This window comes from Lachnobacterium bovis DSM 14045 (assembly GCF_900107245.1).
Taxonomy (GTDB): Bacteria; Bacillota; Clostridia; order Lachnospirales; family Lachnospiraceae; genus Roseburia; species Roseburia bovis.
In genome coordinates, this window is sequence record NZ_FNPG01000004.1 from 173014 (window position 1) to 270225 (window position 97212).

General features: G+C 30.4%; 79 protein-coding genes and 1 other annotated feature (1 of these 80 only partly in view). Of the genes, 9 read left to right on the plus strand and 70 right to left on the minus strand.

Features of this window, described 5'->3' with window-relative positions:
• The 25 genes from BLV79_RS00810 to rlmH form a co-directional block, all read right to left on the minus strand.
• Positions 1 to 65, minus strand: the 5' end (the start) of a protein-coding gene (locus BLV79_RS00810) for a cell division protein SepF (protein WP_074715126.1). It extends 478 nt beyond the left edge of the window; 65 of the gene's 543 nt are visible here — the first part of the coding sequence; its start codon is at positions 63 to 65; its stop codon lies off the left edge, out of view.
• A 12-nt stretch (positions 66 to 77) separates the two neighbouring features.
• Positions 78 to 770 (minus strand): YggS family pyridoxal phosphate-dependent enzyme, encoded by a 693-nt coding sequence (locus tag BLV79_RS00815; RefSeq protein ID WP_074715129.1) that lies wholly within the window; start codon positions 768 to 770, stop codon positions 78 to 80.
• A gap of 22 nt (positions 771 to 792) precedes the next feature.
• Positions 793 to 2172: a biotin/lipoyl attachment domain-containing protein gene (locus BLV79_RS00820; protein WP_143470194.1), complete on the minus strand. Its 1380-nt coding sequence runs from the start codon at positions 2170 to 2172 to the stop codon at positions 793 to 795.
• A gap of 85 nt (positions 2173 to 2257) precedes the next feature.
• Positions 2258 to 2680, minus strand: a complete 423-nt coding sequence (locus BLV79_RS00825) for a twitching motility protein PilT (RefSeq protein WP_074715134.1) — start codon at positions 2678 to 2680, stop codon at positions 2258 to 2260.
• A 269-nt stretch (positions 2681 to 2949) separates the two neighbouring features.
• Positions 2950 to 3936, minus strand: a complete 987-nt coding sequence (locus BLV79_RS00830; protein ID WP_143470195.1) for a D-alanyl-D-alanine carboxypeptidase family protein — start codon at positions 3934 to 3936, stop codon at positions 2950 to 2952.
• Positions 3920 to 4315, minus strand: a complete 396-nt coding sequence (locus BLV79_RS00835) for a methylglyoxal synthase (protein ID WP_022747824.1) — start codon at positions 4313 to 4315, stop codon at positions 3920 to 3922. Before BLV79_RS00835 ends, BLV79_RS00830 begins: the two co-directional genes overlap by 17 nt.
• Before the next feature lie 15 nt (positions 4316 to 4330).
• A complete protein-coding gene (locus BLV79_RS00840) occupies positions 4331 to 5443 on the minus strand; it encodes an FtsW/RodA/SpoVE family cell cycle protein (RefSeq protein ID WP_074715136.1) in 1113 nt (370 codons plus the stop codon).
• A 12-nt stretch (positions 5444 to 5455) separates the two neighbouring features.
• Positions 5456 to 8257, minus strand: coding sequence for a penicillin-binding transpeptidase domain-containing protein (locus tag BLV79_RS00845; protein WP_074715139.1), 2802 nt, complete (start codon positions 8255 to 8257; stop codon positions 5456 to 5458).
• The gene (gene mreD, locus BLV79_RS00850) at positions 8250 to 8768 is read right to left on the minus strand and encodes a rod shape-determining protein MreD (protein ID WP_074715142.1); all 519 of its coding nucleotides are present in this window, start codon (positions 8766 to 8768) and stop codon (positions 8250 to 8252) included. The genes BLV79_RS00845 and mreD overlap by 8 nt, the downstream gene beginning before the upstream one ends.
• Positions 8769 to 8785: 17 nt before the next feature.
• On the minus strand, positions 8786 to 9706 hold the full coding sequence (gene mreC, locus BLV79_RS00855) for a rod shape-determining protein MreC (RefSeq protein ID WP_074715145.1): 921 nt from the start codon (positions 9704 to 9706) through the stop codon (positions 8786 to 8788).
• A 13-nt stretch (positions 9707 to 9719) separates the two neighbouring features.
• Entirely contained in the window at positions 9720 to 10733 is a 1014-nt protein-coding gene (locus tag BLV79_RS00860; RefSeq protein ID WP_074715148.1) for a rod shape-determining protein, read from the minus strand.
• Between the two features lie 14 nt (positions 10734 to 10747).
• Positions 10748 to 11422: a RadC family protein gene (gene radC, locus BLV79_RS00865; protein WP_242871405.1), complete on the minus strand. Its 675-nt coding sequence runs from the start codon at positions 11420 to 11422 to the stop codon at positions 10748 to 10750.
• Between the two features lie 77 nt (positions 11423 to 11499).
• Positions 11500 to 12798, minus strand: a complete 1299-nt coding sequence (locus tag BLV79_RS00870; RefSeq protein WP_074715155.1) for a methionine gamma-lyase family protein — start codon at positions 12796 to 12798, stop codon at positions 11500 to 11502.
• 24 nt (positions 12799 to 12822) lie between these two features.
• On the minus strand, positions 12823 to 13776 hold the full coding sequence (gene miaA, locus BLV79_RS00875; protein ID WP_074715158.1) for a tRNA (adenosine(37)-N6)-dimethylallyltransferase MiaA: 954 nt from the start codon (positions 13774 to 13776) through the stop codon (positions 12823 to 12825).
• 28 nt (positions 13777 to 13804) lie between these two features.
• Positions 13805 to 15877, minus strand: a complete 2073-nt coding sequence (gene mutL / locus BLV79_RS00880) for a DNA mismatch repair endonuclease MutL (protein ID WP_074715161.1) — start codon at positions 15875 to 15877, stop codon at positions 13805 to 13807.
• Between the two features lie 46 nt (positions 15878 to 15923).
• Positions 15924 to 18575 (minus strand): DNA mismatch repair protein MutS, encoded by a 2652-nt coding sequence (gene mutS, locus BLV79_RS00885; RefSeq protein WP_074715355.1) that lies wholly within the window; start codon positions 18573 to 18575, stop codon positions 15924 to 15926.
• Positions 18576 to 18634: 59 nt separating this feature from the next.
• The gene (locus BLV79_RS00890; RefSeq protein ID WP_074715164.1) at positions 18635 to 20221 is read right to left on the minus strand and encodes an NAD(P)/FAD-dependent oxidoreductase; all 1587 of its coding nucleotides are present in this window, start codon (positions 20219 to 20221) and stop codon (positions 18635 to 18637) included.
• Between the two features lie 56 nt (positions 20222 to 20277).
• A complete protein-coding gene (locus BLV79_RS00895) occupies positions 20278 to 21693 on the minus strand; it encodes an aminoacetone oxidase family FAD-binding enzyme (RefSeq protein WP_074715167.1) in 1416 nt (471 codons plus the stop codon).
• 98 nt (positions 21694 to 21791) lie between these two features.
• The gene (locus BLV79_RS00900; RefSeq protein ID WP_074715170.1) at positions 21792 to 23453 is read right to left on the minus strand and encodes a putative polysaccharide biosynthesis protein; all 1662 of its coding nucleotides are present in this window, start codon (positions 23451 to 23453) and stop codon (positions 21792 to 21794) included.
• A 13-nt stretch (positions 23454 to 23466) separates the two neighbouring features.
• Positions 23467 to 24555, minus strand: a complete 1089-nt coding sequence (locus BLV79_RS00905; protein ID WP_074715173.1) for a DUF3048 domain-containing protein — start codon at positions 24553 to 24555, stop codon at positions 23467 to 23469.
• Between the two features lie 27 nt (positions 24556 to 24582).
• Positions 24583 to 25080: an rRNA maturation RNase YbeY gene (gene ybeY, locus BLV79_RS00910; protein ID WP_074715178.1), complete on the minus strand. Its 498-nt coding sequence runs from the start codon at positions 25078 to 25080 to the stop codon at positions 24583 to 24585.
• Positions 25077 to 26252: a hypothetical protein gene (locus BLV79_RS00915; RefSeq protein ID WP_074715181.1), complete on the minus strand. Its 1176-nt coding sequence runs from the start codon at positions 26250 to 26252 to the stop codon at positions 25077 to 25079. Before BLV79_RS00915 ends, ybeY begins: the two co-directional genes overlap by 4 nt.
• A gap of 39 nt (positions 26253 to 26291) precedes the next feature.
• Complete coding sequence (locus BLV79_RS00920; RefSeq protein ID WP_074715183.1) at positions 26292 to 27305, minus strand: PhoH family protein; 1014 nt, start codon at positions 27303 to 27305, stop codon at positions 26292 to 26294.
• Positions 27305 to 28609, minus strand: coding sequence for a pyrimidine-nucleoside phosphorylase (locus BLV79_RS00925; RefSeq protein WP_173334772.1), 1305 nt, complete (start codon positions 28607 to 28609; stop codon positions 27305 to 27307). Before BLV79_RS00925 ends, BLV79_RS00920 begins: the two co-directional genes overlap by 1 nt.
• A 106-nt stretch (positions 28610 to 28715) precedes the next feature.
• Positions 28716 to 29198 (minus strand): 23S rRNA (pseudouridine(1915)-N(3))-methyltransferase RlmH, encoded by a 483-nt coding sequence (rlmH, locus tag BLV79_RS00930; RefSeq protein WP_074715186.1) that lies wholly within the window; start codon positions 29196 to 29198, stop codon positions 28716 to 28718.
• Between the two features lie 121 nt (positions 29199 to 29319).
• Between rlmH and BLV79_RS00935 the strand changes: the two genes are divergently transcribed.
• Together BLV79_RS00935 and BLV79_RS00940 are read left to right on the plus strand one after the other, a co-directional pair.
• The gene (locus BLV79_RS00935; protein ID WP_074715189.1) at positions 29320 to 29889 is read left to right on the plus strand and encodes a xanthine phosphoribosyltransferase; all 570 of its coding nucleotides are present in this window, start codon (positions 29320 to 29322) and stop codon (positions 29887 to 29889) included.
• Between the two features lie 55 nt (positions 29890 to 29944).
• Positions 29945 to 31606 carry a SulP family inorganic anion transporter gene (locus BLV79_RS00940; protein WP_074715191.1) on the plus strand — a complete coding sequence of 554 codons (1662 nt, stop codon included), beginning with the start codon at positions 29945 to 29947 and terminating at the stop codon, positions 31604 to 31606.
• A gap of 120 nt (positions 31607 to 31726) precedes the next feature.
• On the opposite strand, the gene BLV79_RS00945 is transcribed toward BLV79_RS00940, so the two are convergent.
• From BLV79_RS00945 to BLV79_RS01000, 12 genes are all read right to left on the minus strand, one after another.
• Positions 31727 to 32371, minus strand: a complete 645-nt coding sequence (locus BLV79_RS00945; RefSeq protein WP_074715195.1) for a potassium channel family protein — start codon at positions 32369 to 32371, stop codon at positions 31727 to 31729.
• Positions 32372 to 32436: 65 nt separating this feature from the next.
• Positions 32437 to 33798, minus strand: coding sequence for a TrkH family potassium uptake protein (locus BLV79_RS00950; protein ID WP_074715198.1), 1362 nt, complete (start codon positions 33796 to 33798; stop codon positions 32437 to 32439).
• Between the two features lie 30 nt (positions 33799 to 33828).
• Positions 33829 to 34974 (minus strand): chitobiase/beta-hexosaminidase C-terminal domain-containing protein, encoded by a 1146-nt coding sequence (locus BLV79_RS00955; protein WP_074715201.1) that lies wholly within the window; start codon positions 34972 to 34974, stop codon positions 33829 to 33831.
• 16 nt (positions 34975 to 34990) lie between these two features.
• A complete protein-coding gene (folD, locus tag BLV79_RS00960; protein WP_074715203.1) occupies positions 34991 to 35833 on the minus strand; it encodes a bifunctional methylenetetrahydrofolate dehydrogenase/methenyltetrahydrofolate cyclohydrolase FolD in 843 nt (280 codons plus the stop codon).
• Positions 35834 to 35850: 17 nt separating this feature from the next.
• Positions 35851 to 37521, minus strand: a complete 1671-nt coding sequence (locus BLV79_RS00965) for a formate--tetrahydrofolate ligase (RefSeq protein ID WP_074715206.1) — start codon at positions 37519 to 37521, stop codon at positions 35851 to 35853.
• A 69-nt stretch (positions 37522 to 37590) separates the two neighbouring features.
• Entirely contained in the window at positions 37591 to 40125 is a 2535-nt protein-coding gene (locus BLV79_RS00970; RefSeq protein ID WP_074715208.1) for an FtsK/SpoIIIE family DNA translocase, read from the minus strand.
• Between the two features lie 152 nt (positions 40126 to 40277).
• Positions 40278 to 41987: a glycoside hydrolase family 1 protein gene (locus tag BLV79_RS00975; protein ID WP_074715212.1), complete on the minus strand. Its 1710-nt coding sequence runs from the start codon at positions 41985 to 41987 to the stop codon at positions 40278 to 40280.
• Positions 41988 to 42180: 193 nt separating this feature from the next.
• On the minus strand, positions 42181 to 43626 hold the full coding sequence (locus tag BLV79_RS00980; RefSeq protein ID WP_074715214.1) for an alanine/glycine:cation symporter family protein: 1446 nt from the start codon (positions 43624 to 43626) through the stop codon (positions 42181 to 42183).
• Positions 43627 to 43877: 251 nt separating this feature from the next.
• Positions 43878 to 45335, minus strand: coding sequence for a glycogen synthase GlgA (gene glgA / locus BLV79_RS00985; RefSeq protein WP_074715217.1), 1458 nt, complete (start codon positions 45333 to 45335; stop codon positions 43878 to 43880).
• 180 nt (positions 45336 to 45515) lie between these two features.
• A complete protein-coding gene (locus BLV79_RS00990) occupies positions 45516 to 47324 on the minus strand; it encodes a Tle-like phospholipase domain-containing protein (RefSeq protein WP_074715220.1) in 1809 nt (602 codons plus the stop codon).
• Positions 47325 to 47458: 134 nt separating this feature from the next.
• Positions 47459 to 48907, minus strand: a complete 1449-nt coding sequence (locus tag BLV79_RS00995; protein ID WP_083354388.1) for an InlB B-repeat-containing protein — start codon at positions 48905 to 48907, stop codon at positions 47459 to 47461.
• Positions 48888 to 50981, minus strand: a complete 2094-nt coding sequence (locus BLV79_RS01000; protein WP_074715224.1) for an elongation factor G — start codon at positions 50979 to 50981, stop codon at positions 48888 to 48890. Before BLV79_RS01000 ends, BLV79_RS00995 begins: the two co-directional genes overlap by 20 nt.
• A gap of 383 nt (positions 50982 to 51364) precedes the next feature.
• On the opposite strand from BLV79_RS01000, the gene BLV79_RS12665 reads away from it, so the two are divergent.
• A complete protein-coding gene (locus BLV79_RS12665; RefSeq protein WP_159429307.1) occupies positions 51365 to 51514 on the plus strand; it encodes a hypothetical protein in 150 nt (49 codons plus the stop codon).
• A gap of 91 nt (positions 51515 to 51605) precedes the next feature.
• Here BLV79_RS12665 and amrA read toward each other — a convergent pair whose 3' ends face one another.
• The 6 genes from amrA to BLV79_RS01030 all read right to left on the minus strand — a co-directional run bounded on the left by amrA (position 51606) and on the right by BLV79_RS01030 (position 57927).
• Complete coding sequence (gene amrA / locus BLV79_RS01005; RefSeq protein ID WP_074715227.1) at positions 51606 to 52958, minus strand: AmmeMemoRadiSam system protein A; 1353 nt, start codon at positions 52956 to 52958, stop codon at positions 51606 to 51608.
• A gap of 59 nt (positions 52959 to 53017) precedes the next feature.
• A complete protein-coding gene (locus BLV79_RS01010; protein WP_074715230.1) occupies positions 53018 to 54310 on the minus strand; it encodes a dihydroorotase in 1293 nt (430 codons plus the stop codon).
• Positions 54311 to 54326: 16 nt separating this feature from the next.
• On the minus strand, positions 54327 to 54608 hold the full coding sequence (locus BLV79_RS01015) for a hypothetical protein (protein WP_074715233.1): 282 nt from the start codon (positions 54606 to 54608) through the stop codon (positions 54327 to 54329).
• 108 nt (positions 54609 to 54716) lie between these two features.
• The gene (locus BLV79_RS01020; RefSeq protein ID WP_074715236.1) at positions 54717 to 55934 is read right to left on the minus strand and encodes a GHKL domain-containing protein; all 1218 of its coding nucleotides are present in this window, start codon (positions 55932 to 55934) and stop codon (positions 54717 to 54719) included.
• Positions 55935 to 55978: 44 nt separating this feature from the next.
• The gene (locus BLV79_RS01025) at positions 55979 to 57127 is read right to left on the minus strand and encodes a histidine kinase N-terminal 7TM domain-containing protein (RefSeq protein ID WP_074715238.1); all 1149 of its coding nucleotides are present in this window, start codon (positions 57125 to 57127) and stop codon (positions 55979 to 55981) included.
• 380 nt (positions 57128 to 57507) lie between these two features.
• Positions 57508 to 57927 carry a cytidine deaminase gene (locus tag BLV79_RS01030; RefSeq protein WP_074715240.1) on the minus strand — a complete coding sequence of 140 codons (420 nt, stop codon included), beginning with the start codon at positions 57925 to 57927 and terminating at the stop codon, positions 57508 to 57510.
• Between the two features lie 230 nt (positions 57928 to 58157).
• Here BLV79_RS01030 and BLV79_RS01035 point away from each other — a divergent pair, with 230 nt between their 5' ends.
• From BLV79_RS01035 to BLV79_RS01045, 3 genes are all read left to right on the plus strand, one after another.
• Positions 58158 to 59525: a citrate/2-methylcitrate synthase gene (locus BLV79_RS01035; RefSeq protein ID WP_074715242.1), complete on the plus strand. Its 1368-nt coding sequence runs from the start codon at positions 58158 to 58160 to the stop codon at positions 59523 to 59525.
• Positions 59526 to 59722: 197 nt separating this feature from the next.
• A complete protein-coding gene (locus BLV79_RS01040; protein ID WP_074715245.1) occupies positions 59723 to 60100 on the plus strand; it encodes a response regulator in 378 nt (125 codons plus the stop codon).
• A gap of 3 nt (positions 60101 to 60103) precedes the next feature.
• A complete protein-coding gene (locus BLV79_RS01045; protein WP_074715247.1) occupies positions 60104 to 61006 on the plus strand; it encodes a chemotaxis protein CheX in 903 nt (300 codons plus the stop codon).
• Positions 61007 to 61121: 115 nt separating this feature from the next.
• On the opposite strand, the gene thrC is transcribed toward BLV79_RS01045, so the two are convergent.
• Positions 61122 to 62612: a threonine synthase gene (gene thrC / locus BLV79_RS01050; protein WP_074715250.1), complete on the minus strand. Its 1491-nt coding sequence runs from the start codon at positions 62610 to 62612 to the stop codon at positions 61122 to 61124.
• Positions 62613 to 62964: 352 nt separating this feature from the next.
• On the opposite strand from thrC, the gene BLV79_RS01055 reads away from it, so the two are divergent.
• On the plus strand, positions 62965 to 63663 hold the full coding sequence (locus BLV79_RS01055; protein WP_330389896.1) for a hypothetical protein: 699 nt from the start codon (positions 62965 to 62967) through the stop codon (positions 63661 to 63663).
• Between the two features lie 66 nt (positions 63664 to 63729).
• Here BLV79_RS01055 and leuD read toward each other — a convergent pair whose 3' ends face one another.
• Together leuD and leuC are read right to left on the minus strand one after the other, a co-directional pair.
• Positions 63730 to 64218 (minus strand): 3-isopropylmalate dehydratase small subunit, encoded by a 489-nt coding sequence (gene leuD / locus BLV79_RS01060; protein ID WP_074715255.1) that lies wholly within the window; start codon positions 64216 to 64218, stop codon positions 63730 to 63732.
• A 10-nt stretch (positions 64219 to 64228) separates the two neighbouring features.
• Positions 64229 to 65488, minus strand: coding sequence for a 3-isopropylmalate dehydratase large subunit (gene leuC / locus BLV79_RS01065; protein WP_074715258.1), 1260 nt, complete (start codon positions 65486 to 65488; stop codon positions 64229 to 64231).
• Between the two features lie 272 nt (positions 65489 to 65760).
• On the opposite strand from leuC, the gene BLV79_RS01070 reads away from it, so the two are divergent.
• Positions 65761 to 66672: a LysR family transcriptional regulator gene (locus BLV79_RS01070; RefSeq protein ID WP_074715260.1), complete on the plus strand. Its 912-nt coding sequence runs from the start codon at positions 65761 to 65763 to the stop codon at positions 66670 to 66672.
• A gap of 119 nt (positions 66673 to 66791) precedes the next feature.
• Here the strand turns inward: BLV79_RS01070 and BLV79_RS01075 are convergent, their stop codons facing one another.
• The 12 genes from BLV79_RS01075 to BLV79_RS01130 form a co-directional block, all read right to left on the minus strand.
• Positions 66792 to 67880 carry a hypothetical protein gene (locus tag BLV79_RS01075; RefSeq protein ID WP_074715262.1) on the minus strand — a complete coding sequence of 363 codons (1089 nt, stop codon included), beginning with the start codon at positions 67878 to 67880 and terminating at the stop codon, positions 66792 to 66794.
• A 63-nt stretch (positions 67881 to 67943) separates the two neighbouring features.
• Positions 67944 to 68390, minus strand: a complete 447-nt coding sequence (locus BLV79_RS01080) for a hypothetical protein (protein ID WP_074715265.1) — start codon at positions 68388 to 68390, stop codon at positions 67944 to 67946.
• A gap of 436 nt (positions 68391 to 68826) precedes the next feature.
• A complete protein-coding gene (leuS, locus tag BLV79_RS01085) occupies positions 68827 to 71244 on the minus strand; it encodes a leucine--tRNA ligase (protein WP_074715267.1) in 2418 nt (805 codons plus the stop codon).
• Positions 71245 to 71302: 58 nt separating this feature from the next.
• Positions 71303 to 71520, minus strand: a binding site (T-box leader).
• A gap of 34 nt (positions 71521 to 71554) precedes the next feature.
• The gene (locus BLV79_RS01090; RefSeq protein ID WP_074715270.1) at positions 71555 to 74872 is read right to left on the minus strand and encodes a S8 family serine peptidase; all 3318 of its coding nucleotides are present in this window, start codon (positions 74870 to 74872) and stop codon (positions 71555 to 71557) included.
• Positions 74873 to 74883: 11 nt separating this feature from the next.
• Positions 74884 to 75747 (minus strand): 4Fe-4S binding protein, encoded by an 864-nt coding sequence (locus BLV79_RS01095; RefSeq protein WP_159429308.1) that lies wholly within the window; start codon positions 75745 to 75747, stop codon positions 74884 to 74886.
• A gap of 96 nt (positions 75748 to 75843) precedes the next feature.
• A complete protein-coding gene (locus BLV79_RS01100; RefSeq protein ID WP_074715276.1) occupies positions 75844 to 76335 on the minus strand; it encodes an FMN-binding protein in 492 nt (163 codons plus the stop codon).
• Positions 76336 to 76354: 19 nt separating this feature from the next.
• A complete protein-coding gene (locus BLV79_RS01105; RefSeq protein ID WP_074715279.1) occupies positions 76355 to 77626 on the minus strand; it encodes an FMN-binding protein in 1272 nt (423 codons plus the stop codon).
• Between the two features lie 12 nt (positions 77627 to 77638).
• Positions 77639 to 78730, minus strand: coding sequence for an FAD:protein FMN transferase (locus BLV79_RS01110; protein ID WP_074715282.1), 1092 nt, complete (start codon positions 78728 to 78730; stop codon positions 77639 to 77641).
• A 241-nt stretch (positions 78731 to 78971) separates the two neighbouring features.
• Positions 78972 to 79997, minus strand: coding sequence for a ketol-acid reductoisomerase (gene ilvC / locus BLV79_RS01115; protein WP_074715284.1), 1026 nt, complete (start codon positions 79995 to 79997; stop codon positions 78972 to 78974).
• Between the two features lie 27 nt (positions 79998 to 80024).
• The gene (gene ilvN, locus BLV79_RS01120) at positions 80025 to 80525 is read right to left on the minus strand and encodes an acetolactate synthase small subunit (RefSeq protein WP_074715287.1); all 501 of its coding nucleotides are present in this window, start codon (positions 80523 to 80525) and stop codon (positions 80025 to 80027) included.
• 369 nt (positions 80526 to 80894) lie between these two features.
• Positions 80895 to 81872, minus strand: coding sequence for a D-alanyl-D-alanine carboxypeptidase family protein (locus BLV79_RS01125; RefSeq protein ID WP_074715291.1), 978 nt, complete (start codon positions 81870 to 81872; stop codon positions 80895 to 80897).
• 14 nt (positions 81873 to 81886) lie between these two features.
• On the minus strand, positions 81887 to 82870 hold the full coding sequence (locus tag BLV79_RS01130; protein ID WP_074715293.1) for a diaminopimelate dehydrogenase: 984 nt from the start codon (positions 82868 to 82870) through the stop codon (positions 81887 to 81889).
• A gap of 148 nt (positions 82871 to 83018) precedes the next feature.
• Between BLV79_RS01130 and BLV79_RS01135 the strand changes: the two genes are divergently transcribed.
• Positions 83019 to 84707, plus strand: a complete 1689-nt coding sequence (locus BLV79_RS01135) for an EAL domain-containing protein (protein ID WP_074715296.1) — start codon at positions 83019 to 83021, stop codon at positions 84705 to 84707.
• Between the two features lie 145 nt (positions 84708 to 84852).
• Here the strand turns inward: BLV79_RS01135 and BLV79_RS01140 are convergent, their stop codons facing one another.
• From BLV79_RS01140 to BLV79_RS01195, 12 genes are all read right to left on the minus strand, one after another.
• Positions 84853 to 86247 (minus strand): alpha-amylase family glycosyl hydrolase, encoded by a 1395-nt coding sequence (locus BLV79_RS01140; protein ID WP_074715299.1) that lies wholly within the window; start codon positions 86245 to 86247, stop codon positions 84853 to 84855.
• A 123-nt stretch (positions 86248 to 86370) separates the two neighbouring features.
• A complete protein-coding gene (locus BLV79_RS01145; protein WP_074715302.1) occupies positions 86371 to 87102 on the minus strand; it encodes a YebC/PmpR family DNA-binding transcriptional regulator in 732 nt (243 codons plus the stop codon).
• Positions 87103 to 87242: 140 nt separating this feature from the next.
• Entirely contained in the window at positions 87243 to 88178 is a 936-nt protein-coding gene (locus tag BLV79_RS01150; RefSeq protein WP_074715305.1) for a hemolysin family protein, read from the minus strand.
• Between the two features lie 53 nt (positions 88179 to 88231).
• The gene (gene alr / locus BLV79_RS01155) at positions 88232 to 89410 is read right to left on the minus strand and encodes an alanine racemase (protein ID WP_074715308.1); all 1179 of its coding nucleotides are present in this window, start codon (positions 89408 to 89410) and stop codon (positions 88232 to 88234) included.
• 3 nt (positions 89411 to 89413) lie between these two features.
• A complete protein-coding gene (locus tag BLV79_RS01160) occupies positions 89414 to 91000 on the minus strand; it encodes a bifunctional ADP-dependent NAD(P)H-hydrate dehydratase/NAD(P)H-hydrate epimerase (RefSeq protein WP_074715311.1) in 1587 nt (528 codons plus the stop codon).
• Positions 91001 to 91147: 147 nt separating this feature from the next.
• Positions 91148 to 91771 (minus strand): hypothetical protein, encoded by a 624-nt coding sequence (locus BLV79_RS01165; protein ID WP_074715313.1) that lies wholly within the window; start codon positions 91769 to 91771, stop codon positions 91148 to 91150.
• A 78-nt stretch (positions 91772 to 91849) separates the two neighbouring features.
• Positions 91850 to 92485, minus strand: coding sequence for a redox-sensing transcriptional repressor Rex (locus tag BLV79_RS01170; RefSeq protein ID WP_074715316.1), 636 nt, complete (start codon positions 92483 to 92485; stop codon positions 91850 to 91852).
• Between the two features lie 122 nt (positions 92486 to 92607).
• On the minus strand, positions 92608 to 93816 hold the full coding sequence (locus BLV79_RS01175) for an NADP-dependent isocitrate dehydrogenase (RefSeq protein WP_074715319.1): 1209 nt from the start codon (positions 93814 to 93816) through the stop codon (positions 92608 to 92610).
• Between the two features lie 86 nt (positions 93817 to 93902).
• Entirely contained in the window at positions 93903 to 94559 is a 657-nt protein-coding gene (locus BLV79_RS01180; protein ID WP_074715322.1) for a GntR family transcriptional regulator, read from the minus strand.
• 20 nt (positions 94560 to 94579) lie between these two features.
• Positions 94580 to 95962, minus strand: a complete 1383-nt coding sequence (locus BLV79_RS01185; RefSeq protein WP_074715324.1) for a 2-isopropylmalate synthase — start codon at positions 95960 to 95962, stop codon at positions 94580 to 94582.
• Positions 95963 to 96245: 283 nt separating this feature from the next.
• Entirely contained in the window at positions 96246 to 96692 is a 447-nt protein-coding gene (locus BLV79_RS01190) for a hypothetical protein (protein ID WP_074715327.1), read from the minus strand.
• The gene (locus BLV79_RS01195; protein WP_074715330.1) at positions 96689 to 97057 is read right to left on the minus strand and encodes a hypothetical protein; all 369 of its coding nucleotides are present in this window, start codon (positions 97055 to 97057) and stop codon (positions 96689 to 96691) included. The genes BLV79_RS01190 and BLV79_RS01195 overlap by 4 nt, the downstream gene beginning before the upstream one ends.
• Positions 97058 to 97212: the final 155 nt, after the last annotated feature.

Sequence of the window (97212 nt, forward strand, 5' to 3'; positions counted from 1 at the left end):
TCCTCGTCATAATATTCATCATCATTTAATCTCATAGCATTTAATACCTTATCTACAAAACTCATAATTCAGTTCTCCTATTTTTTATAGTTTCTTTCTCCAAAAATACCGGTGCCAACTCTGACAATCGTAGCCCCTTCTTCAATCGCCACCTCATAATCACCAGTCATCCCCATGGATAATATATTCATACTTACATTATCTATGTTTTGTTCACTTATGTCAACTGCTAATTGTTTGATTCTTCTAAAAAAGTTGCGATTATCTTCTGGATTTATAACATATGGAGCAATTGTCATTAATCCATCTATTTTTAAATTTGGCAATTTTGAAATTTCTTTAATTACTGACAAAACTTCATCTGTTTTTAAGCCAAATTTGCTTTCTTCTTCAGCTACATTCACTTCAATCAAAATATGAGACACTACATCTTTCTTTACTGATTGTTTACTTATTTCTTTAGCCAAATGAATGCTATCAACTGAATGAATCAATTCAACTGATCCCACTATATACTTTACCTTGTTTGTCTGCAAATGACCTATCATATGCCATTTGATATCATTTGGTAATGCTTCAATTTTTCTTGTAAGCTCCTGAACCTTGTTTTCTCCAAAATCCCTTACTCCACAATCATAGATTGTTTGTAACATTTCTTCGGGCTTAGTCTTACTAACAGCAATTAAAGTCACCTCTTTAGGCTCTCTGCCTGCTCGCTTACACGCAGATTCTATTTTAGACTGGACATCCTGTAAATTTTGTTCTAACATTTTCTAATCCCTCACTTTTTGTCTATATTGTAAGTTGATTTTCTTTTATTTTACGACCGTCTAATGCAATGCGATCATATAAATCAATACTAAAAGAATCAAGCTTTTCAACGATTATATAAGATTGATTACGTTCTAAAATGCTAACTGGCCTAAAAGACGCATAACCTTTATTTATACAATAAACTCCATCTAATTTACAAACGGAATTTTTAAAAAATATTGTTTCATTGCTTGATAAATCCATTATGGAATCACTCAATAAAATCTTACCTTTTTTAATATAATAATTATCATTATCAGAAAAAATGATTGATGGCACATAAAAATCCATTTTTTTATTAGAATGAATTATAGTTAATCCTAGTTTTTTCCCATCATTTTTTAACGTGAAAAACTTTTTAGGAATCTTATATGCTTTTTTTGAGACCAAAGAAGTAGTTGGTATCTTTAATCCATCTTTCATTCCATGCATAATCTGAATGTCTATAAAACGATCTGATGCATATCTAATCATAGAATCAGACAAGTGCAAATCAACATAATATATGTTTTTTTCCTTTTTTATAATAGAACATTCTGCATTTGCGACCTTATTATCCTTGCAGAATTTTACCCTAACTTCGGATTTGTCCTTTATTGATGATGCCACTTTTGAATCAACTGGAATTATTACATGCCAATCATCACTAGTGATTAGTTTAAACACAGTATCACCCTTGGACACTTTAGTTTTTGCAGATAAAATTCTCTTCTTATATAAATTATTCTGAAACCATTTTGGTGAAAATTCATTAACTGTCTTATTTTCATATCCATCTGTTGAATACATTACAACACCTGATTCATCAGATTTCATCAAGAAAAAATCATTTTCTGAAGCCGCTTTTTCTACATCTGATACTAATTTACCTAAAGCATTAGTACTCAAAACCTGTGTTAGTTCAGATGACAACTCATTTTTAAAGGAAGCTACTTCTTGAAAATTGTTATTATTATATGATGTCGTCAAACCGGAGATATCATTTGAAATACTGTCTATATCACTACTTGTCAATGCAGATGCATCGTCTGTTGCATTATATATCTTATTTGATAATTCTCCATCTGTATCTATCGAATATACGTTATCTAAAACAGATACTTTTGTGTTATTTTTTGCATAATAGTTAACATATCCTGTTTTATCTGCTTTAACTACATGTTCATCTCTAAGAATTAATCCTCTATAAACGTTATTCGACGCTATTGTTCCTTGCTGAACCTCATATGCAGCTACAGGCCTTGAGAAAAAATAATTTCCAACTCTCATGCAGATATATAGTAAAACAACTGCAAATACAATTATGCCAATATTAATGTTTAACGGTTTTTTGTATCGTACTATTTTTCTTTTTGCCAATGTCATACACCTCAAAAAAGGGCTTCCATATAATAGAAGCCCATTATTTTCTCTTTATTATATTATACTAAATTATGTCAAGCTTTTATAACGCTACAAGCACTTTTATTTTATCAGTCTTTGGTAAGTTCGCTTCGTCCGTAGATACACTGAGGATAAATTTTGTCTTGTATTTAGTTGAGATCTTGTCTAATTTATCAATTGCATATAAAAACTCATCATTATTAGAAATAAACGCTATTGTAAGAAAACTATCTAAATAAACTTCTTCTAAATCATTATCTTGTGAAACGATACCACAAACGAATCCTAAGAACTCTTTGCAATCTTCTACAGGATATTCAGACACATCAATAAGTCTAATCTTCTTGTTTAAATCCAACATATGTTGATTACACTTATCAATGTAAACAACATTTCCTGATAGGCTATCTAAGGAATCATTTACAAGATTTAATAATTCTTTTGTTTTTCCTTTACCTTTCTGTCCACAAATAATTTCAACCATAATTAATCCTCCTAGAATTTGATTTTTAATAACAATATACTCTACGTCATTACCATAAAACTTCTAGTCAAAAATTACTTATTTTGTATTACTTCGAACAAAAATAATATAATCATTATCTAAAATAACTATATATTAATTATATCTTAAAAATTATTAAAAAACAAGAATAAATATATTATATTGCATAATATTCATCCAATAAAAAGATCTAAATTATATATCATTACTGAAATATAATTTAGATCTTTATTTTTCAATATAATATTTTATTTTCCAAATTCATTTAAAATTTGAGTCATAAATTTATATAAATCTGGTTTTGTTTTTCCACCGTATACAATACTAATTATATCCTCATTCCTTGCGTTTTTAGAATATAACACCAAGCAATGACCAGCAGCGTTGGTTGTACCAGTTTTCCCGCCAATAATAGTAAAACCATCTGGAGCTGAATATGTCCCTTTGAAATACCCATTAGTATTCTTCCACACCTGAGTAACTTCTTTAGAATTTGCATTGATATATGATGCCGTATACTCTTTAGTTGATACAATTTCTTTAAAATTAGATAACTTAACAGCCGAATTAAATATTAAATACATATCATATAAAGTTGTATAATGGTTATCTGCAGGTAATCCATTTGGATTAACAAAATGAGAATGAGTTGCACCCAACTTAGATGCATATCTATTCATTACTTTTGCAAAATCTGTTGTAGATCCTGAATAATACTCTGCAAGAGCAATTGCTGCATCGTTTCCACTTTCAAGCATCATACCATATAATAATGTCTTAACACTTACTTTATCTCCTGCTTTTAAATGACATACTGAGGAATCTCCTGCTTGCTTAACAGCATTTTCACTTACAGTTGTAACATCATTTAAATTTGCATTTTTTAAAATAATATATGCGGTTAAAATTTTTGTTGTACTCGCAGGATATAATTTTTTATAAATGTTTTGACTATATGTAACTTCTTTTTTAGTTACATTAAACACTCCTGCCTCTTCGGCAGATTCTGACGAAACTTTTTCCAATCCAAAATTTACTTCATCAGTTACACATAAGCCTTCTCCAAGAAAACTATTTATCTTATTATTACTATCTCCTGCTGAAGAAAGTGCAATATTATAAGAATCATCTTTTTTTCCCATAAAGCTACACCCTGTAAAAATGCCCATACAAGCAATATTTACTGCAACTAATGTAGCTAAAACAGCAAAACGTTTTTTATTTATACATCTCACGCCACTCTAAATCTCCTCTATCTAAAGATTTAATCAATAGCTCAGCAGTAGCTAAATTAGTAGCTAGTGGGATATTGTGTTCATCGCATAAACGAACGATAATATGAACATCTGGTTCATGTGATTTAGGTTGTAACGGATCTCTTAAAAAGATAACCAAATCAATCTCATTATGTTCGATCTGTGCTCCTAACTGCTGAGAACCGCCTAAATGACCAGCTAAGTATTTGTGAACTTGTAAATTTGCAACTTCTTCAATCAATCTTCCTGTAGTACCTGTTGCGTATAAATCATTCTTAGCCAAGATTCCTCTATATGCAATACAAAAATTTTGCATTAATTTTTTCTTAGAATCATGGGCAATAAGTCCAATATTCATAAGTGTGACTACCTCCTAATAATATTTTTTGCATTGTAAACCGACATTCAAAACTAACCCTATACCAATAAACAATGAGAGTAATGACGTTAATCCATAACTTACAAATGGTAATGTTAAACCTGTATTAGGCATCAAGCCTGTAGTAACACAAATGTTTACAAAGCTTTGAAAAGCAATCCATGATGCCATTCCATAACAAATAAGCTGTCCTGATAAATCTCTTGCTTTCATTCCTATTTTAATACACTGGTAAACAATACATGCCAACAATATTATTACAACAACTGATCCTACGAAACCTAATTCCTCTCCAATAACTGAAAAAATAAAATCAGTATGAGATTCTGAAATATAATGTGTATTATTCAACGATGCTGCATCCGTATTATTTAAGCCTTTTCCAAACATTTGACCCGATCCAATAGCCATTATTGAATTAACCTGTTGTCGTGCTTTATCAACATTTTGTGGTGCATCTGGATATAACCAAGCTGAGATACGCTCCATTTGATAACCGTGTAAAAGGTCAATTACATTTGTTATCACTAAAATAACCGCAACTATAAAAGCTGGAACGATAACTGCCAAAACCCTTACTATTATTTTATAACTTAATCCTGCAATAAACAAGAGTGAAACGAAAATAAATGCAGTAACAATTGTTGTTGACAAATCAGGTTGAGATACAATCAAAAACAATGGAACAGCAACAATTGCTAATGTTTTAAGCAACCTATCTCTCTCATTTATTTTTTCAGAGTATTTATTTAAATATGCAGCAAAAAATACTATTATTACAATCTTTGCAAGTTCTGAAGGCTGAATCTTAACAGGTCCTAATGCAAACCATCTTTGTGCACCTTTACTTGAATATCCCAAGAATTTAACCAGCAAAAGTAAAGCGCATCCAACAAAATAATAAATAAATGAAAAATTTAGTAATTCCTGGTAGTCGAGTAAAGAAACGACTACCATAATTACTAATCCTACCACAAATCCAAATATCTGTTTGCTCTGAACAGAAGGATTAGCGCTTCCAATTACCATAATACCCAAGATAGTAAGTAATGACACAAAAAACACTAATTTAAAGTTGTAATTTTTAATTTTATATTGATTTAACATATTGTATTCTCCTTAATCATTACTTCTAGATGTTAAACCAGATGGATTAATACTATCTGCATTATTAGCTAACATTGCATTTAAATCTCCACCTGCTAAATAATATGCCATAATTTTTTGTGATACTGCCGCCGCATTATGCGATGAAAAACCATGGGCTATTCTTGTTGCAATAGTAATTCGTGGTGCCTCAAATGGAGCAAACCCAACAAATAAACCATGGTTAGGATGTCCTGCCTGCTGTGCTGTACCTGTTTTACCAGCAACATTAATTGGAAATCCATTAAAGCAATCAAGAGTTGTAATAACCTGATTCATACCATTACGTATCGCAGTCCACTGAGTATTATTTAGTGTTGAAGATATGTCAGTAGAATTACTCTTATACTGTTTTAACAATTTACCATTTGAAGAAACAATCTTGTTCATCAATTTATAATCATATAACTTTCCGGAAGTAATAGCTGTAACATATCTTGATAAAGAAACAGTCGTAAAGTTATTATTTGACTGACCGATTGCTGCCATTACAGGATATTCTGTTGCTATTGCAGAAGTATTCTCAGGAATTTCAATCCCAGTTTTCTTATCTAAACCATATATTTTTGCAAATTTCTGTATTTTTTCAATACCCTTTGCGTCATTATAAACACCTGTTGTTGATGCTAATCTGTAACCTACTGTATAAAAGAAAACGTTACATGAATCTTTAATAGCTGTTGAAACATTTTCAGGTCCATGTGCACTTGGATAAATCCAACATTTAGGTTTATTACTTACCTCATTGAATATACCACCACAATTGATTATAGAATCAGGCGTAATAACGTTTTCTGCCATACCAGCTGTAGCTGAAATCATTTTAAATGTTGAACCAGGAGCCGTTCTTTCTTGTGTAGCATAATTATATAAAGGCTTAGATAAATCAGCATTTAATTCTGCATAGTATTTTGAATCTACACCATTTGCCAATCTATTATTATCATATCCTGGGTAACTAACCATAGCTAGAATTTCTCCATTGTTTGGATCAGTGATAACAGTTGAACCTGTACATGGTTCTAATGCCAACTGTGCCGGAGTGATTTCTATTTTATTTATCTTATCAAGGATAAAATTAAATGGTGAAATTGATCCATTTCTTAATCCGTTTAATGTTGCATCATCTTGGTCTAAGATACCCTGTTCATACAATAAAACACAAACTTGTGTACCAGTAATTCTACCTTCTTTTACCAAATATTGATTAACAATTTTTGTAAAACCAGTATTATTTGATAATCTTTTTTGAATATATTTGCATAAAGCATCATACACTTCATCTGAATTTGCATACTTTTCATTTACATCTAACTTACTAATATCAATCCACTGTTTCTTTATGCAATATGTCAAATATTCTTTTGGACTTAAATTTCCATCTCTCCATTTTTGATATGTTGCATCATTTGAATTGATTTTGCTAGTATCTATTACTTTATCACTTTTTAATTGTGTAAATAAATATGTAAAATAATCTAATGTTTTTGTAGGTAAATTATTGTTAACTGCTGGCTTAGAGCTTCTTAATTCGCCATCAATAATTGTCAAACCTTCTTGTAAACCTTGTATGCAAGTATTTTTAACAGCTTTTTCAGTATCAGTTGCATTTGGTGAATCAAAATGGCTCGTATCAATTATACTATTCTTCAAAAATGCAGCATAAACATCCTCTTTAGGGATTATACCATTTTTCACTTCTGCATAAACAATACCAGCAATTTCTTGTTCAAGTAATTTATAAGTTGCAATTTGTAAATCTTTGTCAACACTTAAATAGACATTATTACCTGCTTTTGCATCTTTTTTACTTAGTTTTTTAGAAATACGTCCAACATTATCTACTAAAACTGTTTGTTTACCATTTACCCCACGAAGATACTTTTCGTAATATTGTTCTATGCCAGCTTTACCAACTTCATCATTGTTTGTGTAAGACTTATCCTTGGCACTATAATCTTCATATTCTTCATTTGAGATTTTACCAGTATATCCTAACATTGAGGCAAAATATTCTGGATCATTATACTTTCTTATAGTAGCTTCTTCAATTGCAATACCTTTTAATTCTTGTGAATGTTCATTAATATATGCAACTGTTTCGTCCGAAACATCTTTTGCAATCGTAGTCGAACGATATTTTGAATATTTATTGGCAGACAATGCTACTCTTGCTACAATAATATCATATTGCATTTGTTTAGAATATGATTTTGGAATACTATAATTTTTTGCATAATAATTCATTATCTGATCTGCCGAAGCCTTAGCAGTATTAAATTTCAAATTCTTATCATAACCTAATTTAGAATAACTCTTTTCATGAAAAGTATCTGCTAAAAATCTCTTTAACTTTGTTCCTTCAATTGTATAAGAATAGTTACCATCTTCATCTAAAACAATAGGAAAATCATTTGCCAATGTATCATTGTTTTTATGAATTTGTGTTATAACTTGTTTCAACTTTGAATTCAAGGATTGATTTTTTACTTTTTGACTTGATGATTCATCATTATCTGAAATAGTAACAGAATAAGCAAGCTCATTATAAGCAAGCAACTTTCCATTTCTATCATAAATATTTCCTCTAGCAGCCTCAACTGTTAATTCTTTTTTGATTTTCAAAGAAAAATCTTTTTGATATTTTTCACCCAAAATAATTTGTAAAACAAAAAATCTAAAAAATAAAACAACAAATAAAAATGAAAAGAAAGCAGCTAAAACAGCAATACGTGATTCAAATAAATTTTTCAAATAATCTTTTATCTTACTCAATGTTCTTTGCTCTCCTCTTCTCTTCTTTTTCTATCCATTCATTTAATTTAACCAATAAGAAAAATATAAATATAGTAACAATAGTGGTGTAAACCATCTCTGGTATAATTATAGTTTTCAAATAGTATAAATAATCAAATCTGCGTCTTCCTATAAATACCAACAAATACAAAGTGGTATTTAGTAGCCAATCTGAACCCGCTGTTAAAAGAAGTGGTAGATTAATGTCATCTGGATAAAAATACTTTTTAAATAAACCATTAATATAACCTATATACATATACAATAAAGTATTTAACCCTAAGTAAGGACCAAAGAAAATATCCATTAGCAATCCGGTAAAGATTCCAATGAACATTCCCTCTCTCTTACCTCTCATAAATCCAAAAGTTGCAACAACAACTAATAGGACATTAGGAGCAATACCAGCAAATGCTATAGCTTTAAAAATGGTTGTTTGTAACACGAAACAAATTGATATCAGAATAAATAATGTTACTTTTCTTCGCATATGCTTTTATCTCCTATTTATTTTGATTGTTCTGTAGAATTATTAGTTTTATCTTTATTACCAACATCACCTGTTTGTTTTAAGTTTTTTATAACTAAAACATTTTCAATATGTTCAAAATCTACTGCTGGTGTTATTGTACCTGATTTAGTAAGGTTGTTTGAATCCTTCTCTACTTTATCAATGTATCCAATCAAAATACCTTGTTGATATTGATCAGATACATACGAAGTTACAACTGAATCTCCATTTTTCACCTTATTATCAGAATCTCTTAATTCAGAAAAAGTAATAACACCATTTTTGTCCATATCTTTGATACTACCACTGACATTAATATTATCATATGTGTTAGTAATCATACCACTGACATTTGACAAATCATTAATTACCGTTCTAACAGTTGAATAATTATGTCCTACATCACTGATTATACCAACAAGACCTCCATCCGCAATGACATTCATGCCTTTTTTTATTCCATCTTTTGAGCCTCTGTTGATAGTAAAAGTTGAAAACCAGTTACTTGAATCTTTAGCTACAACGCTAGCAGCTATCTTGTCATAAGCTGGATACTTAGCATCTAAATCTAAAAGCTTTCTGTAGTTCTCCAACTCATATTTTTCAAGCTTTATTGTATTTAACTGTGTTCTTAGAGAATAAACCTTCTTTTTAAGCTTTTTATTTTCTTTTTGAACATCTCTTAAAGTCTGCAAATCGTTAGTTTTTGATGTAACCCATGAACCAACACTATTTATTCCCCTTTGCATAGGAGTAAAAACGTATCCCGCAACAGAGTTTAAAGGTCCACCCGAAATATTAGCCACTAAGCTTAGGAATATAGTACAAATGCAAACAAATGTGATACCCATTAAAATATACTTTGATGGAATATACTGCTGTTTTTTATAACGATTACGTTTACGAGAATTTTTCATGACTACCTCTTTTTTATAATTTTTCTTTTGGAATATATGTTAAGCTCTTATATTTTGGATCAGATACAATTTCAACCAATCCTCTAACAACCGAATCTTCTGGATTATCTGCTGAATTGATTTTAATATTTGTAATTTGTTCAAATAATATGTCTAATCCTTGAATCATTGAACTTCCGCCAGTTACATAAATTCCTGAATGAATAATGTCTTTTGCTAATTCTGGTGGAGTTTTTTCCAAAATAACCTTAATTGCATTACAAATTGTTGTTAAATTAGACTGCATAGCTTCATAAACAACATCAGCAGAAATTTCTTTTTCAATTGGTAAACCTGAAACAACATCTCTACCAACAATTACTTTTGAATTTTCTTCTGTTGGTGGAAGCGCTGAACCGATAGATTCTTTAAGAGCTTTACCAGTCTTCTTTCCAATTACAAGATTAAATTCTTTTCTGATATATGAAACAATATCTTCATCAATTTTATTGCCTCCTACATCAACTAATTCTTTAGAAACAATACCACCTAAAGAAATAACAGAGATTTCTGTTGTTTCAGCACCTATATCAACAAGCATGATACCTGTAGGTTCATTAACATCTAATCCCAAACCTACTGCTGCTGCGATTGGTTTTTTACAAAGTAAAACATTTTTGGGTTTGTATTTACTATTTTTGAAAACCTGATAAAATGCTCTTTCTTCAACTTTAGTAACAGCTGTTGGAATAGCTACAACAAATTCTGCATTTCTAAGTTTCATTTTCATTTTTTCTTCAAGATAATCAAAAATCATCTTCTGAAGATAATCAAATTCTGCAATTACACCAGATACAACTGGGAAAATAACTCTAATGTCTTCTGGTGCTTTTTCGTACATTTCGTATGCACTATCACCATACGCATATAAAGTATTTTTATCTTTAACTGCAATTGTATTTTTTTCCTTTAAAACTTCGCCTGTTGACTTGCAGAAAATTTTAAAATTGCAAGTACCAAGATCAATACCGTAGATATTATTGTTCATTACGTTTCTCCCTTTTACTCTATGATTTTTTCTTCTTTGAAACTGAAATACCGATTATCCCCTATGATAATATGATCAATCACTTTTATTCCAAGTAACTCACCACATTCCTGAACTCGTTTAGTTATTCTTCTGTCTTCTATACTAGCAATAGGATTTCCACTTGGATGATTATGAATCATAACAATGGCAACCGCATTTTTAGATAGAGCATTTTTAAAAATTTCTCTAGGCGAAACAAAAGTACTATTAACACAGCCTTTTGACAAACGTTCGTCACCCAAAAAATTACAACTCATATCAAAATACGCAACTACAAAGTGTTCTTCATTCTTATGACGAAGTTGCTCCATATAGTAATTAGCTATTGTAATTGGACTATTCATCTTTATATTATATCCATTGTTTGTCTTAGAAATTCTTCTAGATAACTCAGCAATCGCTTTTATTTGAATTGCTTTTACTTTTCCTATTCCACGGAAACGACAAAGCTCTTCAACAGAAAATTCGTATATATTTAATATATTATTATGTTTACCGATTAATAACTGGCGAACAATTTCAAGTGCCGATAATTCACGGCTTCCTGTTCTAATGATAATCGATAATAATTCACTATCCGTCAAAGCCTGCTCTCCAAGTTCTAAAAATTTTTCATAAGGTCTATCGGATTTCGGTAAGTTTTTCAATTTTACATGATTCATTATATAAAATTCTCTCTCGAACTATTAAATACAATAAAATCATCTCAAAATTACATTTAATTCTAACACACTTTATCTATATTAACAAGTTTTCGCTCGTAAAGTTTTTGAAGTGACATCATTATTCCTAATTTTGCATGGTACCAAGTCAATCCACCTTGGAAATAAACTGCATAAGGAGGTTTAATAGGTCCGTCTGCTGAAAGTTCAATAGATGAACCCTGAACAAAAGCTCCTGCTGCCATAATTACGTCACTATCATAACCTGGCATAGCCCATGGTTCAGGTGTTACAAAACTATCAACTGGAGCTGCTGCCTGAATTCCTTCACAAAAAGCTATCATTTTATCCTTATCTCTAAATTCAACAGCCTGAATAATATCATGACGACTTTCTGTACCATTAGGAACAACTTTAAATCCTAATTTTTCATAAATATTAGCTGCAAAAATAGCGCCTTTTAATGCACCACTAACAACTACAGGAGCAAGGAATAATCCCTGATAAAATGATTGAATTACACCTAAGGATGCACCAACTTCTTTTCCAAGTCCAGGAGATGTAAGTCTAAAAGCAGCATTTTCAACACATTCCTTCTTACCTGCAATATATCCTCCAATTGGAGCAAGTCCTCCTCCTGGATTTTTTATTAAAGAGCCAACTATCATATCTGCACCAACCTCTGTTGGTTCTTTTTCTTCAACAAACTCTCCATAACAATTATCTACCATACAAATTACATCTGGTTTAATTCCTTTGATAAAAGAAATCAATTCTCCAATTTGATCTACTGATAATGTAGGACGTGTCTGATACCCTTTCGAACGTTGAATTGTAACCATTTTTGTTTTTTCATTTATTGATTTTTTTATATTTTCAAAATCAAATGATCCATCTTCTAACAAATCTACTTGTTTATATGTTATACCATATTCTGCAAGTGATCCTTTTGATTTTCTAATTCCTATTACTTCTTCCAATGTATCATAAGGCTTGCCTACTGGCGATAATAACTCATCCCCTGGGCGAAGATTTGACATTAGCGCTAAAGCTAAGGCATGTGTTCCACATGTAATTTGTGGGCGAACTAATGCATCCTCAGCTTTAAAACAGTCCGCATATACTTTTTCTAATGTATCTCTACCAATATCATCATACCCATATCCTGAAGACATATTAAAGCACTCTGCACTTACTTTATTTTTTTGCATAGCTTTAATTACTTTTAATTGATTTAATTCAGCTATAGAATCAATTTTTTCAAATCTTTCTTTTAAATTTTTTTCAATACAATTAGTAAAATTAAAAACATCTTTAGAAATACCAAGTTCTTCATAGTATTTTTCTAATAAATCTCGCATTACATCTTCCTTTCTTGGATAAAATCACTCTATAATATTTTTATTCTTTAATTTTTCAATTATAAAATCAAGGATTCTATCATCATTATAATCATATTTATTTTTATCAAGCCATTCTACTGTTTTTTCACGTCTAAACCATGTTAATTGACGTTTTGCAAAATGTCTTGATTCTTTTTTAATTAATTCCTTAGCATATTCAATACTATACTCTCCGTCTAAATAACGAAGGATTTCTTTATAACCAATTCCTTGCATTGAGACCATATCAGAAGTATATCCCTTTTCCTTTAAAGAAATAACTTCCTCTAAAAGTCCCTTATCAAACATTATATCTACACGCTTGTTTATTCTATCATATAGATTATCTCTATCCTCATTTAAAACAAAATATATAAAATTATAAGGTGAATCTTTCTTTTTTTCTTTTTCATTATGCTCTGATATTGGATACCCATTTAAATGATAAAATTCTATTGCCCTAATAACTCTCTTAACGTTATTGGGATGTATTTTATCATATGATTCAGGATCAATACTCTTTAGCTTTTCATGTAGTTTTTCATTGCCATTTTCTTTAGCATATTTCTCTAAAGATTCTCTATATGAAGTATCAGATTCTTTTTCATCCGAAAATTCAATATCATATAACAATGCTTGAATATAAAAGCCTGTTCCACCTGCCACAATCGGAATTTGGTTATTAGCATATATTTCATCTAAAGCTTTTAATGCCATTTCCTTGAATTTAACAATATTAAATTCCTCATCCGGAAATAAATCGTCAATAAGATAATGTTTTACTCCGTTCATTTCCTCTTTAGTTACCTTAGCTGAACCAATATCCATGTATTTATAAATCTGCATTGAATCAGCCGAAATAATTGCTCCATTTATAGTTTTAGCTAACTTAATAGATAAATCAGTTTTACCTACAGCTGTTGGTCCTGTTAATACAATTAAAGGTTTTTTCTTCATTTTAATCAATCCTTGTAGTGTTATATTTTTAGACTATTCTTTTAAATTTCTTCTCTATTTCAGTTTTAGTCATTGCTATAATTGTTGGTCTGCCATGCGGACAATTATATGGATTCTCTATTTCTAATAAATCGTCCAAAAGTTGTTTTACTTCTGGTAAACTTATCTTGTTATTACCCTTTATTGCAGCTTTACATGACATAGTTGCAACTTTATGCAAAATTAAATCTGATGTTGTTTTACCTTTAAACTCCATACATTCATCAATCATATCAATAAATAAATTCTTCATATCAATATTATATAAATTGTCTGGAATTGCAGTAATTTTATATTCTTTTCCACCAAAAAACTCTATGTCATATCCTAACATAGATAAATTATCTTTTATTTTTTCTAATGTTTCTTGTTCTCTATCATCTAAAGTTAAAATGATAGGAGGATTAAGAATCTGTGATGTAAATGTTTTATCTTTAAATTTTTTTAATGTTTGTTCATATAAAACTTTTTCATGTGCTGCATGCTGATCCATGATGTATAACTCATCCCCATATTCAATCAACCAATATGTTTTAAAAAGCTGACCAATAATTTGATACGATGTTTTTGCTTTTTGTGATAAAAATTTTTCATCTATATCACCTAATGTGATTTCTTTATACTGTATATCATTATCAGTAAATTTGTCATTGTTTTTGTTTTCGACTTCCGTTGTTAAAAAACTATTTTTACTATTACTTGATGATATATATTCAGTCACATCTTGTTTTAAAAACTCATTAGAATCATTTTTTAACACATTGCCTTTATCATCCAATACTTCTTCATTTTTATTTCCAAAAGCCATATTTAAAGCATTAGATATAGTTGAAACAGCATCACTAACTTGTTTACTATGTAATCCAGATAATTGTGTTGTAAATTTATTGTTATTTACTCTATCTTTTTTATCTAAATTATTATTCCTAGCATTCTTTATATTTTCCTCATAGTTTTTGGTATAATTAAATGTCTCAAACGGTTCAGGAAGTATTCTTTTTTCTAAAATATGTTTTTTCTCTAATTCTTTTTTTTGCTCTAAGTCTTCATCCATTGGAACTCTAGGAATCAATTCTCTATTTGATAATTTATCAAAAACTATATCATATAATTGTTGATAGATTTCTTCATTATGACTAAATCTAAGTTCCATTTTAGTTGGATGAACGTTAACATCAATCATAGATCCTTCAAAATCAAAATATAGCAAAGTAAAAGGATATTGATGTTGCATTAAATAATTCTTATACCCATCTTCAATACTTTTTGATAACAATGAGCTTTTGATATAACGTCCATTTATAAAATAGTTTTCATAGTTTCTATTACCTCTTGTAATAATCGGTTTTCCTAAAAAACCATTAATTTTAAACAAAGGTGTTTCTACTTCTACATCAATAAGTGAACTTGCGATTTCGCGACCATATATTTGATATACAAGATCTTTTATATTAGAATTACCCGATGTATGTAACTTAGTTTTATTATTACTTATAAATTTAAAAGATATATCTGGATGTGATAAAGCTAATTTTTCTACCACATCCGCTATGTAGTTACCCTCTGTCGTTGGTGACTTTAGAAACTTTCTTCTGGCAGGAGTGTTAAAAAAAATATCTTTCACAATAAATGTTGTACCCTCAGGTGCACCTATTTCTGTATTAGAAATTTCTTTAGATCCCTCAATAATATATCTTGTTCCTGTCAAATCATCATACGTTTTTGTAATTAATTCTACTCGTGCGATAGCGGAGATACTAGATAACGCCTCACCTCTAAATCCAAGGGAAGATACACTCAATAAATCCTCCGCTGTTTTGATTTTACTAGTAGAATGTCTTAAAAATGCAATTGGAATATCACTCTTTTTAATTCCACTACCGTTATCTGTTATACGTATTAAGGAAATACCACCCTCCTTGATTTCAACTGTAATTGCAGTTGCTCCTGAATCAATCGAGTTTTCTACTAATTCCTTAACAACAGATTTTGGACGTTCTACTACTTCTCCAGCAGCAATTTTATCAATAGTCTCTCTTGCTAATAACTCTATCTTCCCCATTGTTTCCTCCTGTTTCTTAATTATTAACTATAAATCATATGATTCTTTATTTATTATTTGCTTTTGACTGCAATTCATATAATTTATTTAATGCCTCTATTGGTGTCATATTTGATATATCAAGTGCTTTTATTTCATCTATAACTTCATTTGAACCAAGATTCATATTGTTAAATGCATCAAATAATGAAATCTGATTGCTATCAACATCATCTAATTTTTTAGGAGACTTTGTTTTTTTACTTTTTTTAACTGGTACATCAACTGTGATACTTTTTACTGTTTCAGTTATATCATTTTGAGTTAGTTCTTCAACAATTTCTTTTGCACGTTCTATTACAGAATTTGGTACGCCTGCAAGTTTTGCAACTTGTATACCATAACTCTTATCTGCGCCACCTTTAACAATTTTTCTAAGGAAAACAATATCATCCCCCTTTTCCTTTACTGCGATGCAATAATTGTTAACGCTTGCAATTTTACCTTCTAACTCAGTTAATTCATGATAATGCGTTGCAAACAAAGTCTTTGCTCCTAAAATGTTAGGATTACTTATATGTTCAACTACAGCCCATGCTATACTTAATCCATCGAATGTAGATGTTCCTCGTCCTATTTCATCTAAAATCAATAATGATTTGCTAGTAGCACATCTTAAAATATTAGCAACTTCATTCATTTCTACCATAAAAGTACTCTGACCACTTGCAAGATCATCTGAAGCTCCTACTCTGGTGAATATTCTATCAACTATACCAATATCAGCTGATGCAGCAGGAACAAAGCATCCTATCTGAGCCATTAAAACTATAATAGCACTTTGTCTCATATAAGTAGATTTACCAGCCATATTAGGGCCTGTAATAATTGCTACTCTATTGTTATTATTATCTAAATATGTATCATTTGAAATAAACATATCATTTTTTATCATCTTTTCTACTACTGGATGTCTACCTGCCTTTATATTGATAACACCATCATTGTTAATATTAGGACGACAATAATTATTCTTTTCTGCTACAGTAGCAAGGGACACAAACACATCTAGTTTAGCTATTGCCTTAGCAGTTGCCTGAATTCTTGCAATATTATTTGATATTTCATCTCTTATTTCTTTGAACAAGTCATATTCCATTGATACAAGCTTATCCTCTGAACCAAGTATCATATCTTCTAATTCTTTCAACTTTGGTGTTATATATCTTTCAGCATTAGTAAGTGTTTGTTTTCTAACATAATAATCCGGTACTAATTCTTTATATGAATTTGTAACTTCTAGATAATATCCAAAAACTTTATTATATTTGATTTTTAGATTCTTAATTCCAGTTTTTTCCTTTTCTTCTGCTTCAAGTTCAGCTAACCACTGTTTTCCTTCTGTTTTTGCACGTCTTAATTTATCTACTATTTCATTATAGCCATCTTTGATTATGTCACCATCTTTTGTACTAATAGGTGGTTCCTCATTAATTGACTTATCTAATAAATCATGCAAATCTGTAAGACAATCAAAATTTGATTTAATTTCTCGTAATAAATCACAAGACAAATCATTCAACTGTGCATAAATAGGTGGTAACATTTTTAATGAATTTCTAAATGCAATCAAATCTCTTGGATTAGCTGTCTGGTAAGAAATTCTTGTAATTAGTCTTTCTAAATCATAAATTGGATTCAAATATTCTCTCAATTCTTCTCTAGTAATAGCATGATTATTTAAATCTTCAATAAAATCTTGTCTTTTTATGATTTCGTCCTTATCAATCAAAGGTTGTTCTACATAATTTCTTAATAATCTAGCTCCCATAGCAGTCTTAGTCTTATCTAATACCCATAAAAGAGAACCTCTTTTTTGCTTTTCTCTAAGAGTTTCTACTAATTCTAGATTCCTGCGTGAAGAACTGTCGATTATCATGTATTTACCAATCGAATATGGTTGTATTGTTAAAATATTAGCAAGTGAATTTTTCTGTGTTTCGTACAAATATTTTAGAATTGCACCAGCTGAAACACTTCCTGCATCATAATCTGCAAGACCTAAACCTTCAAGTGATTTAACTTTAAAATGATCAAACAATGTCTCCTGAACTGTTTCATTTCCAAAATACCATGCATCTATAGCTGAAATAACAATGTTTAATCTTTCCCTTAAATCATCAATATCTACTCCACTAATAAAAAATGAATCATTGCATATTATTTCTGAAGGAACGAACTTATTAATTTCATCAATTAGTTTACGTTTTGTATCAACCTGTGTAACGAAAAAATCACCTGTAGTAACGTCCACTGTTGCAATTCCGTATACATCTTCTACACAAACTATACACATTAAATAATTATTCTTTGTTTCATCTAATGCTGTCATATTAATGTTAGTACCTGGAGTTACAACCCTTACAACCTCTCTTTTTACCATACCTTTTGCTGTTTTAGGATCTTCAACTTGCTCACAAATTGCAACTTTATGTCCATTAGATACTAATTTATTAATATACACGTCTGCTGAATGATATGGTATTCCACACATTGGAGCTCTTTCTGATAATCCGCAAGCTTTTCCAGTTAAAGTTAATTCAAGTTCTTTAGAAACAACTTTTGCATCATCAAAAAACATTTCATAAAAATCGCCTAAACGATAAAAAACTATACAATCTTTATTTTCTTCTTTTGTTTGAAGATAATGTTTCATCATTGGAGTTAATTCTTCAGCCACTTTTTGTTCCTCTTTCTTATAATTTTATTGATTCATTACTAATACATTGGTTTAAATTGTTGTATGATTTTTTCCGCAACCTTCAAACCATCCATTGCAGCAGATGTAATTCCTCCGGCAAAACCTGCGCCCTCTCCGCACGGATACAAACCTGCAATATTACTTTCAAAATTAATATTTCTATTTATTCTTATAGGTGACGATGTTCTTGTTTCCATTCCCGATAAAATAGCATCGTAACGATCAAAACCTGTAATAATATTTGAAAAATGTTTCATACCTTCTATGAAAGAAATTTCCATATCACTAGACATTAATCCTCTAAGATTTGATAATACAGCAGTGCCTTTTGTCGTACTGCAAAAATCACCATAATCCTTTGACGCTATATTTTTTTCAAAATCACCAAACAATTGCTGTGGAATCTTACCTTCACCTAATTTATAATTTTTTTCTTCTAGCATTCTTTGATAATACATTCCTGCTAAAGGACCATCGAATCCAAAATCATTAGGATTTACTGATACTATAATAGCACTGTTTGCATTACTTCCTGCACGATGAGAATAACTCATACCATTAACAACTAATCTTCCTTCCTCTGAAGATGAATTTACAACATAACCGCCTGGGCACATGCAAAATGAATATACACCTCTTCCATTAGGAAAATTCGAAGTCACTTTATATGGAGAAGCTGGTAATTTTTCACAATATTTGCTACCATACATTTCTTCATTTATCATTCTTTGTGGATGTTCTACTCTAAAACCAACCGCAAAACTCTTAGCCTGCATTTCCACATTATGTTTATGCAATGTCTCAAATGTTTGTCTTGCACTGTGGCCTAATGCCAAAATAATAGTTTCAGACCTAATAAGTGAACCATCCTGTACTATTACACCACAAATTTTTGAATTTTCTATAACAAAATCTATAACTCTTGTATTGAATTTAAATTCACAACCTTTTTCTATTAAATAATTACGCATATTGGCAATTACTTTACATAATACATCAGTTCCAATATGTGGTTTGTTATCGTACAAAATATTCTCATTTGCTCCAAATCTAACAAAAGTCTCTAAAACATATCTATTACGACCTGTTTTATCTTTAACAGCTGTATTTAGCTTTCCATCTGAAAATGTTCCTGCTCCGCCCTCGCCAAATTGAACATTACTATAAGGACTTAAAATACCAGTCTTCCAAAACTTTTCAACATCTTCCTGACGTTCTTCCACTTTTTTTCCTTGTTCTAAAACAATTGGCATAAAACCTGCTTCTGTTAGTAAAAAAGCTGCAAAAAGGCCTGCAGGGCCTGCACCTACTACAATCGGTCTAACTGACAAATCTTTGTCACCTAACTGTGGAATTTTATATGTAATCTCTTTAATTGGCATAACTGATTTCATACGTATATGAGATAATATTTTTTCTTCATTTTTTATTTCAACATTAACTGAATATACCCAATAAATTTCAGGTTTTTTTCTTGCATCTATTGATTTTTTTATAATTTTATATAAAAACTCTTTTTTTGTTTTTAAAATAGATGCTATTTTATTTTTTAAATCCTCTTCATTATGCTCTAAAGGCAATTTGATTTGATTAATTCTTATCATATTTTTTCCTTTTTCTGTTTTTTTATTCAATTTTTAAATTTATTTTATGAGTTATATTATTTAGCCGCATTTAAACCTGCTATGTAACCACTCGTCCAAGCCCATTGCAAATTGTATCCACCACAGATTCCATCTACATCAAGCAATTCACCTGCAAAGAACAAATTATTATACAATGTTGATTCTAGAGTATTTGCATCAATTTCATTTGAATTAATACCACCTGAACACGCCTGAGCAAACTCATAACCACGACTTTTTTCAATAATAACCTGATAGTGCTTAATTGAATCAACTAGTTTATTTATCATATCATTTATTGTTTTTTCTAATGACATGTTTCGTTTAATGATTCCTTTTTTGGTAAAAGAAGAATCCATTTTTGCATAATTGAATAATTCATTCCACATCTTATCTGGCAAAATACCATTTAAAATATATTTAAATTCTTTTTTATCTGGCAGAATTAAAGCATTATTCTTTAAACACTGCTTTAAATTTTCCGCTGAAATATCCGTTAAAAAATCAATTTCTCCCATAACCGTTTTTTTTGACAATAATAATTCTGAAATACTATGACTCACCTGAAAAACAGGAATTCCTGAAATCCCGTAATCAGTGATTTGTATTTCTCCAGTATTTTTATTTAGCACTTTTCCATTATCAAGAATTGATATTTGTCCTTTCACCCTTACACCAGCCATCTTTTTAAATGCATTACCTTTACAATAAAAACCACATAAAACAGGTAAAATAGAAGTGAATGTATGTCCAAGCTTTTGGATTAATTCAAAGGAACTTCCATCACTACCCAACTTAGGAGAAGCTAATAAACCTGTTGCAAAAATAAGACTTTTACACTCATATAAAAACATTCTTTTTTGTGTAACTGCATTATTATTGCTTTTATTACTGTTCCTTTTACTATTGCTATTTTTGTTATGTTTATTATCTTTACTGATTTTTTTATTTTTTTCTAAACCAGCAGACGATACATCCGCCACATTTTCTATGGTATATCCTTTTATTATATATTCCGAAATAGAATCACATGGTCTAACATCTTTAATAGCCTTTATCTCTAAAACACTGCTATTTAAACAAATAGTTACGCCACATCTCATAAGTTCTAATTCAAGTGCTGTTACAATAGATGATGCCTGATTTGAATTTGGATAATAATATCCATTTTTTTCATATGACAAAACACCAATTTTATTAAAAAAATCTATTACATTTTTTTCCGAAAAAACGCCAAAAATATTATTGCTTAATTCTTCGTTTCCAAAAAAACATTCTTTTTTCATATATGCATTAGTAAAATTGCATTTTCCATTTCCTGTAGCATATATTTTTTTCCCGAGTTTGTTCTCTTTATCTATTAAAAGAACTGATTTATTCTGACGGGCTGCTGTTATTGCTGCCATAATGCCAGACGCTCCGGCTCCGATAATTATCACATCATATTTCATAAAATATCTCTTTTCTTTAATTATTGATAAATTACAATAGGGCACATCATTAATCCTTATTATAACATAATAATAGAATTAATTAGTGCCCATTTTTACTACATTAAATGTACCATTTTTGCCATTTTAACCAATTGTCTTCCACCTGGGAAATGTCTAAGTTCATCTTCTGTAAGTCCCTTAAGAAGTAATAATAATACTCCATAAGAAATAAATGCCACAACAAATGCAAAAATAACTGCCACAGAATTTCTTCTGATAATTTTATATACTCCGTGATATGTGAAGAATGTAAGCACTCCCATAATTACTGAGCATAAAGCTGGGATAATATACGTTTTTTTATACTCCCTTTCAAACCCACTATATTTCACTATTGCTTTACTATTTAAAATACACATAATAAATGCAAAAAATGTATTTGCAATTACTACCGCATAAATTCCTAATCTAAAAGCTAACATTAAAAAGATTAACAATAATACATGAGTTACTAAAGCAATACAAGCATTGATTACTGGAATTTTTAGTTTATCAATACCTTGTAATAAACCATTTGATAGTGTTGATATTGAATAAAAAATAATAGCTACAGAGCCAATCAACATCATGTTAGTTGCAACATCAATATTTCCAACTGTTGTTGGGAAAAGCAAAATTAAAATTGGGCGAGCTAAAGCCATTAATCCAACTGTACAAGGGAAAGCAATTACCATTATAAATCTAGTTGATGCTTGAATCTGATGACGCACAGCTTCTAAATCACCTTGTGCATATGAAGATGTTAATTTAGGAACAGCTGATGCTACCATAGCTGAAGCTATCGAAATAGGTACATTAATCAACAAACGATATTTTCCGGTAAACACACCATACCAGGCATCAGTTTTATCTGGTAAATATCCTTGCAAAGCAGCAATGTTTTTAAAAATACCCTGATCAATACTTGCACTAATATTATAAACTGTTGTACTTAAAAGAACTGGAATAATAGTAGCAATAAGTATTTTCATTGTATATGAAAAAGAATCAACTTCCACATTATGTTCTTTTTTCATTTTTTTCTTAAAGACTTTTAAGTAAGTGACAAAAATAATACACACAAAAATCAATGCTGCTACTGATCCCATCAAGGTACCAAGTGTTCCACCTGCTGCACCATATGCTGCTGAATAATGTTCCTTGTCACCTAATACTTCTCCAATACGTTTTCCATAATTGTACAATACATACGCTGCCCAAACACTAACTACTGCATTAACAATCTGTTCAATTACTTGAGATACTGCGCTTGGTACCATTGTGCCTGTACCCTGAAAAAATCCTCTTATAACACCCAAAACAGCTACAACAACTAATCCAGGGCCTAAAACTCTTAACGCATAAGCACTCATAGGAGTATTCATAATACCTGCTAAATAATCCGCACCAAAAAATACAATTAATGAAACAGTTCCACCCGATACTGCTGCAAAAACAAGCGCACCTTTTAATATTTGATATGCACCTGTTTTATTGCCTTGACCCAACTTAGCAGATACAAGTTTAGAAACAGCTAGGGGCAAACTATATGATGAAATAATAAGCATAACATTATATATTTCAAAAGCTGTACCATAGTATCCAATTCCAACGTCTTTTAAAATAGCTGTCATCGGTAACCTATAGACCAAGCCTATTATTCGACTTATTATTGATGCCATTGCAAGAATTGAACCCTGCACTAAAAAATTTGACCTGTTTTTCTTTGACTGACTCATTTTATTTCCTCAATTATTTTTTTCTTTCATATTCTTTTTTTGTGGTGTAAAACTTATTTCCTTTAGTTTTGCTAAATTCAGAAATACACACCCAAGTTTTTCCCGGATTAAGGGTAATCTCCTTGCCCGATGAATCAAAGTAACAAGTTTTATTCTTTTTTGTGTCATATTTCCAGATTATATCTATCATACGACCATTAGTAATATATTTTCCTGTTCCTGTTCCTATTGTTTCAATCTTTAAAGATCCATCACTCTTATCCCTTATAGAACTCTTACACTCTTGTATAATAATATTTTTTACAGCAAGAGTAGCATTTGTTAAACCATCTGTCTGAGAAGCATTAAACTCGCCTCTATAATACATTTTGTTTGCCCTATTATACTCAAAATATGGTTTAGCATTTGGATAATATAGTTTTATATACTCAACTCTACTACCTGAACTCAAATTAACCTTGTTATCAGATTCTGCGAAATTAAAATATGCTTTAGCTGATTTATCAAGCGTAGTTGAATATTTCAAATCACTAAACGCCTTCTCTATTTTATGAGTGGATGTAAATATATGGTGAGGAGGATTCTTATGTGGTACTTCTTCAAAATATTTTTCCTGACTTCCTACAATACAATCAACGTTATCAATATCTTTTAAAGAATCAACCGCAAATCTACTCTCTCCACAATGAAAAAAGACAGCATTATATTCCTTAGCATATTGCACATAGTAGTCTCTAGTACTTCTGATATTTCCCAAAATGTTGCTATTTGAATAATCTTGCATAATAACCATAAATCGTGTAATCCCTGCCTCTACAGGGCACTCATAAACGACATCGGCCTTGCTTATACCATACTGTGGAAAACACGCATGCGTATTCTCAACCATAATTGCAACTGGTCTTTTTTGAGCTAATTTTTTATCAATCCACTCTCCCGTATACAAACTTTGAATTTTACCTTTATGGTTTTTTTCAACTGCATTCGAAGTTTTATTGGTTTTTATTTCAGCAGGTCCCTGCTTTTCTTCTTTTTTACAACCAACTAATAGACTACCACACATTGCACAAACTAACAAACTAATAACGTACTTTTTTCTCATATATTTATCCCCCTAATAATATATTGATTATCGAAGTATATTTAGTTTTTCCATTATAATGCGTTGTTGAGTTTCCATTTCTGTTCTTTCATCATCCTCCATATGATCATAACCGAACAAATGAAGCATGCTATGACAAATTAAAAAAGCAAATTCTCTTTCTATGCTATGACCATACTCTTGTGCTTGTTCTAGAACTTTGTCAACTGATATAACAATATCTCCAAGCATCACCGCATTTGTATCGTAATCAAATGCATCGCAATCATCTTCATCTAAAGAAGAAAAATCTCCTGGAGTAGCATTTTCTAGCATTGGAAATGACAAAACATCTGTTGGTCTATCAATCCCTCTATGCTCTAAATTTATTTTATGAATTTCCTCATTATTTGTTAATGTCAAATTAACTTCTGCTTCATAAGGGAATTCAATATACTCAAGGCAAAAACTTATTACCTTTTCTGCAAGTTCTGAATAATTAAATTCAAATGGAACCTTGCAAATTTCTTCTAAATCAAAAATCACTTTTTGATTCCCTCCTTCACTAAATAGTCTCTAACCAAAAGAAACTGATGTACACTCATTCCTGAGGCATCAAGCTTATTAGTTATTGAAAAATCATTTAATGTTTGATATATTAACATTTCAAAATCTAAAGAATTCTCTTTAACATTTTTAATATGTTCCATCTTATCAATTAACGTATCTGTCATATTTATTAGTGCAGATTCTTTTGAAGAAGGCAATTTTTTTTCTCCATTATATTCAGAAATAATATTTATTACTTTTTCAGGAAAGCATTCATATTTTGCCTTCTGTATTGCTTTATCAATTCCTTGATTATCATTCCATTTGCACATTCTATAGTAAAAACCGGCTGTTGCACATAAAGTCGTATCAAAACCAACTTTCTTTGCACACCTATATGATAAATCAGATACCTTAACTGCATGATTGTATTCTTCTGGAGAAAAAGCCTTTACGCTTAAAATTGCATGATAATTTTCATCCAAAATTTCTTCGTATTTATTTTTTTCCTCACTTATGGTATTATGATACACTTTTTTATAGAATACAAGTGTAAATAAACAATTTAATGTACTAATTGCAATTATGCTTATAAAATAGTTCTTTGAAACAGTATTATTTTTTTCAAAAAAGAATAACGTGTTTATCATACAATTAACAAAAAACATCGTCAAACAGCTCCACACATAATCATTGGCATTTGCAAAACTGTTTACTACAATTGCTGTAAAAATAATAATAAGAACTGCTGCAACTATCTCTTCTTTACTAGAATTATTTATTATTGAAACAAGTACAATTGAATAAATCCCATAGATTATTGCTAAAACATCTGTTGAAAAAGCACACATTATAACCACAATCAACATGATAGGTTTTATAAAATCTGGCACAAAACAACAAATCACAGTAACTATTGTTGATATACACATTCCTATTGATACATTAATAAAACTGCATTGTGTATTATTATGTATTTGTCTATGTGTTCTTTTGTATTCTAATTCATATATAAATAATCCCCAAAAAACCACATCTAATATTAACAATAATAGATATTCATGAACAGTTAAACTTCGATAGAATCCTAATGTTAAACTAGATGAAAAAATAATTATAAACATTATTACCATTGGAATAACCCTATAAGGTGTTACCTTCTCCTCCATAATCTCCCACCCTTTTTATTAATTTAAAATTTGTTTGCTTTATTTTGATCTGTTTTTAGCATTAGCTTTAGCTCTTCTTTTCTTATTCTTTTCAACTCTTTCTTCATAACTTTCATATGCTTTAACAATTTTTTGAACTAAAGGATGTCTTACAACATCATTAGCTGTTAATTTGCATTTTCCAATTTCATCGACATTTGATAAAACTTTAAGTGCAACATCTAGACCAGATTGAGTATCCGGAGCCAAATCTTTTTGGCTTGCGTCACCAGTAATAACAACCTTTGATCCAAATCCAATTCTTGTTAAAAACATTTTCATTTGTGCTGAGGTTGTATTTTGTGCCTCATCTAGAATAATAAAAGCATTATCTAAAGTACGACCTCTCATATAAGCAAGCGGAGCTACTTCTATTAATCCTTTCTCTTGATTTTTCAAAAAGCTTTCCGCTCCCATTATCTGATACAATGCATCGTATAACGGTCTTAAATATGGATCTATTTTACTTTGCAAATCTCCTGGTAAAAATCCAAGTTTTTCTCCAGCTTCTATAGCAGGACGAGTCAAAATAATTCTACTTACTTCCTCATTCTTAAAAGCGGTAATAGCCATTGCCATTGCTAAATAAGTTTTTCCTGTACCTGCTGGGCCTATGCCAAATGTAACCATATTTTTTCTAATAGAATCAACGTACTTCTTTTGCCCAATAGTCTTAGGCTTAACTGGTTTACCCTGTATCGTGTGACAAATGATATCTCCATCTAATGTTACAATAGCTGATGGATCTTGTTTTTCTAGTATCAATGATAGTTCATAGTTTACAGTCTGATCTGTTATCTCATTTCCTCGTTTTGATAATTCATACAATTGTTTGAAAATCAGCTGTGCATTTGAACATGCATTATCGTTTCCAATGAATTTTACTAAATTATCTCTTACGATAACAGTTACTCCAAGAGTCTTTTCAATTTTCTTTACATGTGAATCGAACTGACCAAATATATTAGATAAATGTTCAGTTTCCATTGTCATAATTCTTTCTGTCATATTCATTAATCAATTACTCCTTTAATTACATTAGGCGCTAACACTTTTTGTTCAGTCAATTCATATGCATCAAATATAACTTTCTTAGCCATGCCTGCTTTATCCATATCATTTGCATATATAGTAGCTAAAATGCCATCTTTTTCAACATATTCACCCACTTTTTTATTCAAATAAATACCAACTGTTAAGTCTATGACGCTATCCTTTGTCTCTCGACCTCCTCCAAGCATCATACAGGCATTTCCAATACTTTCCGCAAATATATTCCTTACATATCCGTTTTGTGTGGCCTTTACTTCAACTGTATACTTTGCATTTTGGAATTTATCTGGCTCATAGACATAAGATTCATCGCCACCCTGCGCTTTAACAAAATCAGCGAATTTATTTAATGCTGATTTATTTTCTATTGCTTCATCCATTAATCTAAAAGCTTTCTCTTTTGTAGTTGCCTTATTAGCTGCAATCAACATTTGAGAACCCAATTCATACACAACTTCTTTAAAATCAGAAGGACCATTTCCATTTAAAGTGTCTATCGCTTCTTTAACTTCAACAATATTACCTACATTTCTTCCTAAAGGTTGATTCATATCAGTAATAACTGCAACTGTATGTTTGTTTGCTAATTTACCAATTGCTACCATTTCCTTAGCAAGATTATTTGAATCTTCTAAATTCTTCATAAAAGCTCCATCTCCGGTTTTTACATCAAGCACGATAGCATCACTTCCTGAAGCTAATTTTTTGCTCATTATGGAACTTGCAATTAATGATACCTGATTTACTGTTGCAGTCACATCTCTAAGTGCATACAGTTTTTTGTCAGCAGGAGCTAAGTTCGCTGTCTGACCTGCAATTGCTATGCCTATTTTTTGAATATTCTCTTTAAATGTTTCTTCGGATATTCCTGTCGTAAAACCTGGAAATGATTCTAATTTATCTATCGTTCCGCCAGTATGACCTAATCCACGACCAGACATTTTTGCAACTGGTACTCCTAAACTTGCAACAAGCGGAGTAAGAACAAGTGAAGTTTTATCTCCTACTCCACCTGTACTGTGTTTATCAACTTTTATACCATCTATATAGCTTAAATCCAATACATCTCCACTATCTCGCATAGCTAACGTCAAATCTAATGTTTCTTTCTTAGACATTCCATTAAAACAAATAGCCATAAGTAAAGCTGAAGCTTGGTAATCAGGAATCGTCCCATTTGTATAATTTTCTACAAAAAATTTAATTTCTTCTGTTGCCAATTCTTCATTTTCTTTTTTTTTCATGATAATGTCATACATTCTCATGTTGTTTTTCCTCCTAGTCAAAAATTCAACTCAAAAACAAATTTTATCTATTATTCGTTGCTTTATGATACGGTTTGTTCGTAACATATTATGTTTATGATATGTTTTATTTATGATACGGCTCATTATTCATAATTCTATAACTTCTATACACCTGTTCTAACAAGATTACTCTCATCAATTGGTGAGGAAACGTCATATTTGAAAAACTTAATAAATAATCTGCTTTTTTAAGTACATTATCTGATAAGCCAAGTGATCCTCCTATCACAAAATATATATGACTGGTACCTTGTATTCCAAGATGTTCAATTTTTTTTGACAATTCAACAGAATCTAACTTTTTTCCATTTATTGCGAGACAAACAAGATAGGCATTACTATCCTTAATGGCATTTATAATTCTTTCTCCTTCTATATCTTTAACAATGTTTATCTCGTTTTCTGTGCATTGTTCTTTTGTTTTTTCATCTGCAACTTCTATTACTTCTAACTTAATATATCTACTAAGCCTTTTTGAGTACTCCGCAATTGCATCTCTATAAAACTTTTCTTTTACTTTTCCTACGCATATTACTGATATTTTCATACGTATATTATAATATTATTTAGCTTTTTCGTAAAGTATTTACGATTTTGTTTTCCATAGTTGTAAAAAAAATGTTATAATATTGTTAGGAGAGTTTATTTTAACTGTGGAGGTGTTTTTTATGGAGGAATTACAAAAATTAATACTAGCCCAAGGAGAGGTTATAAATGATGAAATTATTAAAGTCGACAGTTTTATTAATCACCAGATTGACCCCGTCTTAATGGACAAAATAGGAAAAAACTTTGCTGCTCAATTTAAAGAGCAAAAAGTCACAAAAGTAGCAACTATTGAAAGTTCTGGAATTGCTCCTGCTTTAATGACAGCTAAAGAACTAAACGTTCCTCTTATTATTTTGAAAAAAGAACCATCTAAATATCTTAATAGTGATTTATATCAGACTGAAGTTTACTCATTTACTCATCAAAAAAATTATGAGTTAACAGTATCTCAGAAATATATTTCAGAAGATGATCATATTTTACTAATTGATGATTTCCTTGCTGATGGAGAAGCTGCGGTCGGTGCCCTACGCCTATTTCATAAAGCACACGCAACTACTGCCGGAGTGGGCGTTATAATCAATAAGGTATTTCAACCGGGAGAAACTAAATTAAAGGAACTAGGTATCGATGTTGTGTCTTTAGTAAAAATCAAATCACTAACCAATAAAACTATTACGTTTGATTAATAATTTTATTTTTTAAACTTTTTTTGGCAAAAAGAAAAAAGAGGTTTAAACAGTAATGCAAAAAGAAAAATTAAAGCCCATGTTGTTCTCTGACTTAAAAAATTATTCAGGACAACAATTTGCAAAAGATTTGGTATCAGGAATAATTGTAGCAATTATTGCTCTTCCGTTATCTATTGCATTAGCATTAGCATCTGGCGTCGGTCCAGAAGAAGGAATTTATACAGCTATAATTGCTGGATTCTTAATTTCATTCTTTGGTGGTAGCAAAGTTCAAATTGCTGGTCCAACTGCAGCTTTTGCTACTATTGTTGCGGGAATTGTAGCTAATAGAGGAATGAATGGTCTTGTGTTGGCTACACTTATTGCCGGTGTGATCCTTATTTTTATGGGAGTGTTAAGGTTAGGATCATTAATTAAGTTTATACCCTATACTATTACCACAGGATTTACAGCAGGTATAGCTGTAACAATTTTAATTGGCCAATTAAAAGATTTCTTAGGTGCAACTTATCCAAAAGGAACAACAGCTATCAGCTCAATTGAAAAACTTGTTGCACTTTCAAAATCAACTTCAACTTTTAACATCAATGCCGTTATAATTGGCGTTATTAGCTTGGTTATCTTAATTGTATGGCCAAAAATAAGTGAAAAAATACCTGGTTCAATCATCGCAGTTATTGTATGTATCATCTTAGTAAAAGTTCTAAAACTAAATGTTTATACTATTGGTGATTTATATTCTATCCGTGGTGGTTTACCTAAATTTACATTACCATCTATTACTATAAATGGAATTCAAGCTGCAGCTTCAGATGGATTTACAATAGCAATTCTTGCTGCAATTGAATCACTTTTATCCTGTGTAGTAGCAGATGGAATGATTAATTCTAGACACCGTTCAAATACTGAATTGGTTGCTCAGGGTATTGGTAATATAGGTTCAGTTTTATTTGGTGGTATTCCAGCTACTGGTGCAATTGCACGAACAGCTGCTAATATCAAAAACGGTGGCAAAACACCTGTTGCAGGTATTGTACATTCAATCACATTACTACTTGTTTTGATTGTACTTATGCCATATGCAAAACTTATTCCAATGCCAACTATTGCAGCTATATTGTTTTTAGTAGCTTATAATATGTGTCAATGGCGTACTTTTACACATTTATGTAAAACATCTTCAAAAAGCGATATAATTGTTTTGTGTACAACTTTTGTTTTGACAATTTTATTCGATTTAGTCGTTGCTATTGAAGTAGGTATGATTTTTGCATGTTTATTATTCATGAAGCGTATGAGTGATGAATCAAGCGTTATGGGATGGACATATATTGATCCTGAGAATGACCCAGATGCTACTGATAAAAAATATGTACCTGAATATGTTCGTGTATATGAAATTATAGGTCCTATGTTTTTTGGAGACAGTGAACTTATTGAGCTAATCGAATTAAAAGAATATACTAAAATTCTTATTATTCGTATGCGTGGAGTCCCTGCAATTGATGCTACTGCCATGCAAGGACTTGAAAAATTATACAAACAATGTGAATTAGCTAACGTTCAATTAGTATTCTCACATGTTAATGAACAACCTATGAAAACAATGAAGAAAAACAAATTCATAGAGAAAATTGGTATAGAAAACTTTAGGCCTAATATCGATGCTGCTTTAAAACGTGCCGCAGAAATTGGTAAACAGAAAAATTATTAGTCTTAATGCAAAAACAAACAATGACCTTTACTTTTAAAAAAGGCATTGTTTGTTTTTTTCTATTAATTATTATGTTTTTGTTATAATTTATTATAATATTTTTTAATTATATTTATATGCTTATTTCAATCGATTCAATCTATTTACGTCAGCCAAAATATAAAGTTCTGTTCCTTCTTCAATCACTTCTTCCGGACTTAAATATGACATTATACGGTTATTTTTTTTCATTGTAATAACATTTATTTTATGTTTTTCACGTAGTCTTAACTCTTTTAAGCTTTTACCAATCCATTCTTTTTTAGGACGTAAACTAACAACGCAAACATTTTTACTTATTTCAAAGAATTCTAAAAAATTAGAAGACATTATTTTACGAGCATTACTTTTTGCACTTTCCTTTTCTGCAAAAATAATTTCATCAGCTCCGACTTTTTTTAATATATTGGCCATTCTCTCAGACGAAGCTTTTGCAAGAACTTTTTCTACGCCTTCTTCCTTCGCTACCATAACACACATAATACTAGACTCAAGATTATCACCCATTGATACAACTACAACATCCATATTTGATAATCCAATATTACTAATAACTTCTGGATCGCTTAATTCAGCAGTTAATGCAATACTTACCATATTGGCATACTGATTAATTATCTCTTCATTTTTATCAGCTATAAGCACATCTGCTCCGCTTTCACATAATTCTTCTGTTATATATCTACCAAATTGTCCCATTCCAAGGACAGCCACTGATTTACTCATTAATACACTACTCCTTTTAAATACTCATTTTTTGATATCATCAAATTTGGTTTTATTCAACTAATTTAACCTGCTAAAAATCTACCATTTGAATATTTTATATCATTTTTATTATAACTAGATGTTATAAAGAACAATCCTAATGAAATTGGACCGACTCTTCCTAGATACATTGATAAAATAATAATCATTTTACCAACTGAATCAAGCGTAGCAGTTACATTTCTCGATAATCCAACTGTAGCAGTTGCACTAAAAGTCTCATACATCCCGTCCAAAATATCAAGATTGTTTGTTTTGCACAGTATTATTGCAAGAGTAACAGTAACAAAAAAATTAAATACAATAATTGCTACAGATTTTCTAACAAGTTCTTCGCTTACAGTTCTATTAAAAATAGTAATATCTTTCTTATTTCTAACAAAATCAAATGTAGATAATATTACTACAAAAATTGTGACTGTTTTAATACCACCGGCAGTACCCATTGGAGAACCCCCAATAAACATTAGAATACATCCCATGAAGCCTGACAATCCACGTAAGTTCTTCTGTGATATGGTAGAAAAACCTGCTGTTCTAAAAGTAACCGATTGAAAAAAACAGTTAAGAATTTTATTATGTAACGACATATGTCCGATAGTATATGGATTATTATATTCCATGATAAAAATATAACCTGCTCCAAATAAAATTAATCCAAATGTTAAAACTAATACCAATTTAGTATGCTCTGATAAATATTTAAAGAAGTATTTTAAATTTCTTTTTTTATTAATACATATTTTTGCTATATCAATAACATCAAACCAAACTATATATCCTAAACCTCCAATTACTATAAGTAACATAGTATTAATTAAAAATAAAGGATTTCTATTATAATTTTCTAAACTATTTGGTCCCATAATATCCATACCAGCATTACAAAAAGCAGATACTGAATTAAAAAGAGAATATGACAATCCTCTTATAAATCCGAACTTAGGAACTAAAATAAATGAATAAACTACTGTGCCTATAGCTTCTACTATTCCTATTCCTTTTACAACTTTTAACAAAAACTTAACTAATCCATCAATTGTATCTAAATTAAATGAATCTCTTATTAAAACTCTTTCTTTTATTGTTATTTTCTTATTTAAAACAATTAACATCATTGTCAAAATAGATACTACTCCTAATCCACCAATTTGAATTAAAAACAGAATAACTACTTTACCAAAAACTGTCCATTGCATATATGTATCAACAGTAACTAAGCCAGTTACACAAATTGATGTTGTTGCTGTAAACAATGCATCAATCCATGATGTTGAAAAAGATGGTTTAGTCGATATTGGTAACATTAATAAAAGTGTTCCTATCATTATAAATACAAAAAAACCTATTGGTATAATTTGTGCACTTTTTAATGTTTTTCTCATATTTCCTCCTAGTCGATTCAATTCGACTTATTATTGTGAATAATATTCATAATAAGCACTATATACGTCACTTACTTTACCTGTTTTTATATCAACTGAAATAACATTTAATACATTATTTCCCTCTGGTACTAAAAATGGACTTGTATATTTTTCTGAATTTCTTGTAGGTGTTTGTCCATCCCATGTATAATATGCCTCGCATCCATCTGGTACAGAAATCGTGATATATGTAGGTGCTCCATAACTGCCAGAACTAGGTGATACTACTGGCTGATCTGGTTTCAATAGAGCAAGCTTGCATTTCTTTTCAACAACCTGAGAATAGATACCTTTTCTATTTTTAGATACTGCCTTAATATAGTATGTTCCTGGTGTTCTGATGATAATTCCATCCTTCACATTATAAACTTTACCATCTTTTATAGGATCTTTACCATCAATTGTATAATAAACAACATCTGTTTCATTTGCTATTATTAATTGTATATCTATTTTATTATAAAATATCTCAGTGTCAGAATTAAAATCAGGTTCTATAGGAATATATTCACTAAATAAAGCCTTCACTTTTGAATTATTTACTTTTTGAGCTAATTCAACAATTTTATTAAGATCACCATTTTTTTCATAAAAATTTATAATGCATTTATATGCATTTATGTCTTTTTTATCCTTCTGAATTGCTTTCTTAAACATATCTTCCGCTGTAACTTTATCCTTTTTAGCTTCATATATCAAACCTAACTCTACAAAAGGATATGATCTCGTCTTATCAATTTCAGTTGCTCTATTAAAATGTTTAATTGCAAGATCATAATTTTTTTCTTTAAACGCATCCTTCCCTGAATTGATTTGATAAGTGTATGAATTCGAATGATAATTAGCAATTGATGTATAAACAACTACTGCTATAGCCAAAACTATAGCAGTAATCATTCCAATCATAATAATAATTCTTTCTTTTTTATTATTAGAATTAATCGAAATTTGTTCTTCTGTATCAATGCGGTTATCCTCTACCAAAGTACTATTCATTTGTTCTTGCAATATGATGTTTTTTAAATACTCTTCATCAAATTCGTTGTAGTCAGGAACAATCTGAACTTCCTTTCCACAATGTGGGCAATATATTACCCCATCTTGAAGATCAGCTCCACATTTTTTGCATTTCATAAATTTCTTTCATCTCCTAATAATTTTTTGCGCCTTCTACACAATTATGCATAAGCATTGCAATTGTCATCGGTCCTACGCCTCCAGGAACAGGGGTAATTGCACTTGTTTTATCACATACACTATCAAAATCTACATCACCACATAATTTTTTATTTTCTTGGCGATGAATTCCAACATCAATAACAACAGCTCCATCTTTGACATATTCTTCGTTAATAAATTTAGGTTTACCGATTGCTACTATTAAAATATCAGCTGTTTTAGTAATTCCTTTAAGATTTTTAGTATGTGAATGGCAAACAGTTACTGTAGCATTTTCTCTAAGCATAAGTAAAGCCATAGGTTTACCCACTATATTACTTCTACCAACAATAACACAGTGTTTCCCATCAATATCAATATTACTTCTTTTTAATAACTCTATTATACCAGCTGGTGTACATGATACAAATCCTTTTTGACCAATAACTAATGCACCAACATTTTCTGGATGAAAACCATCAACATCTTTTTGAGGAGAAATTCGTTTTATTACAACATCTTCGTCTATATGTTTTGGTAAAGGTAACTGACATAAAATACCATTTACTTTTTCATCATCATTTAGCTTATCTATTATCTCAAGTAATTCTTCTTGAGTTGTTTTTTCAGGTAATTCATAAGAAATAGATTCTATACCGATATATTCGCAAGCTCTCTTTTTATTTCTTACATAAACCTTTGATGCAGGATCCTCTCCTACTTGTATAACTGCCAAAACACAGTTAATTCCTTTTTCTTTTAATTTAGCGACTTCAACTTTCAAAGATTCTTTAATATCTGTTGAAATCTGTTTTCCATCAATTAAGTGTGTCAAAATACCATCCTCTCTCTTTAGAATAATCCAGTAATCACACCATTATCATCTACATCAATATTGTTAGCTGCTGGCTTCTTTGGTAAACCTGGCATAGTCATAACAGCGCCATTTAATACTACCACGAATCCTGCACCAGCAGAAACATATACTTCTCTGACATTCATTGTAAAACCTGTAGGACGACCTAGTTTTTTAGGATCATCAGATAATGAATATTGTGTTTTTGCCATACAAACTGGCATATTTCCAAATCCTAATTCTGTTATTTTTTTAAGTTCTCTTTCTGCAGCAACAGAATATGTTACATCTTTTGCACCATATATTTTTTGTGCAATAGTTTGAATTTTATCCTTTAATGATAAACTATCATCATATAACAATTCAAATTTGCTTTCTTTTTTTTCTAATGTATTAAGTACTTTGTTAGCAAGAGCGATTCCACCTTCTCCTCCTTTTTCCCATACTTCAGAAAGTGCAAAATCACATCCTCTTTCCTCGCAGAAATTCTTTACAAATTCTGTTTCAGCTTCAGTATCTGTAACAAATGAATTTAATGTAACAACAACAGGAACTTTATATTGTTGTAAATTTTCTATATGTTTTTCAAGGTTAACTATTCCTCTCTTAAGAGCTTCTAAATCTTCGTTAACCAAATCTTCTTTTGCAACGCCACCATTATACTTTAATGCACGAATAGTTGCAACTAATACAACAGCATCTGGTTTTAATCCAGACATACGACACTTAATATCAAAGAATTTTTCTGCGCCTAAATCTGCGCCAAAACCTGCTTCTGTTATAACATAATCAGCTAATTTTAAAGCACATTTTGTTGCTCTTACTGAGTTACATCCATGAGCAATATTAGCAAAAGGTCCACCATGAACGATTGCTGGAGTATGCTCTAAAGTCTGAATTAGATTTGGCTTGATAGCGTCTTTTAATAATGCAGCCATTGATCCTGTAGCATGTAAATCGTCTGCAGTTACAGGTTTTCCATCATATGTATAAGCAACAATAATTTTGCCCAGTCTTCGTTTTAAATCATGAATATCATCAGCCAAACAAAAGATTGCCATAATTTCAGAAGCAACACTAATTACAAAATGATCTTCTCTAACAACTCCATCTGCTTTTCTTCCTAATCCAACAACAACGTTTCTTAAAACACGGTCATTCATATCCAAGCATCTTTTCCATACGATTTGACGTGGATCAATACCTAATTCATTACCTTGTTGAATATGGTTATCTAGTAAAGCGGCTAAAAGATTATTTGCTGAAGTAATAGCATGAAAATCTCCAGTAAAATGTAAATTCAAATCTTCCATTGGAACTACTTGAGCATATCCGCCACCTGCAGCACCACCTTTAATTCCGAAACAAGGTCCTAAAGAAGGCTCTCTTAAAGCTATTACTGCTTTTTTTCCTAATTTACCAAATGCCTGACCTAATCCAACACTTGTTGTTGTTTTTCCTTCTCCTGCTGGAGTAGGATTAATAGCTGTAACAAGAATTAGTTTACCATTCTTATTGTTTTCAACTTTAGTCATTAATTCATCTGAAAGCTTAGCTTTATATTTTCCATATAATTCTAAATCATCCTCAGAGATATTTAATTGTTTTGCAACCTCCTTAATAGGTAACATTTCTGATTGTTGTGCAATTTCAATGTCGCTTCTCATTTTGCCAATTCCTCCATATATCTATAAACTATATATTTTTCATAACTATCCTGATGGAATAGTTACATGCTAATGATTTTTTAAAGAAAGATATTCTTCTTTTGAAATAATAATCTTTCTTGGTTTAGTTCCTTCTTCAGGTCCAACAATGCCTGCTTCCTCTAATTGGTCCATTATACGTGCTGCTCTGTTAAATCCTATTTTAAGATAACGTTGCAACATACCAATTGACGCCCTTTCCTTATCCATAACAATATCAGCAGCATCCATAAAATATGAATCTCTATCATCTGAACTATTATTAGCATTTGATAGATTTGATCCTTCATGTGCTTTAACTTTATCCTGGATATCTTGACTATATTCAGCAATACCGTTTTCTCCGGTAAGGAACTCTACTACATTTTGCACTTCTTCATCAGAAACAAATGCTCCCTGAATACGAAGTGGTTTAGGAATGCCCTGCGGATAAAATAGCATATCCCCTTTTCCTAACAGTTTTTCTGCACCATTCATATCTAGAATAGTCCTAGAATCTACACCAGAAGTAACTGAGAATGCAATCCTACTTGGCATATTTGCTTTTATCAAGCCTGTAATAACATTTACGGATGGTCTTTGAGTTGCAATAACTAAATGTATTCCAGCTGCACGCGCAAGCTGAGCCAATCTACAAATTGCTTCTTCAACATCATTAGATGCTACCATCATCAAATCAGCAAGCTCATCAACAATTATAACTATTTGTGGCATCTTTTCATATATACAATCATCAGTCTTTTTCTTTTGTTTTTCAACAAATCTATTATATCCTCTGATTTCTCTAACGCCTGTTTCAGCAAATTTATTATATCTTTCTGTCATTTCGGCAACAGCCCAATTCAAAGCTCCAGCTGCTTTTTTAGGATCAGTTACAACTGGAATCAACAAATGAGGTAAACCATTATAAACACTAAGTTCAACTACTTTAGGATCAATCATGATTAATTTAACATCATCCGGTTTTGCTTTATATAAAATACTCATGATAATAGTATTAATACAAACTGACTTACCAGATCCAGTAGCTCCTGCAATTAACACATGTGGCATCTTAGAAATATCTGCAACCTTAGTTTTTCCAGCTATATCCTTGCCAACTGCAAAACTAAGCATAGATTTCGATTCAAAAAATTCTTTCGATTCTATCAGTTCTCTAAATGAGACCATCTGATTCTCTTTATTTGGAACTTCAATGCCAACAGCTGCTTTTCCTGGAATTGGAGCTTCAATTCTAATATCTGATGCTGCTAAATTTAACTTGATATCATCGGCAAGATTAACTATCTTGCTAACTTTAACACCCATTTCAGGTTGAACTTCATATCTTGTGACACTTGGTCCACAACTAATATTAGTAACTGTAACATCTACACCAAAATTCTTTAAAGTTAACTGCAATAATGCAGCAGTTTCTCTTAAAGACTTTTCGTTATTAGAATTCTTTTTAGACTTACTCTTTTTTAATAAATCAACTGGTGGAAATATATAATCCTTAGTTGATTTTGCATCTAATCCATTTAAAACATTATCTTTTTCGAAAACGTTTTCCTTTTTTTGATACAAACCTCCATGAGATTCTTTATTATCACGAATTTCTTTATCGCCATTAAATTCCTCAACCATACCAACTTTTTGGCCGCTGTTTTTATCAAAATCACCCTGAATAACTAAATTGTCGTCCAAAAACATATCTGCTTTCGCTGGATCTGCTGGAAATACAGCCTCTAGAACGGTCTCCGTTTTGTTCATTACTTCAGGAATATTACTTGAAGTTATTTCTCCGATTTCATCACTTGAAGTGTCAATTTTATCTACGTTGCCATCTAACGCTTCTTCTTTATTGCCATCTTTAGAAAAAGGTTTAAGCAACGTATTCATACTTACACCCTTTACCTTGTTGTCCATTCTAAGTTTCGAAAGTTCCTTCTGTTCCTGTCTAAACTCTTGATACTTTGCGCTAGTATTTTTAGCTGATTCATAGACAATTTTTCCGCTTTTTTTAAACTTCTTCATAATAGATTGTCCAGTAACAAAAATTAGCGAAATAATGATCATTATGAAATCGATTATATATGTTCCAACTAACCCAAATGCCGGACATAGTATACATACTAACAATCCTCCTATAAATCCACCACCTAGTCTAGAAACAACACCATACCTATATGCTTCAAATGGAGATTTCAATGTATCTCCATAAAAAAGTAATGTCATAAATAAACAAACCATTACCATAAAAATAATCGATCCGATCATTCTAACCTTTGCAGTTGTATTTCCTTTATTAGATACAACAAAAAAACTTCCAACTAGCAATAGTATTGGGAAAATATATGCAATAAGGCCAAACATGCCAAAGAAAAAATTACTAATAAATTCTCCAACTATGCCACCTATATGAAAATTACTAATGAATAATAACGCTGAAATTGCGATTATCCCCCAAAGAGATACTTCTCTATAAAAAAGATCATTCTTTTCTATTTTTTCTTGAAGTTCAGCCTTTGAAGGTCGACCACGTTTTCTTTTATTATTAGAAGATATTGCCTTCTTTTTTGCCATGACTAACCTCCCACTAGGAATCAACTTCCAATTTACACTCACTAAATATAACATATTTAAAGGAATTTGTCATTAAAAAAGATGAAAGCACAAAACTTTCATCTTTCTTATAAGCTATAGTTATAAATGTCGTTTTTTATTTTTTTGTGTATCTAGATAAATGCAACTTTGCATTCTCCAAGAATCTTGATGCTTTGTATATCCTCAGGAATCATAACTTTCGCACCTGGGAATAATATTCCACTTTCTAAAATTGCATCTCCATCTAAGACAATAAAACATGTTCCATCCGAAAACAATTCCATATTTTTGTCAATAAATTCTTGATTTAATTTTGCTCTTCTTGCTTTTTTATCAGGTACTTCTTGTTCTATTATCTTCTCTAAGAAATCTGTGGCATTATCTAATACATCACTATAAGTTTCCTTATATTTTTCCAATACATCTTCTATTACAATCTCCTGAGACTTATTATTAATGCTCAAACATTTTCCGTTTGTTTCTATGACTTTTTTATACCAAAAGCCTGAATCTTTTACAATTCTTTTTTGATTTCTATAGTCGATATAAACTAGACCAAATCTCTCATCAAATCCATTAGCCCATTCGAAATTATCGATTATAGACCATAAAAAGTAACCAACAATGTTAGCTCCATCATCTGATGCCTGTTGCATTGCACTAATATATGAATCTAAAAATGTAATTCTGTTCGGATCATGTACTTTTCCATCGTAAGAAATATTATCATGACAAGCCATTCCATTTTCTGTTATATATAGAGGCAATTTGTATTTTTCTGATAAAAATTTTATTCCATAATAAAATGCTCTTGGAGTAATTGGCCACTGTATACTTGTTTTAGGGAATCCAACATATCGATCAACATATTCAAAATATTTACCATCTTTACCGTCATCTACTGCACGAACTTCGTATCCGTTATATATGTTTTGTCCTATAAAATCAATAGGTTGATTAATTAACTCTAAATCTTTTTTCATCTGTTCTTCACTAATTTTAGGAAGATAATCTTTAAATTTTTCTATTCCCTCTTCCGGATATTTACCAAAAACAACAGGATCTAGAAACCATGATACATTCCATCCCCAATTTTCAAGTGGATTTTCAAAGCCAAAATACACGCGTCTTGCCACTTCAACATCTTTTGAATCATCGGTTGCAGGGTATGCCACTCCACATGTAGGTGCGTACCCTATTTTTATATCTGTTTTTGAATACCTTCTTAACATTTTTACAGCCATACCATGACATTTTAATAAATTATGTGCCATTTGTAATGTTTCTCTTATCGGCATTTTTACACCTGGTGCATGTATACCCATTGTATGTCCTAAATAAATAACGCACTGTGGTTCATTAATTGTGAAAAAATCTGTACATAAATCACTAAAATTCTCAGCTACTACTTTAGCATATTCTCCAAACCATTCTACACAATCTGGATTTAACCAACCACCTTTATCAAATAAAACCTGTGGATATTCCCAATGAAACAAAGTTATATAAGGTTTTATATTGTGTTTATTTAATAATTTCAAAACATCTCTATAATATTTTATTCCTTCTTCATTTACTTCGCCTACACCATTTGGCAAAATTCTCGCCCAATTTAATGAAAATCTATAAGCTTTTATTCCGAGGTTTGCCATCATTGGTATATCTTTTTTATATTGATGTAACTCATCACACGCAACATCTGCATTGTGACCGCCAAAAATACTACCCTCTTTTTTTATAAAAGTATCCCACACACATTCCCCCTGTGGAATCTTATCATCTTTTCCTTCAATCTGATATGAGCTAGTTGCAACTCCCCAGACAAAATCATCTCTTAACAAAATCTTTCCTCCTTAATACCTCTAAAATACCTTTTAGTTATAAATATTAAAGCTATATTCAATTTTCAAAATGATCATTGAATATAGCTTTATCTTTATCTACTATTATATATTCTTTTTCCTTAAATAAAAAGTCTTACTTGAAAAATAGTACTTGTTTCGTTGATTTTTCGTTTATTTTTAAACATTTTCGTTAATTATTAACTGTTTCATTTTTTATAGTTACATCATTTGAAAAAACTTTTTTAGTTTCACTAACAACTACATTACTTAATGCAAAAATTGCTATCATATTTGGAATTGCCATCAAGCCATTAAAAATATCCGCTACTGTCCATACAGCACTAACTGTCATATATGGTCCAATAAACACTGCTAAAATGTACAACCATCTAAATACTATAATAGCTTTATGAGTATTAACTTTTTTATCCTTCACAAGATATTCTAAACATCTTTCACTATAATAATTCCAACCCAATATTGTTGTAAAAGCAAAGAACACTAAACATATCATTAAAACAAAGCTTGAAAATGCATTTCCAAAAGGAAGTCCATGTTGAAAAGCATATGTTGTAACTTGTACACCTTCTAATTTAGGAACTTTATATGCACCTGTTAAAACAATAGATAAACCTGTCATTGTACAAATTACAATTGTATCAATAAATGTACCAGTCATACTTACTAAACCTTGTCGTACAGGATTTTTTGTTTGAGCAGCTGCAGCAGCAATTGGTGCGCTACCTAAACCAGCTTCATTTGAAAAGATACCCCTTGCAATACCTTTTTGAATACAAACAAATACTGTTCCCACTGCTCCACCTGTTACAGCTTTAGGATTAAATGCTCCTTTACAAATAACTGCAATAGCTTCTGGTACCTGTGTAATATGAATAATCACTAGCAAAAATACAAATGCCACATAAATAATAGCCATAAATGGTACGATAACCTGACTCACTTGCGAAATTCTTTTAATCCCACCGATTAAAACCAATGCAACTGCTATTGATAAAATCAGAGAAGAAATAACAACTGCTATTGAATAATCTCCTATTGCTGGAATACTAATAACATTTTTATTGTTAGGATCAAAGAAGTTCTTTACTGCTGAAGAAATACCATTTACCTGACTAAATGTACCTATTCCAAACAATCCAACTCCCATTCCAAAAAATGCAAACATCTTTGCTAACCATCTAAACTTAATTCCCATTCCATTTTCAATATAATAAAATGGTCCACCTAATACATGACCTTTTTCATCAACTGTTCTATATTTAATTGCTAACAAACCTTCTGCATATTTAGTAGCCATGCCGAAAAATGCTGCTAATAACATCCAAAATAAAGCACCAGGTCCACCTGTACCAACAGCTGTAGCTACTCCGACAATGTTTCCTGTGCCAATTGTTGCAGAAAGTGCCGTACATAAAGCTGCAAAAGACGTAATCTCTCCATTTCCGCCTTCTTCATTTTTTACCATCCATTTTAAAGCTAATGGAAGCTTTCTGATTTGCAAAACATAAAGTTTAATAGTTAATAAAATTCCACCTAATAAAATTAAAACCATAAGCGGTGGACCCCATACAAAATTATCTACTTGTTCTAAAAATTGATTTATTGCATTAAGCATTGTTTACTCCTTTTTATTATTATAATTAGTTTTCGAATATTCGTTGTGTCCGTCTGTCGCAAACAACATTGTTTGTACAACGTACATACTAAGAATAGACTTATTTCTTTAATAAGTCAATAGAAAACAAATATGTTAATTATTAATTATTCTTATAAATAATATAAAAAAAGACAATAAACTCTAACATCACTTCTTAGTTAAAGTTTATTGTCCTTATTTTTACAATTTTACATCATTATTATCTTCCATTAATATCTTTCGCCAATTAAATAACTATATAAACCTTCATATCTAAATTTAGAAGCATTCCATGAAAAATCTTTAGCCATTCCTCTATCAATCATCTGATTCCATTGACGTTTTCTATCATAGAAAATATGTTTTGAGTAGTTAACAATTCCAAGCATCTCATGTGCATTATAGTTAGCAAATGAGAATCCATCTCCTGTATTTTCATATTCATTAAATGGTTGAACTGTATCCTTTAAGCCACCTGTTTCTCGCACAATAGGAACTGTACCGTATCTAAATGAAATAAGTTGTGTAAGTCCACATGGTTCAAATTGTGATGGCATTAAGAATGCATCAGCAGCTGCATAAAGTTTATGAGCCAAATCATCTGAATAGCAAATATTAGCTGAAACTCTATCTGGATATTTCCAAGCAAATTGTCTAAACATATTCTCATACTCGCCCTGACCTGTACCAATAACAACAAATTGAGTATACTCATCAACCAAATTATCCATAACACAATTAATTAAATCTAGCCCCTTTTGATCTGTCAAACGAGATATAAGACCAATCATATACATTTTTTTATCAACTTTAAGTCCTAGCATTTCTTGTAATTTGGTTTTATTAATTGATTTTTTCTTTCTGAATGACTCTGCATCATAATTTGTAAATATTTTTGGATCAGTGGCAGGATTATATGTATTATAGTCAATACCATTAACAATTCCCTGCATGTCAAAATGTCTGGCAGCAAGTAATCCATTAAGACCCTCTCCATAATATTCTGTTTGTATTTCATTAGCATAAGAATCGCTAACTGTTGTAATGTAATCAGCATAAACCAATCCGCCTTTTAACATATTAGCATCCTTATTAAACTCCAACTTATCAGGCGTAAACAATGATTTATCAAACCCTGTTAAATTAGCCATTGTTTTTGTATCCCAAACGCCCTGGAATTTCAGATTATGGATTGTAATGATAGATTTAATATTCCAGAAAAATGGATTTCCCATAAACTCATTTCTTAAATATACAGGAATTAATCCTGTCTCCCAATCATGACAATGAATTAAATCTGGCTGAAAATCAATTAGAGGTAACATTGATAAAACTGCTTTGTCAAAAAATACAAACTTTTCAATATCAAATCTGATATCTCCATATGGTGATTGACATGTAAAGAACTCCTCATTATCAATAAAATAGTATGTAACCCCATCTAACTCATACTTTAAAACGCCCACATATTTATCGCATATATAACTACCTGCGCTCATATAAAAATGTGTAACATACTGAAACTGACTTCTGTATTCCCAAGGAATACAGCTATAATTTGGAATTACAACTCTTATATCCCAGTTTTCTTTGTCAAATTCTTTCGGTAACGCACCGCAAACATCTGCTAATCCTCCTGTTTTAATAAATGGTACACACTCAGATGCTGCAAAAAGTATTTTCTTCATACCCACTTCTCTCCTCTTTCTATTTAAAACTTAAAGTGTCATACATCTCACTCAAATATAGCATTATATTAAAGCAAAACAACCCTCACTATAATAATACTCTTTTTTTAATGCAATTTCCATTAAAAATGTCGAATTTTCTTTGTTTTTCCGAATTTTTCGTAAGAATTTTTGCTTTTTCTACACTTTTCTGCGACCTTGAAACAAATAATAATAAAAACTAGTAGTTTCATGTGTCAAATGTAAATATTCAACAATAGATGTCGACTGGTATTCTTTATAATATTCATTAAAATTTGCCTTAAATAAATAACCCAAAACATTTATACAAGATTTTGACATTTTATCTGAATCTTTAGTATTTGTAAACTTATCTTTATTGTTTTGTATTGCTTCTTTTGAAGGTAAAAAAGTAATAATTTTTCCACTATGAGTTCCTATTGCAGAAACAACATCCCCTTTTATTTCGTAGCTTATTAATTCATGGTTCTTAGCAAACTTCTTTAAATTGTTTAGTTCTTCATTTTTTGACCAAAACATTATTTTATTATATTTTAATCCAATACCATTAAAATATGCCGTTTTTTTAACTTCAATATTGTTTTTTACAAGTTCAGCTGTACCAATTTGTGCTAAATATCCGCCTAGTGAATGTCCTGTTATATAAATGTTTGTATTAGGAAACATTTTCGCAACTCGAAGAGCATATTTTTTAGCTTCAGTTTCCTCTGAATGATAATTCAACATTCCAACTCCTACTATATTATTTATCCATTCACCATAAGCATCATCAGTTCCTCTAAATGCAATTACAATATTGTTTCCATTTTTAAATGTTGTAGCACTAAATTTAGAATCAATCATTGTTTCTTTATTTTCGTAATCAACTATTTGCCATTTAGTCGAAATTCCATTATCCATTCCATTAGTATCTATACTACCTGCATTTAAAAAATAAATCTTTTCTCCGCCTTCACCTGGACGTTGTCCAATATCAGATGCTTTATACATAGATCCAATAAATCTACTTCCATCTTCGTAACTTAAGCCTGCAAAAATTGCCAAATCTCTATCACATACATCCCACTCAAACGGATGTGAATCCTGACAATTTATTAATCCATCTCCGTCTTCATCCTCATTTGCTTTAAGACTATCTGCTTTTTGAAGTCGAGATGCATTATTTTTACTATTATTAACACCCACTTTACTTTCATTTATGGAATTAATTGAATTATTAGATGCATTATCTATATCACTATTATCAAGATCTGTTCCATTTTTTATCTCGTCTGAATTCTTGATACCATCATTATCACTGTCAAGTTCCCCATCTGGTGTCTTTCCATCAGTCTTTGCTTTATTTGGATCTAGATTTGATGTTATTAATTCAGTGTAATCATCAATGCCATCATGATCTGTATCTGGATTATTTTTATCTAAATGATAATAATCTTCTAAATAATTTATCACACCGTCTCCATCTGAATCATTCTTGTCAATTAATAGTTTATCAATATTTGCACCCTGAGTTGATGCAAAAATAAATCTGACATCTTCTTTGCCATTTTTCTTAAATATCAAAATATTTTTTCCCATTGTCATTGAAGGTTTGTTAATGACAAAAGTCTTTTTGTTTGTTATAACTTCACCTTTGTCTAATAGAATTCCTACGTCATCTCTTATTTCGTAACTTAACTTTTCATTCTTCTTTAATGATTTATTTAACTGACCTTTTATAGAATCACAATTATCCGTTTCAAGTAAAAACAAATCATACTCTTTTAAATATTTCATTTGGCCTAATCTGACCTCATATCCCTGCTTGGCAATTTTACCTTGAGAAATTTGTTTATCTTTCGTAGTATTTTTTGCCTCAACAACTTTTGTTTGGAATGGATTATATTTCAAATTTGGACTAATCAATCCTCCACTTTCTCCCAAAAATAATGAAAACATTAAAATTGAACATATAACTTTTTTCTTCATAGCTTCTCCCTTCTAGCTATCATATATTAATTAAATATATGACACATTTAATGTCCATCAACTGTCATAATAATCAACGTTTTAAACAATTGTACGAATTGATGCTATAATCTGATTATATTTTACAATTGTATTTATATATTTTCAATAAAAACTTTCAAAATTTTATCTATTGGCGATAAACTTTTTCCTCCACCATCAGTTCCCTCAAAATATTTTTTACTAGCTGTTTCAAAAACAACGTAAATATTATTTTCACCATCTACATCAATTGATTCTGAGCCAGGTGGCATTTCAATGTCCAAAACTAATTTTTTAGGATTCGCAGCCATTTCAGCAATATTATTGTAAATTTTCAAATGAGATCCAATTGTTCTTCCATAAGAAGTACTTAAGACAACCTTTCCTTTATCTGTAAATGCAATTCCTTGTACCTGAGGTGGAATCAAATAACTATTTAGTGTTTTCAATGCATTTCCATTATAATAATATGCATACAATTTTGAATTTAAAAAAACATTATGAGTAACTATCCACAATCGTCCAGCATGATATGTTATGCTTGATGGAGTATTTACAACTTTATATTTATCAACTATTTTAGATGCATTTATTGTTTTTCCCTTTTTAGTAGTTGCCATTAATTTAATAAAATCATATGAAATTCTTTCTATCGCCATATCATGAGAATTACAAATCCACACATTATCTCCATCAAATGCAATTCCACCTAAATGACTGTTAGGATCCATTCCTAGTGTTACTAAATATTCCATGCTGTTCTTATCAAACACAAATAATGAACCCATTTTATTTTTTTCTCCGGAATATGCTGTCACTAAAATATAGTCATTAGTTATACAAATTCCTTGTGGAATTTGAAATTTACTATCAATATAATTGTTTTTATAGTCATATTTTCTAGTATCTGGCATGCCTGGTATTTTGATTGGTAACAAAGAATAATCACAATATTTCAACCATTCTTTACTAGAATCATCAAAAATAGATGACTTATATGGAAAATTTTGAATATTTTTTTCGTTGTCTATTTCAAAAGTCCATTTTGCATACAATGTCATATTATCAGGCATCTCTTTATTTATTATGTCAACTTTATGTGTAAAATCTAAATCTGAATACCAGCCTTCAAATTTATAATTATTACATGTAGCAGGTTTCAACTCATATGGGCATTGTGAACGTTTAATTTTCTTGTAATTTAACAACGAATTATCACCTCTACCCAATTTGTAATTTATTTTAATATATTTAGTTTTTTTATTTGATTTTGGAACATTATCTAGCTCCTGTTTTTTAGGCATAATGGTAACACATTTACCTTTTTTTGAATTGCTTCTATACTGTCTTGCAACATTATTTATAGAATCAAAACTTATATAATCTTTTTTTGTAACAAAAGCAGAGACTGTAGAACCAGTCTCTGCTTTTAATATAAGAACTCCTAAAACACATATTATAAAACATATAATAAGCATTATTCTATTTCGATTTATTTTTTTTATATAAATCTTAATATTCGTATTTTTTATGTCTAATAAATTACAAACTACTCTCTTCAAGTTTACTCTTTCTTTCTTCTATCTGTTTATTTGCCACTTCATCTGCTGCCTGCTGATATCTCGCAAATTCATATGAAAATTCTCCGGCACCGCCTGTCATTGAACGAAGGACTGCACCATAGCCATACAACTCTAATGCAGGAACATCTACTTCAATGTCAGTATATCCTGCTATTTCTGAAGGATTCATGCCCATTACTCTTGAACGTCTCTTATTTAAATCGCCCATAACATCTCCTGTGTAAGCATCTGGAACCGTTACTATCATTTTATTTATTGGTTCAAGGAGTACAGGTTTAGCAGCTAAAATTCCTTTTTTCAATGCTTGTTTAGCAGCTATCTTAAATGCCATCTCAGAAGAATCTACTGGATGATATGAACCGTCATATAAAGTTGCTTTAATTCCTAATACTGGATAAGCAGCCAATGGGCCTTTCTTTACCCCCTCAGCAATACCTTTTTCAACCGCTGGGAAGAAGTTCTTTGGAACTGCTCCTCCTACAACACACTGTTCAAAAATGTACGCTTTACTTTCGTCACCAGATGGTTCAAATTTCATTTTAACATGACCATATTGTCCATGACCACCTGATTGCTTTTTATATTTAAATTCAACATCAGAGCTCTTTCTAATAGTTTCTCTAAAAGCAATTTTAGGTTTTGTCAACTCAATTTCGACTTTATACCTTTCTTCTAAAAGTGATTTAACCACCTCTAAATGTAAATCTCCAATTCCGTACAACAATGTCTGAGAATTTTCACTATCATTTACATTTTTTAATGTACAATCTTCCGTTAAAATCTTTTGCAATGCTTGCGAAATCTTATCTTCATCACCTTTGTTTATAGCCTTATAGCGTCTAGCTGTATAAGGTTTAGATAATGACGTCCTTAAAAATGCAACTGGAGCAGTTTTTGTAGATAAGGAATCTGTAGTAAGTGTTTTCTGCAATTTAGCAAACGCACCAATATCACCTGCATGCAATTCTTTTACTTCCTCAACCTTATTTCCTCTTAAAACATAAAGCTTTCCTACTTTTTCTTCAAAATCTCTATGGTAATTATACAAAACATCATCTGTCTTTATTACGCCTGAATTAACTTTAACAAGCGAATATTTACCAATAAATGGATCAACTATTGTTTTAAAAACATATGCTGTTTTTGGCTTTGAAAAATCATAATCAGCATCATACACTTCATTTGTCTTTGTGTAGATACCTGCACATTTTCTTTTGTCTGGCGATGGGAAATATTTAACGATATCAGTTAACAACGTATACATACCTCTTGCCAAAACATTTGATCCCATCATTACTGGCACAATAGAACCGTCTATAACATTAACTCGAAGAGCCTGTCTAATTTCATCTTCTGAAAAATCTTCACCATTAAAGTATCTTTCCATAAACTCTTCGCTTGTCTCAGCAACAGATTCCATCAATGCATCTCTACATATTGATAAATTGTTCTTTGAATATTCTGGAACTTCAACTCTATCTACTTCGCCCTTGTCATTCCATTTTTTTCCTACTTGCTGAATAACATTTACATAGCCAACAAATTGCTCATTTTCTCTAATTGGAAGATGGAATGGAGCAATCTTTTTGCCATATAAATCCTGTAAATCCTGCACGACCTGTCTATAACTTGCATTATCTATATCCATATCTGTAACAAAAAACATACGTGGTAAATTATATTTTTCACATAAATTCCATGCTTTTTTTGTTCCTGTCTCAACTCCAGCTTTACCTGAAACAACAATGACTGCTGCATCTGCAACTGAAACTGCTTCCTCAACTTCTCCTACGAAATCAAAATATCCTGGTGTATCTAATATATTGATTTTACAATCTTGCCATGGAATTGGTATCAAAGAAGTTTTAATTGAAAATCCCCTTTTCATTTCTTCCTTATCATAATCACTAATTGTATTTTTATCTTCTACTTTTCCCATACGATTAGTGAGCTTTGCCAGGTAAGCCATTGCCTCAACCAATGAACTTTTTCCAGAAGCACCGTGACCTAGCAGTACAACATTTCTGATTTTGTCTGTAGTATAAACATTCATCTAACATTCCTCCTGCTTGATTCCGTATTATTAATTTTCATAAACTCTTTATATAGTTATATTGTACTAATATCAATTAAAATTTACAATACTTTTATGCACTTTTTTCAAAATATTTTGCGATTTTTATTGTCCGCTAATAGCGAACAGTTGTGTATGAAGTACAGATTTTTTATATTTATTTTATCATTTTATAAAGTTTTTAGGATTAAACTATCATTTCATTGTACTCACGACACAAAAACTTTGTTTTTTTTTGGATTCATTAGATATTTTATAGATAAATTTTAATGTTAAAATAAAACTATAAAGAGGAAAGAAATTACTTACAACATTTTTTAAAAGTATTAACAAAACCAAAGCTATTTTTAGGAGGCGATTTTATGACAGTACTATACTCTTCTTTTAATTATGAGCCAACAAAAAAAATTACACCTGATTGGGAACGTAGCGAAAGATTACAATTCTGTGATCAGGGCATTAGAAAAAGTATAATGAAAAAAGCTATAAAATTGGCTCGTAAAACAAAATAAATAATATATTTTATCCCCACTTGTATATGTGATGTTATTATTGAAACATTTTCATATATACAGTGGGGATTTTTATTTGAAATATTAATACTTATTGATGTCTTTCAATTTCAAATTTAGTTAATTCAAAATCTACTTTAAAAGCTGCATCTTCTGGTAATCCAACTTGTTTTTTCAAAATAGACAATTGAATATCAACACTATCTATTTGTATTTGATTTGGCAAAATAATACCCTTTTTTCCTTCTTTAGAAGTAATAATAACGCCATATTTTTTTACATCTAGTTCTTCTAAAGAATCAACACTTTTTTCTTTTTTGATTACGTCGATTACAAACGAAAGATTCTTTATTTCCTTTGCAGTAACTGGCATAAATCTAACATCTCTTGTTGCTGCATTAATCGCATTTGCGACCACTTCATGTGCAATGTCTTTTTGAATTGGTGTAAAAGAGCCAATACAACCTCTTATATTATCATTGTTATAAATAGAGACAAACACTGCTGCCTTTTCTTTATATAACTCTGATTCTCCATTTATTAACTCTTCTGCTAATACAATATCTTTAGTTTGTAAAAATGTTTCAACAGCATTACGCGCCAATTTAATGCACTCATCTTCTTTTTCGTATTTCGATTCATCTTTTACAATTATATCAGAACTACCATCTTGATTAGCTTGTATACTTGCAACTAAATAACCAACCTCAAATGGATTTTCAAAATTAATCACATCCGTCTTTAATGTGTTATTTTTTTCACCATTTAAATCTCCAAACGTTCCATTAAGCATTGCAAGTGCCTTTGCAATATCAAACTGTAAAAATGTATCCTGTAATTCTTCTTTAAAAATATCATTTGGATTATTTTCTAAAATATCTATAAATTCTTTTGTAAAATCAGCATCTCTACCCGTATCACATGCTGCTATACAAACCACTTTTCTATCTAATTCATCAGCTGCCCTTTTTATAATTTTACCCATTGTATAATGATCATTTAATGATAAATTAGATAATCCAATATTCACAATGTTGAATTCTACATATTTTTGAGCCAAAAAATAAAGCATAATAATTGTTGCATAATCAATTTTTGCATAATCAGCCTTATCTAGTCCACCAGGAAAAGCAAAATTTTTAGCTATCTTGTCAATATTTTTTTGCAATTTTATATCATATTCTGCAGTAAAATCTATTTCTTTTGCACCAAATTCTGACAAATCACCTGATTTTTTCCCTTTTGAAAACATATGAATATAATCTGAATAATATGGAGCCTTATCTGAAATAATAACAACAGTTTCAGGCTTTATTTGTGCAATTTCATCCATTACATTTGAAATAGCTCTTATAGTTGACTCTAGCTTAACCTCTTCACCTTTTCCTATCTGTGGAATCATCATAGGTGGATGAGGTAATATATAATTTTTTATAACTGACATTAAAAATCTCCTTAATTATTTATAACATATTATTATTGCAGATTTTTGGTTTATAGTTTTTATAGTTCTTGCATATCTGAATATACAATTTTTCCATTACAAATAGTATATTTAACACGGCCATATAACTTTTCTCCGATAAAAGGTGAGTTGATTGCTTTAGAAACAAACTCTTTTTTGTCTACTACCCAGCTTTGTGACTCGTCAAAAATTACAATATCCGCTTTGTGCCCTTCTGTTAATTGTCCCACTTCTAGATTATAAAAACTAGCTGGATTAATTGTCATTTTTTCTAATAATTGCATTAATGATAAATGACCTGGTTTAACCAGATTAGTTATACAAACAGCAAGTGCTGTCTCAAGACCTATCATACCACTTGGAGCATCCATAATAGATTTCATTTTTTCATCCTTACTATGAGGAGCATGATCTGTTGCAATCATATCAATTGTTCCTTTTTTTAAGGCTTTAATTAATGCATCTTTGTCCTCTTTAGTTCTAAGAGGGGGATTAACTTTTGCAAATGTGCCTTTATATAACACAGCCTCTTCCGTCAAAGCAATATGCTGTGGAGTAACTTCTGCAAATACATTTGCACCCATTTTTTTTGCTAAAGCTACAATTTCAACTGAACGCTTACTACTAATATGCTGAATATCAATTCTATTGCCGACTTCAAGTGCTAACATACAGTCTCTTGCAACAAGCACATCTTCAGCTATAGCTGGTGCTCCAGGCACACCAATTTTTTTCGAAACTTCTCCTTGATTTACTCCATTACTACCAATTAATGCCGGATCTTCTTCGTGTAAACTAATTGGCAAATCTAACTCTTTTGCTTTTCTAAAAGCCTCTAAAAGTAACTTTTCATCTTTAATAGGAATCCCATCGTCTGTAAGTCCAATAGCCTTTGCTTCTTTTAAAGCTTTAAAATCTGTCAATTCTTTACCTTGCATTCCTTTAGTTACATTTGCAGTATTTAACACATTTATCAAAAGAGACTGTTCTCTTTTTACTAAATCATTTAAAATTTCTGCATTATCGATTGATGGTTTTGTATTAGCCATACATACAACAGTAGTAAATCCACCCTTTGCAGCACTATTAGCTCCTGTATGTATATCTTCTTTGTATGTTAAACCTGGGTCTCTGAAATGAACATGCACATCTACTAATCCAGGCGCCACAACAAAACCATCAGCATTAATTACTCTTAAATCTTCCTTATCATATTTGGCTTCTAAATTATTTCCTACTTCTTTGATAATATCATTATCAATCATAATATCAAGTTTCTTGTCAATCTTGTTTAAAGGATCAACCACTCTTCCATTTTTTATTAAAATCATTCTTTTCTCCTTAAGCCTATCTTCCTAAAAAAGCTTCCATAATGCTTATCTTACTAGCTCTTTTCAATAATTGTTCCTTATTTACTTTACAGTAAACAATTAAATTGTCAAGCTCTTCTTTTGAAAAACCATTATTTTTTATAACTTCATAACTAGGAATACAAATTTCTAATTCTTTGTCATGTTCTTTGAACATAACATATAACATCTTTTGCTTATTTTTACTGACAATTGGAGAAATTGTCATATGAATGTCTCTATTTTGAAATTTATCTTCTTTTGGCTCATTTGTATGCATAAAAACCTCCTTGATAATTCAATCATTTACAACAAGTTATCACTATAATTTTCACACATATCCTATATCTATTATTTGAAAAACATATCAAGCAATTAATAAAAATGTCTAGCAATTAATAATGGCCTTCATAACAAAAATATCATCTTTTTGTTTAAATGATGCAAAACCACCATATTTTTCAGCAAGCTCTTTAATATTTTTCGTTCCAATTCCACTTTTAACCACTTTACTACTTTGAGGTAAGCCATCATCGTTAAACTTTGTATTATAAAAGCAAGAATTTTTAACTTCTATTTTTAATTTACCTGCATCATAAATTATTGAAACCCTTATATATCTTTTTTCTTCTTCTACTCGACGAATAGCCTCTGCTGCATTTTCTATTGCATTTGCAATAATCGACGTCAAATCAATTGCATCAATTGCTATAAGTTCTGGAACAATTGCTTTAACCTTTATGTCACATTTACTCTTTTTTGCATGTGAAACATAAACCGTTAGTAAACCATTAATCAGCTTATTGTCACAATAATTTGTATTTTTTACATCTTCTAGCTTTCCGGCAATCTGATCTAAATATTCTAAAGCTTTACCTACTTCTCCATCTTTTAAGTAAGCTCGTAAAACTCGATTAAAGTGCCTTATATCATGTTTTAGTTTTCTGATATTTGTCTCATTTTCTTCATAAATTGTAATTTGTTCTTCCATACGTTGGAATCTCTCTTTTTGTCTAAAAGCTAATTCCGACTCAGCTTCTTTTCTAAATAATTGATATGAAGTCATTTTATATTGGATACATGAAGCAACAATCATTACGCACAAATAATCTATCGGATAAAATGTGGTCATATTTGTACCATAATCTTGAACCAAATCTCTTACAGGACTCCACATAAATATAACAGCAAGTATCCAACCTCCCAAGGCTGCAATATTCCCATAAAATATTCCTCCAGAAAAATTTGCAATAAAAGGAACGATTATAATCCAAAGCCAATATGCGTCCATTCCGAATTCCATATTCCTTTCTATCCAAAACTGATATGCCAAAATCAAATACGCTCCTGTAAGAGTTGTAAATAAAACTAGAATGTGATTTTTTATTTTATTTAAAAACAAATCATTAATCAAAAACCATGTTCCTAATCCTAAATATACTACTGCTAATTTCCAGGCTCCTGATGTAATAGGCGAAATAACTAATGAAAAACACAGCAATGCCATAATTTGTAATAACGCATTAAAGGCAGAAATCTTCTGCCTTTGAATAAATGGGTCTCTTTCTGCTAAGATTAATTGTCTATATGTATATTTCTTCTTCATAATGTTTTATCACTTAATTTAAGCTTCCATCCTTTCCTTAAAAACTATACATAATGTACTAAGTTTTTTTCTTTCAAATCTATTTTATCAGATTCTGGACTTAATTTAATCTGTATTTTTTGAATTTTATTAATAAGTTTAGTAACAGAATCTGCATCTTGAGGTACAAAAATCTTGTTAACCTGTACCATTAAATCTATTACTATTTTCTCATAATTCCAACCTTTTTCAAACATTTTATTTATATTATCTTCAAGTTTGCTTATTTTATATTCACTATACTTGACTACTAGAATTGCAAATGATCCATTATCTAACTCATATACTGATTCCTCATCAGCAATTTCGACTAATTTAAAAGCAATCTCATTAAGCATTTTCTCTGTATTAGTATTACCATATCGCAATTTTATTCTATCAAAATCTAAAATTTTGATTCCAAATACAAAATACTCTCTATTTAAATTATAAAATATATCATTATCCTCCATAAAGGCAGTTTTATTATAAATACTAGTTATTGGGTTTTTAACATCTACTCCATCTTCCGTGAAAAATAAAATTCCACAAGAAGTAATTGCTTCCGCAAAAAGTTCAACTAGAATTGATGTAAAAAATGCTTGAAAGATTATTGAACCAATACTAAAAACAATTAACAAATAAATTGATAATTTCTTTTTTGAAGAAATAGCAGCTCCATATCTAATCAAATAATACACACCTTGAATAATATATAAAAAAGCACAAATGTAAATAAAATACAGCATTGGTTCTCTATGATACTCCAAATTATCATCTATTGAAAAGACAAAATGATATATTCCATTTACAGATAATAGTCCCACTATAATTATTATTGGAATTGATACACAAAAAATACGGATTTTTTCATTTTTTTCCTTAAGGATAACTCCTGTCAACAAGATAACATACAAAACGTACATAAACGGAATAAAACTATGGAATAAATTATAAAAAGACGTAAAAGAAGCTATTGCCAGCTTGCTAAAATTTTTATTCATTATTGCAGTTGCACTTAAAATATCAAAAACACATGACAATAATGCGCAAACCATCTGTACTAAAAAAACCTTATTATAATTTCTGCTCATATCTTTTCTATTTACCAATATATACATTAAAAATGTATTTATCACAATCGCACACAAATCAAAATTAATATTAAATGTCACAATATTCAGCCTCCAACTATTGTTTTTACATGTGATATTTTATAAGATTTAATTCTTTTTTTCAATACCATAATCACACGTTACCGTGACAAATTAGGCAATTATATTGATTTTAGAAATTTTCTAATGAAATAGATTTATCTTAATTTATTGATTGAAAATTTGCTCATAAAAAAATGAGAAACACCAAATTGGTTGCTCAATTCGGTGTTTCTCGAGGAGTTTAGTTATGAAAATGTTTATTTAATAAAAAGGGAATAATTGGGAGAAGGAATTGCTTCCTTCACACTAACTATTATATTCACTAAATATGGACAAATTATGACTTATTTCAAAAAGAACTATAAAGAATTATAAACTCTTTTTTATTCTTTTAAATATTATCTAACTCCCTTTTCAAGTTCATCTGGTGTAAATGCACCCGGAAATAATTCTCTTAAAGTAAAAGCCTTATAATCATCAATATTTTTTACAAGATAAATAATAAAATCATCTAAATTACAAAACTCTGCCATTACCTGTCTGCAAACACCACATGGATACAAATAATCATCCGCGTCACCTGATATAGCTATTGCTCTAAAATCGGTTGTACCTTCTGAAATCGCTTTAAAAAATGCAGTTCTTTCCGCACAGTTAGTCGCAGTAAAACCCGCGTTTTCTATATTACATCCCGTAAATATTTTGCCTTCACCGGAAAGTAAAGCCGCTCCAACTCTAAAGTGTGAATACGGAGAATATGAATTTTCTTTTGCCTTTATTGCTAATTCACATAATTGTTTTACATCTTTTTCGCTCATTTTCTGCTCCTTGACACTAAATATTTAAGGTGTTTTAAGTATCCCTTATTCGTATTATCTATTATATCACAAATCGCATCAAGAAAACAAAATATATCACACCTAGCAAACTAAAAAATTCACTTTTATAGACTTTTAAATGTCAATTATTGTACTTTTCGACTTTATTATGTTAAAATATATTTTGAAGATGGAGCGCGAATGAAAATTTTATTTATAGGAGGTTATTTATGGGAAACAATCAGTTTTATGAATTAAATCCCACTATTGAAGATTATGTTAAACAATGTAAAAAAACTTCCCACATTGATTTAGATCTTTATAGTCAATATGAAGTCAAGAGAGGACTTCGTGATTTAAATGGACGAGGTGTTCTCGTAGGTCTGACAGAAATATCAGATGTATGTTCCACAAAAGAAGTTGATGGTAAACTTATTCCTACAGAAGGTTCATTATTTTATAGAGGATATAATGTTTTCGATATTGTAAAAAATCAAAAGGATTCTAATCATTTCGGATATGAAGAATGTGTATATTTGTTACTTTTCGGTGAATTACCAACTCCACAACAGCTTAATGAGTTTGCTACACTTTTAGCAACATATCGAACATTACCAACTAATTTTGTCAGAGATATTATTATGAAAGCCCCAAGTAGAGATATGATGAATACTCTCGCACGAAGTGTACTAACTTTGTATTCATATGATGAAAATGCTGATGATACTTCATTACCTAATGTATTACGTCAATGCTTGCAACTTATAAGTTTATTTCCCCAACTTTCAGTATACGGTTATCAAGCATACAATCACTATCATGAAGGTCAAAGCTTATTTATTCATCTCCCTAGAGAAGATTACTCAACAGCAGAGAATATTCTCCATATGTTACGACCTGATTCTAAATTTACACCTTTAGAGGCTAAATTATTAGATATTGCTCTCATCCTACATATGGAACACGGCGGTGGTAACAATTCAACATTTACTACACATTTAGTAAGTTCTTCGGGAACAGATACATATTCCGCAATTGCTGCAGCCATAGGATCATTAAAAGGTCCTAGACACGGTGGTGCAAACATCAAAGTAATGGGTATGTTTGATGATTTAAAAGATAATGTAAAAGACTGGAACGACGATGAGGCAATTGCTGATTATTTAACACGCTTACTTCACAAGCAAGCTTTTGACCGCCAAGGATTAATTTATGGTATGGGACATGCCGTATACTCTCTTTCTGATCCACGTGCTGTTATTTTCCGTTCTTTTGTTGAACGTCTTTCTGAGGAAAAAGGACGAACTGATGAATTTAAGCTTTATTCAACTGTAGAACGATTAGCTCCACAAATAATTGCAAAAGAAAGAAAGATTTATAAAGGTGTAAGTCCTAATGTCGATTTCTTTAGTGGATTTGCATATAATATGCTTGATTTACCAGTAGAATTATACACTCCTATCTTTGCCATTGCACGAATTGCGGGTTGGAGTGCACATCGTATGGATGAACTTATATATAACAACAAAATTATGCGTCCAGCTTATAAATACGTTGGGCAACATAGAGATTATCCAACGAAGAAAAAACATGACTAATACAATAAATAATATAAATTCATAAATCATTTTATATTAAGGGTAAAAAATAGATTCACTCTATTCTTTTTACCCTTTTTCTATCTAAAAAAATATCAAATTCTTCTTTTTATGCTTTATTTTTAAAAAAATATTTCGATATATTCTTTAGTACTAAATATGATATTGCCAATTATTAACATAGGAGGAGCGTTTTTATGCATATTGAAGACTTAAAAATTTTAGTTAGCGACGACTCTATGCTTGCACGAAAACAATTAAAAGATATTATATTAACGATTGGCACTCCTATCTTCATTGAAGCAAAAGATGGACAAGATGCTATTGAAAAATATAAATCGGAAACACCTGATTTGGTGTTTCTAGATATTGTTATGCCTAGAAAAGACGGTATTGAAGCAATAAAAGAAATTAAAGCTTTTGATTCAAATGCATCTATCATTATCGCTTCTTCTGTTGGCACACAATCTCAGCTAAAGATTGCTATTGAAGAGGGTGCAAAGGATTTTATACAAAAACCTATAGATCGTAATCAGGTTATAGAAGTAGTAGAAAAGTTCCTTGAAGGGAGATAATATATGTACAGTCAATTTTTTGGAAATTTTCTCTTAGCAAATAAATATGTTACAACCAAGCAACTTTTTGAAGCAATGCAAAAACAGTCTAATGGTAGGATAAAATTAGGAACTCTTGCTATATCTGAAGGTTTAATGACTGCTGAAGAAGTTGATGAGGTCATAATTTCTCAAACACATGAAGATAAAAAGTTTGGAGAATTAGCTGTTGAACAAGGCTTCTTGACCAACGATGAAGTCATAAGATTGCTAAAAATTCAAGTACCTTCGTTTCTTCAGCTTGCACAAATTTTTGTTGATGAGAATATTTTATCTAACCAGGATTTAGAAAATATTATTACAGAATATCGCTCTGAAAGTGAAATTTATGATTTAGATTTTACAAGTGATAATCAAAAAGAAACTATCGAGAAATTATTTAATAACTTTTTTGTTATGTCTGAAACTCCACTTAGCTCTTATGGAGAAATGTATCTCGAGTTATTGTTTAATAATTTTATACGTTTTATTGGAGAAGATTTCACACCTTTAGATGGTAACGTAATCAATGAATTTGCACCTGAGAGATGTGTGCGCCAAAAAGTTCTTGGCAGCTATTCTATCTGTGCATACTTAGATATGGATGAAGACACTGCTGTTGAGTTTGCTTCTAGGTATGTTGGTGATACTTTCGAAGAATTCGATGAGTATGTTCAGGCTTCGCTTGAAGATTTTCTTAATTTACACAATGGTGTATTTATTGTAAATGTCTCAAATGAAAGTAACGAAGAATTAGAATTAGATGTTCCCGAAACAATTAAAGAACCTTTATTAGAATTTGACACAAAAACATATCTTTTCTCCGTTATGTATTCATTTGGAGTTGTAAACATAGTACTTGAGGTAAACGAAGAAGGATGTTTGTAATTTTTTACTTTTATTCCTATTCTATGATAATAAAAATATAGCATAGTTGCCTGTCTTACATAAAAGAATGGCAACTATGCTATTGTTATATTATTTCTTTATTATTTTAAATAATCTATTTTAAAAAGTCTTTAACAAATTCTGGCATTTGGTCAACATCACAAACTTTATCGTGTAAGATTTCAGCATTTCTAATCTCTTCGATTGCATTTGGAACCCTAACATTAGCTATTTTACTTAATTCATCAACTAATTCAAAATCTGTTAAACTTTCGTATTTATCTTTATCTATAGCTTCCATTACACTTCTTGTAAACTTAAATGGACTTGCTGTAGAAGCGATAACTGTCTTTGTTTCTGTATCATTTGTTTCTTTCTTATATTTTTCAAAAACACCTGCTGCAACAGCTGTATGAGTATCAATTACATATCCAGTATCTTCATATAATTTCTTTATTACTTCTGCTGTTTCTTCTTCGCTTGTGTAATTTCCATAGAAATCTTTTAATTCTTCTCTCATGCCATCTGTAATCTCATATGAACCTTTTGTTCTTAAATCTGACATAAATTTAGAATTAACTTCTGTATTATTACCTGCAATTCGATAAATCAATCTCTCTAAATTAGATGAAATCAAAATATCCATTGAAGGTGAATTTGTTAAAATGAATTCTCTATTTTTATCATATTTACCACTCTTAAAGAAGTCAAATAATACTTTATTTTCATTAGATGCACAAATTAATTTTGCAATTGGAATTCCCATATTTTTTGCATAATAAGCTGCTAAAATATTTCCAAAATTACCTGTAGGAACTACTACATTTATCTTTTCATCTTTTTTGATAACATTATTAGCGTATAATTTTGCATAAGAATATACATAATATACAATTTGTGGAACTAATCTACCAATATTAATTGAGTTTGCTGAAGAGAACTGATATCCTTTTTCTTCTAGTTCTTTCTTAAGTGCTTCATCTGCAAACATCTTTTTAACACCAGTTTGTGCCTGATCAAAATTACCATTAATACCTATTACGCAAGTATTATCTCCCTTTTGAGTAACCATTTGTTTTTCTTGAATAGGGCTAACACCATTCTTAGGATAAAATACAATAATTTTAGTACCTTCTACTCCACTAAAACCTGCTAAAGCAGCCTTACCTGTATCACCTGATGTTGCAGTTAAAATAACAATATCATTTTTAATATTATTCTTTTTGGCAGATGTAATTAACAAATGTGGCAAAATTGATAAAGCCATATCTTTAAATGCAATAGTTGAGCCATGGAATAACTCTAAATAATATGCACCATCTGCTTCAACTAAAGGAGCAATCTCTTCTGTATCGAATTTTGAATCATATGCCTTATTAATACAGTTCTTTAACTCTTCTTCTGTAAAATCTGTAAGAAGAAGCTTCATTACTTCATAAGCTGTTTCTTGATAAGACATGTCTTTTAGTTTATCTAAAGATACATCTAGCTTTGGAAGCTTATCTGGTACAAATAAACCACCATCATCCGCTAATCCCTTTAAAATTGCCTGTGATGCTGTTAATTTTTCAGCGCCATTTCGTGTGCTAGAATAATATACACTCATATTCTTTACCTCTCTTAACTCTTCTTTTTTCATAACTTAAATCCAATTTTAATCTAAGAAATTTATAAACACTCTTATTATACATATTCTTATAAAATGCTGTCAATATATAATCACGTATTAAAGTGATAAATCAAAAAAAACATCATTTTTTTCAATTTTTCACTAAAAAAGCTTTTAATTTATGTCTAAATTATTCATAATAGTATTAGGGAAAGGAGCGAATAATAGTATGTTGCCAGGGGTTTACTTGTCCTACAAAAAGAACCATACAGCTTATTATCGAAGCAGTTTGACCTACAAAAGTAAGCACATCAGTTTAGGGAGTTTTAACACTGAAAATGAAGCAAATATGGCTTACCAAGATGGATTCTATCTTTTACACGAAAACATTCCTCTTGAAAAAGCTATACACTATTCAAAGGTTTTAACATTTTCAAAAGTTATTAGTCTTGTAAATTATAGAGACAACAATTATTATATTTCAAACCCAATTTATCTACATAATGGGTATTTTAGTTATTATTTATCCGAAAATGAAGAATACAAATTTGATATTGATGATTTATTCTATTACACAAGCCATAGGATTTTAAAACGTAATGGTCATTTATTTATCAATGATTATGGAATGCAAATAACACTAGCTTCACGTTATGGTATTCACACACATGCCGTTTTAAATAGAGATTATGAATTTATTAATGGCGATATTTATGACTACCGTTATTCAAATATCCATGTTATAAATCCATATTATGGTGTTTTTGAAAAAAAAGAATATTTTGGTCAATTATACGAAGTTAAATTAAATCTAAATGGTACTCATCTTGTCGGCGTTTACCATGATTTAGATGTTGCTGCCATCGCATACAATAAAGCAATTGATATAGCAACTCAATACGGAATAAATAAAAACTATAAACAAAACTACATAGAAACACTATCATCAGAAGAATATGCAGAAATTTATACAAATATTACTCTTTCAAAATCTTTTTTGATTTTTTTAGAAAAAATGAAATATAAATTTCTTGATAATCTACAATAGCCTCCAAATAGGAGGCTATTTCTTGTTTTTGATTTAAATATTTTTTTATTCTAATGTTTTTTATTATTATTTATTGTTAATATAATTAACTAAACCTTCTGAATCTATGATTTTTTGCATAAAAGGTGGAAAAGCTTGTCCTTGGTACTGCTTATTTGTCGTTTCATCTGTAATAATTCCTGTATCAAAGTCTACTTTTACCTTATCTCCTGCCATAATCTCTTTGGCAGCTTCAGGACACTCAACAATAGGAAGACCAATATTTATTGAATTTCTATAAAAAATTCTTGCAAAAGTCTCTGCTATAACACAGCTTACTCCACTTGCTTTTATTGAAATAGGAGCATGTTCTCTTGATGAACCACAACCGAAGTTTTTATTTGCGACGATAATATCCCCTTCTTGAACTTCATTAACAAATTCTTTATCAATATCTTCCATACAATGTTTAGCTAATTCTGATGGTTCAGACGAATTTAAATATCTAGCTGGGATGATAACATCAGTATCTACGTTATCTCCATACTTAAAAACTTTACCATATGCCTCTTTCATTTTTCTCCTCCTAAATATCCTCTGGATTTGTAATCTTACCAGTAATTGCACTTGCTGCTGCAACTGCTGGAGATGCTAAATATATTTCTGAGTCAACGTGTCCCATTCTTCCAACAAAGTTACGGTTAGTTGTAGAAATACATCTTTCATTTTCAGCCAAAATTCCCATATAACCACCTAAACATGGACCACATGTAGGTGTACTTACAACAGCACCTGCTTCAATAAATGTTCTCAATAATCCTTCTTCCATAGCCTGTAAATATATCTTTTGTGTTGCAGGTAAAATAATAACTCTTATTCCTTTTGCAACATGTTTTCCCTCTAACACTTTAGCAGCTATTCTCAAATCATCTAATCTTCCATTTGTACATGAGCCAATAACAACTTGGTCAATTTTAATATCACCTACATTATCAATTGTACGTGTGTTGCTTGGTAAATGTGGAAAAGAAACTGTTGGTTTTAATGTGCTAAGATCAATAACATACTCTTCATCATATTGAGCATCCTCATCTGGTTCATAAACCTTATATGGACGTTTTGAATGTTCTTTCATGTATTCAATTGCAACATCATCAACAGGAAAAATTCCGTTTTTTCCACCTGCTTCAATAGCCATATTAGCAATCGTAAAACGATCATCCATTGAAAGGTATTTAATTCCATCTCCTACAAATTCCATAGATTTATATAAAGCACCATCAACACCAATCATTCCAATAATATGTAATATGATATCTTTACCACTTATCCATTTTGCAGGTTTATTTATTAATTTAAATTTAATTGCTGATGGAACTTTAAACCACGCTTTACCTGTTGCCATGCCAGCTGCCATATCAGTACTACCAACACCTGTTGAAAAAGCACCCAATGCACCATATGTACATGTATGAGAATCAGCTCCAATAATAACATCACCTGCAACTGTTAAACCTTTTTCAGGTAAAAGTGCATGTTCAATTCCCATTTCTCCCACATCAAAATAATTAGTAATATCATGTTTGCACGCAAACTCTCTAACACATTTACAATGTTGTGCAGACTTAATATCCTTGTTTGGAACAAAATGATCCATTACTAACGCTATTTTATCTTTGTTAAATACTCCCTCAACTTTCATTTTATCAATTTCATGTATTGCTACTGGTGATGTAATATCATTTCCTAATACTAAATCAAGTTCTGCTTCTATAAGATCACCAGCTTTTACGCTTGTAAGATTCGCATGATCTGCTAAAATCTTTTGAGTCATAGTCATACCCATACTCTAAATCCTCCTGTTGTTTTATTAAATAATCATAATTCCTATACTCAAAAAATCAATTTTTTACAAATATAATTATGTTCATATAAATCGTAACATAATATCAAGTATAATTAAAATACATAATAAACATATTTACCATAACTTCATTTTATGTTATACTCTAGAAAAGCACTCACACAATTTAAATCGAAAAAGTATTAAAGTTATTGCTTCTTCTAAAGCAATAATCGGCTTTTAATGTAAACAATAAAAGGGAAAGGTTATAGAAAATGAATCAAAATTTATCGTCTTATCGAATATTTTATACAGTTGCAAATGCTGGAAATATTTCTAAAGCAGCTAAACAACTATATATTAGTCAACCAGCAATTAGTAAATCCATACAAAAGCTAGAAGAAACTTTGGGATGCAAACTTTTTTCTAGAAGTTCAAGGGGAGTAATTTTAACAGAAGAGGGAGCGCTTATATACACTCATGTCAAAGAAGCTTTTGAAACTCTTGATATAGGAGAAGAAAAATTAAGACGTTCTCTTGAATTAGGCATGGGACATTTAAAAATCGGTGTTAGCTCAACTCTATGTAAGAGCATGCTTATGCCCTATTTAAAGGCATTTATAGAGAATAATCCTCATATTAGCATATCTATAAACTGTCAATCAACTAATGAGACCTTAGATCTCCTAGATGATAATAAAGTAGATATTGGCTTAGTCGGTAAGCCTAATAATCTGAGAAATATTGAGTTTTATCCAATAGCTAAAATCAAGGATATTTTTGTTGCAAAACCTGAGTATCTTAAAAATTTAAGTGAACGAGGAATTCCAAAAGAAAAATACTTGTCCAACTCAACACTAATGTTGCTCAATAAAAATAACTTTTCGCGTCAATATATCAATGAATACTTAAGAATTAATCATATAGACACTAGTGAATCAATTGAAATCACATCGCTAGATTTGCTTACAGATTTTGCTAAAATAGGTGTCGGTATTGCCTGCGTAATAAAGAATTTCGTCAAAACAGAACTAGAAAACAATGAACTTGTTGAAGTTCCATGTGACTTTAAAATACCACAACGTGAAGTTGGTCTAGTTTATCGTTCAAATATCAAACACTCAAAAGCACTAGATGAATTTATAAGCTTTTGCAAAACATCCCATTCTGAAAATTTTAAAATCTAATACTACCAATTTAGACCTGTTTCTCACAAATGTGAAAAACAGGTCTATTTTGATGAAACGTATATTATTTCACACTATACGCCTCATACATATTTACGCCAAAATAATTATAAGGATTATTATAAGCTCAAAAGAACCGCAAAATTATTTATTCTACGTCCATGCTCTTTTATATACGATGCACTGATATAAGTTTCACATACATTATATTCACAAAATAATGAAGTATTTTTTAAGCAGGAATTTGAAAAATAATATTTATTTTTCATTTTATAAATCATAGTTTTTAACATTTTATTGTCTTTTTTAGGCATATATTTTAATAACTTACAAATAGTATCTAAAGATTTGCACTCATAAACAGCGGTTGTTTGTAATTTATATCTATTTTCTAATACTTTTAATAGTTCTTCGTTTAAATCTATATTATCATCCGAATCGCTAACTATGTTTTCATTATCCATTATTGCTTCTTCTTCACGTTCTTTATTTTCGCTTTTTTCTAATTGTTCAACAATTCGTCCACACAAAAGCTTATGTTCAAACTCATTCCAGAAGAAATCTTCTAGCATATTAAAATATTTTATATCATTTAAGTTTGTCTCATCGTGACTATATCCCGTAACTAAGCCTGATTTATGTGAAAACTTACTCTTAACAGGTAATGTGTCAAATAGATCATTCAAAAACATCTTATCAACATCATAAATACTATTCTTTTTTTCCGAAAAATTTACATCTACTTCTATACTTACTAAAAGATTAATATTAGCGTTATCATTAACAATATTTAATATACCTCTTTTATTAGCATATATTATTGCTAAAATAGGTCTATCCGACAAATTTGAGACCCCATAAAGAGAAGTTAATTTTTCTAAAGAATTCTTAAAAGCATCAGGATTTTCTACTAAATGAGAAAATATATATGCTTCTTTATTAATATCTGATACTTGAAAAAACTCATATTGCCCAACAATATGTTTAGCAATCTTTGCCACTTCATTCGATAAAGCAATATTGCTCATTTTACTAAATCTATCCAAACTAGATTCTTCATTAAATCTATAAAATGATTTGATTTTTTTTCTTAATATTTCACTTTGAATTTTATAATCAATAGCACTATCAAATTCATTTTCATATACATAAAGAAAATTAATTTGATTTTTTTCATCGTTTTTATCTTTTATCTTAATCTTTACCATATTTTTAATTCGCTCTAAAAAATATAATGACAACATACTACTTAAAAAATGTAAATCAATTTATTAACATTCTCTAAAAAGATAATTCTTATTTTTATCATCACTTATAGTAAATGTGATTTTTCTTTCATTTTCTTCATCATGAACTAAAAGCTTTATCTTTTTCTTGATTTCAATTTTTTCTTTTACACTTTTGATGTTTTCAATCATAGTAAAAATAGCCATAACATCATCATAATTGTTAATAGAATGATTAAATACAAAATCCCATCTATCGTATTCACTCTTCTTTAGAACACCTTTATTATTTGATTGAGAATTGGCCTCTTGGTTTTTTATTGTTAATTCTTTTTCAGATTTAGCTTCCTTTGATTCTTTAGTTTCTATGTCTTCAATTACACCTGAATGACTAGAATTTACATCTGAACTCTGAAAATCAAAAGAAACATCATCAAATTTTGTCTTTTTAGTCGAAAATGCCGACTTCTTGTTATATGACTGTATGCTCATCTTTTACCTCTATATTTATTCTTTTATCAATAGTATCCTCAATAGATTAGCATTTTTTTTCTAGTAAATCTATACAAAAAAACAACATTTTTTTGTAAAAAAGCAATATAAACTTGTGTTTTTTTTACATAGTAAAAATATAAAATATTTTTTTCTATGTCATATATTCATAATATATTTTACGTTTTTTCTATTTTTTACTTTATTTTAAGCTATAAATAAAGCCAAAAGCCTACATTTATCCATTTTATTTTTTGGGTAATTTTTCCTAAGCAATCATTAGATAATACAATCACTAGACAATAAAAATTACCAAACAAAAAACAACTCCACAGTTCAGCTTACTTGTTCTCAAAGCATCCTGATGCAGAGTTGTATTTTTGATTTATATTTTTAATTGTATAAGCGTTCTATATTTGTAGTATTGTTTTATATTTTATTTCATTACAATATTTACAATCTTACCTGGAACATAAATTTCTTTAATAATATTTCCAGTTAATTTATCTTTGATTTCATCTTTAGCTTTTGCTAAAACTTCATCTTTTGGATCCTGCTTATTAATAGAAATTGTTCCTTTTGTTTTACCATTAATTTGAACAGCAATTTCAACTACAGATTCAACTGTCTTAGCCTCTTCAAATGTTGGCCATGGCTGCTGATATAATCTCTCTCCATTACCAATCTTTGACCAGATTTCCTCTGTAATGTGAGGTGCAACTGGATTTAAGAGTGTAATAAAAGTAGAAAGTTCTGCTTTTGTAATTGATTTTTTCTTAGTAAAATCATTAAGAATTGTCATAAGCGCAGCAATACCTGTATTGAATTTAAGGTTTTCAAAATCAGATGAAACTTTCTTAATTGTCTGATGCATTTTTATTTCTAAATCTTTAGAATATACATCTTCATCTGTCATGATGTCCTGTAATTTCCATACACGCTCTAAGAATCTTCTGCATCCTTTAACACCGTCATCTGACCATGAAGCAGCTAAATCAAATGCACCAATGAACATTTCATATGTACGTAATGTATCTGCACCAAATTCTTCTACAATATCATCTGGATTAATTACATTACCACGTGATTTAGACATCTTCTCACCATTTTCACCAAGAATCATACCATGTGATGTACGTTTCTGATATGGTTCAGGAGTTGGTACAACATTCTTATCATATAAGAATTTATGCCAGAATCTTGAATATAATAAGTGAAGTGTTGTATGTTCCATACCACCATTATACCAATCAACTGGTAACCAATATTTTAATGCTTCTGGATCAGCTAAACATTCAGTATTATGTGGATCTGTATAACGTAAGAAATACCATGATGAACCAGCCCATTGTGGCATTGTATCTGTTTCACGTTTAGCAGGTCCTCCACAACATGGACATGTTGTATTAACCCAATCTGTCATTGCCGCAAGTGGAGACTCTCCATTGTCAGTAGGCATATAACTCTCTACTTCTGGTAATAATAATGGAAGGTCTTTCTCATCTAGAGGTACATATCCACATTTTTCACAATGTACAACAGGAATTGGTTCACCCCAATAACGTTGACGTGAGAATACCCAGTCACGTAACTTATAATTTACCTTTGCTTCACCAATTTTATGTTCATTTAAAAATTCAATCATTTTTTCTTTGGCATCTTTAACTGAAAGACCATTTAAGAAGTCAGAATTAATCATTACACCTGTTGCAACATCAGTAAATGCTTCTTTTTCTATATCAACAGCTTCACCATCTTTTGAAACAACCTGTACAATTGGTAAATTGAATTTCTTAGCAAAATCCCAGTCTCTTTGATCATGCGCAGGAACAGCCATAATAGCACCTGTACCATAGCTCATTAATACATAATCAGATACCCAGATTGGAATCTCTTTTCCACTTACAGGATTAACTGCAACTAAACCATCTACTGCGACACCCGTTTTATCTTTTGCAAGTTCAGCACGCTCAAAATCAGATTTTTTAGAAGCTTGCTCTCTATAAGCTTCGATTTCATCCCAATTTTTGATATCTGCTTTGTATTTATCTAAATATGGATGTTCTGGTGAAACTACCATATATGTTGCACCAAATAATGTATCACAACGTGTTGTGTAAATTCTTAATTTATCTTCTTTACCTTTGATTGAAAAATCAACTTCTGCTCCTTTTGAACGTCCGATCCAGTTTCTCTGTGAAGTCTTTACTCTTTCGATGTAATCAACGTCCTCTAAGCCTTGAATAAGTTTATCAGCATACTCTGTGATTTTAAGCATCCATTCACTTTTAACTTTTCTTACTACAGGTGTGCCACATCTTTCGCAAGCTCCACCTACAACTTCTTCGTTAGCTAAACCAACTTTACATGATGGGCACCAGTTAATTGGCATTTCTTTTTTGTATGCAAGACCTTCTTTGAATAATTTTAGAAAAATCCATTGTGTCCATTTATAATAATTTGGATCTGTTGTATCAATTTCACGATCCCAATCAAAAGAATAACCTAATGAATGTAATTGGTGTTTAAAATGCTTAATATTTTGTTCTGTAACAATTTTAGGATGAATTTTATTTTTAATAGCGTAGTTTTCAGTTGGTAAACCGAAAGCATCCCATCCCATTGGATATAAAACATTATATCCTTGCATTCTTCTCTTTCTAGCAACTATATCAAGTGCTGTATATGGTCTTGGATGACCCACATGAAGTCCCTGTCCTGATGGATAAGGGAATTCAACTAAAGCATAGTATTTAGGTTTAGAATAATCATTTGTAGCTGCAAATGCTTTCTCATCATCCCAAATATCTTGCCATTTTTTTTCTACAACCTTATGATTATATACTTCTGACATTTCTTCCTCCTTGATTTGTGTAAAAACACATATTAAAAAACGCCCCTTACATAATAATGTAAGAGGCGAAGTAATCTAATCTCCGTGGTACCACTCTAATTCATATCAAAAAGATATGCACTCAAATTCTTATAACGTAGAATACCCGCTTTCCCCTACTATTATTTCAAGGAAAGAGCTCCTAGGCGAGTTCAAAGTTAACAACTATTGTCTTGCACCAAACGACAACTCTCTTAAAAAATGTACCCTTCTACTATTCCTATTCAATGCTGTACCTATAAAATTAATAATCATTAATAATATTAAACATTTATTTAATTTTTGTCAAGAATTTTTTAGAAAAAACAAATATAAAACTTACACTTAATAATATACCTATCACTATTGTTCCTATTTTCAATATTTTCTTACTGAATTTAGGATTTACATACTTTGGAATCGTAGTAATTTTTAATGTTTTTTCAATAAATGACTGATGCGATTTACTTGAATCTTTTGATTCCCTTTCATTCTCATCTTTCTTATCTTTATCGCTGCTGTCATTTTCTTTGCTATTTATGCCATAGTTTTGTTTATTGTTCTCTTTGCTGCTATCCTTACCAAATTCAACACTATCTTTCGCTTTTGAAGAATTTGATTCGATATTTTTATTGTTTTCAGTTTTAGTTGTATTTTTACTATTCTTATTAGCTTTAGTGTTTTTTGAACCAATCCCTGTTTTTTTATATAAAGACGCAAATTTCTTTATATTAACTACACCATATCCATATTCAAAATCATATCCCGGAATGCCACAATCCGTTGATGTTTTTATAAGGTCTTGTCTAAACTGTTCATCAGTTATATCATGATTTTGAGATTTTGCTACTACTGCCATGGATGATACAATTGGTGCTGAAAATGATGTTCCCGATGAAATCTTACATTTAGATTTTCTACTCAAATCAAGAACAACAACATTATCACCTGGTGCTACAACGAATACGCTATCATTTTTTTGAGATGATGCTCTAACTGTATTGGTACTATCTACTGCTCCAACACCAATTACTTGAGGATAAGCTGCCGGATATTTATACGCCTTTGTACCATCATTTCCTGCCGCAGCAATAATAATAATGTTTTTACTTGCTGCATATTCAATGGCTTCTTTTAAATCTTTTTTATCGACATCCAATCCAATACTAATATTTATTACATCAGCTTTAGTATCAGCTGCATACCTAATAGCTTTTGCTATATCATCACTTCTATTTTTAGAGCCCTCAACTTTTAATTCCAGAATATTAGCTTCACTTAAAATTCCAGAAACACCTTTTTTATTATCACTTTTAGCTTGAATAATTCCTGTAACAGCTGTACCATGACCAATCTGGTCAGTTTCTATTTCTTTATTTCCTGTAAAATCAACCCTTTTTGTTATTTTTGAATAATCAATATCTTCACAACTTCCGACAAGTCCACTATCAATAATAGCAATTGTAGTACCCTTTCCTGTAAGTCTATTATCCCTAAAAGAACTCCATCCTATATATTTATAACTTTCATTTTGTAAACGAATATAGGTGTCTTTATCCTTAAAAGATTTATTATTGCTTTTATTAGCTGTTTTTACAGTTCTTGAATTATCTTTTTGTATAACATCAGCTTGCAATTGACTATTACTTTCCTGATTGCTTTGTTCATTACTGGTCTCAGGTTGATTTTTAGGTGTTACATTTAGCTTATCCGCATTTGTAACGAATTTTCTACTATAATCCCCCAAATTATTATACATTTCTTTTACTCTATTTTTATCTGCTTCATAAGTAGCACTATTCTGATTTAATTTTTCAATCTCATTTACAACTTTTTTTGCTGCAGACTGTGATAAAGCTTTTTTTGTTGCATTTTTTATACCATTTGAAGACAGTGTTGCTCCGGTAACACCGTCTACATTAACAGAATTTGCATTTATAATTCTTTCGTAGACAACTTTAGCACGGTTATAATAGCTTTTAGTTTCCTGTTGTGATACTTCTTCAAGCCTGCTTATTTTACCACCTTCAATAGTTAGCTTAACCTTAATATCTCCACCATAACCATTAGCCAAATCAACAAACTCCCCATCTTCATAAACAACATTTTTATCTTCTTTTTCTGCTACAGTTTCAGCTGCTTTATATTTATTAGTTGCTAAAACTAAAGCATCTACTTTTCCATTGTTCTTCCAAATTGGAGCACGCCTATTGCTTGGACCGGTAGATTCTCCTACAATAGTTATTCCGCCATCGGAAGTCTTAATAACATCATTTACATAATCTGCATTTTCTCCACCATAGTTTTTTGACCAACTCACAGCATTATTGCTATTATATTTAATAAATAGCATATCTGTAGCACCATTATTATCCCAAGTGAAGCCGTTTTCATTTGCATCACTCTCTAGAATTTTTCCGTCCTCGGAACCATACACTAAATAACCGCCATCATCTGTTGGTAAAATACCGTTAAGATTGATACTTCTACCAATTCCACCAACAATATTAGTTTTCAACAATTTACCACTGCTTGAATATCTAATAACTATAGAATCAACTACGCCTCTTGTAGTCCAGTTTTCCTCTGTAGTTGCATCATTTTTTGCAGTACCTATTACAAGATAACTTCCATCTTTTAAAACTTCAACATCACTAAAAGAACTTGTATGGTAATCAACTTTATCATTCGGTTTTTCTTTTAATTTACTTCCTACAGATTTGCTCCATAATTCTTTGCCATTTTTTCCATCAATTTTATATATCTGAGAATTATACAAATTTGCGGCCACTTGAAAATCTCCGACTGCAATTAAATCACCATTATTATCTTCTGCCACGCCAAAAAAATCAGCTTTTTTCAATTCTTTTAATCCAAGATTTTTCCCATAATTGAAGCATTTTGCAAATTGAATATTATTGTTATTATCACATTTAACAATAACAGCATCTCTCGATATAATGCTATTTCTTTCTCGAAACATTGAACTGTTTCTTTCTGCACTCCAACCAACTACAGCATAACCTCCATCTTTTGTCGCAACAACTTTTTCAAATGATGCACCTCCGAGTCCATCTGTCGTTATTTTTTTATAATCATCCGGATTACTAGGATTTATTCTCACAATAAAGCCTTTTGATTTACTTTTTCCAACTGCTATGATATCTCCCGATGTTGTAACTGCAACATCAAAAAAAATATCATTAAACTCAGTCCCATAGTTTTTTGTCCACTCTACATTATGATTTTTATCAAATTTCACAACTATTGGATCATCTATAACAGATTTTGCATTTCCATTATGATTCCAACTAGGGTTTTCACTTGCGCCTAAAGAATATCCTACAGCTACAAAACCTCCATCTTTTGTATTTGCAATACCCTTAAAAGAATCATCCTTATTTCCACCATAATTCATCGAAGATTGAAAAACTAGTGGAACAGATGCATTCTCAGCGGAAGCATAGATTTCTTTTATATAATCAAACACTAACACATTCATTATCAAAAGTAATAAACTGCCAAATAAAATGAATATTGCATAACTTCTACTTTTTGTTATTGTCTTTTGCTTAGAACAATCTATACAATTTTTTAGTAATTTTTTCATAAAAACTCCTTTTAAATTATTTTAACGAACAACATAACCAAACCTAAAATCAAGACTTTTATTACAATCAACCAGAATTCATTTCCTCTTATAGTTTTTATCTGTGCATGGTTGTTTTCTTTTGGACATATTGAAAAACACTTCAAACATTGAATACAATTTTCATCATAATCACCAGAATCATCATCTGGTAAATCTATTTGCATAGGGCACCTCTTACTACACGCACTACATCCATTAATACAATTCCCTTTATTTCTAAAAATATTAAAAATCGGTAAAACCGGTATTAATGAAAACACTGCTCCCATAGGACACAAAAATCTACAGAAAAATCTCTCAATAAATGCTGTCGCAATAAAAATACATATTAATATAATAATTGCTATTTTATTAGCATTTATACCAAACTCGCCTGCCCTTAAGCGTGCAAACATCTCCCATGGGCTAAAAGAAGATAGACTATTCCACCTTCCCTCGTAACATAGAATTAATATCCCAAATAAAATAAAATATTTTATATATTCAACAATTTTGGCAACTACTTTTACCCCTTGATTCGAAAAAAGGTTAATTCTATGTTTTATTAACTTTTGTGTTTTTTGACTTATTAAATAAATCCAATCGCTAACGCTTCCAAATGCACAAGCAAACCCACAAAAGAATCTGCCAAAAATACAGGTGTAAATCAAAAGTGCCAAAAGTCCTGTAACAAATGTCGTTAACTGTATTTTTTCTCCTAATCCTACTTGAATAAATACGTATTTTATTCCATTAAAAGCGACATTAAATGCACTTGGTGCTATGATAAAAAATAATATTTGTATAATAAATCTAATTATTTCTGTTTTATTCTTTTTTAAATTTCTTTTCAATTTATTGTTTAAATTGTTATTCAATCTTTCTTTAATCATACTTATAATGCGATTTAAAAAGCTTATTAAAAGCAATTAATACGCCAAATCCTTTCATTAATGATTTGAATAATACTTCTTTTTTGCATCTTTAACAGCTTCAATAATTCCTCTAGAACTATATGTCGCTCCACTGACAGCCGAAATATTATCTTCTATATTTTCTAATCTTTTCCCAACTATTTGCCTAGATATTGAAGAATCAGCCATTGTAAAATAGGAATCATCTTCCTTTGAATGCTCTAAAACATTCATCTTTTCTATGCTTAAATCAGACGTATTAATTAAAAGCTTAACTTTAATTGTTCCGCCAAAGCCTTTTCCTTCGCCAATGCATTCTTTTATAGAATTATTCCCTACATCTTTCTGATTTTTATAATAAACCGTTTTCTCTTTATTATTTATTCTCTTAGCACTTACTACTTCTATTTTAGTAACGTAGTCAATATGCCTATTATCAAATTTGTAATTAGCAGCATATAAAACAACTCCATAGCTTACTACTAATAAAGTCGCTTTTATTCCTTTTAAAACAATCTTTTTTTTCATAATACCCTACTCTTTCTTATTAGCTCTCCTTTGCCTGTTCTAAACACTTTTCAATCGCTTCAATAATAGAATTAGACGAAAATGTTGCGCGTGACACTTTATCGATATTTTCACGATTAACTTTATCAAGTGTATCTATTTCAGAAATCTGATCGGTAATACCTTTTTGCCCATCTGCACCATATGCTGCTTTATTAATAAACTTCAAATTTGCAGCAATATAGTCTCTTCCTGTTCCATAGATTTCAGAAATATCTGTTATTTTTCCATCTTTAATTTCAACTTTCACATGTAAATCATATTTTTTAAAGTGTCTACTGTTTCCTGGATCACATGCAACTATAGCTTCGTATACACCATCTTTATACTTAGGAACAGGTTGCTGCTCTATTGGTGCCTGTTGTACAGTTTGATTAGCATTATTCTTCTTCTTAATTGTTGCCGTTTTCAAAGCATTTTTTACTGCATTTATTATACCTTTTGAGCTATATGTAGCCCCGCTGACAACATCTACCTCAACGTTTTGTGATGACAAAATACTATTCAATACTGTCTTTGCTTTTCCAAAATAAGATTCATTATCAGCTTCATTTTGAATAATTCTAATTTTTTCAATTGCCTCTTGCTTTATAACAACTGCGACTGTAATATTACCTCCAAAACCTTTTGCTTTTCCAATGTATTCACCATCCTCATACGGAAATTTTCCTACATAATCTTTAGGTATCTCGACAGATGCAGTAGCATTTTTTTGACCTAAAACTGTTTCTTTATTATTTGCACTCTCCTTTTTGTTTTCATTAGAGTTGTTCTCTGCTGCTTCCACAGAATTAGGATCAACAGCCGCTTTAATCAAAGCATTACGAACTGCGTTTATTATGCCTTTCGAACTATATGTAGCCCCAGTAACTACATCTACTTTTGTATTCTGTGCAGAAATAATTGCATCTATCACTTTACTTTTTGCTTGACCAAAGAAACTAGGTGTATCGCTGTTCCTTAATACTTTAATTGAAGTAATCTTCGAATTCTTTATTTCTACTTCAACAGTAACTGTTCCTGAATATCCCTTAGCACTTCCCTGAAAAACACCATCTTTATACTTTGTATTAGCTTCTTGTGCAACTTCTTTAACCAACTCAAGATTTTCTCCTTTTTTAGAGGATTCAATTTTTTCATATTTTTTTTGATATTGTGTTTTCTCCCCTTTTGTAGTAGGACCTAGCCACACAAATATACCTAATAATAAAACAGGGCATATCTGTAAAATAATACGAATCTTCTTTTTCACTTTTACTCTCTCCTATTCTATTATCTCATAATTATTTTCAGAATTAAAATGAGACTCTAGATTTTTTGAAATATATATTTTTTTATCTGCTGTCTGCAAAATAAAATCAAACTTTTCTTTATTATTTCTCCACAATTGGAGTGTTTTATCTTTTCCCAAAATAAAACATGATGTAGAAAGTCCATCAGCTAATGTTCCATCGTCAGCAATGATAGTCATTGAAACTATTCCACTTTCTGCCGGTTTAGCAGTTGCTGGATCTATAATATGATGATAAATTTTATTATTTTTTTCAAAATATCTCTCATACGATCCTGAAGTTATAACTGCTTTGTCCTTTCCCTGATAAACGCCAAGATAATTCGTAGCTTTTTTTTCAGGATTGGCTATCCCAATTTTAAAAAGACTATTATCCGGTTTTTTACCATATATTTGTACATTTCCCCCAAGGCTGACCAAACCACTCTTTATATGATGCTTTTTAAAAATCTTCATAATCATTTTAGATGTATATCCTTTGGCAACCGCACCTAAATCTATTTTCATTGATTTATTATCAAGCCTTACTTCTGAGGTCTTTTCATTTATAAAGATTTTTTTATAAGATACATTTTTTTTAAGCTCTTCTAGTCTATTATCAGTTGGAATACAAAACTTTTTATTAATAAATCCCCATTCTTCAACTATTGGATAAACTGACAAATCAAGTTTTCCATCAGTTAGGTCACTTATTTTTTTTGCTTCCTTTAAAATCTCTATAACATCCTTGGAAGCTATAATTTTCTTGTCACAATTCAACTGATATATTTCACTTTCTGAGTTAGTTGTATTAAAAAGCGAATCTAATTGCAAAATTTTTTTCTTAGATTCCATAAGAGCAGCTTTAGCATTCGATCCATACGCATACAAAGTCATATATGTATCCATTGCATAAACCTCTATTGATTGTTTATCATCATTGTTGACCTTTTCTGTTTTTAAGCTATCATTTATTTTTTTAGGAATTCTATTACTTTCTATCTTGTTATAATATAGACAAATAATTAGAATTCCCGCAAACAATAATACTAAAACTAATAGTGTTCTTTTAAAATATACTTTCACATTTATAACCTCCGAAGTATTTATTTAATTAGTTTTATCATCCTATCATCATTTAGAAGAGACTAACTTTATGTATGATATCATATCTTTTTAACAATTGTCAATTATTTTTTAGCAACTATTATCAATCATCTATTTTATAGCATAAAAAAACAGAGCAAGTTGCATAAACCTGCTCTGTCTCCTATCTATATTATTTCAACCATATAGATAAATTTATACTATAATCACTTTTACTAGATTAGTTGTTGATTAATTTTGATCCGTCATCATTCCAACTATATAATTTACGAATTTCTTCACCTACAGTTTCTGTTGGGTGCTCAGCAGCTAATTTTCTCATAGCTTTGAAGTGTACCTGGCGTCCTGCTGGTGACATATCTAATAAGAATTCTTTAGCGAATGAACCATCTTGGATATCTGATAAGATCTGTTTCATAGCCTTCTTTGTCTCATCTGTTACAATCTTAGGACCTGTGATGTAATCACCGTATTCAGCTGTATTTGAGATTGAATATCTCATTCCTGCAAATCCTGATTGGTAGATTAAATCTACGATTAATTTCATTTCGTGTACACATTCGAAGTATGCATTTCTTGGATCATATCCAGCTTCTACAAGTGTTTCGAAACCAGCCTGCATTAATGCACAAACACCACCACAAAGTACTGCCTGCTCACCAAATAAATCAGTTTCTGTTTCTGTTCTGAATGTTGTCTCTAATAAACCAGCTCTTGCGCCACCGATTCCAGCACCATAAGCTAATGCTAAATCTAAAGCTTTACCTGTAGCATCCTGATATACAGCTACTAAACAAGGTGTTCCTTTTCCTTCTAAGTACTCAGAACGAACTGTGTGACCTGGTGCTTTAGGTGCTATCATTGTTACATCAACATCTTTTGGTGGTTCGATACAACCAAAGTGAATATTGAAACCATGAGCAAACATTAACATATTACCTGGCTCAAGATTTGGCTCGATATCTTTTTTATACATATCAGCTTGTTTTTCATCGTTGATAAGAATCATGATGATATCAGCTAATTTAGCTGCTTCTGCTGTGTTATATACTGTTAATCCTTGTGCTTCTGCTTTAGCTTTTGATTTAGATCCTTCATATAAACCAACAATTACATCACAACCAGATTCTTTAAGGTTAAGTGCATGTGCATGACCCTGACTACCATAACCAATAACGGCTATTTTCTTACCCTCTAGTAGTGATACATTACAATCTTCTTCATAAAACATTCTTGCTTCTGACATTTTCATATTCCTCCTAATATTTAATTCCTAATCCAAAAAAACAACATCTCCAGAACCTCTAGTAAGACCTGTTATACCAGTTCTTGCAAGTTCTAATATTTCATATCCTTCTAGTAAATCTAAGAAAGCACTTAACTTTCTTTTCTTGCCTGTTAATTCAATAATCATTGAATCTAAGGTAACATCTACTATTTTTCCTTGAAAAACATTTGTAATACTGATCAAATTTTGTCTCTGCTCCGCTGTCACTCGAACTTTGATTAAAACAAGTTCCCTTGTAACAGATGAAGATGGTTTCAAAATCTTAATATCAAGTACATCTTCAAGCTTCGCAAGCTGTTTTTCAATTTGTTCTAATATTGGCTCCTCACCACTTGCAACAATCGTTATCCTAGTATATCTAGGATCGGCTGTTACTCCAGATGAAAAACTATCAATATTATATCCTCTTCTACTAAACAACCCTGAGATTCTACTTGTTACTCCTGGATTATTTTCAACTAAAAGTGATAATACTTGTTTTCTCATATAAAACAACCTTCCATTTTTATTATTCACTCACACAAACAAATCATAGACCTATAACTTTAATTTGTCAATAGGTTAAACTGTTATAATTTAAAGTAATAGTAAAATTTTTTTACAATTATAACGCTGAGTAATACTTACTATAAATATAATTTATATTTTTGAGATATTGTCTAACTATTATGATTATTATATATTATTTTCTAACTTTCAAAAATATTATTTTACTAAATTTTGTTCCATATTTTCTATATTTTTTTAAAAAAACAAGGTAAATTCATAAAAAATCTACCTTGAAAAATCATTATTCTTTATTTATTTTTTATTTATATTTTTACTATTTTACATGTTTAGTTAATTTTATCATTTTTATTTAGTTGCAAATTCATTATAAATTGCCACCTGATCATAAATACATCTCCACGAACTATTTGAACCAGCCGTTACACAAATATATTTATGTTTTTTATCTTTACTTTCAAAATAACTTGCAGCACATGAACCTGATTGATTTACAAATCCTGTTTTTGCGCAAATTACAGTTCCTGGCATTTTCTTATCTTCTATTCTTCTTAAAAACCAGTTTGATATAATACAGCCATCAGGATGCTGTGGAGTCTTTGAAGTTGTATATGTATGTGTTGATATGATTTTCTTGCAAAACTTATTATTTAAAGCATTATTAAGAATTATTGCCATATCATACATACTACACTTGTGATTATCATCATATAAGCCAATACAGTTTGTAAAATGAGCAGTTTTAGATAAACCCATTTCATCGAGTTTCTTGTTCATTAATTTCACAAAATTTTCATGTGATCCAGCAACATATTTTGCCAATGCTAATGCTGCATCAGCTCCGGACGGTAATATTGTTCCATATAAAGCATCTTTAACTGTTATCTGTTCTCCTTCAACAAATCCTACTGTACTACAACCATGAGCATAGACAAAGTCAATCATATCTCTAGTAATTGTTATTTTGTCATCTAGATTTTTTACTTTTTCACAAGCAACTAAAACAGTTAAAATTTTAGTCATTGATGCCGGACACATAACCTGCTTATCATTTTTTTTAGCAACAATTGTATTAGTGTTTAAATCAACTACAATTCCATTAGTACTTATAACCTCTGGATTTGTAATATCTTTTGTATTTTTAGTTTCTTTGTATTCAATTTTATTTACTTTTTTATTTGTTTTATTTTGTTTTTTAGTTAAATGACTAGCTGTTTCTGTTTTTCCATTTGCACTTGATTTTGATTTATTAAAGAAAAATACTGTTCCGCAAACAACTGCAAAACATAAAACAGACGCAACCAAAACTACAAAAATCTTTTTCACTTTATTACCCTCTTCTACAATAAGTGTGCTCTTAATTCGTCTCCTGACATATTGCATAAATATGATGGAGCAATATCTAATACGGTCTTACATCCAAATGAACCCTCATTTGCTAATCTATGTGCCGCTCTTGCATAAGCGACTAATACACTTGTTGTAAATTCAGGATTTGAATCAAGTTTAAGACTATACTCTATAATATGTTTATTTTCGTGGTTTAAACCAGTACTTCCTGAACGGAATACAACACCTCCATGAGCCATTCCACTATGATTTTTTAATAATTCTTCCTCTGAAATAAAATGAACTGTTGTATTATATTCATCAAAATAATTAGGCATTGTTTTAATTTCATTTTCAACAAATTTTGCATCTGCACCTTCTTCTAATACAACAAAACATTCTCTAGTATGTTTTTGACGTGTTGTAAGTTCTGGGTTTTTACCACTTCTTACAGCTTCTAAAGCATCCTCTACAGGAATTGTATATTGTTTAGCATTTTTAACACCTTTAATACGTCTAATAGCATCTGAATGTCCCTGACTTACTCCTTTGCCCCAGAAAGTATAATCTTTACCATTTGGTAAAATAGCATTAGCATAAACTCTATTAAGCGAAAACATTCCTGGATCCCAACCTACAGAAATAATTGCCACTTTATTGTTATCTTTTGCTGATTTATCTACATTTGCGAAATGTTCTGGTATTCTAGCGTGTGTATCAAAGCTATCAATAACATTAAACATTTGAGCAAATTTTGGAGTTTGAACTGGCAAATCAGTTGCGCTTCCACCACATAAAATCATAACATCAATTTTATCTTTCCATTCCTCCACATCATCAACTTTTAATACAGGAACATCTTTAGAAATGATACTTACATTCTGTGGATCCCTTCTAGTAAAAACTGCTACTAATTCCATGTCATCAGCTTCTTTGGTAGCAATTTCAACTCCTCTTCCTAAATTTCCGTATCCTACAATACCTATTCGAGTCATTTTATAATCTCCTTTTCTAAATATTTGTGTAGAAACACTCACTAGATATCATAGGAATAAATCAGCTAAATTGTCAAGTAGTTTTTGTCGATACAAATAAAGATTAAATGTAACTATTATGATTATTCTATTGCGAGGAAACAAGTATATGATGAAAACTTTTTCAGATAGTAACTCAGAATCATTAATCACAACTTATCAAAAAGATAATATGCTTTCAAAACTTTTTGAAGTTTTTTCTATAACAGCTGAGGGAAGCTATGTTTATTTATGCAATATTAAAGAAGATTTTTCAAGGTGGTCTAAAGATGCTGTAGATTTTTTTGGCTTACCTAATGAGTATATGTACAATGCTGGTTCTATTTGGGAAAAACATATTCATCCGAACGATCGAAAAAAATATCACCAGGAAATTGACTCCATTTTTAATGGTACTTCACGAAATCATAACATGAAATATCGTGCAAAAAACAAAGACGGATTATATGTTTTATGTAGCTGTCGTGGTATTGTTTTTAATGATGAAAATAATGAGCCAGCGTATTTTGCTGGAACTATAACAAATTATAGCTATAAAAGCAATATAGATTCTATTACAAGTTTAAACAATTTGTATTGTTTTTTTGATAATTTCAGAAATTCTTCGCTGTATGGATACACAGTAAGTTTATTTGGAATTAGCAATTTTGCTGATTTAAATAATATTTATGGCTATGATGTTGGTAATCAAATATTAAGAACTTTTTCAGAATATATTGAAAAAATATTTAATAATATTGACCACATATACAGAATGGAAGGAACTAAATTTATTGTTTTATCAAAAGATCATACCATACAGGACATAACTGATATTTATGAAAAAATGCAAGTTACTCTTCGCAACGGTATATATGTTGGTAAACTCAAACTTCCTTTGTTTATAGGTGGAAGTTGTTTATACGTAAGTTCGAAAACTGTTGGTGCACACACCGTTTATACTTGTTTGAAAGATTCATATCATGAATCAATTCACTTAAGACAAGGCGATTTTGTAATTTTTAAGGATGATTTAAATTCCAACATTAATGAGCGTCTTGAGCAGCTCAATACTATTCGCAACAGTATTGCAGATAATTTTAAAGGTTTTTTTCTTTGTTATCAGCCAATTGTAGATTCAAAAACAACAAAATTAACTGGTGTAGAAGCATTAATTCGTTGGAAAAACGATACATACGGACTCGTTCCACCTAATAACTTTATTCCTATACTTGAAAAGGATTCATCTTTTTCGCAATTAGGTGATTGGATTTTAAAAACAGCAATGTCAGATATGCAACCCCTTCTTTTAGATTATCCTGATTTAGAGGTAAATATAAACCTATCTTATACTCAACTTGAAAAAAATGATTTTGTTGAAAATATAGAAAAAATAATATCGCAAACTAACTTTCCTAAAAAAAATCTATGTCTCGAAATAACTGAAAGATGTCGTTTACTTGACACTGATTTATTAAGGAATTTTACCGAAGTTTTAAGCAAGCAAAATATTAAATTTGCCCTTGATGATTTTGGAACAGGTTTTTCGTCTTTTAATGTTTTAAAAAATATAAAAATAGATATTATAAAAATCGACCGTGATTTTGTAAAAAACATTTTAACTTCAAAATCTGATAAAATCATAGTCAATTCAATTTCTAAGCTTTGTAAGGAATTTGAGTTTGACTTATGTATCGAAGGTATTGAAACACCCGAAATAATGGATTTTTTGAGAAAAATATATGTCACAAATTTTCAAGGCTATCTTTTTTCAAAGCCTCTCACAAAAGAAGAGTTTTATAAGAAATATTCAGTCTAAAAACACCACCTAGATAATTCAATTATCTAGGCGATGTTTTTTATCTACATATTTTTATAACTCCTCTTTTTTATTAACTCTTATTATATCTTCATTTTTAATGACGCTTTACATCACAAAATATTTAAGTTACTACAAGATAGTATCATCTAACTGGCAACCACACTTCACCTGAATTAGCCTCAAGATTAACATTTAATCTGCCATTATCTGCATTGATTTCGCTTCCAGACAGAACACCTTTATATTTTACAAAACCATCTGATGGAACATTTAAACAAGCTGGGTTATCATCATTGTTTAAAGTTATAACTACGTTATCATAAATTCTTTCTTCTTCCGGTTTACCATCATAATACATGCTATCTGGATTAAATGTTCTTGCATATGCATATTGTCTATTAGTCAACAATAATTCTCTATATATGCCATAATTAAGGGCCTTAGACTCTTTTCTTGCCTCGCCTAGCATCTTAATGCTTTTCGTTAAAACATTATTATCCATATAATCCTTAAAATCTTCTAGGTTTAATACAGGTCTTAAGCTATCATCTGAACCACGCTCTTTTTTGCCTTCTATTCCAAACTCTGACCCATAATAAATTGATGGTACTCCAGGCAACGTATATAAAAGAATATGTACCAAAACCAAATGTGCTTTATTATTTAATTTATTATAAATTCTCTCAACATCATGATTATCCACAAAATTATATAATCTGAGTCTTAATGGATTATTCTGCGACATATCATTTAAACGTTTTTGAGTATGCGCAATTTCAAAATAGTTATGATCATTATGTCCTGAATATAATGCTTTGTGCATAACATAATTTGTTACAGCATGCAATGTATCATTATTAACCCATCTTGTATAATCGCCATGAATAACCTCACCCATTAACCAAAAGTCTTCTTTTATTTCATTAGCAAGATTTCTCAAACATTTCATAAATTCAAAATCTAAAACATCTGCTGCATCTAATCTAATTCCATCAATATCAAACTCCTTAACCCAAAATCTAATCACATCACAAATATAATCTCGAACTTCTGGATTCCATTGATTTAACTTAACTAATAAATTATAGCCTCCCCAATTGTCATAAGAAAAACCATCATTATATTCATTATTTCCCCAAAAATTCACATTACAATACCAATCTTTGTATCTTGAGTTTTCTCTATTTTCTTTTAAATCTTTAAAAGCAAAGAAATCTCTTCCGGTATGATTGAATACTCCATCAAAAACAACTTTTATATCATTGTCGTGACATTTCTTCACAAACGCCTTTAAATCATCATTATCACCTAGCCTTGAATCTAATTTTTTATAATCTGTTGTTTCATATCCATGTCCTACAGATTCAAACAAAGGACCAATATAGATTCCATTACATCCAAGGTTTTTAATATGATTAATCCATGGATCCAGTTTTTTTAGATTATGTTCTACTCCATCATATTTGTTTTCTTTTGGAGCTCCACACAAACCAAGTGGATAAATGTGATAAAAATTTGTTTCATCATACCAAGCCATTATTTATACCTCCTTAAAAAAAGAGCTCTAGAAACCTAACTACAACACAAATAATCATTCTATGATACTATGTCTGTTAAATTTCTAGAGCTAGTCAACATGAAGTAATTGTTAAATTACTAATTACTCTTCTCTAAAGTTGTGATATACTTCCTGTACATCATCTGATTCATCTAATAAATCAAAAATTCTTTGAATATTGTTTAAATCAGCTTCATCCGTTAATGTAACATATGTCTGTGGAATCATTGTTACTTCTGCTGAAGCCATCTTTACACCTGCTTCTTTTAATGCATTATTAACCGCATCAAAATCTGCTGGAGCAGTTGTAATTTCAAAGCTATCTTCTTCTTCGCTAAAATCTTCTGCACCTGCATCTAACGCCTGCATCATTAAATCATCCGCATCCATATCGCATTCTTCTTTATCAATTAAAATCTGACCTTTCTCGTCAAACATATAAGATACGCATCCCTGTGTTCCAACACTTCCTTGGCCTTTTGTGAAAGCATTACGAACATCAGCAGCTGTACGATTCTTATTATCTGTTAAACATTTTACAATAATAGCTGTACCACTTGGGCCGTAGCCTTCATATGTACAATATTCGTAATTAGCTGAATTGGCATCTCCTGAAGCCTTTTTAATACCTCTTTCAATTGTATCGTTAGGCATATTATTAGCCTTAGCTTTTTGGATAATCTGAGCTAATTTATAGTTGTTATTTGGGTCTGGACCACCCTCTTTAACTGCAACAGCAATTTCTCTACCAATAATTGTAAAAATCTTTCCTTTTGCAGCATCATTTTTTTCTTTTTTATGTTTGATATTAGCAAACTTAGAATGTCCTGACATTATATTTCCTCTTTTCTACCTATTTTTTCCTAGCTAAAATTAATACCTAAGAGTATCACTATGATGTCTGAGCATATTATATGCTAGGCAGTCTCTAATATGTAATTTTATCATTATTTTTAATATCTTGCAACAAACAATTACGCGACATTAGAGTTTTTCGTAACCGTAACCTTCCTGATTGTTTTATCTTTGATTAAATTTACGCAAAATCTATATCCATAGGCATCAACCGTAAATTTTTCACCATCATTAGGAATTTTATCAATTAACGACACTAGCATTCCGTTTAATGTATCAAATCCAATCTCCTCTAATGGAAGATTCAAAATACCACTCAACTCTTCTATCGGTGTCATACCATCAATCAAATAAGAATCCTTTGAAATCCTTTCAATATGACATTCTTCTAAATCATGTTCATCTTCAATATTTCCAACAATTTCTTCTAAAATATCTTCCATCGCTACGATACCAGATGTCTGCCCATATTCATCGACAACAACAACCATATGTATCTTTTCTAGCTGCATTTTTCTAAATAATACATTGATTTTTCTTGTTTCAGGAATAAATTTCACATCACTTACAAGATTAGGAATATCCTTAAGAGATGATCTAAATACTTCATTCCTATGATAAAAATCCAACGCTTCTTTTATATGCAAAACGCCAATAATATTATCTATATCATCAATATAAACCGGAAATCTTGATTTAGAAGTCTTGCTCATAATATCTACTGCATCACAAAATGACATCTCCGCATCTAATGCAATAATATTAGCTCTATGTGTCATTATGTCTTTTGCTTCTTTTTCATCAAATTCCAAAATATTATTAATCATTTCTGCTTCTTGTTCATGTAAAACACCCTGTTCATGACCTTCATTAACCATAGATAATATTTCTTGCTCTGTTACATCATTATCTAAAGAAAAATGACTTTCTTTTATTTTCTGAATTTTTTTCTTAATCTCTTCTTTCATCAAAAGAACTAACGCAATCAATACAAATACAAGTATTACAATTACTATCCCCATCGCTATAATAATGGGACTCCCGCCATCATCCATTTAATTTCCACCTTTTTCTATAAATCTAAATTATGATACTATCAATAAATTAATTAATCTATTGATAACTTATAAGCATCTCTTGTAAAAACAACATTGCCATCTTTAACATAATATCTTGCAACTCTACTTGTGATTAGACATGCAAATTCATAGTTAAATCTACCTGAAATATCTCCTAATTCTTCAAGAGTTATTTGCTCATCACCATCTTTTCCTAACAATGTTACTTCATCAAATGTTTTAACATCCTTGATATCTGTCACATCAACCATCATTTGATCCATACAAACTCTTCCACAAATTGGTGCTTTTTGACCATGAATCAAAACATAACCTTTATTTGAAAGGCCTCTAGCATATCCATCGCCATATCCTACTGGTATAGTTGCAATTTTTCTCTTAGAATCTGCAACATATGTTCCGCCATAACTAATTGCACATCCTTTTTCAACATCTTTGATAAAAGTAATTGTACTATGTAATGACATTACTGGTTTTAAATCAATAATATCCTTTTTTACATCTTCAGAAGGCCATAAACCATACAATGTAATTCCTGCTCTAACCATATCCATATTTGCTTCTGGAATTTCAACAATACCAGCTGAATTAGAACAATGTTTTAATTTGATAGAAACGCCTCTGTCTTCAACCATTTTAATCATTTTCTTAAATGAATCCATCTGAATAAAGGCTGGTTCTTTTGAGAGTTCATCAGCTCTGGCAAAATGAGTAAACATTCCTTCAATTTCAATATTTGGCAACTTGGAAATCTGACTAATTGTCTCAGCGTTATCTTCGTTTACTACAAATCCAATTCTACCCATTCCTGAGTCAATTTTTATATGTATTTTAGCTATTTTGCCTAATTTTTGAGCTTCTTTTGAAATTCTTTCTGCCATTTCAAAAGAACAAACTGCTGGACGAATATCATTTTCAATTATCTGATCAAATTCTTCTGGGAAAGTTACTCCTAAAATCAAAATTGGCTTCTTAACACCATTTCTTCTAAGGATTTCTCCTTCCTCAAGTGTTGCAACTGCAAATCCCCATATGTAAGGAAGATCCTCTACTGTTTTTGCAATCTCTTGTGCTCCATGTCCATAAGCATCTGTTTTTACTACTGCAACAATTTTTGTTCCCTCTTTTAAATTGTTCTTCATTGCTTCTAAATTATCTAGAACTGCATTTAAATCAATTGTTGCATATACTCTCTTATTTAATTTCATCTCTTAATACCTGATTTCTTTTAAAATTATTTTTATAGCATTCGCAATGTCTCTAGCCATTACGGACGCTGTAGTGTCTCTACTAGCACACTCGCCAGCTAAACCATGTAGATAAACTCCCAAAGCAGTTGCAAAATTAGGATCCATTTTCTGTCCTAATAAACTTGCAATAATTCCTGTTAATACATCTCCACTTCCTGCTGTAGCTAAGCCTTCACAACCAGATAAATTAAGATAATTAATACCACATGAATCACAAACTACTGTATGTGCATCTTTTGATACACAAATCACTCTGTATTCATCGGCAACTTTTTTAGAAAAATTAACAATATTTTCCTTAATTTCATTTATATCGACCTTTAAAAGGCGCGACAATTCCCCTAAATGAGGAGTAAAAATAAAAATCTTATTTTGAACGATTGTAACCTCTTTTATCATTTCCTTAATATCATCATTATATGAGATAATATTCAAGGCATCTGCATCTATAACAGTTGGGCAATCTGTATTAGCAATAACTAATTTTACAATTTCTTTCGAAGTCTCTCCAACTCCAAGTCCTGGCCCTAACACAACTGAATCTGCCCATGACAAATTTTTTTGCAAAAGAGTTTCAATCTCTTCTGTTTGTGTGTAGGTTACCAACACAGCTTCTGGTAATACGCTTTGTATTATATTCCTGTTAATTTCATTTGTGAATATTCTCACTAGTCCGCACCCCATTTTGTATGCTGCAAGTGCTGAAAAAATAGCGGCTCCAGCCATATTCCTGTTTCCTGCAATCACTAGAACCTTGCCATAGCTTCCCTTGTTAGTATTACGAGTTCTTTGAGGAAGAAGTTCTAAGTCTTTTTTTTCAAGGAATCTAAATTCAGGTGGACTATCTAAAAAACTTTTAGTGGTAATTCCAATGTCACAAATAATAACATTCCCACAATAATCGACTCCTGGCCATAAAAAATGCCCTAATTTACTAAATGAAAATGTATACGTATAATCTGCCTTAAACGCAATATTCAAAACTGCCCCCGTTGTCGATGAAATTCCAGATGGAATATCTATCGAGATTTTAAGAGCCTCTAAAACATTTAATCTTTTTATAACATCATAATACAATCCTTCAATATCTCTTGATAAACCAACACCAAACATTCCATCTATTATGACAGAATATTTACATGGTATACCATTTTGATAATCTGAATATAGACTCTCTACTAGACTCCCATCATTTACTTTATAGCCATATGATTTGTATATGCCTAATTCAAGTCTAAATGATTCTGAAGAATTTTCTATTTGTTTATCAGTTATAATGCAGACAACAGCTTCATATCCTTTTTCATTAAGTAATCGAGCAACTGCAACGCCATCAGCGCCGTTATTTCCAATTCCACATACTACAAGTATCGGTTTTTTATTTATTTCAATATTTAATTTAGTATTTGTCTTAGATAAAAGATTAGACAATTCATTAACCATCGCACCAGCGGCTTGCTCAACAAGTACAATTTCTGGCACATTGTAAACCTTAGTTGTATTCTTGTCATACCTCTTCATTTCTTCGCTACTAACAATATACTTCATTAATGCACACCAATCCTCTACAATATAGAATTATAATCAACTAGCCAAAAAATCACACTAGCTATAGTTATGGAATAAAAAACACCACTAATAACATTTTAATTAATTTTTATTAATTGTAAAGTCTAAAATCCAAAAAAAATAGTTTTATTCAGACTCATCTTTATTTTCATATTCATCTCGAATATCAAACAAATCAATAATATCATGTCCTAAAATATCATGCATATATGAATATATCTCACGATTATTTATATCTCTGTTTTGTTTTTTTATAATACTCTTTTTTAATTCAATGCGCATATCTTTTATCTTCTTCGCTAACATATTAGCTTCATTTGAATTAACATGCATTTTATCATAACAATATGACATGCTCTGTATCATTAGGATTTCATTTGCTCTAGCTATCTTTTTCGGAAGTTCTATTAATTCGTCTTCACACTGTTCTAGTTTCTCATTTATTTCTGTTATCAAACGCTTATTTTCAGATAAAATCTTATCTTTTTCATCATAATCACTTTCATTTGTAGACATAACCATATTATCCACTATATCTTTCATAAGCTGATTTTTTATTTTTTTTAAATTTTTATGATTATCTTTCAAATGAGCTTGTTTTTTTAGCAATTCATTAACATTATCTTCTAACTCTTGTATTTGTTGTGTTTTTCCATGAATTGCAAAAAGTCTGTGCCACTTTTGGTCAACGACTAAAAGTGGCACTTCTTTATTGCGTAATGCATTTTTAAATTCTTCTTCATTTTTCATACAGTGCCCTCATTCGTTCCAACTAAATATACCTTTATATATTTATCGGTAAAAACGTTAAACACATAATGAACAAACTTAGTTAAACTTTTTCTGCACAATATTATAAGACAATCTCATTAAACTGTCTGACAAATGAACATTTTCTACTATGACATCATCTTCCCTCAAATCAAGATCTACATGAGCAAAGTTCCAAATAGCTCCGACACCTAAATCAACTAAATGATGTGCTACTGTATCAGCTTTACTCTTAGGTAATGTTAATGCAGCAATATCCACATCATTTTCCTTGCAGAATTCGTCTAATTCATCAATATTATGAACTGGAATATTACGTACTTTAGTCCCAACTAATTCAGGATCAACGTCAAATAATGCTGTAATAACAAAACCAAACTTTTCAAACTTAACGTAATTTGCTAATGCTTGTCCTAAATTACCTGCACCAATTACAATTATGTTATGAGTTTGATCTAATCCTAGTATTCTTCCTATAACTTCGTATAAGAATTTAACATTATAACCGTATCCCTGCTGTCCAAATCCACCAAAATTATTTAAGTCTTGACGAATCTGTGAAGCAGTAACATTCATACGCTTGCTCAAGTCTCTTGATGAAATACGTTCAACATTATCATCAAGCAATTCTCCTAAGTAGCGATAATACCTTGGCATTCTTTTTATAACTGCCTGTGAAATCTCTTTAGTCACTTTTTGTTTTTCCTCCTATCGCTTACCTTTTATAAGAAGAAAATCCTTCTTTATTATTTTAGGTTCTAAAATAATTATAAGTGCTTTTTGTCAAACTGTCAATGTGTGAAATTTTTAACATTTTATAAATTCTGCTCTAAATTTGTTCTAATTTCATTAATAAACTCGGCACTGTCTAATACAGTTGGATTTTCAATGGATGTGATTAATGCTAAATCTTTAGTCATTTTGCCAGATTCTATTGTATCAATACAAGCCTTTTCTAATGCACTAGCGAATTTAACCAAATCATTGTTTCCATCTAATTCACCACGTTTTCTTAAAGCTCCAGTCCATGCGAAAATTGTTGCTACAGAGTTAGTTGATGTTTTTTCTCCTGCTAAATATCTGTAATAATGTCTTTGAACTGTTCCATGAGCAGCTTCATACTCATAATAACCATGTGGTGATACTAATACTGATGTCATCATAGCAAGTGAACCAAATGCTGATGAAATCATATCACTCATTACATCTCCATCATAATTTTTACATGCCCAAATAAATCCACCCTCTGATTTCATTACTCTAGCAACTGCGTCATCAATTAATGTATAAAAATATGTAATATTAGCTTTTTCAAACTTCTCTTTATAGTCTTTTTCAAAAATTTCAGCAAAAATATCTTTAAATGTATGATCATATTTTTTTGAAATTGTATCTTTAGTTGAGAACCATAAATCTTGTTTAGTATCTAATGCGAATTCGAAACAACTACGAGCAAAATTTTCAATTGAATCCTGGCAGTTATGTTGACCTTGAATTACACCTGCACCAGTAAAATCATGAATTAATTCTCTAGTTACTGTTCCATCTTCTGCTGTGAAAACAAGTTCAGCTTTTCCTGGACCAGCAACCTTCATCTCTGTTGCTTTATAAACATCACCATAAGCATGTCTAGCAATTGAAATTGGCTTTTTCCATGACTTAACATTTGGATCAATTCCCTTAACAACAATTGGTGCTCTAAAAACAGTTCCATCTAGCATTGCTCTTATAGTTCCATTAGGACTTTTCCACATTTTTTTGAGCTTGTATTCTTCAACCCTTTGGGCATTAGGTGTGATAGTGGCACATTTAACTGCAACTTTATATTTTTTTGTTGCATTGGCAGCGTCAATAGTAACCTGATCTTCTGTTTCATTTCTATTTACTAAGCCTAAATCATAATAATCAGTCTTCAAATCAACGAATGGATTGATTAACTCATCTTTAATCATTGTCCAAAGAACTCTTGTCATTTCATCTCCATCCATTTCAACTATTGGTGTTGTCATTTTAATCTTTTCCATTTTTAGTCTCCTTTTTGTTAAAATTAATGCTAATAATAATCATTTCTTAGCGACATTTTCATAATGTATAATAAGATTCTTATATATTATACCAAATTTCCCCAACCAATTTCATCCATATTTAACATTGTGTTCTTCATATGTAATTTAGCTAGTTTTTCAGCTTTCTTACAATCATGTTCTTTTAATGCTTCCACAATTGCTTTATGTTCTGTCATAAATTTAGGAACACGATCCGGGTTAGAAAGTGAAATTGAGCGAGCCTCCTGAACATATAAATGATATTCTGTCAAAACTCTTCTTAATTCACTACTTCCTGACGCATCATATAATACTTCATGAAATTTATTATCTAAATCAACCATCTGTTCTTGATTTCCTCTTTGAGCATAGAATTCCGTCAAATATACATTTTCTTCTAATTCTTGTAATTGCTCATCTGTAATATTTTTAGCTGCCCATTTTGAACAGAGCCCTTCTAATAAAGAACGAATTTCATAAATATCATGTACATCTTTTTCAGATAACCCTATAACATATGCCCCTTTGTTAGGAATGATTGAAATAAGTCCTTCAAGCTCTAATTGACGAAACGCTTCTCTTACTGGGGTTCTACTTACGCCTAATTCATCGCCAATCGCTTTTTCTTTAAGTTCTTCATTTCTTACATATTTACCTGTAAGAATATCTTTACGAATCTTATGAAAGACTTTCGCACTTAATGAATGATTATCTTTTGTCATACTTTACCTCATCTTATTTTTTATAAAACAACATTGAGTTTTTTACAACAATCTGTTATTTGCACAACTATTTCATTATCTGTTAATGCAGTAACTCTACCCTGTGCATATTGTAAATCAACCCAATCCTTTATCATTTTAACAAGCTCACTGTTTTTGTCAACCTTTCTTTCGTCAGAAAGATTATAATAATTATTAATCCAATATGCTATTCCTGCTAAACCTGATGTATTAGAAATTGCAACTAATGGTGGTCTGTTTAAGAATTTCTTTGTATCGAAAATATTGTAGATTTCTTCATTTTTTAATAATCCGTCAGCATGTATTCCTGCACGTGTTACATTAAAGTTTCTACCTACAAATGGTGTTTGAATTGGTTGCTTGTAACCAATTTCTTTTTCAAAATACTCAGCAAGCTCTGTGATAACTCTTGTATCCATACCATCTAGCGTACCACGAAGTTGTGCATATTCAAATACCATCGCTTCAAGAGGGGTGTTTCCTGTTCTTTCTCCAATACCAAATAATGAACAGTTTACACCACTTGCGCCATATAACCAAGCTGTTGTTGAATTATTAACTGCTTTATAAAAATCATTATGTCCATGCCATTCAATTAACTCTGATGGTACACCTGCATGTGTTGTTAATCCATAAATAATTCCTGGTACACTTCTTGGAATTACAGCTCCTGGGAAATTAACACCATATCCCATTGTATCACAAGCTCTAATCTTAATTGGAATCTTATATTCATCCATCAATTTCATTAATTCTACACAAAATGGAATAACAAAGCCGTAAATATCTGAACGTGTTATATCTTCAAGATGACACCTTGGACTTACGCCAGTCTCTAGACATTCTCTAATTACACTTAAATAAAGATTCATAACTTCTTTTCTCGTCATATGCATTTTGTAAAAAATATGATAATCCGAACAACTAACTAAAATTCCTGTCTCCCTTAATCCTAAATCTTTGACTAATTGGAAATCCTTTTTATTAGCTCTTATCCATGAGGTAACCTCAGGGAATTTATATCCTCTTTCAAGACATTTATAAACTGCCTCTTGATCTTTTTTACTATATAAGAAAAATTCACTTTGACGAATCTTACCGTTTGGTCCGCCAAGTTTATTTAAATAATCATATATTGTAACAATTTGTTCCGGTGTATATGGAGCTCTTGATTGTTGTCCATCTCTAAATGTTGTATCTGTGATCCATATATCTTCTGGCATATTATGTGGAACAATTCTATCATTAAAAGCTATTTTAGGTATTTCTTTATATGGAAACAAATTATGGAATGTATTAGGTTCTTCCACATCTACTAATTGATAAAAATGTTCTTCTAACTGTAACAAATTATTCTTATTATTAAAAATTACTTCTCTCATATTATAACTCCTTATACTGCATTCTGTTTCATGTGTATTTGTATATAATGGGATAATTGTATACAATAATATTATTTATTTAATAATTTACCATAATAAAGTAACCTTGTCAACAATATTTGTTATGAAAAATTTTTATGCTTATTATTTCTATTATTGCCTATGCCTAATACAAATTTCATATCAAAAATGTTCGAAATAAAAGAGCCAAAAAACGACCATAGCTACTTTGATATTTCCCTGTCTACTTGACAATGGTCATATTTCTTCTAAGCATGGTCGTTTATTTTTTCTTATTTTTTCTACAGTCAATAAAAAATGGATTCATAAACTCAATAAACTCTCCATTTTTCATCATAAAACCTTTTCTACTGACTTTTGCATCCTTGATATACTTATGTTTCCTTATAGTTATAGTATATGATCCATAATCATACACGTCAGCCAAATCAATTTCTTTATACTCATCATAGCCTTTTTTATAAGGCGCATGATAATAAATCAGCTTATCATCTTCGGTTATTTTTACGAAAGTAGTTACTTTTTTGGCTTTGCTTGCATGTAAAAATCTTGCAATAAATGTAATATCCACTATTATAATCCAGGCTATTCCCCATGACATTAATAATACATACGCCCAAATTACACAACCATTAATTAATATGATATTCCAAAAATTCTCATAGTCATACAAGATGATTTTTTTCTTTTTTGCGTATTTGTATTTCATTCCTTTTCCACGTCTCCTATATTAATTAATCCGTTTGACAAAATTGTAACTATTGTTCCAAAACCGTATTGCCAATCATAATCAAAAGCATCCATGATGCCCTTCGCCCAAACTTCTTCAACAATATTTTTCCCACTAGCAAAAACAGATCCAACAGTCTTAGAATATAATAACTGAGCAAGACCAACAGCACAAGAATCGCAAACTATCTCTGGTATTGTTCTTTCTCCACCAAGTGCTTCAGTTATTGATGTTCCTGATACTGCTACCGTTGTTGCTGCTACTCCCGCTGTTAATCCAACAAGAGGTGCTGCTACAACTGCTACAGCCATTCCTGCGCCTATAATTGCTACACCACCAATCATATTTACTGCATCTCTGTGTTTTGCATAAAACTCTCCTACTGCCTTACCTGCTTTATTAACAGTATTCCAACCGCCTTGGCAGCCTTTTTTGTCTTATCCTTAACCCACTTAATTGGATTTGGCCACATACCATTCAAGTCATTCATCAGCATTCC

What these genes read in the sequence shown, in the direction of transcription:
- leuD (WP_074715255.1), bottom strand. Translation starts at nt 64,218, where the DNA reads ATGAAAGAGGCATATGGTAAAGTTTTTAAGTATGGAGATAACGTAGAT.
- BLV79_RS01030 (WP_074715240.1), bottom strand. Translation starts at nt 57,927, where the DNA reads ATGAGCGAAAAAGATGTAAAACAATTATGTGAATTAGCAATAAAGGCA.
- mutS (WP_074715355.1), bottom strand. Translation starts at nt 18,575, where the DNA reads ATGATGAAACATTATCTTCAAACAAAAGAAGAAAATAAAGATTGTATA.
- thrC (WP_074715250.1), bottom strand. Translation starts at nt 62,612, where the DNA reads ATGAGTGTATATTATTCTAGCACACGAAATGGCGCTGAAAAATTAACA.
- BLV79_RS12665 (WP_159429307.1), top strand. Translation starts at nt 51,365, where the DNA reads ATGACAGTACTATACTCTTCTTTTAATTATGAGCCAACAAAAAAAATT.
- BLV79_RS01135 (WP_074715296.1), top strand. Translation starts at nt 83,019, where the DNA reads ATGATGAAAACTTTTTCAGATAGTAACTCAGAATCATTAATCACAACT.
- mreD (WP_074715142.1), bottom strand. Translation starts at nt 8,768, where the DNA reads ATGCGAAGAAAAGTAACATTATTTATTCTGATATCAATTTGTTTCGTG.
- BLV79_RS00860 (WP_074715148.1), bottom strand. Translation starts at nt 10,733, where the DNA reads ATGAACAATAATATCTACGGTATTGATCTTGGTACTTGCAATTTTAAA.
- BLV79_RS00900 (WP_074715170.1), bottom strand. Translation starts at nt 23,453, where the DNA reads ATGAGTCAGTCAAAGAAAAACAGGTCAAATTTTTTAGTGCAGGGTTCA.
- BLV79_RS01165 (WP_074715313.1), bottom strand. Translation starts at nt 91,771, where the DNA reads ATGAAAAATGAAGAAGAATTTAAAAATGCATTACGCAATAAAGAAGTG.
- BLV79_RS00965 (WP_074715206.1), bottom strand. Translation starts at nt 37,521, where the DNA reads ATGAGAAGCGACATTGAAATTGCACAACAATCAGAAATGTTACCTATT.
- BLV79_RS00950 (WP_074715198.1), bottom strand. Translation starts at nt 33,798, where the DNA reads ATGAGAAAAACATTAAAAAGTGCACAAATTATACCAATAGGTTTTTTT.
- leuS (WP_074715267.1), bottom strand. Translation starts at nt 71,244, where the DNA reads ATGTCAGAAGTATATAATCATAAGGTTGTAGAAAAAAAATGGCAAGAT.
- BLV79_RS01130 (WP_074715293.1), bottom strand. Translation starts at nt 82,870, where the DNA reads ATGACTCGAATAGGTATTGTAGGATACGGAAATTTAGGAAGAGGAGTT.
- BLV79_RS00920 (WP_074715183.1), bottom strand. Translation starts at nt 27,305, where the DNA reads ATGAATATGACAGAAAGAATTATGACAATGGAAACTGAACATTTATCT.
- alr (WP_074715308.1), bottom strand. Translation starts at nt 89,410, where the DNA reads ATGAAATTAAATAAGAGAGTATATGCAACAATTGATTTAAATGCAGTT.
- miaA (WP_074715158.1), bottom strand. Translation starts at nt 13,776, where the DNA reads ATGAAGAAAAAACCTTTAATTGTATTAACAGGACCAACAGCTGTAGGT.
- BLV79_RS00835 (WP_022747824.1), bottom strand. Translation starts at nt 4,315, where the DNA reads ATGAATATTGGACTTATTGCCCATGATTCTAAGAAAAAATTAATGCAA.
- BLV79_RS01145 (WP_074715302.1), bottom strand. Translation starts at nt 87,102, where the DNA reads ATGTCAGGACATTCTAAGTTTGCTAATATCAAACATAAAAAAGAAAAA.
- ilvN (WP_074715287.1), bottom strand. Translation starts at nt 80,525, where the DNA reads ATGAGAAAACAAGTATTATCACTTTTAGTTGAAAATAATCCAGGAGTA.
- BLV79_RS00905 (WP_074715173.1), bottom strand. Translation starts at nt 24,555, where the DNA reads ATGAGAAAAAAGTACGTTATTAGTTTGTTAGTTTGTGCAATGTGTGGT.
- BLV79_RS00990 (WP_074715220.1), bottom strand. Translation starts at nt 47,324, where the DNA reads ATGAAGAAAAAAGTTATATGTTCAATTTTAATGTTTTCATTATTTTTG.
- BLV79_RS00935 (WP_074715189.1), top strand. Translation starts at nt 29,320, where the DNA reads ATGGAGGAATTACAAAAATTAATACTAGCCCAAGGAGAGGTTATAAAT.
- ilvC (WP_074715284.1), bottom strand. Translation starts at nt 79,997, where the DNA reads ATGTCAGAAGCAAGAATGTTTTATGAAGAAGATTGTAATGTATCACTA.
- BLV79_RS00970 (WP_074715208.1), bottom strand. Translation starts at nt 40,125, where the DNA reads ATGGCAAAAAAGAAGGCAATATCTTCTAATAATAAAAGAAAACGTGGT.
- BLV79_RS00895 (WP_074715167.1), bottom strand. Translation starts at nt 21,693, where the DNA reads ATGAAATATGATGTGATAATTATCGGAGCCGGAGCGTCTGGCATTATG.
- BLV79_RS01015 (WP_074715233.1), bottom strand. Translation starts at nt 54,608, where the DNA reads ATGCATACAAATGAGCCAAAAGAAGATAAATTTCAAAATAGAGACATT.
- BLV79_RS00890 (WP_074715164.1), bottom strand. Translation starts at nt 20,221, where the DNA reads ATGATAAGAATTAATCAAATCAAATTGCCTTTAGAGCATAATGAAGAG.
- rlmH (WP_074715186.1), bottom strand. Translation starts at nt 29,198, where the DNA reads ATGAAAATATCAGTAATATGCGTAGGAAAAGTAAAAGAAAAGTTTTAT.
- mreC (WP_074715145.1), bottom strand. Translation starts at nt 9,706, where the DNA reads ATGAAAAATTCTCGTAAACGTAATCGTTATAAAAAACAGCAGTATATT.
- BLV79_RS01160 (WP_074715311.1), bottom strand. Translation starts at nt 91,000, where the DNA reads ATGAAGTATATTGTTAGTAGCGAAGAAATGAAGAGGTATGACAAGAAT.
- leuC (WP_074715258.1), bottom strand. Translation starts at nt 65,488, where the DNA reads ATGGGTATGACTATGACTCAAAAGATTTTAGCAGATCATGCGAATCTT.
- BLV79_RS01090 (WP_074715270.1), bottom strand. Translation starts at nt 74,872, where the DNA reads ATGAAAAAATTACTAAAAAATTGTATAGATTGTTCTAAGCAAAAGACA.
- BLV79_RS00870 (WP_074715155.1), bottom strand. Translation starts at nt 12,798, where the DNA reads ATGCGAGATTTATTAGAAAAATACTATGAAGAACTTGGTATTTCTAAA.
- BLV79_RS01195 (WP_074715330.1), bottom strand. Translation starts at nt 97,057, where the DNA reads ATGATTGGTGGTGTAGCAATTATAGGCGCAGGAATGGCTGTAGCAGTT.
- BLV79_RS01175 (WP_074715319.1), bottom strand. Translation starts at nt 93,816, where the DNA reads ATGGAAAAGATTAAAATGACAACACCAATAGTTGAAATGGATGGAGAT.
- BLV79_RS01185 (WP_074715324.1), bottom strand. Translation starts at nt 95,962, where the DNA reads ATGAGAGAAGTAATTTTTAATAATAAGAATAATTTGTTACAGTTAGAA.
- BLV79_RS01045 (WP_074715247.1), top strand. Translation starts at nt 60,104, where the DNA reads ATGTACAGTCAATTTTTTGGAAATTTTCTCTTAGCAAATAAATATGTT.
- BLV79_RS00825 (WP_074715134.1), bottom strand. Translation starts at nt 2,680, where the DNA reads ATGGTTGAAATTATTTGTGGACAGAAAGGTAAAGGAAAAACAAAAGAA.
- BLV79_RS01180 (WP_074715322.1), bottom strand. Translation starts at nt 94,559, where the DNA reads ATGACAAAAGATAATCATTCATTAAGTGCGAAAGTCTTTCATAAGATT.
- BLV79_RS01100 (WP_074715276.1), bottom strand. Translation starts at nt 76,335, where the DNA reads ATGAAAAAAAAGATTGTTTTAAAAGGAATAAAAGCGACTTTATTAGTA.
- BLV79_RS01070 (WP_074715260.1), top strand. Translation starts at nt 65,761, where the DNA reads ATGAATCAAAATTTATCGTCTTATCGAATATTTTATACAGTTGCAAAT.
- BLV79_RS00955 (WP_074715201.1), bottom strand. Translation starts at nt 34,974, where the DNA reads ATGAAATGCAAAAAATGTGGAGCTGATCTTCAAGATGGGGTAATATAT.
- BLV79_RS00840 (WP_074715136.1), bottom strand. Translation starts at nt 5,443, where the DNA reads ATGTTAAATCAATATAAAATTAAAAATTACAACTTTAAATTAGTGTTT.
- BLV79_RS00925 (WP_173334772.1), bottom strand. Translation starts at nt 28,609, where the DNA reads ATGAGAATGTATGACATTATCATGAAAAAAAAAGAAAATGAAGAATTG.
- mutL (WP_074715161.1), bottom strand. Translation starts at nt 15,877, where the DNA reads ATGGGGAAGATAGAGTTATTAGCAAGAGAGACTATTGATAAAATTGCT.
- BLV79_RS01000 (WP_074715224.1), bottom strand. Translation starts at nt 50,981, where the DNA reads ATGAATGTTTATACTACAGACAAAATCAGAAATGTTGTACTGCTAGGT.
- glgA (WP_074715217.1), bottom strand. Translation starts at nt 45,335, where the DNA reads ATGAAGAAAATACTTTTTGCAGCATCTGAGTGTGTACCATTTATTAAA.
- amrA (WP_074715227.1), bottom strand. Translation starts at nt 52,958, where the DNA reads ATGTCAGTTATAAAAAATTATATATTACCTCATCCACCTATGATGATT.
- BLV79_RS01055 (WP_330389896.1), top strand. Translation starts at nt 62,965, where the DNA reads ATGGCTTACCAAGATGGATTCTATCTTTTACACGAAAACATTCCTCTT.
- BLV79_RS00915 (WP_074715181.1), bottom strand. Translation starts at nt 26,252, where the DNA reads ATGGAGGAGAAGGTAACACCTTATAGGGTTATTCCAATGGTAATAATG.
- BLV79_RS00945 (WP_074715195.1), bottom strand. Translation starts at nt 32,371, where the DNA reads ATGAGTAAATCAGTGGCTGTCCTTGGAATGGGACAATTTGGTAGATAT.
- BLV79_RS01075 (WP_074715262.1), bottom strand. Translation starts at nt 67,880, where the DNA reads ATGGTAAAGATTAAGATAAAAGATAAAAACGATGAAAAAAATCAAATT.
- BLV79_RS01150 (WP_074715305.1), bottom strand. Translation starts at nt 88,178, where the DNA reads ATGGATGATGGCGGGAGTCCCATTATTATAGCGATGGGGATAGTAATT.
- BLV79_RS01040 (WP_074715245.1), top strand. Translation starts at nt 59,723, where the DNA reads ATGCATATTGAAGACTTAAAAATTTTAGTTAGCGACGACTCTATGCTT.
- BLV79_RS01080 (WP_074715265.1), bottom strand. Translation starts at nt 68,390, where the DNA reads ATGAGCATACAGTCATATAACAAGAAGTCGGCATTTTCGACTAAAAAG.
- BLV79_RS01010 (WP_074715230.1), bottom strand. Translation starts at nt 54,310, where the DNA reads ATGATTTTAATAAAAAATGGAAGAGTGGTTGATCCTTTAAACAAGATT.
- BLV79_RS01020 (WP_074715236.1), bottom strand. Translation starts at nt 55,934, where the DNA reads ATGAAGAAGAAATATACATATAGACAATTAATCTTAGCAGAAAGAGAC.
- BLV79_RS00815 (WP_074715129.1), bottom strand. Translation starts at nt 770, where the DNA reads ATGTTAGAACAAAATTTACAGGATGTCCAGTCTAAAATAGAATCTGCG.
- BLV79_RS00940 (WP_074715191.1), top strand. Translation starts at nt 29,945, where the DNA reads ATGCAAAAAGAAAAATTAAAGCCCATGTTGTTCTCTGACTTAAAAAAT.
- BLV79_RS01140 (WP_074715299.1), bottom strand. Translation starts at nt 86,247, where the DNA reads ATGGCTTGGTATGATGAAACAAATTTTTATCACATTTATCCACTTGGT.
- BLV79_RS01190 (WP_074715327.1), bottom strand. Translation starts at nt 96,692, where the DNA reads ATGAAATACAAATACGCAAAAAAGAAAAAAATCATCTTGTATGACTAT.
- BLV79_RS01035 (WP_074715242.1), top strand. Translation starts at nt 58,158, where the DNA reads ATGGGAAACAATCAGTTTTATGAATTAAATCCCACTATTGAAGATTAT.
- BLV79_RS00980 (WP_074715214.1), bottom strand. Translation starts at nt 43,626, where the DNA reads ATGCTTAATGCAATAAATCAATTTTTAGAACAAGTAGATAATTTTGTA.